This is a genomic window from Pseudomonadaceae bacterium SI-3, from assembly GCA_004010935.1.
GTDB lineage: Bacteria > Pseudomonadota > Gammaproteobacteria > Pseudomonadales > Pseudomonadaceae > Stutzerimonas.
The window spans coordinates 2,356,647-2,471,989 of record CP026511.1 but is presented as its reverse complement, the minus strand read 5'-3'; the positions used below and the strand labels follow the sequence as shown (position 1 = coordinate 2,471,989).

The window sequence follows — 115,343 nt, the reverse complement described above, 5'->3', positions numbered from 1 at the left end:
TTCAACGAAACGCTCGGCTTACACGGGGTGAATCTCTCCGACATCCCGTTCCTCTCGCAGCATGCAATGCAAGATCCTTGCATCCTAACCAATCCCCGTTCGTCGACCCAGCGCGACGTCGAAGTGGTCTATGCCGAAGCACTCTGAACAGGACGATGCTCTTGCCGGGCTGCTCGGGTTAGGCACTCATTCGGCCCGCAAAAGCCACTACCCAGAACTGGTCGCTCGCCTTGAAGAGCTGGAGGCCGAGCGCAACCGATACAAATGGCTGTTCGAACACGCCGTACACGGCATTTTCCAGGCCAGCCTGCAGGAAGGTATTCGCGCAGCCAATCCGGCGCTGGCAAGGATGCTTGGTTACGAAAGCCCAGACGAAACGTTGTGGCGCCTGACCGACCTGTCACATCACCTGTTCATTGGTGGCGAAGACGAGCTTCGGCAGATTCGGCGTACCCTGACTACCCAGCAAGGCTTGTTCGGATATGAGACCCGTCTGCGGCGCAAGGACGGCAGTCCCATCGACGTCATGATGAACCTGCTGCTCAAGCCGGAAGAAGATGGCCTGGTTGAAGGCTTCGTTGCCGACATCACCGAGCGCAAGCTGGCGCAGATGCGCTTGCTACAGCTCAACGAACAGTTGGAACACCGGGTCGCCGAGCGCACCTGCGAGCTGCGCAAGGCCCGAGACGCGGCCGAGCAAGCCAACCACAGCAAGGACAAATACCTAGCCGCTGCCAGCCATGACCTGTTGCAGCCGCTCAATGCGGCGCGCCTTTTGATCTCGACATTGCGTGAGCGCGGCTTACCGGATGCTGAAGCGAACCTGGTGGAGCGAGCACATCAGGCGCTCGAGGGCGCCGAAGACTTGCTGACTGATTTGCTGGACATCTCCAAACTGGATCAGCAGGCGATCAAGCCCGACATCGAGGTTTATCGCCTCGACGAAGTGTTGTTGCCCCTCGTGTCCGAATTCCAGTCAGTAGCCGAAGCCGCAGGCCTCGGTTTCGATCACTACATCCCAGCGTATGCGCTAAGCAGCGATTTCCGGCTGCTGACGCGCATTTTGCGCAACTTTCTCAGCAATGCCTGCCGCTACACCGATCAAGGCCGAGTGCTGCTGGGCGCGCGCAAGCGCGGCGAACACCTGCGTATCGAGGTCTGGGACACGGGGCGAGGCATCGAGTCGGATCAGATGCAGTCGATCTTCCTCGAGTTCAATCAGCTGGGTGTGCAGCGCGCCACCGAACGCGCCGGGGTCGGGCTCGGCCTGGCCATCGTCGATCGTATTGCCTCGATGCTGGCTTATCCGATTCAGGTGCGTTCGCAGTTGGGGCGAGGCTCTGTGTTCAGCATTGATGTACCGCTGGCGGATCTGCCTGAGCAGACGCCTGCCGAAGCGCCAATGCAGATGCCGGTACTTGGCAATCCGTTACCGGGCCGTCGCTTGCTGGTCCTGGATAACGAGCTGAGCATCCTGCACAGCATGGCCGCGTTGCTGGGGCAGTGGGGTTGCGAGGTATTGACAGCCACTGACCTAGAAGCGGCGTTGGCGGTGCTCGGCGGATCACCGCCGGAGGTGATTCTCGCCGACTACCACCTCGATCAGGGTGTAACGGGATGGGACGTGGTCACTGCGCTGAGGCAACACTTTGCGCAGGCGATCCCAGCGGTCATGGTGACGGCCGATCGCAGTGACCAATGTCGCCGGCAGCTGCAAGGGTTTGGTGTCCCGGTGCTGAACAAACCGGTCAAGGCCGGGAAGCTGCGCTCAGTTCTGAGTCACTTGCTCAGCGACGGCCCCGCACGCACCTAAACCAGCTGAAGGAAGCGGAACAGGCTGCACTCAACTGTCTTGCGGGACTGCCTGATGACGACGGGGCAGGCCCATCGATATCAATGCGGCCAGCAGCACGAAGGCGCTCGATACCCATAAGCAGGCCTCAAGCCCATACGCTTGGTAGACCCAACCGGACAGCAGGGTGCCGACCAGCCGGCCCAACGCGTTTGACATGTAATAGAAGCCGACGTCCAACGACACGCCGTCGGCCTTGGCATAGGACACGATGAGATAGCTGTGCAGCGACGAGTTTATGGCGAAGATCGCGCCGAACAGCAGTAAGCCCCCAAGCAGTACCGTCTGGGACGACCACTCCGTACCCAGCCCTAGCGCTATTCCTGCCGGCAGGCCCGCCAACAGCATCGCCCAAACGAACGCCGAGCGGCCGTCCGGCACCTCACCACGGTTCTTGCCCGTGATAGCCGGAGCCAGCGACTGGATGATGCCGTATCCGATCACCCATAGCGCGAGAAAGCCGCCTACCTGCCAGAAATCCCAACCAAATACGGCAGAGAGATAGACCGGCAGCGCCACCACGAACCAGACATCACGCGCGCCGAACAGGAACAGCCTGGCTGCTGACAGAACGTTTATGGCTCGGCTCTTGGAAAGCAATTCGCGAAACTTCGGTTTCGCCTTGGCCTTGCCCAAGTCTTTTTTCAGCAGCACAAGACTGGAAAACCAGATCAGCGACAGCGCAGCGGCCATGATCAGCAAAGCCCCGCGGAAGCCGATAGCCGCAAGCAGGGCGCCGCCGAGGAAAAAGCCAACACCTTTGAGTGCATTCTTTGATCCGGTCAGGACGGCCACCCACCGGTACAGCGTGCCTTGCTGGCCGTCTGGCACCAGGAGTTTGATTGAGCTCTTGGCGCTCATCTTGTTCAGGTCCTTGGCGATGCCTGACAGCGCTTGCGCACCCATCACCCATGGAATAGTCAGCCATGTGGCGGGCACGGTGAGCATCAGCAACGCCACGACTTGCATGGCCAGGCCGATGTTCATGGTGCGATTGAGCCCAAGCCTTGCCCCCAGGTAGCCGCCGACCAGATTGGTAATGACACCGAACACTTCGTAGAAGAGAAACAGGGCCGCGATTTGCAACGGGGTGTAGCCGAGCGCGTGAAAATGCAACACGACCAGCATGCGCAGCGCGCCGTCGGTCAGGGTGAAAGCCCAATAATTTCCGGTCACCAGCAGATACTGGCGAACCTCCGGTGCGAGGCGGGAGAGGGCGTGCATGATGGAGTTCCGTTGCGTTATGGAATGAGCGCAAGGCCGCTGGAACCCCAGCGCCCTGCGTTCGGGTCAATCGGCCAGGCCCATCTTGCGTGCAAGTTCCACGGTGCGGTTGGCGTAACCCCACTCGTTGTCATACCAGGCGTAGAGCTTCACCTGTGTGCCGTTGACGACCATGGTCGACAGGGCATCGATGATCGACGAGCGTGGATCGGTGCGGTAATCGATTGAGACCAGCGGGCGCTCTTCGTAACCGAGAATGCCCTTGAGCGGACCTTCGCTGGCCGCGGCGCTCAGAAGCTGATTGACCTCATCGACAGAGGTGGCTCGCTCGACTTCGAAAACGCAGTCGGTCAGTGAGGCGTTAGCCAGCGGGACCCGCACCGCATGGCCGTTGAGCTTGCCGCGCAGCTCGGGGAATATCTCTGCAATCGCCGTCGCCGAACCGGTAGTAGTCGGGATCAGGCTCATGCCTGAGGCTCGGGCGCGGCGCAGATCCTTGTGTGGCTGATCGAGGATGCTCTGGGTGTTGGTCAGGTCGTGGATGGTTGTGATCGAACCATGGCGGATGCCGAGGTGTTCATGGATGACCTTGACCACCGGTGCAAGGCAATTGGTGGTGCAGGAGGCCGCGGTAACGATCCGGTGCTGTGCCGGATCGTACAGCGCGTCATTAACCCCCATGACGATATTGAGCGCTCCGGCTTCCTTGACCGGCGCGCTGACCACAACACGCTTGACCCCCTGGTCCAGATAGCCCTGAAGCACGGCCACAGTCTTCATCTTGCCACTGGCTTCGATTACCAGATCGCAGCCGGACCAGTCGGTATCTGCAATGGCCTTGTTTGCAGTGACTCGGACGCGCTTGCCATCGACGACAACGCAGTCGCCGTCACTGCTCGCTTCGTGCTGCCAGCGGCCGTGCACCGAGTCGAAGTTCAGCAGGTGGGCGTGGGTGGCTGCGTCGCCGGCGGGATCGTTGATCTGGACGAACTCCAGCTCTGGCCAATCCCAGGCTGCGCGCAGTGCCAGACGTCCAATCCGGCCGAAGCCGTTGATACCAACTTTGATTGTCATGGTTGATTCCCCTAAGTCAGGCGCCGCGAGGCGCGAACATGATGATGGCCATGCCTAGCAGTGCGATGGCCGAACCCAGCAGATCCCAGCCGGTAGGCCTGATGCCGTCGACGATCCACAGCCAGACGATTGCAGCGCCGATGTAAACGCCGCCATAGGCGGCATACACGCGTCCTGCGGCTGTCGGGTGCAGCGATAACAGCCAGGCAAACAGCACCAGTGATGCCGCAGCAGGTACCAGCAGCCAGGCGCTTTTGCCTTGACGAAGCCACAGGTAGGGCAGATAGCAGCCGACGATCTCGGCGAGTGCCGTGATGGCGAACAAGCCAAAGGTCTTCAGCATCAGATCAGTCGCCAAATTGTGCGAGCCAGCCAAACATGGACCTCGTTTTGCCTGGCGCCACGAGCCCTGGGGCATGGTGCAAAATTCAAGCGAGTTGTCTGCTGCTGAATATCGAGAACCTCATTGGGATGCGGCATGGTTGATCTTCCTGGCTTCAAATCGAGCGCTGGTTGACACGCGCTGACAGAGCTTCGGCCGATTCCTTGCGCTCCGAGTAGCGATCGACAAGGTAGCCGCCGCGGCCACGCACCAACAGTGTGAACTTGACCAGTTCCTCCATCACGTCTACGACCCGGTCGTAATAGGCCGACGGTTTCATTCGACCGGCGTCGTCGAACTCCAGAAACGCCTTGGGTACCGATGACTGGTTGGGGATCGTGACCATGCGCATCCAGCGACCTAACACGCGCATCTGATTCACCGCGTTGAAGGATTGCGAGCCACCACAGACCTGCATCAGCGCGAGCGTCTTGCCCTGTGTCGGGCGGACCGCACCCATGCTAAGCGGCACCCAATCTATCTGCGCCTTGAACACCGCGCTCATCGCCCCGTGACGTTCCGGCGAGCACCACACCTGACCTTCGGACCAGATAACCAGATCGCGAAGCTCCTGGACCTTCGGGTGAGACTCCGGGGCGTCGTCAGGCAGTGGCAGGCCGGAGGGGTCGAAGATCCGCGTCTCGCAACCCATTGTCTCCAACAGGCGCGCAGCCTCTTGGCTCATCAAGCGGCTGAACGAGCGTTCACGGTTCGAGCCATACAGCAACAGGATGCGTGGCTTGTGTTCCAGATCGTTCGGCAGGCCGAGCTTTTCCAGGCTGGGCAGGTCGAGGCGCTCGGAATCGATATTGGGCAAATCGTCGTTCATGTGTGTTCTCGCATCAGGGTGCCGATACGCGCCAACTCATCTTTGAGGGCGCTTGCATCAAACCGGTCGAGGGGAGGAGGGCGAGCAACGCCGCGATCCGTGCTTGGATGATCGACAGCGTGTCGTCCAATGCGCGCGCTACCGCTGACTCAGCCACAGGCTGTCGCTCGGCCAGGCCGATCGCGCATGCGCTCAAGGCGCTCCGCGTCGGGGCTCAACCATCGTTTATTGGCATTCAGAATGACTTGCAGCACATCGTGTACCCAATCGGGCAGATGCGGGTGCAAGCGGTAGTACACCCACTGGCCTTGGCGTCGATCCTCAAGAATCGCGCAGCTTCTCAGTTGGGATAGGTGCCTCGAAACCTTCGGCTGGCTTTCCTCGAGCGCAGTAGTCAGCTCACAAACACACAATTCACCCTCGCTTGCGATGAGCAAGGTCATGCGCGCTCGGGTTTCGTCGGAGAGGCATTTGAAAACCGTGTCTGGCGTTAGATGTTCGATCATGAATTTCACGGTTTGAGCAAGGTGATTGACATGGAGCATTCCCCAGCCAGGAAAAGGCGAATATATTGTTCTGCGTATATGCTGTAAAGCGAATATGCTCAGATAAATCTGCAGAGCAGAGCGTCATGCTGGCTGAGCCCCTGCAAAGGAATGCCGTATCCGGGTAGTGAGATATATTGAGGTGAACGTACTGACTGACGACCGCGCTAAACCGGCTGATCCTGACGTAATCCTGGTCGGAGGCGGGCAGTCAGCTTTGGCGACTGCGTACTTCCTGCGCCGCACGAACCGATCATTCTTGATCCTGGACGACCAGGTGCGGGCTGGCGGTGCCTGGCTGCATGGCTGGTCGTCGCTAAGACTGTTCTCGCCTGCGGCCTGGAGCTCGATTGCGGGCTGGCAGATGCCGAGCCCGCAGACGGATACACCGACCCGCGACGACGTGATCGACTATTTGTCGCGCTATGAACAGCGGTACCAATTTCCTATCGTGCGCCCGGCCCATGTCAGATCGGTTACCAGGATCGGTGATCAGCTCGAGGTGCGCGCTGCGGATCGAACGTGGCGTTGCCGAGCGCTGGTCAACGCGACCGGCACCTGGCGCCAGCCTGTTGTGCCGGAATATGCGGGCCGAGAGCTGTATCAGGGGCTGCAGATACACTCTGCCCATTATGTGAATGCAGAGCCGTTTGCGGGCAAGCGGGTAATGGTGGTCGGAGGCGGCAATTCCGGCGCGCAGATTCTCGCCGAACTATCGCTTGTAGCCGAGACGATATGGATTACCCAGCAGGAGCCCGCATTCCTGCCGGATGACGTTGATGGACGCGTTCTGTTCGAGCGCGCCACCGAACGCTGGAGAGCGCAGCAAGAAGGTCGCAGCGTTGAGGATCCAACCGGCGGGTTTGGTGAGATTGTCATGGTCGAACCCGTCAAAGACGCCCGCGCACGGGGCGTGTTAGCGGCGCAGCGACCGTTTGCTCGCTTTACGGCAAGCGGGGTCGAATGGGATGACGGGCATTACGAGCAGATCGATGCGGTAGTTTGGTGCACCGGTTTCAAACCCGCGTTAGCCCACCTCGACCACCTGGGCGTCATCGAACCGGATGGCAGAGTTGAGGTAGACGGAACCCGATCAGTGAAGCAACCCAACCTGTGGCTAATGGGCTACGGCGACTGGACAGGGCCCGCGTCAGCCACCTTGATCGGGGTGACACGCTACGCGCGAGCCACCGTCGAGCAGATTGATCAGATGCTGGCAGAGCCGTTACCTGCTTCCGGCGCCTTAGAACCCTCTCAAATGAGATAAAGAGACGCTTCATGTCTACTCAATGCGAAACCATAGGAAAAAAGGCTGCAGGTGCGCCGATCGGTTTCTTCGAGCGTTACCTAACCCTTTGGGTCTTTCTCTGCATCATCGCTGGGACGCTCATTGGTCTATTTGCCCCGGAGGCTTCACAGACGGTTGGTGCGATGGAGCTGGCCAATGTGAACATCCCGGTTGGGTTGCTGATCTGGGTGATGATCATCCCGATGTTGATGAAGATCGACTTCAGTGCACTCCATGAAGTCTTTGAGCACCGCGCGGGGATGGGTGTGACCTTGCTCGTGAATTGGGCAATCAAGCCGTTCACCATGGCATTTCTTGCCTGGCTGTTTCTGCGGCATGTCTTCGCCGACTGGCTAACGGCGGACCAGATCGATAGCTACGTTGCCGGGCTAATTCTGCTCGGTGCGGCGCCCTGCACGGCCATGGTGTTTGTCTGGAGCAACCTGTGTAACGGCAACGCCAACTTCACGCTTACGCAAGTGGCAGTCAACGACCTGATAATGGTGTTCGCCTTTGCGCCCATCGTGGCGTTGCTGCTGGGCGTCTCCTCGATTCCTGTGCCCTGGGACACGCTGATCCTTTCTGTCGTGATGTACATCGTCATTCCGCTGACGATCGCTCAGCTCATCCGCAGCCGCCTTCGCAGAGGGGGTGAACACAGGTTTCACGAAGCCTTGGCACGCATTCAGCCGTTCTCGATCATGGCCCTGCTGGCGACGCTGGTGCTGCTGTTCTCTTTCCAGGGCGAAGCGATTGTCGAACAACCGCTGGTGATCGCCATGCTGGCGGTGCCGATCCTGCTGCAAACCCTCGTAATCGCGGCATTGGGTTACTGGCTCAACCGACAGCTGAAAGTGCGCCATGACATCGCGGGGCCGTCCGCCATGATCGGCGCGTCGAATTTTTTCGAGCTCGCCGTGGCGGTCGCTATCGTTCTATACGGTTTCAACTCGGGTGCCGCCTTGGCGACGGTCGTCGGTGTGCTCATCGAGGTGCCGGTGATGCTTTGGCTGGTTCGTACCGTCAACAAAAGCCGAAGCTGGTATGAACGGGCGCTGCCGCAGGGCTGATGGGAGAAGCAGGTGGATGCTTTTAAGTGGCTCAATGACCAGCTGTTACGCATGGACTGGCTTTCCTATCTGGTGCGTTTACTGGTTGAGGAAGTGTTCGGACTAGACTTGGCTAGCCGTCTAGGTGGCAGCCTGCACTTCTTCATATACGACGTAATCAAGATTTTCATTCTGCTGTCAGCTTTGATCTTCCTGATTTCGTGGATACAAAGTTACTTTCCACCGGAACGCACCCGGCGGATTCTCGGCGGCATGCATGGTTATAAGGCAAACCTCACAGGGGCATTGCTTGGGACGGTCACGCCTTTTTGCTCCTGCTCTTCGATCCCGTTGTTCATCGGCTTTACCAGCTCCGGGCTGCCGCTGGCCGTGACCTTCTCCTTTCTCATTTCCTCGCCGCTGGTGGATCTGGCCTCGATGATCCTGTTGGCAAGCGTGTTCAATTGGTCCATCGCGCTGGCTTACGTAGTGGTCGGTATCATCCTGGCGGTAGTTGGCGGGACGCTGATTGGTAAGGCGCAGATGGAGCAGTACGTCGAAGCCTTCGTAACCCAGCACAAGGTTCTTGAGCTTCCGGCAGAGCAACTGACATTGCGCTATCGGCTCGCCTATGCACGCGATCAGGTCAGCGAAATCGCCCAAAGAGTCTGGCTCTACGTACTGCTTGGGGTCGGCGTTGGCGCGGCGATACACAACTGGATTCCAGAAGACGTGATCACTGCCGCAATAGGGCAGGACCACTGGTGGTCGGTGCCGCTGGCCGCGCTCGTCGGTGTGCCAATGTACGCCGACATTTTTGGCACCCTGCCTATTGCAGAGGCGCTGGTCGGAAAAGGTGTCGGTATTGGCACTGTGCTCGCGTTCATGATGGCGGTTACTGCGCTCTCCCTGCCGTCTCTCATCATGCTAAAAAAGGTCGTGAAGGCGCCGCTGCTGGCACTTTTTTTTGGCATTGTGATAGTCGGAATCATGCTGATCGGCTATCTCTTCAACAGCTTCAGTTACCTGCTCCTCTGACCCACTCAGGAATCATTCCATGATCATCAAGATCCTTGGTACCGGCTGTAAGAAGTGCGTTGCACTCACCGAAAATACTCAACAAGCCGTCAGCAACCTCGGTCTCGAAGTACAGATCGACAAGGTCACCGATGTCGCGGAGATAGCCGCTCACGGGGTTATGTCGACTCCAGCTCTAGCCGTTGACGATAAAGTGGTGTCGATGGGGAAGGTGCTGACACCAGGGGAAATCGAGCGACTGTTGAAGGCTCGCTGAGCTGAGGAGTTGCTCATGGTTGATTCGCGCGTTCTCCCGGCTTACCTCGCGGGTCGTGCGGGCCGGTCTGAGTCCTGTCGCGCCACAGCTAGCTGCCCTGAACGCTGAGCAGCAGGACCGAATAGCCGACCGAGCCGAGTAGAAAGGCACTGAAGCGGCTGTCGCGCTCTTCGGGTAGTTCCTCTTTCAGAACGTTCAGTATGATCGATCCACCTACGAATGCCGTCAGTGCCGAAACGGCGAGCTCCGAAATCTCGGTAGCAAGACCTAGCGTCCAGCCGGCAAGCGGCATCGCAGCGAGGAGCCAGCGACCGCGACGCCTGAATAAACCCTTGTGATCACTCTGAAGGGCGAAGTCGTTGACTAAGAAATGCAGACTCATCGCGACGCAATAGAGCATCAGTGTCGTCAGGCTACTGTTCTCACCGTGAATCAACAGGTAACCGATCAGCCCGTTGTATACCGCAAACGCGCCAATGTGTAGCCAGAACACACCGGCATGGGGCTCCTGATCCGCTGGGAGACGACGGCGATGCACCTTGATCAGACGCTCGACGCCATAGAAGGTGGCCAACCCAAGCAACGCCAACAGCCAGACATGATGCTCAAGATAACTGAGCAACCACCAGTCGCTTCCGCCCAGCACTTCCTGGCCACGAGCCAGCTCCGGCAGCAGATGAACGAACACGTAAGCTACCGAAACCCCGCCAGCCATGGAGAGCCAGCGGCTGCGAGGAAGACGGTTGAGTTGACGCAGACGTCCAGCAAACACATGAACGGACGCCAAAACGAAGGCTGCGACTAAGCTGCTAATCAAGAGCGATATCGCCTATTGATAGGGTTGCGATCAATAAGACAGACTTCGGCCCACCGGCACACGTTCACCTTAATATCTCGTCGTTAGGTGGGACCGGTGATGGCTCTATGCCACTGTGCGATGTATGGTCTGGGTAAGGCGGCAAATTTTTTGTTAAAGTTCGCCGCTTACGAAGCGAGCAGTCAGCCAGCTTCAGATTTGTACAGAACGAGGTGTCTGCTTGATTAGGGTGCTTGTGGTCGATGACCACGATCTGGTACGCACAGGCATTTCCCGCATGCTTGCCGATATCGACGGCCTGCAAGTGGTAGGTCAGGCGGAATCCGGTGAGGTGGCGATCAAGAAGTCCCGCGACCTCAAGCCGGACGTTGTGTTGATGGACGTCAAGATGCCAGGCATCGGCGGCCTCGAGGCGACGCGTAAGCTGCTGCGTAGCAACCCGGACCTAAAGGTCATTGCGGTCACGATCTGCGAAGAAGATCCTTTTCCTACCCGACTGCTCCAGGCCGGTGCCGCCGGCTACCTGACCAAAGGTGCCGCACTGGATGAAATGATTCAGGCAATCCGGATGGTTTTTGCAGGCCAGCGCTACATCAGTCCCCAGATCGCCCAGCAACTCGCACTGAAGTCCTTTCAGCCCAAGGTTAACGGTTCTCCTTTCGACCTGCTGTCCGAACGGGAGATCCAGATCGCGCTTATGATCGCGAACTGTCAGAAGGTCCAGGCTATTTCCGACAAACTCTGTTTGTCGCCCAAGACCGTCAATACCTATCGCTATCGCATCTACGAAAAGCTTTCGATCACCAGTGATGTCGAGCTGGCGTTGTTGGCTGTCCGGCACGGCATGGTCGACACCATCAATTGATGAGCGGCTTTGATTCCTCAGCGTTCCTTGCTTCTTGCAGTGGGCGTCCCGGTGTCTACCGGATGTTCGACGCCGAAGCCAAGCTGCTCTATGTCGGGAAAGCGAAGAATCTCAAGAAGCGCCTGGCCAGTTATTTCCGTAAGGTCGGGCAAGCGCCGAAAACGGCCGCGCTCGTGGCCAGGATCGCCCAGGTCGAAACAACGATCACGGCCAACGAAACCGAAGCGCTGCTGCTCGAGCAAACGCTCATCAAGCAATGGCGGCCGCCATACAACATCCTGCTACGCGACGATAAGTCGTATCCCTATGTGTTTCTTTCAAGTGGCGATTTTCCTCGGCTCAGCATCCACCGAGGCGCCAAGAAAGAGATCGGCCGTTATTTCGGCCCGTATCCCAGCGCCGGCGCGATTCGTGAAAGCCTGAGCTTGTTGCAGAAAGCTTTTTTTGTACGCCAGTGTGAAGATAGCTATTACCGAAATCGCACCCGTCCATGCCTGCAGTATCAGATCAAGCGATGCAAGGCTCCATGCGTAAACCTCGTTGACGCGGATGAATATGCCGAAGACGTTCGTCATTCGGTCATGTTTCTGGAAGGGCGCAGCAATGCCCTGGCGGAGGAGCTTTCCAAGAACATGGAAAAGGCCGCTATGGAGCTTAATTTCGAGCGTGCCGCGGAGATACGGGACCAGATTGGCATCCTGCGACGCGTCCAGGACCAGCAGAGCATGGAGGGTGGCAGCGGCAACGTTGATATCGTCTCCGCTGTAGTGAGCCCGGGTGGCGCCTGTGTTCATCTAATCAGCGTGCGCGGCGGTCGAGTACTGGGCAGCAAGAATTTCTTTCCTCAGGTTGCCATCGAAGAAAGCGTCAGCGACGTGCTCCAGGCGTTCTTGGAGCAGTATTACCTCAGCTCCATGGAGCGCGATCTGCCCTCCGAGCTGATCGTCAATGCGGTACATGAAGACTTCCAAACCCTGATTAGCGCGGTTTCTGAGCTGCGTGACGTCGAGTTGATCATCACCTATCGAGTTCGCGGTACTCGGGCGCGTTGGCAACAGCTGGCGCTAACCAACGCCGAACAAGCGCTCGGCGCGAGACTGGCGAGCCGTCAGCATCTGGCTGCACGGTTCCAGGCACTCGCTGAGGCGTTGGATATGGATGAGCAGCCGAGCCGGCTGGAATGTTTCGACATCAGCCACTCCAGTGGCGAAGCGACCGTCGCATCCTGTGTGGTTTTCGGCCCGGAAGGGCCACTGAAGTCCGACTACCGGCGCTACAACATCGAAGGCGTCACTGCTGGTGACGATTATGCGGCGATGCACCAGGCGCTCTCGCGCCGCTTTAAGAAAGCCGCCGAGGGGGAGGGCAAGCTGCCCGACATCCTGCTGGTGGACGGCGGTAAGGGCCAGATGAACATGGCTCGCGAAGTGCTACAGGAGCTGGCAGTGCCTGACTTGATTTTGTTGGGCGTGGCGAAGGGCGTTACCCGCAAGCCGGGTCTCGAGACGCTGTACCTGAACGATGCAGCACATGAATTTACATTGCCGGGCGATTCACCTGCGCTCCATCTGATCCAACAGGTGCGCGACGAAGCCCACCGTTTCGCAATCACCGGTCACAGAGCGCGGAGAGGAAAAGCGCGTACAACCTCGACTTTGGAAGGTGTGCCTGGCATCGGACCGAAACGCCGTCGAGAACTGCTCAAGCACTTCGGTGGTCTTCAAGAACTCAGCCGTGCGAGCCTTGACGAAATCGCCAAGGCTCCAAGTATCAGTAAAAAGCTTGCCGAGTCGATTTATGCCGCTCTGCACAGTGAGTAGAATCCCCTCCTAAATCCGCGGACCAGTGGTATCGATGAACATCCCAAACATTCTCACCGTGCTACGCGTACTGCTGATACCGATCATCATCCTGTTGTTCTATTTGCCTTTTAAGTGGAGTTATCTGGCCGCAAGCGCCGTTTTCGCCATCGCCGCCGTCACTGACTGGCTGGACGGATACCTCGCTCGTAAACTTCAACAAAGCACACCCTTCGGCGCTTTTCTTGATCCGGTCGCGGACAAGCTGATGGTTGCCGTGGCCCTGGTTCTGCTGGTCGAGGAACATTCGAACCTTTGGCTGACCCTGCCGGCCGCGATCATCATCGGCCGGGAGATCGTGATTTCAGCGCTGCGCGAATGGATGGCAGAACTGGGCGCTCGAGCGCAGGTGGCGGTGTCCAATCTGGGCAAGTGGAAGACAGCAGCACAAATGGTGGCGCTCATCATCCTGCTCGCCAATCCTCCGCTGACGACCGTCTGGGTTGGATTGGGGTATGCGTTGCTCATAGTCGCCGCAGGACTGACACTGTGGTCGATGGTGAATTACCTGATGGCCGCCTGGCCCCATCTCAGCCCTACGGAAAAGAAATAAAAACTTTTTTAATCAAGGGCTTGACGGGGCGTCCTGAAACTATAAAATGGCGCCCGTCACCAAGACGATGCGGGAATAGCTCAGTTGGTAGAGCACGACCTTGCCAAGGTCGGGGTCGCGAGTTCGAGTCTCGTTTCCCGCTCCAGTTTGTTGACGATGACGCCGCTGCATGCGGCGTTATCGTTTTGAGGCCGGTTGGCAGAGTGGTTATGCAGCGGATTGCAAATCCGTGTACGCCGGTTCGATTCCGACATCGGCCTCCAGTAATAAAGAAACCGCTGGCGAAAGCTTGCGGTTTTTTTATGCGTTCAATATGAGTTCAATTTGTAGCTCGCCAAACTTTCGCGTTATCTGACTAGCGTCATTGGCGAAACGCATCCGCTCTAACTCGGAACTGTAGCGCCTCGGGCGGTGACTGAAACATAGAGAGTCTGTTTAGGGGACGTCTATGTCAGATGTAATGAGCTACCTCGCAATTGCGCTTGCCGGCATCGTTATCGTGCTGGATCTGTTAGCAATCATCAGTGTATTCAAAAGTGATCGAAGCGTAGGGGCGAAAGCACTATGGGCGCTGGGCATCGCTATCTTTCCAATACTCGGACTGGTGTTCTGGCTGATCGTCGGTGTTCGCCGTCGGCATTGAATCGACGACGTTGAGCTATTGGTCCATGCCCGCTAAGCCCTATATAGACGCGCCGTTGTGCCGTTCGGGTTGCGCCTTGACCAGAGCCTCGTTATAGTCCTGCGCCGCGATTGTGATCGCGCATCACCGTCCCGCCCGGATGGCGAAACTGGTAGACGCAAGGGACTTAAAATCCCTCATCCGAAAGGGTATGCGGGTTCGATTCCCGCTCCGGGCACCATCGGGACACACTGATACCTTGGTATCTAAACCGGCCATCGCAGCCGGTTTTTTCGTTTTGAGCCTCAATCCCCGACGCCATTGGCGCATTGCATGTGACCAGTGGCAATGCATCTTCGTGAACGCGAGACCGCCTCACTCCTCTTATCTGTAAGCATTCGCTGCGCGAAGGAGATCAAGAGATGGGCAACAAACCAGATGATCTATCGACCCAGAATAACGATGCATCAAGGTCTGAACGTGTTCCGATAGATGACGTGATCGTCCCTGGCTCGCCACCGCCACTAGGATCCGAGCGGACGGATGTCAGCCCTGGCGGCGAAGCCGGAGTGGACGAGTTACCGCAAAATGACGGCACTACACCACGAAACAATCCCAAGGAAGGGCCGGTGATGGGCGGTGTGCCTGACATCGATCCAGATAGTGCAGAACTGGATGACGCGCCGAACCCACGTTAGTAATCGCGCAATAAAAAGCCCCGCACGAGGCGGGGCTGTAGGCGTCTAGCCAGTCGTTCCGTTGTCCTTTGATTCGCATGCCTGCGAATGGTCCTTTTCGGGCCTCCCTGTCCCGCTGCGCCTCCTGCGCTACTGGTGAACAGAGTAGGGGAGGCACGAGCAAAGCGAAATCATCTAACTTCACCGCTGTGGGTCAGCCAAAGCTTACGCGCAGTAGGCGATCAACGAATCGGTGTAGCAAATCGAGCGAGACATTCAGCCAATGTTCAAAAACACTTATCGCATCAGCCTTACCGTAGGAGCCGTACTGACACTGGTTGGCTGCAGTGGTTTTGAGACCGTATCGCCAGCGCAGCCGTCCGATGAGTACGTTTTCGCCTGCGACAAGGCCGGCCAAGCAGGTTGCAGGACTCGCGCGGATGAAATCTGCCCAGGAGGCTACGACACGCTCAGCAGTGAGGAGGATTTTGAACGAAAGGAAATGCGAGTCAGATGCCTAGGCGGCGCCAACCCGCCTTAGCGAAGACGGCCAGCGCGTGGGCTGGCCATCCATTAGCGACGATTACTGAGCAGAGTCGAGCAACGCCTGTGCTTGTTCAAGAACCTGGAGTGACTGGGTGTGATCTCCCGCTTTATGCAGCTGCTCTCCTTCCGCTCGTAATTCCTTTACCTTCTCCAGCGTTGCCGGATCGCTTGGCGGATTGCTTTCTAATTGCTTGTCGATCTTGGCCATGTCCATTGGGCAGTGCATTGCCCAGACTGGCGCAGAAAGAGCGGCTGCTGCGAGGAATAAGAGTAAGCGGCGCATGATCCTACCTCCGGTTGAGTGGCATTCGTGAGTATAGGAGCGGTGTGGAAACCGTGCGGCTTTTCGATATATGGTTGTGGAGCGCTCAGTTGGTGAGCGTTGCGATAGTTATCGTACAACTGCTGGGCTATGATAGGCCCCAGTCCGCTTCATAGAGATCGATGTGTCCATGGAAAACGAGATCGCTCAGCCACGTGTTCGCCGTAAGCATCGCAGCCTCGCACAGGAACTTGTGACCGAGCTGTCGCAGCAGATCCGCGACGGCGTCATCAAGCGCGGCGACAAGTTGCCGACTGAGTCAGCGATCATGCAGGCCCAGGGCGTGAGCAGGACGGTTGTGCGTGAGGCAATCTCGCGTCTTCAGGCGTCTGGCCTGGTTGAGACTCGCCATGGCATTGGCACTTTCGTGCTCGATACTCCAAGCACCACCGGCCTACGCATCGACCCGGCCACTATCGGGACGCTACGTGACGTATTGTCGATTCTGGAGCTGCGGATCAGCCTTGAAGTCGAGTCCGCCGGCTTGGCAGCGCAGCGACGGACTCCTGAGCAATTGGCGGCAATGCGCGACTTTTTGGATTCACTACAGCGAAGTGCGGCGCTTTCCAGTGAAGCGGCCGTGTCGGACTTCCAGTTCCATTTGCAGATCGCCGAAGCAACCGGCAACCGCTACTTCACGGACATCATGAATCACCTGGGCACGGCGATCATTCCTCGCAGCCGGCTCAACTCGGCACGCCTGGCTCATGATGACCAGCCGCACTATCAGCAGCGCTTGGGTCGCGAACATGAGCAGATCTACGACGCTATCGCCCGTCAGGACGCAGAGTCCGCTCGAGCTGCAATGCGTCTGCATCTGACCAATAGCCGCGAGCGACTGCGTCAGGCTCATGAAGAGGCGGAGACCGACAAGGTCAGCTGACTCCGACTCTCAGAATCGAACCCGCCGCCGATCTCGTGCTTCGCTGTCGGTCTCTGCCGATGGAGCTTTGTGGATTGAATGTCCCCGGTTGGCGCAAGCGCGCCAACTCCCCTCGGGTTGGCTTGCTCAGTTCTTGCGGTACGCCAGCAGGACGATACCCCCGACCACAATCAGGCCACCCAGTATCTGCATGGGGGCCAGCAACTGGCCAAGCACCAACCAGCCAAGCAGCATTCCCGCGACCGGCTCCATGTTCATGACGGGTGCATTGCGAGCGATGTTAAGCCGCGGCATGCAGATGAAGAGCGTGGAAAACGCCGCGCCATAGAGAAGCACCAGGCAACCCAATGCGATCCAACCAGCCGTTGCGCTGGGCAGGCCTAGGCTACCTGGTATAACGCCGCTTGCGCCGAGCAGGGCAGAGGCGCCAAACACCACAACTAGTGTCAGCATGCTTCGCACCGAGCCGGCCATGCCCGATAGCTTATGCTCGGTGACCCACAGCGCCAGCGCGAATACCCCGGCTGCGGTAAGGCTGAACAGGATGCCAGCGGTCCATTGAGCGTCAGGCGCCTCGCTGGTCATCAGACGTGTGGGAACGTCCAGAACCAGTACCAGGCCGACCAGGATCAGTCCCATGATCGCCAGCGCGTGGCGTGTCGGTCTCGGCCCGCCCAGCGCCCATGTGAGCAGTGCAAGCAGGATGGGCGAGAGATTGACGACCAGCAGAGCCAGAGCAACCGGAATGCGCGCGACCGCTGAGTAGATGCAAAAGCTCTGAACCGTAATCAGAAGCCCAAGAAGGATCTGCCAACGCCACGTGGTGCGACTCAAGCGCAGGGATTCGCGCCTCCAGAATACAAGCGCAGTCAAAGCCAGCAGCGTCACGCCGGCGCGGCAGAGCATGGCCAGCAACAGCCCGGTATCGTGATCGAACGCGATGCGTGCAGCGATATGGTTGGCTGCGAACGAGCAAGCCAAGGTGGCCAGAATCTGTACGGCAATATGACGTGGAAACGGTGTAGCAGCTTGCATCGGGTCAATCCTGTGTTAAGCAGCATCACGGTGTTCGGGCGCCGTTTGCAACGGCGGTGGCAGTGTTTCATTGCTGATCGTTCGGGCCTGCAAAGCAAAAACGCCGCCCGGGTGGGCGGCGTCGGAGTTTGCGTTAGTGGACTATCAGAGCACTACGCTGGGCAACCAGAGTGAGATCGCGGGGATATAGGTAACCGCGAGCAGCACCATGAACAGCGCCACATAGAAGGGCAGCAGTGCCTTGACGGTGTTCTCGATAGTGACCTTGCCGATCGCCGCGCCGACGAAGAGTACCGCGCCTACCGGTGGCGTGATCAGTCCGATGCCGAGGTTCACCAGCATGATCATGCCAAAGTGCACTGGATCGACACCAATACCGGTGATGACAGGCATCAGAATCGGCGTGAGGATCAGGATCAGCGGCGCCATGTCCATCAGCGTGCCAAGGACCAGCAGCATCATGTTGATGCACATCAGGATCACATAGCGGTTGTCCGACAGGGTCAGGAACATCGTGGTGATCTTCGACGGGATCTGCATCAACGTCATGATGTAGCCGAAGCTTGCCGCGAACGCGATCAGGATCATCACCACCGAGAGGGTACGAACGGTGCGGTGCAGCAGCTTCGGCAGCTCACGCCATTTGTAGTCACGGTAGATGAACATGGTGACGAAGAAGGCCCATACCACCGCGATGGACGCTGATTCGGTCGCCGTGAATACACCCGAAAGAATGCCGCCCAGGATGATGACCATGGTCATCAGGCCCCACAGCGCTTCGACACAGATCTTCAACGCCTGCTTGAGCGGAACGACCTCGCCCTTAGGGTAGTTGCGGATCCGGGCAAAGATCAGGCACATGGTCATCATCACGGCGCTGAGCAACAAACCAGGCCCGATACCGGCGATGAATAGGGACGAGATCGAAACGGTGCCGCCAGCGGCCAGCGAATACAGCACCGAGTTGTGGCTGGGTGGAGTCAGCAGCGCCTGGACAGAGCCACTGACAGTAACGGCCGTGGAAAACTCGCGAGGGTAGCCCTTTTTCTCCATTTCCGGGATCAACACCGAACCTACCGAAGCAGTGTCCGCCAGTGACGAGCCGGAGATCGCGCCGAAAAAGGTCGACGCCATGATGTTAACCAAGGACAGGCCGCCGCGCACGAAGCCAACCAGTACCGCAGCGAAGGCCACCAGGCGCCGGGACATTCCGCCCTCGGCCATGATCGCACCGGCCAGAACAAAGAACGGAATTGCCAGCAGGGAGAACTTGTTGACGCCGCCGGCGACTTGGATCATCACCGCATCGAACGGAATATCAATCCACCAGGCGCCGATCAGCGCTGACATGCCCAATGCGTATGCCACTGGCATCCGCAGCAGAAAGAGTACGGCAAAGCTGCCGAGTAGAATCAGCGCGTCCATTTACACGGCCTCCTTGCTGTCTTCGACCAGCTCGTAATTGACCGCACGCCGGTGGCTCTGGTCGCCGAAGATAATGCGTTCGATGACAAACAACAGCGTGATAGCGCCACCGATTGGGATGGGTGAGTAGGTAATGCCAACACGAAGGGTCGGCAGCGTGCTCATGAACTGATTCCAGGTCGCGATGCACAGCTTGATGCCCCAGATGGTCATGAACAGGCAGATGATGCCCATCAGGATCTGTACCAGCAGTTCGATATGCCGATGCAGATGCTCAGGCAGGCGGTCGGTGAACATGGTCACCGCCATATGCGCGCCGGCGCGGTAGCTCGCCGCAGCGCCGAGAAAGGTAAAGATCACCATAAGCAGGATGGCCACGGGTTCAGGCCAGCCGCCACCAGAGCCCAGCACGTAGCGCGCGAAGATCCCCCAGGGGATGATCATGGACATGACCACGATGGCCAGCCCCGCGACCCAAACACAGGTCTTGTAGATCGCGTCGTTGACGCGCAGCAGCGTGTTTTTCATCAGACTTCACCACAGGCGCGGCGGCGAGCGAAGCTCGTCGCCGCGAGGTTTTTCAGAGGGAACGGATTACTGAACGGCTTCGATACGCTTGATCAGCTCGGCGTAAGGTGCGCCGTACTTTTCGCGAACCGGGGCGGTCGCATCGTAGAAGGGCTTCTTGTCGACTTCGATGAAGGTGACGCCTTCCTCCTTGAGCTTGGCTTCGCTGCTAGCGGTCTTCTCGTCCCACAGCTTGCGCTCTTCCATCTGCGCTTCCTTGGCGTATTTCATGACGATCTCCTGCTGCTCCGGGGTGAGCTTGTTCCAGGTCGTCTTCGACATCACGATCGGCTCAGGAAGGATCAGGTGACCGGTTAGCGAGTAGTTTTTCGCGGCGCGGAAGTGATTGTGCTCAAGCATGGTCGGCGGGTTGTTCTCAGCACCATCGACCACACCGGTCTGCAGGGCGCTGAAGATTTCGCCGGTGTTCATCGCAACGCCCTGGGCACCCATGGCGTTCAACGTATCGATGAACAATGGATTGCCCATAACGCGGATTTTCATGCCCTTGAGGTCTTCAAGGTTACGCACGGGCTCTTTGGTGTAGAGATTGCGTACGCCACCGTCCATCCATGCCAAGCCGACCATGTTGAAATCGGAGTTGGTGATCTTGTCGAGGATTTCCTGGCCGATCTCACCATCGATAACTTTGCGCATGTGTTCGTGATCGCGGAACACAAACGGCATGTTGAAGGCGTTGACGTCCGGAACGACCGGACCGAGTGTGCCGAGGCTGACACGGGTCATCTGCACCGCGCCGAGTTGAACCTGTTCGACGACTTCTTTCTCCGAACCCAGCACGCCGCCTGAGAACATGCGGAACTTGAGTTCACCGTCGGTGGCTTCTTCGATTTTCTTGCCCATGTTTTCCTGAGCGACCACGGTCGGATAACCGGCAGGGTGGATCTCAGCGATTTTCAGCGTCATCTCCGCGTAGGCGGTGCTCGACAGGCAGAAGGCCAGCGGAAGTGCAGCGATGAGCAACTTGCGTTTGAAGTCCATGTGAATCTCCGTCTTGTTTTTGTTGGTATGCAGCGTTGCGAGCGTCAAGACCGGGACACTGCGTGCCCGTCCTTATGGGTGAAGCGTTAGCGGAAGCGGGGTTCCTCCAGTCCGGCGACGCCGGGTTGCAGGGCGAATACACCACCTGCCAAGGGCTGATCGGAGAGATCACCGCCCGGGCGGATGGATGTGACAAACAGGGTGTCGAGGCCGGAGCCACCGAAGGCGCACATGGCTGGCTTCTTCACTGGCACTTCCAGCGAGCGATCGAGGCGTCCATCCGGGGTGAAACGGTGGATAAGGCCGGCATCGTTACCGCAAATCCAGTAGCAGCCATCAACATCAACCGCCGCGCCGTCGGGTCGGCCGGCATGCTGGTTCATGTCGACGAACAGCCGGCGGTTGCTCGGCGTGCCACTGTCGATGTCGTAATCGAAGGCCCAGATGGCCTGCACGCTGGGGTGCGAGTCGGAAAGGTACATGGTGCGCCCGTCGGGGCTGAATCCCAGCCCGTTGGGTACGATGAAATCCTGCAGCTGAGCCGCGAGCGATTCGCGGCCAGTCGAACCATCGATCTGGTAGAGCGCGCCGGCCCGAGTGCCAGCGGCCATATCCATAACCATGGTGCCAGCCCAGAAGCGGCCCTGACGGTCGCAGCGCCCGTCATTGAATCTCATGTTGCTCGCGCCATGCTGCACGCCAGCAAGGCGGGTGCTGCTGAGTGTGCCGTCGTTCTGCGGGGCGACTTCGAAAATGCCGTCTTCCATACCGGCAACCCAGCGATTCGCATCTCCTTCGTGGCTAGCGATACAGGCGATCATCTGATCACCGGTCCAGCGCGTCACAGAAGCATCTGAGGCCTTCCAGCGAAGCAGCTGCCTGTTGGGTATGTCGACCCAATAGAGCGCCTGCTCGGAGGCCACCCAGACCGGGCTCTCGCCCGTTGCATTCTGTGCGTCGACTATCAGTTCTGCTGAGTTTGCCATGGCGATTCTCTTATTATTTTCGCGGCGTGGCGGGGATCAGTCGTCGAACGGGCCTGCTTCGCAGAAGGCGCCACCCTGGTAAATCAGCGCTGGATCATTGGGCGCATAGGGCGGTTGCTGTTCGATTTTTTCGCGGAAGGCTTCGGAGGTGTCCTGCGGCTCGAAACCCAGGTGCGTGGCCATGTGGTTGTCCCACCACAGGTCACGGTTCGCCGAGGCGCCGTAGACAACGGTGTGCTTTACGTTCGGGGTGAACAGCGAGCGCTCGATCAGGTTGGTCAGATCGCGATAGCTGAGGTAGGTGGCCATCATCCGGCGGTTGAGTGGCTCGGGGAACGAGGAGCCGATGCGGATGCTGACGGTCTCGATGCCGTAGCGATCGAAGTAGAAGCTCGCCATGTCCTCGCCATAGGATTTGGACAACCCGTAATAACTGTCCGGACGACGGGGAGCGTTGGCATCGATGGTTTCAGTCTGCTTGTGAAACCCGATCACATGGTTGGAGCTGGCAAAGATCACACGCTTGATGCCGTGCTTGCGTGCCGCTTCGTAGATATGGAATACGCCCTTGATGTTGGCTTCGAGAATTTCCTCGAAAGGACGTTCTACCGAAACGCCACCGAAGTGGGCGATTGCATCAACGCCTTCGCAGAGGGCGTGCACAGCGGCTTTATCTGCAAGATTGCACTGCACCACTTCTTCGTGATCGCCGGTAGGAGCATCCATGGGGGCGATATCGGAGAGGCGGATGATCTTGGCGTAGGGGCGAAGCGTTTCACGTAATACCTTGCCCAATCCTCCTGCGGCGCCTGTCAGCAGGAGGCGATTCAAGGGTGTGGGAGCGGTCGTCGTGCTTGTCATTGAGGTCTGCCCATCGCTTATTGTTTTTGGTGTCATCGGTTGTCAGATGACTTGATTCGATTATTTCTGCGGTTATGGGCTTTTGTCAACCTGACAAGTCGATTGTTTCAAGCTTGCGCAAGTTGTCTTACTCCGCGGTATCGAGTCTGAAAATAGCCCCCAAAGCCACTGGTTTCGCCGCTTAAAGCACTTATCTTGCGCCATGAAAAGGTCACGCTAGCGAGCCTGCGGGTCTATTCACATACCACTAAAGTCGAGTGCGGCGCCGTTCAGTAATGGGGCCGAGCCCGACAGCCGCGGGGATTGAGGTTGTATGATGACATTGCGACGCTAGCCGGACCGTCCTCTAGAGTGGAACGCAGTGCAAAGGGGCACGTTTGGCAAGCATTCCTAACCTGAACGAGGACAACCGATGGCTATTCAACCGAACACGGTGCTGGCGGATGATGGCATCTGCTGGGTCAAGCTGCGGACAGTAACCTTGCCGCTGCGCAAGGCCGTCAGCGATGCAAAGGTTTTGACCGGGCGGCAGAAGCCCCTTGAGTCAGTCAGCCTGCTGTTTGCGGAAATTGAAACCAGCCAGGGGTATAGCGGGCTCGGCTTTAGTTATAGCCTGCGTACGGGAGGCCCAGCGCAATATGCCCATGCTCGGGAAATCGCGCCGCTTCTGCTCGGGGAAGACCCCAACGACATTTCTCGACTCTGGAGCAAAATGATCTGGGCCAGCGCGTCGGTCGGTCGTGGCGGCGTTGCGGCGCAGGCGATTGCCGCAATCGATACAGCGCTGTGGGATCTGAAGGCACGGCGTGCAGCGCTGCCGCTGTCCAAATTGCTTGGCGCGCACCGCAGCGCCGTGCCTTGCTACAACACCTCGGGTGGCTATCTGCAGGCCTCCATCGATGAAGTGCTCGACAAGGCTACCCAGTCGCGGGAGCGCGGCATTGGCGGCATCAAGATGAAGGTCGGCCAGCCGAACCGGCGTCTGGATCTGCAGCGCGTCGAGGCCTTACGCAAGCATCTAGGCGAAGACGTACCGCTGATGGTTGACGTCAACCAGCAATGGGACCGCATCACTGCACTGCGAATGGGGCGCGAGCTCGAGCAGTACCAGCTCGAATGGATCGAAGAGCCGCTAGACGCACACGACGTCGCCGGTCACGCCGCATTGGCTGCACAGCTGGATACGCCGATCGGTACGGGCGAAATGCTCACCAGCGCTACCGAAGCGCTGGGTTATGTCGATACCGGCGCGGTGGACGTGATCATGCATGACGCCCCACGCCTGGGCGGTATCACGCCGTTTCTCAAGGTGGCGCATGCGGCCGAGCAGCGCGGCATGGTTATGGCCCCACACTTCGTCATGGAAATTCACCTGCATCTGGCGGCTGCCTATGAGCACCAAACCTGGGTGGAGCACTTTGAATGGCTGGAGCCGGCATTTAATGAGCGCCTGGAGATCCGCGACGGGAAGATGATCGTCCCGAACCGACCCGGTTTGGGGTTGAGCCTGAGTGACCAGATAGGGGGATGGACGCTGGCTGAAGTGGAGATCGGTAAGCGCGCCTGAACGAAACACCGCGCCCTCAGGCGCGGTGTCGAAACCGCTTAAGTACCGCTTAGCCCAGCGTCGCTTTCTAAGCTGCGCTGACTCAGGTTTCCTGCAGCCTGGCCGCAGTATTTTTCCGGCTACGCAGCGCGCTGAACAGGTGCCAGGCCACCGACGCCAGCGCCAGGAACAGGAAAGTCGCGGAAATGGGATTGCTGAGAAAGCCCATGAAGTTGCCGTCGGACAACATCAAGCCCCGCCGCAGATTCGTTTCAGCCATTGGCCCCAAGATGAAGCCGATAATGAACGGCGCGGCCGGCATCCCGCCCTTGACGAAGCCGTAACCAATCAGGCCGAACAGCAGAATGGTCCAAACGTCGAACACCCGACTGCTCAGACCGAACGCACCCACAACGCAAAGCACAAGGATGATCGGCAGGAGGATGTGCTTGGGCACCGCCAGCAGCTTGATGAAGATGCGCAGACCGTAGAATTCCAGAACCAGCATCATCACCGAGGCGAGAATCAGCGCGGCGAAGATGGTGTACACCAACGCACCCTGGCTGATGAACAGCAGCGGGCCCGGCTGGATGCCATGGATCATGAAGCCGCCGAGGAGAATCGCGGTCACGGTGTCGCCCGGAATGCCGAGCGTCATCAGCGGAATCATGGCGCTACCGATGCCCGCGTTGTTGGCGGTTTCACTGGCGACGACCCCTTCCACAGCCCCCTTGCCGAACAGCTCGGGATGCTTGGAACGTTTTTTCGCGATGATGTAGGACACGATGTTCGAGGTACCCGCACCGATGCCCGGCAAGATGCCAATCCCGATACCGATCAGTCCAGAGCGAAACGCGTTAGGAATCTGCCCGAAGAATTCCTTCAGGGAGAAACCAAAGCCTTTCACGCCTTTCATGCTCACTGAGGCGATCTTGCTTTTGTGTGCCGCTCTGCCGGTCTCAGCGATCTTGATCACTTCCGCCACGGCAAACATGCCGATCATCACCGTCAGCATGGCGAAACCGCCGTTGAGGTTCGGCGAATCGAATGTGAAGCGGCGGATGGCGTCGACCGGGGCGATGCCCACCGTGGAAAACGCGAAACCAAGCGTGCCAGCGTAGATGCCTTTAAGCAGCGAGCCGGTGGACAGCGTGGCGATCAGCGTCAGTGAAAAGATTGCGATGGAAAAGTATTCATGGGGCCCGAAGCGCAAGGCAATTTTTGCCAGCGAGGGCGCAATGGACATCAGCGCAACGATGCTGAAAATGGTGCCGAGAAAGGAAAACACGACACCGACGCCCAGCGCCTTCAGCCCTTCGCCTTTTTCCATCATCGGGCCGCCGTCGAACGTCGTGGCGATGGAGGCGGGCGTGCCGGGAATCTTCAACAGGATGGCGGAGATCAGGCCGCCGGAGGTCGCGCCGATGAACAGTGCCACCAACAGTGACAGGCCCGCAGCAGGGCCCATGGTGTATGTCAGCGGCAAACACAGCGCGATCGCCATGGTAGCCGAGAGCCCAGGAACCGCACCGAAGACGATGCCCACGGCAACGCCAAGGGTAATCAGGATAAAGATATAGGGCGAGAAAACCGCGCCAAAGCCGGCCTGCAGTAGTTCGAACATGGCCGCCTCCTAGATTTTCAGAAAGCCGGTCGGGAGCATCAGATCGAAGCCCTGCCGGAAGGTGAAGAAGATCAAAGCGGAGGTCACCACCGCGATGACGATGTAGGTGATGTGGTTGACCTTCTGCTCGCGCGGTGTGATGACGATGAACTGCGCGTAGAGATAGAGCACGGTCATGATCGGGAAGCCGACCTTTTGCAGCAGGGCAACATAGACCGCGATCAATCCGAGCGTTTTGAATACCGTTGGATAGTCCGGCGGCGTTGCAGCCGATGAGTCCGCATCCGCATCCGCATCGGGATCAGCGGGAGGCGGGGTTGCCTTGGTCGCGGTCAACAACTGCAGCGCGCCCAACAGGCACAGCCCAACGGATAGGACATAGGGAACGGTGGAGGCGTCGATAAAACCTTTGCGCGGAAGATTGATCGTCAGGAACAGGTAGAACAGGCCGGCACCCAGCATCAGGGCTCCGACCAGTAACTCCTTTCTCTTGTAGGTATCCATGGGACTGCTCTCGATTCAGAGGGAAGGCTGCCGGGCGCAGCGGCTACGCCCGGCATCGTGCCGCGGGCGTTACTTGCTCTGACGCAGTTCGTCCTTGTACTTCATGAAGTCTTCGCGGGTGTTCGTCAGGCGGTCGATCGACTGATTGGTATCGAAATAGCTGACCGGCTGCTTGAAGGTCTTGCGCAGCTCTTCCTCGTACTCAGGCATCTCGGTGATCTGTTTCACGATGCCTGACATCTTCTCGATGATTGCCGGATCAGTACCGTCCGGGAACGCCACGATGTAGGGCTTCTCCATGACGAAGTCGACGCCTTGCTCCTTGAACGTCGGCACGTCACCGAGCAGTGGGTTGCGCTCCGCGTTGGGCTGGCCCAGGGCAACCATCTCGCCACTGGTCACGTAATCCTGCACCGAGCCGTAGCTGATCGCAGCGAGGTCGATACGGTCACCCAGCAGGGCGACGACTTTCTCGGAGACTGTGCCAGCGTCGACCATTTTCAGCTTGGTGTCGGTCAGGCCTTCGAACATCAGACCCTGCAGGTGGGAGTAGCTGCCCATCTCGGTGCCGTAGGTGACGCTGCTCGGCTCGGCTTTGGATTTGGAGATCAGGTCTTCCAGCGTCTTCAGCCCTGAGCTTTTCGAGGCAACGAATACGGTGCCTTTGTCCACACCCGCGATACAGCAGATATCGAAGGCGTCCAGGCTGTCCTCGGTCAGGCCGGCGACCTCATTGACGATCATCTGCCCGGTATGGGTGAAGAGGATGGTGTTGCCATCCGGATCGGCCTGCTTGACCTGTTCGGCTGCGAGCGTTCCGCCACCGCCAGCGACGTTGGTGATGACCATCGCCTTGCCGGTGAGCTTGGTGAAGTACTTGGCCATGGTGCGGGCATTGAAGTCGGTGTCGCCGCCAGCGTTGGCAATGACGACGACCTGTACCGGGCGAGTGGGCCATTCGGTTTCAGCAGCAAAGGCACTGCTGACGGCAGTGGCGAGAAGGGCAGAAACGAGGGAGGCGCTGATAGCTTTTTTCATTGTATGTCTCTCCGGTGGTTGGGGTTGCGGCGCTTCTTTGGTCTTCTTGTTAGCGGCCCAGGCTTGGTTGCTTGGGGTCGTACTTCCAGCCAGGGACCAGGTACTGCATGGCCATGGCATCGTCTCGGGCGCCGGTGGCGACCTTGTTGTACAGCTCATGGGCGGCCATGATCCGGTCCATATCCGGTTCGATGCCAAGGCCCGGCTTGTCTGGCACCTGAACCGCGCCACCCACGATCTGCAGCGGTTCACGGGTCAGACGCTCCTGGCCTTCCTGCCAGATCCAGTGGGTGTCGATGGCCGTGATGTTGCCCGGTGCTGCGGCCGCAGCATGGGTGAACATCGCCAGCGAGACGTCGAAGTGATTGTTCGAATGCGAACCCCAGGTCAGACCGAACTGCTCGCACATTTGCGCCAGTCGTACTGAGCCCTGCATGGTCCAGAAGTGTGGATCGGCCAATGGGATGTCGACCGCTTCGAGGCGCAGCGAGTGGCCCATCTGCCGCCAGTCGGTGGCGACCATGTTGGTGGCGGTGGGAATGCCAGTAGCGCGCTTGAATTCGGCCATGATCTCGCGACCGGAGTAGCCGTTCTCTGGGCCGCACGGGTCTTCTGCGTAGGACAGGATATGGCCTTGGCCTTTGCACAGCTCGATTGCTTCGGCCAGTGACCAGGCCCCATTGGGATCAAGCGTGACGCGGGCGTCAGGGAAGCGCGACTTGATGCCGGCAATCGCCTGCATCTCTTCGCTACCACGCATTACACCGCCCTTGAGCTTGAAGTCTTTGAAACCGTAGCGGGCGGTAGCGGCCTCAGCCAGCCGGACGATGGCGGCCGGAGTCACCGCTTCCTGATGACGAATGTGGTACCAGTCATCCGCCGAACCGGTACCGGCCAGGTAGGGCAGGTCGGTACGTTTGCGATCTCCTATATAGAAGAGGTACGCCAGCATTGGCACGCTGGTCCGCTGCTGGCCGCTGCCGAGCAGCTCGGCAACCGGCACATCGAGATGTTGACCGAGCAGGTCGAGAAGCGCGGCTTCCACTGCTGTGATGACATTGTCCAGGCGCAGATTGATCTCATGCGGCTGCTTCAGGACCGCCGCTTCCGCTTCGGAGGTCACCTCGTGCTGCGTAGCCTGCGGGCCCGTCGCTGACCCGCCAGCTATGCCGCGACGCAATGCGTTGAGTATCCCGTTGTAGCGGCCGATCGGCTGGCCAATAACCAGACCTTTTGTTCGCTCCAAGGCTTGCCTGATGCCTTCGCCACCCGGCACTTCGCCAATACCGCTGCGGCCGGCGCTGTCCTTGAGGATCACCAGGTTGCGAGTGAAGTAGGGCGCGTGGGCACCACACAAGTTCAGCAGCATGCTGTCGTAACCCGCAACCGGGATGACATGCATCTCCTTCACTACTGGCGTCGTCGCCGTTCGAGTGTCTTGCATCTGTCGTCTTGCTCCTGATTGTTTTTATGAGCGAATGTAGGTGGCAGCGCCTATCGGCGGGATGGGTTCTCTAAAGGTCGACGGCCTGCGCAGGCTCGCGGGTCATGATCAACTGACCCGCAACGAAGGGCGGGTTTGACTGCGCGTGCCGCGGCCTGCAGCGGCTGCGGTCGAAGACAATGGCGCGGTGGCGCTGACCGGCCGCCGTGCGGACTACGTTCGATGGATTAACCAGGGTGCGGCAGAGCGGGGAGTTTGCAGGGCGGCATACCGCTGATTGATTCATGGCTTTCAGGCTCTGGTTGTTGTAGATGTCGTACGTTGTCGTATGACTTGCTGAGATTTTTATCAGCGCGATTCATGGTTGTCAAATCGGTGAAACAAACTAATCGGCCCCGTATGACCGGCCGGTCATTTATTTGTTTCAATGGGGTCGACCCAGATTCACATCGGGACATTTCATCGGCTAGCTTTGTCAGTGCAAGAGAGAAGCCTGAGGCGCATGAGGACCGAGACGGCAAGGCAACAATCTTCGATAAAGAGGTAGCGTAGCCATAAGTTGTACGATAACGTATCTCCAAGGCCGAGGCCCTACTTCATCTACTCTTAGTTTCACAGGATGCTCGAACAATGAACCCACAAGAACTGAAGGCCATCCTCTCTTCTGGTTTGCTGTCCTTTCCGGTCACTGACTTTGACCAGCAGGGCGACTTCAGCCGTGCCGGCTACATCAAGCGACTCGAGTGGCTGGCACCTTATGGCGCAACAGCGCTGTTTGCCGCGGGCGGTACGGGCGAGTTCTTCTCGCTGACCCCGCAGGAATACCCGGACATCATCAAGACTGCCGTCGATACCTGTGCCGGTCAGGTGCCCATCCTCGCGGGTGTAGGCGGTCCGACCCGTCAGGCGATCGCCTACGCTCAAGAGGCTGAACGCCTTGGTGCGAAAGGGCTTTTGTTGCTTCCGCATTACCTGACCGAAGCGAGCCAGGAAGGCGTCGCTCGGCATGTAGAGGAGGTGTGCAAGTCGGTCAACATTGGCGTCGTGGTCTATAACCGCAACGTCTGCCGCCTGACCGCGCCGCTGCTCGAGCAGCTGACCGAGCGCTGCCCGAACCTGATCGGCTACAAGGACGGTCTGGGCGACATCGAACTGATGGTCTCCATTCGTCGTCGCCTCGGTGAGCGCCTGACCTACCTCGGCGGCCTGCCGACTGCAGAAGTCTACGCCGCGGCCTACAAAGCGCTGGGCGTACCCGTGTACTCATCGGCCGTCTTCAACTTCGTGCCGAAGTTGGCCATGGACTTCTACGGTGCAATCTCTCGCGACGACCATGAAACCGTCGGCAAGCTGATCGATGATTTCTTCCTGCCTTATCTCGATATCCGCAACCGTCGCAAAGGCTACGCGGTCAGCATCGTCAAGGCTGGCGCGAAAATCGCCGGTTACGACGCCGGCCCAGTTCGTGCACCACTGACGGACCTGCTGCCGGACGAGTACGAAGCGCTTGCCGCGCTGATCGAGAAGCAGGGCGCGCAGTAACGTACGTCAGACCTATCACTCGCCCCAACCGCCGTTAACGATGCCTTCATTCATACCAGGCAGTGCGGCGGACCTCACGAAGGAGAGCGCTACGTGGCAGACGCAAAGCGATATGACAACTACATCGATGGCCAATGGGTAGCTGGCAAGAATTACCAGGCCAACATCAACCCGTCCGATCTGTCGGACGTTATCGGCGAATATGCCCAAGCGGACGCTTCGCAGGTCGAAGCCGCCATCGCTGCAGCACGCAAAGCATTCCCGGCGTGGTCAACGTCCGGCATCCAGGCACGTGCCGATGCACTGGAAAAGGTCGGTTTGGAAATCCTCGCTCGCCGAGAAGAGCTGGGTAACCTGCTGGCGCGTGAAGAAGGCAAGACCCTGCCGGAAGCCATCGGTGAAGTGTCCCGTGCCGGGAACATCTTCAAGTACTTCGCCGGCGAGTGCCTGCGTCAGGCTGGCGAGACCCTGCAGTCGGTCCGTCCGGGTGTCAGCGTTGAAGTCACCCGCGAGCCCCTGGGCGTGATCGGCCTGATCACCCCGTGGAACTTCCCGATTGCCATTCCTGCTTGGAAAATTGCGCCCGCGCTCGCCTATGGCAACTGCGTGGTGATCAAACCAGCCGATCTGGTTCCAGGTTGCGCCTGGGCCGTCGCTGACATCATCTCGCGCGCAGGCTTCCCGGCCGGCGTGTTCAACCTGGTGATGGGCAAGGGCCGCGAAGTCGGCGAAGCCATCGTCAACGACAAGCGCGTCGATGGCGTCAGCTTTACCGGCTCGGTTGGCGTTGGTCGTGGCATCGCGGCGACCTGCGTCGGGCGTCAGGCCAAGGTTCAGCTGGAAATGGGCGGCAAGAATCCGCAGATCATTCTGGACGATGCCGACCTCAACACTGCCGTAGAACTGGCGACGCAAAGCGCGTTTTACTCCACCGGCCAGCGTTGCACCGCATCCAGCCGCATCATCGTTACCGAAGGCATCTACGACCGTTTCGTCGAGGCCATGATCGAGCGCATCAAGAAGATCAAGGTCGGTTCGGCATTGGAGCAGGGCGTGGATGTCGGCCCGGTCGTATCCCAGGCGCAGCTCGATCAGGACCTGAAGTACATCGAGATCGGCAAGCAAGAAGGCGCACGCCTGGCCTGCGGCGGCGAGCGCGTCAGCTGCGACACTGAAGGTTACTACCTGGCGCCGACTTTGTTCGTCGACAGCACCGCCGACATGCGCATCAGCCGTGAAGAGATTTTCGGCCCGGTCGCCAACGTGGTAAAGGTCAAGGACTACGACGAAGCGCTGGCCATGGCCAACGACACCGAGTTCGGTCTTTCGGCGGGCATCTGCACCACCTCGTTGAAGTACGCCAATCACTTCAAGCGTCATTCCCAGGCCGGGATGGTGATGGTCAATCTTCCCACCGCTGGCGTGGATTACCACGTGCCGTTCGGCGGTCGCAAAGGCTCGTCCTACGGTCCGCGTGAGCAAGGCCGTTACGCCCAGGAGTTCTACACCACGGTGAAGACCACGTACATCGGCTGATCAGCCGAGTCGTCCTATGACGCGCAATCCGTCCGAGTCGCTCAGCGGCTCGGCGATTCGCGGGCGGCAAACAGATCGATACACCGCAACGCGGACCATAAGAACAAAAGAGAGACGCATATGAACGATTCTATGAATCAAGGTGCTCCGGTCATCACCGAACTTCGAGTGGTTCCGGTCGCAGGGCAAGACAGCATGCTGCTCAACCTGAGTGGCGCTCATGGTCCGTACTTCACCCGCAACATCCTCATTCTCAAGGACAGCGCCGGCAACACAGGTGTCGGCGAGGTCCCCGGTGGCGAGGCGATCCGCAAGACGCTGGACGACGCTCGCGCCATTCTGATCGGGCAATCGGTTGGCAATTTCAATGGTCTGCTGAACCAGGCGCGCAAGGCATTCGCTGACCGCGATGTCGCGGGCCGCGGCTTGCAGACCTTCGACCTGCGCATCGCTATTCACGCCATCACGGCGATCGAGTCGGCGCTGCTCGATCTGCTCGGCCAGCACCTCAACGTGCCGGTTGCCGCACTGCTCGGTGACGGACAGCAGCGCGAAGAAGTCGAGATGCTCGGTTATCTGTTCTTCATCGCCGATCGCAACAAAACCGACCTCGGCTACCGCGACGAGTCGAATGCCAGCGATAGCTGGTTCCGCGTGCGCAACGAAGAAGCATTGACCCCCGAAACCGTTGTGCGTCAGGCCGAAGCGGCCTACGAGCGCTATGGTTTCAAGGATTTCAAACTCAAGGGCGGCGTATTGCCAGGCAGCGAAGAGGTCAAGGCCATCCGTGCGCTGGCCGAGCGCTTCCCCGATGCCCGCATCACCCTGGACCCCAACGGTGCCTGGTCACTGGCCGAGGCAATCGATCTGTGCAAGGACCTGCACGGCGTGCTGGCCTATGCCGAAGACCCTTGCGGTGCCGAGAACGGCTACTCGGGGCGCGAAGTGATGGCCGAGTTCCGTCGCGCGACCGGCCTGCCGACCGCGACCAACATGATCGCAACCGATTGGCGGCAAATGGGCCACACCATCAGCCTGCAATCGGTGGACATTCCGCTAGCCGACCCACATTTCTGGACCATGAGCGGCTCGGTGCGGGTTGCGCAGATGTGCAACGACTGGGGGTTGACCTGGGGATCGCACTCCAACAACCACTTCGACATTTCGCTGGCCATGTTCACTCACGTGGCCGCGGCCGCGCCGGGCAAGATCACCGCGATCGACACCCATTGGATCTGGCAGGACGGCCAATACCTGACCCGCGATCCGCTGCAGATCGTCGGCGGCAAGGTCGCTGTGCCGGCCAAGTCGGGCCTGGGCGTGGAGCTGGATGAAGATGCGCTGCAGAAGGCTCATGAGCTGTACCTGGCCAAAGGCCTGGGCGCTCGCGACGATGCCATCGCCATGCAGTACCTGATTCCGGATTGGACGTTCAACAACAAGAAGCCGTGCATGGTGCGTTGAGACCAGCGCGAGAAACCGCGTTAGGGCGGAGTGGGCGGCCAAGGGGAAATACCGCGGCCGCGGAGGCGAGTAGGGTGGGCTTCAGCCCATCGCTTGCAGCCCAAACATTCACCTTGGTGAGCGGAAGCCCACCCTACCGCGCTGCGAACGAACCAGACCAGAACAACAACCGGCCTGACCGGAGACCGAGATGAACGACACCGTGGAACTGATTCAGCATCAAGATTCACCGCGTTACATCCGCCTCAACGATGCGGACAACGTGGCTGTGGTGGTTAACGATGGCGGTGTGCCGACCGGTGCCCGGTTCGAGGACGGGCTGGTCACGGTCGAATCAGTGCCGCAAAGCCACAAGGTTGCGCTGGTGGATATTGCGGTCGACCAGCCTGTGCGCCGCTACGGACAGATCATTGGTTATGCGCTAGAGCCCATCGCGCGAGGGTCCTGGGTCAAGGAAACGCAGCTGCGCATGCCCTCAGCTCCACCCCTCGACAGCCTGCCAATGGCCGATGCTGTCCCGGAGCGCCTCGAGCCGCTTGAGGGCTTTACCTTTGAAGGCTACCGCAACGCAGACGGCACGGTTGGTACGCGCAACGTGCTCGGTATCACCACCACCGTTCAATGCGTGACGGGCGTGCTCGATCACGCTGTTGCGCGCATTCGTAAGGAGCTTCTGCCGAAGTTCCCGAACGTCGATGACGTGGTCGCGCTGACCCACAGCTACGGTTGCGGCGTGGCGATCAATGCCAAGGACGCCTACATCCCGATCCGTACCGTCCGCAACCTGGCGCGCAACCCCAACCTCGGCGGCGAAGCGCTGGTCATCAGCCTTGGCTGCGAAAAGCTGCAGGCAGAGCAGGTGATGCACGAGGGCGACGCATCGGTCGATCTCAGCGAACCCTGGCTGTACCGTTTGCAGGACTCCAACACCGGTTTCGGCGAGATGATCGAACAGATCATGGCGCTGGCCGAGTCGCGTCTGCAAAAGCTCAACCGCCGCCAGCGCGAAACCGTTCCGGCCTCAGAGCTTGTGCTGGGCATGCAATGCGGCGGCAGCGATGCCTTCTCGGGAATCACCGCCAATCCAGCCTTGGGCTACGCCTCGGACCTGCTGATCCGCGCAGGCGCGACAGTGATGTTTTCTGAAGTCACCGAAGTGCGCGATGCGATCTATATGCTTACGTCGCGGGCTGAAACGCCGGAGGTTGCCGAAGCCTTGGTCCGCGAGATGGACTGGTACGACCAGTATCTGGAGCGCGGCGCAGCCGATCGCAGCGCCAACACCACGCCTGGTAACAAGAAAGGCGGGTTGTCCAACATTGTCGAGAAGTCTCTTGGCTCTATCGTCAAATCCGGCAGCAGTGCGATCAACGGCGTACTCGGCCCAGGCGAGCGGTTCAGCAGCAAAGGCCTGATCTACTGCGCGACCCCAGCCAGCGACTTTGTCTGCGGCACGTTGCAGTTGGCGGCCGGCATGAACCTGCATGTGTTCACCACCGGGCGGGGCACCCCATATGGTCTGGCCATGGCACCGGTCGTGAAAGTCTCTACCCGCACCGAGCTGGCCGAGCGCTGGCCTGACCTGATTGACGTAGATGCCGGGCGTATTGCCACTGGCCGTTCCAGTATCGAGGAGCTGGGTTGGGAGCTGTTCCACTACTACCTGGACGTCGCCAGTGGGCGCAAGAAGACTTGGGCCGAGCAGCACCAGATCCACAACGACATCACCTTGTTCAACCCGGCACCGATCACCTGAACCCAGCTATGTCAGCGCATCGAAGCGGTGCGCTGTTCCATGATCAGTCGCAGGAGAACGAGATGAGTGCGCTGCCGGATGACTTCATCCGCGAGATCGAAGCGGTCGTCGGTGCCGTCGGCATGGTCTGTGATGCCGAACGCATGCAAAGCTACCTGAGCGATTGGCGGAATGCCTACCGCGGTGAAGCCGCACTGGTGGTGCGTCCGGCCAGCACCGAAGAGGTAGCCGCCGTAGTGCGGCTGTGCAATCAATACGACATTGCACTGGTACCGCAAGGGGGCAATACCGGGCTGTGTGGCGGTTCGATTCCGGACGCCAGTGGCACTCAAGTGGTGCTGTCCCTGACGCGCATGACCAACATCCGCGAAGTCGATAGCGAAAACGAGACCATTACTGTCGAGGCCGGCGCCATCCTGCAAACCGTAAAAGAGGCCGCTGCCGAAGTGGGGCGGCTGTTCCCTTTGTCCCTCGGCGCGGAAGGCAGTTGCACCGTGGGCGGTAATCTCGCCACCAACGCCGGCGGAACCGCCGTGCTGCGTTACGGCAACATGCGCGACCTCACGCTGGGCCTGGAAGTGGTGCTGCCGGACGGGCAGATCTGGAATGGCCTACGCGGGCTGCGCAAGGACAATACAGGGTACGACCTCAAACACCTGTTCATCGGCTCGGAAGGCACACTCGGCATCATCACCGCAGCCGTGCTCAAGCTATATCCTGCGGTGCGCAGCGTGACGACGGCCTGGGTTGCATTACCCGGCGCGCATGCAGCGGTCCAGCTGATCGGCATCATCCGTGGCCTATGTGGCGATCGGCTGACCGGGTTCGAGCTGATGTCGCGGCAAAGCGTTGATTTCGTGCTGCGTCACGTCGGCGGCTGCTCCGATCCCTTCGCCGAGACTCATCCCTGGTATGTGCTGATCGAGCTTAGCGACACCCAACCTGATGCGCCGCTCAACGAGCTGCTTGAACTGGGGATCGGCGAAGCCCTGGAGCGTGGCCTGGTGACCGATGCTGTGCTGGCCAGCAGCGAGGCTCAGGTCGCGGCGTTGTGGGCGATGCGTGAGGGGATTTCCGAGGCGCAGAACCATGAGGGTCCAAGTCTCAAACATGACATCAGCGTGCCGGTGAGCTGCATTCCGGCGTTCATTCAGACGACCGATCAGCGCTTGCTCGACCAGTTTCCGGGCGTGCGCATCGTCGCTTATGGCCATGTCGGTGATGGGAACCTTCACTACAACGTCAGCAAGCCGATCGGATCTGACGATACGGCCTTCAAGGCGCAGCAAGACGCGATCATGCACGTCATCTACGAGGCCACTACTCGGTTTCAGGGCAGTATCAGCGCAGAGCATGGGCTGGGTCAGGCCAAGCGCGCCGCGGCCAAGCACTACAAGGACCCGCTGGAACTGGCGCTGATGCGCGCGATCAAGACAACGCTTGATCCAAAAGGCCTGATGAACCCCGGCAAGGTGCTCTGACATCGGCTCCACGCGTTCCCACTTTTCGAGGTAATCACCATGACCTGCATACTCCAGATCGGCCCCCTGACTGAACGTTTCAACCGTGGCCTTGCTGCGGAGCATGAGGTGCTGCGTTTCTGGGAGGAGGGTGCCGATGAGTTGGTTAACCAGCATGCTCAGCGCATTGATGTCGTGGTGACCTCCGGTCGTTTCGGCTGCACGGCGGAGCTGATCGAGCGCCTGCCCAACCTGCAAGCGATCATCAGTTTCGGCGTCGGCTACGACGCAATCGACGTCGCGGCAGCGCGCGCACGCAACATCCCGCTGAGCAATACGCCGGACGTGCTCAATGATTGCGTGGCGGACTTGGCCTTTGGGCTGATTATCGACAGCGCCAGGCAAATGTCCCGTGCCGACCGTTTCGTACGCGCGGGCGAGTGGCCCTCCGGCGGCCTGCCGCTTGCGAAGCAGGTGAGCGGGAAACGACTGGGCATTGTCGGCATGGGGCGCATTGGTGAAACGGTGGCCAAGCGCTCCAGTGGTTTTGATATGCAGGTGCGCTACCACAACCGTCGACCGGTAGAGGGCAGTGCCTATGGCTATGAATCCAATCTCGTCGAGTTGGCGCAGTGGAGCGACTTTCTCGTTCTGACCTGTCCTGGTGGCGAGAGCACCCGCAACCTCATCAATCGAGACGTCCTCGAGGCGCTTGGGTCGAAAGGCATTTTGATCAACGTTGCCCGCGGCTCGGTGGTGGACGAACCGGCATTGATCGAGGCGTTGACTGAAGGACGGCTGGGCGGGGCGGGTCTCGACGTTTATGCCCAGGAGCCCAACGTACCTCAGGCCCTTGTCGATCTGCCCAATGTCGTGCTGCTGCCGCACATCGGCAGTGCCACCGAGGAAACCCGGCTGGCAATGGAAGAATTGCTGTTGGCCAATCTGCGTGCGTTTCTCGAACGCGGTGAGCTGCTGACGGCTGTCTGAGCGCACACACCCGCGCGATTCAGATGACAGGCGGCCTCGGTCGCCGATGGCCCTGGCCCTGGCCTGGGTCAGATAACTTCAGAGCAACATCATTAGGGCGCCGAACGCCGCGAGCCACAAGCACGCAGCCGCGAGGCGCCATTTCAATTCAAGTCAGCGAGCCATTCGGCTCGCCTAAGAGGCCGTGCGATGCCTGAACTTCAACCGAATCTGACCGAGGTCGAGCTTCTGCGCGGCCCGCTGAGACTGTCGGCGTGCCCCGGGCTGGGCGGTGCAATCACTCAACTGAGCATCGATGGCATCGATCTGCTGCGCCCTTGGGACGGCACGGACAGCGTGCGGCGGACGGGCTGCTTCATTCTTGCGCCTTTCTCCAATCGAGTCGGCGATGGCGCCTTCGAGCATGACGGTCAACGCTACCCGTTGCGCAGTCTATCTGCTGAACATCCTTTACCGATTCACGGCGTCGCCTGGAAGCGTGCGTGGACGATAACGGAACGGAGCCCGACCAGCCTTTGCCTGACGCTCATTCATCGGCCCGAGGGCGAGGGCGTACTTGACTGGCCGTTCGCGTTCGAACTCGAGCACCAGATCAAACTCGACGATGGCGGCGTTGCGCTGCAACTGACGCTGCGCAACATCGACAACCGCTCGATGCCCGCCGGGCTTGGCTGGCATCCGTATTTCCTCCGGCACGACGCTTGTTGGTTGCGGTTCGATACGAGTGCGGTCTGGCGCAACGACACCCGAAACCTGCCATCACAGAAGACGCCCATCCCAACGGAATGGGACTTTTCAACGGAAGCGCCGCTGCAGGAACCCGGCCTGGACAACTGCTTCGTTGGGCGTACCGGGCCCGTTACCATCCACTGGCCGAACGAAGGGGTAGCGCTGACCATGCATCCCAGCGAGGCACTCGATCATCTGGTCGTGTTTACGCCGCCGGCAGAGATGGGCTTCTTTGCGGTCGAGCCGGTTTCGCATGCCAACAATGCGCTTTGCATGGACGATCCGGCCGCGAACGGCATTCGTACGCTCGACCCCGGCGAAACCATGCAGGTCAGTTGCAAACTGCAGATTCAGCGTACGGCTCGTACCGTCCAGTAGCGTCTCACCCAGGTGTCGATAGCTTAGAGTCGAAAGGCGGGCGAGGGGTGGGAGCGCCCATTCAAGAGCGCTCCCGGATGGTCACGCCGGGCTAATGTTTTGGTTGATGCGGAAGAGATTCGTTGGGTCGAACTTCCTTTTCAGATCCACCAGTCGCTGGTAGCTCGTGCCATAAGCGAAGGCGGTGCGCTCAGCTTCATCACTGGTCAGGAAGTTCACGTAAGCGCCACCACTGGCAAACGACTGCGTACGGTCAAAAAACTCCCGCGCCCAGGCAATGCAACGAGCATCCTCATCCACCGTTTCCCAGCGGACATGCACGTTCATCACATAATTGGCGTCACGACTCGAGTAAGCCATGGCGTCAGGCTTGGTTCGTCCTGTTTCGCCACCTATCGTAGCGACGAATATCTCGCATTGCGGTGAAGGCAGTGCATTGGCGTATTCGATGACGGTATCAATCAACCCCTCGTCGATCTCTGAGAAATTGTGAGATTTCCAGTAGTTTCGGGAGCCCGGAGTCAATAGCGGATCGAAGACCTGCTGCCAATCAACATACGGCTGCACGCCGATGTGCTCGCCGTAGGCAGAACCGAACTGCCTCAGTGTCTCCACATGTTCCATGCCCTCATCGGGGTCGCCTGCGTAACAAACGGCCAGCACAACGATTTCTTTGCCGTGGACCTCTTCGGCCAGGAACGGCAACGGCGGCGCCTTGCGGGCAATCATCCAGACGTTGAGCTCGTCCGGCATCGTTTCGGTGAAACAAGCGAACTGGGTGATAACGGATTTCGCCTGTTCAAACGGAAAAACGATGAGGCCGCACAACACGTCCGGCCCCACCGGGTGCAGCCGAAATTCGAAACGGGTGACGATGCCGAAATTCCCGCCGCCGCCGCGAAGCCCCCAGAACAGATCCGGGTTTTCGGATTCACTGGCGTGCAGCTGACGGCCATCGGCGACTATCACATCCGCACCCAGCAGGCTGTCTACGGTCATGCCGTACTTTCGGCTGAGCCAACCAAAGCCGCCGCCAAGGGTCAGTCCGGCCACGCCAGTGGTGGAGTTTATGCCCAGAGGCGTGGCCAAGCCGTGTGCTTGTGCAGCCGCATCGAAGTCAGCCAGTGTGCAGCCCGGCTCGACATAGCCTCGATGTTGTTCCGGATCGATACTGACGTCTTTCATAAGCGAGAGATCGATCATCAGGCCGCCGTCACAAACTGCATTCCCAGCAATATTGTGTCCGCCGCCGCGGATAGAGAAAGGCAGGTCATGTTGGCGAACGAAGTCCAAAGACCGAACCACGTCGTCAGCTGAACCGCAGCGGGCGATCAGCGAAGGACGGCGGTCGATCATGCCGTTCCAGATCTGGCGCACGTCGTTGTATTGGGGATCTTCGGGGAAAACGAGCGTGCCCGCAAAGGCCGCCTGGAATGCGTCCGTCGCGGTGTGGGAAAGCTGATTCATAACGATCACCGTTGGGTATGCCGGTAGGCACGCACAAGGCCTGCCCACGGCTGTGAAGGGGAGACTGCGACCTGTCTGGCGATAGTCGATGCCTCACAGCACCCCACAACTCGGCATTCGTCAGCGGATACGCACAGTATAGGCCTTCAAGTCAATAGCGCCCGACCGTTTGAGAGGTTTCGGTGCACGGGATGGGCTGTCTCGCTCTGCTAAGCACTACAAGCGGCAAAAAAAAGCCCGTCACAAAGACGGGCGAAAGTTTCCGCAACAGGAGCGAGGAGTGTTGCGTCCAGCGTGGTGGTGACGCTTAGAGAATCGAGATCGGGTAGTTAATGATCAGACGATTCTCGTCGAACTCGTTGGAGCTATAGTCACGACGCATGCTGGAGTTGCGCCACTTGATGTTCAGGTTCTTCAGTGCACCGCTCTGTACGGTGTAAGCCAGTTCCGACTCGCGACCCCATTCCTCACCGTCATCGCCGGTAGCGGTCCGGATGTTGTCGCCGCTGATGTAGCGGTTCATCAACACCAGGCCTGGAATACCAACGCCAGCGAAGTTGTAATCATGACGGAGCTGCCACGAACGCTCTTCAGCCGCATCGTAGGCAGAGTTGAAGCTGTCGTTCGCCAGCGACCCGCCGCTGGTTCCGTTGACGCGCATCCACTGATCACCGCTGACTTTCTGCAGACCCACGTAGAAGGTGTTGGCACCGGCTTGCAGACCGAACAGACCGGAGTAGGTCTTGTTGTCCATATCCCCAGCCAGGGCGCTGCCTTCATCCTTACCGGTGAAGTAGCCGAGGTTTGCAGTAAAAGCAAGGTCCTCTCCGAGCGGCTGTACGTGCAGCAACTGGACGTAGCTCTGCTGGTAGATGTCTTCGAGACGGGCGTGCCATAGGCCGACCTTGGTCTTGTCAGTGAACGAGTATTCACCGCCAGCGAAGTTGAAGCGATCCGAGCTGGCACCGCCGAAGAACATGTCCTCCATGCTGGCGTCATCTCGCGTGCTGTTCTGACGCATCTGGCCGCCGTATAGAGCCAGATTCTTGATTTCCTTAGAGGTGACCATCCCGCCCTGGAAGGTTTGCGGCAGCGAGCGGCCATCATCGGCACGCAGCACCGGCACAACGACCTGCCATTCACCGACACGCAGCTCGGTTTCCGACATTTTTGCCTTGGCGGCTACCGCTATCCGGCCGAAGTCATCTGCAGGATGGCGATCAGCACCAGTGCCGTGAGTCGGAAGCAGACCTGTACCGTAGGTGCCGCCACCGCCGTCGAGCTTGACTGCCAGGCCCGCAAGCACATCGACGCCAAACCCGACAGGCCCAGGCGTATAGCCGGACTGAGCATTCAGAATGAAGCTCTGGGTCCATTCTTCAGCCTTGTTCTGGCCGCCGTTATAGGCTGGGTCGACAAAATTACGATTAATGTAGAAGTTACGAGCGTTCAGCGTGACTTTGCTGCCTTCGACAAAGCCATCCGCCGCATGGGCAACGGCAGGAATGCCAAGTGCTAGCGACAGGGTGCCTGCAAAAACGGCGGCAGACAGAGGATTGCGTGGGGTCATTGTTGTTGTGCTCCCTTTTTTAAGTAGTCCACCCCGTGCGGCCAGAGCCCAAGACGAGGGGGGGTGTAGCAGGGCCGCAGATAAAGCGACGCTTGCCGAAACAACAAATATGTTATCAGTTGTCATACGACGTATCGGATTATGGCCGCCGAGCATGGCTTGTCAATCCAATTTGTAAAGAATTGTTAGGGTCTTCGACTTTCGTCTAGTGCCGTTTCAAAGGGGTTGGCTGGTCAATATCCGGCAAAGTCCTGGATCGAACAGCTCAGCCGTTAAAACGCAGAGAGATGTGACGACTTGGAAAATCGATGAGGCTAACTCGGAGATCCCCACCAAGCAGGCAATAGTCGTCTGATCTCTCGTCTGCCGAAGCGGTCATCGATCAGGTGTACGACGCCGACGTCTTCGGTTGTACGAATGACGCGGCCTGCGGCCTGCACCACCTTCTGCAACCCGGGATAGAGGTAGGTGTAGTCGTAGCCCGTGCCGAACAAATGATCCATCCGCGCCTTCATCTGCTCATTGACGGGATTGACCTGCGGCAGTCCCAGCGTGGCAACAAACGCACCAATCAGTCGCTTACCCGGCAGGTCGATGCCCTCGGAAAAAGCACCGCCCAGCACGGCGAAACCAATACCGCAGCTCTCATCCGTGAAACGCGCAAGAAAGGCGTTGCGCGCCCCTTCATCCATGCTGCGCGTCTGCTCCCAGTAGGGCAGCTCAGGGTGTTGGGCACGGAGGAGGCTAGTGACCTGCTGTAAGTAGTCAAAGCTGCTGAAGAACGCCAAGTAGTTGCCAGGGCGCGTCTGATATTGCTGGGCAAGCAGGTCGACGACAGCTTGAAGCGAGGCGCTGCGATGCTGGTAGCGAGTGGAGATGTGCTGTGCAAGGCGTATCTGCAACTGCTCCGCGCGAAACGGAGATTCGACGTCGACCCATACCCGATTGGCCGGCACGCCGAGGGTGTCGGCGTAAAAGCGCTGCGGTGTCAGGGTCGCGGAAAACAGTACGCAGGAGCGGGTCTCACGAATGCGGGGGGCCAGGAAGGGGGCGGGAATCACGTTGCGCAAGCAAAGGACAGATGCTTTGGCATTGCTGCGGCCGTGCGCTGGCAGCAGCGTGCAGTCGATCAGTGAATGGTCGCCGAACAGCTCTGCCAGTTTGCAGAATTGCATAGCGTCGAAGTAGGCCGACTGCAACGCCGAGTCTACCCCCGCAGGGTTCTCGCCGAGGTAGTCGGTGATTGCGCTTACGGCGCGCTGAAGCGCGTTGATGAGCACCTGCGGCAGCCCTGGCAGAACCTGATAGGCGCCTGCCTGCAGGCGGTGCACATCGCCCCAGCAACGAAGCACGCGTTCGATCGGCTTCTTCAACACGATCGGAAGAGTTTTTCGTAAACCTTTGAAAGTAAGCAGATTAAGTTCTGCGCTGTACATCGATCGGCCGCGCTCGAGCAGATTGTGCGCCTCGTCCACCAGCACCCCGATGCGCCACTGGTTGAGCAACGCCAGGCTGTAGAGCAGAGCGCTCAAATCGAAGTAGTAGTTGTAGTCACCCACCACCACATCGGCCCAGCGGGCCATTTCCTGGCTCAGATAGTAGGGACACACCTGGTGCGCCAAGGCCATCTCGCGCAGTGTTGCCTGATCGAGAAACGGGCGAGTAATGGCCTCGTCGCGTGCGGCCGGTAGCCGGTCGTAGAAGCCGCGAGCGAGCGGGCAGGATTCACCGTGACAAGCCTTGTCCGGATGCTCACACGCTTTATCCCGCGCGATAAGTTCCAACACTCGTAGAGGCGTTTGCTGGCCCGCCAAGCTGTCGAGTGCATTCAACGCCAGTTGCCGCCCCGAGGTTTTAGCGGTGAGGAAATACAGCTTGTCGAGCTGCTGGCCGGGCATGGCCTTCAATTGCGGAAATAGGGTAGCCAGGGTCTTGCCAATACCGGTCGGTGCCTGAGCCATCAGGTGGGTGCCGGTGCAAGCGGCCTTGTATACCGCTTCGGCCAGTTGCCGCTGGCCGCTGCGAAATTCACCGTAGGGGAACGCCAGGCTACGCAGCGCCTGGTCACGCTCGGCTCGGTGGGCCAGTTCCTGATCAGCCCAGGCGATGAAGTATTGACATTGGGTTTCGAAAAAAGCCCGAAGGTGTTTGGCGGTACAGGTTTCGACCAGCAGGGTTTCCTTCTGGCTGACCACATCGAAATACACCAGCGCGATCTCCAGCGACTCCAACGTGCGTGCCTCGCAGAGCAGCCAGCCGTAGACCTTGGCTTGCGCCCAGTGTAGGTGACGGTGGTTGGCCGGCTGCCGAGCGAGGTCTCCGCGGTAGGTCTTGATTTCCTCCAGCCGGTTCTTCGTCGGGTCATAACCGTCCGCACGGCCGCGGACTGTAAGGTTGCGATAGTTGGCTTCAAGCGTGACTTCTCGCTCGTATCCATCGCCGCGACGCGACGTGACCGTGGCGTGTCCGGCCATGCCCTCTAGCGCGGTAGGCGAGGGCGTGAAACGAAGATCCAGATCGCCTCGTTTTGCGGTGAATTCGCACAACGCACGGACTGCGACCCGATAACTCAAGGTGCAGCCTCCGACCACTGTACGTAGCAGACCGCGATCGGCACCTGATGACGCAACGCAAAGTCGATCCAGCGCTTCTGATTGTCCTGCAACCGGTCGCCTGGGCCTTTTACTTCGATCAATCGATAACGCTGCTCGCCGGGCCATAGCTGAACGAGGTCTGGCAGACCGCTACGATGGTTGGGTACGTCTTGCAGGATGCGCTGAAAAAAAGCATGCAGATGTTCGGCAGGGATGCACACCAGTGCCAGCTCCAGCAATGCCTCGTCGAACAGGCCCCAGCTGACGAAGTGCGACTGCAGCCCGAACTTGTCCCGAAACGCGCGGCGGATGCAGTCACGGTACTCGCCAGTGCCGAGTCTGCTCAGGCATTCATCAAACAATCCTGCCCGGCGAGCATGGAAGTCAGGTCGCGCGAGATCGGCCGGGCCAGCGTGAAACGGGTGAAAGAACGCACCGGGCAACGGCGCAAAGATGACATCCCAACAGAGCAGGCCAAGCAGCGAATTGATCAGCGCGTTTTCAACGTAATAAACCGGCGCATCGCTTCGGCTGAGGTGTTCACGCACGGCCTGTTCGACGCTCATCCCCTCGGGCCGAGGCAGGGTCAGATCTATGCGCTCTGGTTGTGTGAGGCTCACGCGGCGCGTGATGGGTTCGCCCAGGGTTCGTAGCAGGCGCGGCAGGATGCGTTGCAGTTGCTGGGCTTCGTGCTCGCTTTCAGGCACAGCTTGCGCCGTCAGCGCGAGTCTCATGGCGGCCTCTGGTTGGCCGCAACGCTCCAGCACGCGGATCGCACGTTCGCGAGCGCCCGGATAGCGGTTGGCAGCATGCAGGCGCAGCGCCAAGGGCAAATCACCGTTGCGCTCGCACTGCCTGGCGATGCTCAGCAGCAACTTGCCGCGGCGATTTTCCAGCCATTCGTTGGCGTACGGTGTCGATGGAATGTCCTGCAGGACGGCTTCAGCGGCGTCACCCGCCTCGAAGCGTTCTCGGCAGCGATGCAGATGCAGGTAGGCATCCACATCGGCGCGTTCATGGAAGGCCCGTGAAGCGGGGGAGAAGGCGACTCGCTCGTAACGAAAAATACCCAGGTCGGCGAGAACGAACTCGGACCAGTCTTGATGGATGTTGCCGAAGAACATCAGCCGCAAGCGGTCGCACAGATCGCCAATGGTCAGCGCAAATGCTGCATCGTCAAAACCTTCACACCAGCTGGCGAAAGGCTTTGGCTGAGAGTGCTCGGCCAGCATGGCCTGGAGCAAATCGATCTTGCGCTGGTTATTGGTCGCAGCATTACCGCATACACGAAGCAGTTCGTCTTTTTTCAACAAACCGAATAGCTGAGCCACATCCAGCATTGGATTAGTCTCGACCCAGCCGTGCTCGATGAGTGCGACGGATGCCTGCATCGGGCAGCCAATCTCTGTGTAGCGCAGCTTGCTGGCACGAAACAGTGTGCCTTTGCGCATCACCATGCGCACCAGCAAGGCCTGCGACGCTTGAGGAACCTGGTGGAAACGGTCGAGAAACGCGCGCTCGTGATCGTGCAGCAGATCACCGTGGCGCTCACCAACCCAGGCGAGCACTTGGCGGAAGTTGTCGAGGTAATAGAAGGGGTTTTCCAGCGCCTGGCGCATCGAACGTCCGGTTCGGTCGAGCATGGGCACAGCGGCCCACAAGGCTGTGTATTTATACAGTCGCCACTGATTTTGGCAATGCCTGGACGATCAGCGGTGACGGACTGTAGGCTCGGGAGCACGCATTGGCGTAGCGGCGCTCAACCCAACCGTTGGCTGGCTGGGTTGAGCGCAGTGAGGATCAAACGGTGCGGGAAAAACGGCCGCGCTGTTCACCGCCCAGGTAGGCATCGAAGGCCATGGCAACGTTGCGCAACATCAATTGACCCTGGGGCAGCAACACAAGGGCGTCGTCGTTGATTTCCACCAGCCCGTCGGCGATATGCTCGTCCAGCTTGGCCAGTGAATCGGCGAAATACGCCTTGAAGTCGATGCCGTAGCGCTGTTCGATTTCGGCGTAATCGATGCGTCCATGGCACATCAACGAAACGATCACGTCACGGCGCAAGCGGTCGTCTTCACTGAGCTGGTAGCCACGGTGCACCGGTAACATGCCTTCGTTCAGCCGTGCGTAATACTGCGACAGCTCCTTCACGTTCTGGCTGTAACTGTTGCCGACCTTACCGATAGACGAAATGCCGAGGCCGATCAGGTCGCAATCGGCGTGGGTCGAGTAGCCTTGGAAATTACGTTGCAACGTGCCGTTGGCGCGGGCGAGGGTCAGTTCGTCGTCTGGCAGGGAGAAGTGGTCCATGCCTATATAGACGTAGCCCGCATCGGTCAGTCTTTGAATGGTCAGTTCCAACAGCTCCAGCTTTCGCTCGGGCGGCGGCATATCCTCGGGGCGAATCAGCTTCTGCGCCCGGACGAGATCCGGCAGATGCGCATAGCTATAGGCCGCGATGCGATCCGGGCGGATGTCGATGATCTTGTCCAATGTAACGCCGAAGCTTTCCACGGTCTGCAGAGGCAGACCGTAGATCAAATCAACGCTGACCGACTTGAAATGGGCATCCCGTGCGGCCTGAACCAATTCTCGGGTCTGTTCCTCGGTCTGGATGCGGTTGACTGCGATCTGCACCTGTTCGTCGAAGTCCTGCACGCCAAAGCTCAAGCGGTTGAAGCCCAGCTCGCGCAGTTGATGAATCTGAGCCGGGGTAACGGTCCGCGGGTCGACCTCCAGCGAAAATTCGTGATTGTCGCTGTCGTCCATGTTGAAGGCGTCGTGCAGTGTCGCCATCAGATCAGCCAGCTGTTCGCTGGTGAGGTAGGTCGGTGTACCGCCGCCGAGATGCAGCTGAGTCAGCTTGCGTGAGCGATCGAACAGCGAAGCCTGCATCTTGATCTCGCGCTTGAGGTAGTCGAGGTATTCGACGGCGCGATCCGTTTTGTGGGTAATGATTTTGTTACAGGCGCAGTAGTAGCAAAGGCTTTTGCAAAACGGGATATGGATGTACACCGACAGCGGCTTGGGCTCCGCCGCCACATTGGTCGACTGCGCGGCACTGCGGTAGTCGTCCATGGCAAAGGCCTGATGGAACTGGGGAGCAGTGGGGTAGGACGTGTAGCGAGGACCGGGACGGTCATATTTTTCGACCAGGGCGCGGTTAAAGCTCGGCGTTTGGTCCATGTAGGGTTTCACCTTGATTGCATGATTGGGAGTGGCTGGGTCGGGCAGTGCCGTCCGCAGCCTGCGACATCTTGGCGCGAATTATCGCGTTTCCCCGGCCTGCCTGGGCCTGTCCCAGATCAAGAACCGGCCAGGCTGAAGCGCGGGCGCCAAGCGGTCAATACATGAATATTAGGCCAAGCAGCCGAGCTGCGTGTGCTCGGCTGCCTGTCATCCTTGATTACAACCGGAACTGGCTAACCAGACGATTCAGCTCGGCCGCGAGCTGAACCAGTTCCTCACTGATCTGCGAGGTTTGAGATGCATCAGCCAGGGTAGTGTCAGCAATGGTGCTAATCGTGGTGATGTTGCGGTTGATCTCTTCGGCAACCGCGCTCTGCTCTTCGGCCGCTGTGGCGATTTGGGTGTTCATGCCATTGATGGTGTTCACTTCACCCGCGATCACGGTGAGGCTCTGTGCGGTCTTGGCTACACAGTCCGAACCCGAGTGAGCGCGAACCTGCGCCCCTTCCATGGCGTGTACGGCGTTACGCACACCGTTTTGCAGTTGCTCGATGGTGCGCTGGATTTCTTCGGTGGACTTCTGTGTGCGAGAGGCGAGGGTGCGCACCTCATCAGCGACCACAGCGAAACCACGGCCCTGTTCCCCGGCGCGGGCGGCCTCGATGGCAGCATTCAGTGCGAGGAGATTGGTCTGCTCGGCGATCCCGTTGATGACGTTCAATACCATGCCAATGCTGACACTGTCCGTTTCGACCTGCTTGATCACCTGCGCCGCTTTCTCGATGTCCTGAATCAGCACCTCAATACCATCCAGCGCCTCGGTTGCCAGCGTGACGCCAACTCGCGACTCCTCATCGGCACCGCTCGATGCAGACGCGGTCTCGTTAGCATGCCGCGCCACCTCCTGAACGGTTGCGCTCATTTCATTCATGGCCGAGGCAACCATATCGGTTTCGCTGCGCTGTTCCATGACTGCAGTCTGGGTCTTCTCGGCGACGCTCGAGACTCGATTCGACACCTCTCCCAACTGGTGGGTTACAGCGGCCACCGCCTCCAGGCTGTTACGGAATTTGAAAATCATGCGGTTGAAGGCAGTGCCCATGGCGCCGACTTCATCCTGGGCGTGAACAGCGACAGTACGGCTGAGGTCTTCGTCGGCAGTCATCGCCTCCATGGTGTGCCGCATCTCATTGATACGGCTGATAATCACCCGGCGGATGATGTAGCCCATGACGATCAGACCCGCCAGTAGAAGCAGCGCCTGGATCACGGCTGAAGTCAGAATGTTGCGATGCACCTCGCCGTCCAGTGCGGACAGGTCATAGCTGATGCGGACTGCCCCCATCACTGTGTTTTGCGGGACCTGATGGCAGGTCAGGCAATTGGTGCCGCGGTAATCCTGTTGCGCATGGATCGGATTGATCACTGTCAGCACACGCCCATTCGCACCATCACTCACTTCGACGGTGGCGTCGCCGGCAAGCGCACGTCTGTCCAACTCGTCCTTGGGTGCCTGATGCTCGAACCCAGGTCCGAACAGCTTGGTTACCGGCTCGCCGCGGACGATACGTGCATCGATGACTCCCGGCCGGGCAAGGATCTTGTTACGCAGCACCTCACGCTGGCCCATGGTGCCGGTCAGCATCATGGTGTTGATACTGTCGAAATAGGAGTCGGCCGTATCCTTGGTCTGTTGCTCCACGACATCGAGTATCAGCTGTTTCTCTGAACCTGCCGAATAGAGGAGGGAGGCTGCCAGGACCAGGGCGAACACCACCAACAGGGCCAGGTTGATTTTTGTTTGAACGGACATTTGCCGAGCTGGGGAGGTGCTGTTCATCCTGTTCCTTAGCTACTACTACACGAAAACGAAACCTTCGCCGGGGACGCGACGGACCACTGCGGGCCATCTGGCTCAGGGCTTAGCCGCTTTATCTGCCTTAACTTATCGGCCGGAAACCCCTTCGCTTAACAAGGTTTTTCAACTGCCGGCTGAGTGAAGGCACCGTGCCACTAACGAGGCCGGCGACATCCTAGTCGCTGTTCAACGGCGCAGAGCCATGACCCGCGATGAAAGGAAATCAATTTCCAATTCTGTTGATGTAGATCAATAAAACTCGAAAGGCCATCGCGCGAACTGCGACGGTTATCTCTTCATCTGATCCATTCAGCAACGGAGGGCCATTCACGAGCTATTCCGTTCTTGAGGCGTTTGACGACTGCAGCGGCAATCTTTTTCGTTAAGCCGCTTGGCAATTTCTGCTAGTCAGGCCACGCTATGCCGAAGCTATGTCAACAGCCATCCGTCAGGTTGCTGGCATGGCCGAATTAGCCCAGCAGCAGTCGAACCCCGAACCGTTTCGGCGGTCGTAGCCTCTAGTCAGTCGCCGTTGGCGGGACATGCAGGGTATGGCTGCTGACCGATCCAGGCGCAGTGCATCAATCGGACTCATCTTTTCAAGGACTCACATGATCAAGAAATGCCTTTTTCCTGCGGCCGGATATGGCACGCGCTTCCTTCCTGCAACCAAGGCTATGCCCAAGGAGATGTTGCCGGTAGTGAACAAGCCCCTGATTCAATATGGGGTTGAGGAGGCACTGGCTGCTGGGCTGAGCCAGATTGCGATTGTTACTGGCCGCGGTAAGCGATCCCTGGAAGACCACTTCGACATCAGCTACGAGCTCGAACATCAGATCCGCAACACCGACAAGGAAAAGTACCTGGTCGGTATCCGCAAACTGATCGATGAATGCAGCTTCTCGTATACCCGCCAGGTCGAAATGAAAGGCCTGGGCCATGCGATTCTCAGCGGTCGTCCATTGATTGGTGACGAACCCTTTGCTGTCGTTCTGGCGGACGACCTGTGCATCAACCTAAACGGTGATCCAGTCCTGGCCCAGATGGTCAAGCTGTACAACCAGTTCCGCTGCTCGATCGTCGCAATCCAGGAAGTACCACCGGAAGAAACCAGCAAATATGGCGTGATTGCCGGCGAGATGATCCGTGACGACATTTTCCGTGTCAGCCACATGGTCGAGAAACCCAAGCCCGAAGATGCACCGTCCAATCTCGCCATCATCGGCCGTTACATCCTCACGCCGGATATCTTTGACCTGATCGAGCAGACCGAGCCAGGCAAAGGCGGCGAAATCCAGATCACCGACGCGCTGATGCGCCAGGCCCAGGACGGTTGCGTACTGGCGTACAAGTTCAAGGGCCAGCGTTTCGACTGCGGTAGCGCCGAGGGCTATATCGCAGCGACCAACTTCTGCTACGAGAACTTCTACCTGACCGGTAAAGCTTTCTAAGCACCAGTGCTGTGCATAAAGCCACCTTCGGGTGGCTTTTGCGTTTCAGGGAGCGGGCATTTCTTCCGCGCCTGGACCGAGAGGCTGACCGTAGCTGAACTCGACATAGTGACCGGCCGGATCACGAACGCCACAGTAGTAGCCAACCGGGTAGGGCTCGTCCCTGGGTTCCCAGATCAGGCAGCCAACCTGACGAGCCCTGTCTGCAAGCGCATCGACCTCCGCGCGGCTCGCCAGAGCAAAGCCGAAATGGCTGTAGTCGTTGTCGGCCAGTGCACGGTCCTGCCCTCCCGGCATGATCACGAAAATGAACTCGCGCTCCTTTCCTGGCTCGGCCATCCAGACGATGCGAGATCCTTTTCCAGCGCGCTCGTGAAACACGTGCATCCCGCAGAATTGCTCGTAGAAGGCGATGCAGGCGTCCAGGTCGGGCACGTGCAACGCGAGATGAGTGAGGGTAGGGCGCATGCGATGCTCCTCCAATGAATCCGGCCAACGGCCTGGGTTATGCTGTGCGATCTACAAGGGAGACAACAGTTCATGGCTTACGACTTCGATCTATTCGTCATCGGCGCGGGTTCCGGTGGCGTCCGTGCCGCCCGTTTTGCTGCTGGCTATGGCGCCCGCGTGGCGGTAGCCGAAAGCCGTTACCTGGGCGGCACCTGCGTAAACGTCGGCTGTGTGCCGAAAAAATTGCTGGTCTACGGCGCCCACTATGCCGAAGACATCCACGAAGCCGAAGGCTACGGCTGGACCATCGACGGCGCCAGGTTCGATTGGGCTTCGCTCATAGCCAACAAGGATCGCGAGATCCAGCGCCTCAACGGCATATACAAGAACCTGCTAACCGACAGCGGCGTGACGCTACTACAGGCCCATGCACGCCTGGTCGACGCCCATACCGTAGAGGTCGACGGCAAGCACTACAGCGCCGAGCACATTTTGATTGCCACTGGCGGCTGGCCGTTCGTGCCAGAGATTCCCGGTCGCGAGCATGCCATCACCTCCAACGAGGCCTTCTACCTGGACGCGTTGCCACGTCGCGTTCTGGTGGTCGGCGGCGGCTATATCGCAGTGGAGTTCGCCTCGATCTTCCACGGCTGCGGCGCCGATACCAAGCTGCTGTATCGAGGGGAATTGTTTCTACGCGGTTTCGATGGCGCTTTGCGCGACCACCTCAAGGATGAGCTGATCAAAAAAGGCCTTGATCTCCAGTTCAACGCCGACATCGCCCGCATCGACAAACAGGCAGACGGAACGCTGCTCGCCACGCTTGAAGATGGTCGTACGCTGGAAGCCGATTGCATTTTCTACGCCACAGGTCGCCGACCGATGCTCGACGGCCTGGGATTGGAGAACGTCGATGTGGCGCTGGACAAGCGCGGCTTCATTGCCATCGACGAACAGTTCCGCACATCCACGCCCTCGATTCTGGCAATCGGGGACGTGATCGGCAGGATCCAGCTGACGCCCGTGGCGCTCGCCGAGGGTATGGCCGTGGCCCGACAGCTGTTCAAACCCGAGGAGTATCGGCCGGTCGATTACCATAACATCGCCACGGCTGTGTTCAGCCTTCCAAACATGGCGACGGTCGGTTTGACCGAAGAACAAGCGCGCGAACAAGGCCACAAGGTTGTGCTGTTCGAAAGCCGTTTCCGACCGATGAAGCAGACCATGACCGATAGCCTCGAGCGAAGCCTGATGAAACTGGTGGTCGACGCGGATACGGACAAGGTCCTGGGCTGCCATATGGCCGGCCCGGAGGCGGGGGAAATCATCCAGGGCTTGGCCGTTGCGCTGAAGGCCGGCGCAACCAAACGAATCTTCGATGATACGGTCGGCATTCACCCAACCGCCGCCGAAGAGTTCGTCACCATGCGCACGCCGACAGGGATCTGATCAAACAATCGGAGCTGGCGGCAGCGCGCTTGCCGATCCAGTGGCAGCTAACCCCGAACGCAGCGGAACAAGTTAGGGAGAAGAAGGAGAGGGGGCCGGTAACATCGGCCCCTGTTACGGGCTCGGACTTCGTCTGATCGCCGTTGTGCCAAACGCAGTCCGTAATGGTCGATCAGTGCTGCATGTGCTCGTGACCGCTTGGTTCTGGGGCCTGGTCCTGGATGGACACATCAACGGTCACTTCGCCCGCGTGCTCGAATTCGAGGGTCAGCGGGAAGCGTTCGCCAGCCACGAGTGGGGCGCTCAGTTCGAAGAGCATGACGTGGTTGCTGCCTGGCTTGAACTCGACCTGGCCACCGGCAGGCACCTCGATCGAATCGATCTGCTTCATGCGCATCATCTCGCCTTCGTGCACATGGGTATGCAGTTCGGCCTTCTTCGCGCGCGGCGTGTGCACGCCTAACAGCCGATCCGGTGAATCGCCTGGGTTTTGTAACGTGAAATAGACTGCACCGGTGGGTGCGGTGGGCGGCATGGCACGCGACCACACTTGAGTGGCCTCAAGTGGTGCACCCATCATCTGATGATGAGCATGGTTCTGATCGGATGCGGTTGCAGACAGGCATGCCGTGCCGAGTGCAACGAGGGTTACCAGGCGAAGCAACATGGAGATCTCCGAGCTGTTTTGGAGCGCAGCACATTAGCATGCTGCGTCCTACTGTCGTTGATCTGCGTCCTGACAGCACTGCAGAGTGCTAGATGCCAAGTGCCCGCCACATCAGTTGAACTGCGACGCACATTCAACGGAACCTGCAGCGCGGCATCGTTTCTGTTTGAATGACCTACGTAAATTCCTATGGGAGATGCATCAACACAATGGAACGCAGTCGCTGGAGTCACAGGTTACTGTCTGGCGGAACGGAACCCGATCCGCGCTTTACCCTGGCCAACGAACGGACCTTTCTGGCGTGGATACGAACGTCCCTGGCGGTATTGGCGGGTGGTGTGGCGGTCGAGGCCTTTGCCAGCGAAATTTTCCCGCTGGAGATACGCAAGGTCCTCTCGATTTCGCTGTTGCTACTGGCGATGTTCATCAGCTCGACGGCTTGCTTCCGCTGGCTGACCATCGAGCGTGCGATGCGTCACCAGGGGCCGTTGCCGTTTCCACTGTTGATCCCGATCCTGTCCATCGGCGGCACACTGGTGACGCTGGTACTGATCGCCTTTGTCGCATTACGCAACTGATCGATCACCGATGCATATTTCCTTCCGCCGCCGTCTGGAGCCCAAACCAGCGCCACCACCGCTGCACGAAGACCCCGGTCTGCAACCCGAACGTACATCGCTGGCCTGGGGGCGGACCCTGCTGACGATGATTACAGTAAGCGCACTGTTTCTGCGCTGGATGCCTTACCACGGCACCTTCGTCGCGGTGTTGGTCGCGCTATCCTTAGCCACTGCGCTGGGCATCTGGACGACTCAACAGCGACGCTACACGCGCAGTGCCAGCGGGGTAAAAAGCGGGCGAATCCAAGCTGATGCACTGTCGGTTTTGTGGATTGGCGCATCGGTCTTTGCGCTTGGCGTGCTTGGGCTCTATACCGTAATTTTCCTGCCAATCAGTAGCTAGGCAGTATCCATAGAGAGGCTTTGATGAGCAGCGCCAATCAACAATTCGCCAGTGACAACTATTCCGGCATCTGTCCGGAAGCCTGGGAGGCAATGGCTCGGGCAAACCAGGGGCATGACCGGGCCTACGGGGACGACCAATGGACGTCACGTGCGGCTGACCATTTCCGCCAACTGTTCGAAACCGACTGCGAAGTATTCTTCGCCTTTAACGGCACAGCGGCCAACTCGCTGGCCTTGTCATCGCTGTGCCAGAGCTACCACAGCGTGATCTGCGGCGACATTGCGCACATCGAAACCGATGAATGCGGCGCGCCGGAGTTCTTTTCCAACGGCTCCAAGCTGCTGGTGGCGCGAACCGAACAGGGCAAGCTGACGCCTGCGGCCATCCGCGAGATAGCCTTGAAACGCAAGGACATCCATTACCCCAAACCACGCGTCGTCAGCCTGACCCAGGCCACCGAAATCGGTACCGTCTACCAGCCGGATGAGCTCCGAGCCATCAGTGACACCTGTAAGGAGCTGGGGCTGCACCTGCATATGGATGGTGCACGCTTTGCCAATGCCTGTGCGTTTCTCGGACTGTCACCGGCCGAACTAAGCTGGAAAACCGGTGTTGACGTGCTCTGTTTTGGTGGCACAAAAAATGGCATGGCAGTCGGCGAGGCCATCCTGTTTTTCAACCGCGATCTCGCCGAGGATTTCGAATACCGCTGCAAGCAGGCTGGGCAGCTTGCATCGAAGATGCGTTTTTTGTCCGCACCCTGGGTAGGTTTGTTGGAAGGCGGCGCCTGGATGAAATACGCCAAACACGCGAACAGCTGCGCGCAGTTACTGGCCAGCCTGATCGGCGACGTGCCCGGTGTAGAACTAATGTTTCCGGTGCAGGCCAATGGCGTCTTCGTCAGCATCCCACCGTTGGCACTCGAAGCACTGAGAAGCCGCGGCTGGATGTTCTACACATTCATCGGTGTCGGCGGCGCGCGCTTCATGTGCTCGTGGGACACCAGTGAAGAACGCGTCCGCCAACTGGCAGACGACATACGCAGTGTCGTCATGGAAAACCAGTAGCTCACAAAGGAGAACCGCACATGTCGTCCCAAAAGAGGAGACGTGTGCTGCGAAGGTGAAGCTGGATCGGAAGGCAATGTCATGACTCACATTGCTCAATACACTGTTTAACATAATATACATTATGCGTACCTTGCGATCCGTATACAGCGGACTCTCATCAGCAGCTACGCCCACGCTTTGGCTACTGTGGTCAGTCACCATTGGCGCCAATTTCAGTCAATAAATCGGAGAACGCCGTACCGCAGTGGTTACAAGGCTTTTTTTGCATAGAACCCCAGCCTAAGACGGACTTTGCGTCACGTCGAGATAGCGATTTTTTGCATCTCTGGAACGTTAAGGTGGCTAACAGGGACGTCGATTTGTGCTCTGCATGGCAACGTGCTCATAAAAAGAATCGCATTGAGATCTGAAAAGTCATAGAAAATTACAGCGGCGTCCGTTTCACCTTTGATTTCGTTGAAGTTTTAAAATTAAAGTCACTAAAAAAGAGAGAAAGCACACGTGAGCCGTCAGGCTGACCTTAGCTAGCGTGGCGGTAATCGCTGCTCGGGGGTATGAGCGCGGCAGATGTGGATATCTGATGTTCAGGCCGTCAAGCAGTGCATCCCGAATAGTTGTTTTGTTGGCCCACGGATTTCTTGCGATACACCGATGCCAATTGCCATAGGCTGGATAAGCTCACACCCACCTACCTTGGCAATGCTTCGGTTAGGGCTTTGCCAGTCGTCGCGTTCCGGGGGGTTGTAGCTGCATCTAGACGGACTTAGGGTCGCCCGTTCACAGACCTGTTCAGCCTGAATGCCTTGCCTAGGTCCAAATGCGGGAAACAGCCAAGGAGTTGCTTACCGAATCTTCGCACGGGCCTATGGCATCATCCAGACGCGATATCCGATAATCACCAGACCCGGATATTACTCTATACTGGCGGGGAGTACCTATTTAGGCGCATCTACCCAGGCTGGCCATTTTTATGTCGCAACGTCCCCAACCGTTCTTCGAGACATTTGATCGCTTTCACGAACTCAACTTCCTCCACCTCAATGGCGAGCTTCCGGTGGTTCGGGACTTCCTCCTTGGTTTTGGTGATGGGCTTGAGGCGGCTGAGGGGTATCGCGCCGTCCGGGGTTTTCTGAAGTCCTACGCTGGCAACGAAGCTACTTACAACTCTTACAGAACCCATGTTGAGCGCCTGTTGCTCTGGTCCCTGCTAGTGGCCGGTAAACCCATCGTCGAGTTGCGTCGACGAGACGCCGAAGCTTTCATGGAATTCTGCCTCAATCCACCGTCTGACTGGATTGGTCCTGTGGTGAAATCCCGCTTCTTGCGCTTGGGCAGCCGCAAGAAACTCGACACTGACAGCTACATTATCAATGAGCAATGGCGGCCCTTCAGCCACACCGTGGCGAAGCGCGAGCGCAAGATCGCCAGAGAGGCCGTGGCCACCCTTCCCTCCCGTCCCTATCGCATGTCCCAGGGCTCCGTGGCCCAGGTGTTTGCGGTATGTGGCAGCTTCTTCCAGCACGCCATTGATGAAGGCCTGACCGAGGTCAACCCGTTCCGGGCGGTGAAGCAGAAATCCATCTATAAGCAACGCAACACTCTAGATGTCGCTTCTCGCTCACTGACTCAGTTGCAGTGGAGCTATGTGATCGAAACCGCCGAGCAGATGGCTGTCGCTAATCCGCTGCACGAGCGCACTCTGTTCATCGTTGCCACTCTGTTTTCCATGTATCTACGGGTGTCCGATCTGGTGGGGCGGGATAACTGGAGGCCCACGATGGGTGATATCCGCCGCGATAGCATGGGTAACTGGTGGTTTCATGTGGTGGGTAAGGGAAACAAGGCGGCGAAGATCAGCATCCGCGACGATTACATCCAGAACTACCTAGTGCGTTATCGTCGGCACCTGCAGCTCTCTTCCCTCCCCTCCGCCCACGAAAAAACGTCGTTGATCAGCACGCTTAAGGGTCGAGGCGGCCTTTCCGACCGTCATATCCGGCTTCTTCTGCAAGAAGTGTTCGACAGTACCCTGGTGCGCATGGCCCAGGAAGGTTGGAACAACGATGAGATCGACCAGTTGCGTTCGGCGTCATTGCACTGGCTGCGACACACATCGGCCACCTTCGATGCGCCGCATCGGGACATGAAGGATCTGCAGGCCGATCTTCGCCATAACAGCCTCAGCACCACCCAGAATACCTACTACAACTCACTTGACGAACAGCGAGCTCACTCCGTGAAGGGGCTCAAAATAAAAAACTGAGAGTGCTCTCGCCTCAAACTCGCAGGTGAGCGACAACAAGGATTCAATATCCCCAATTCAATTAAACGTCGAGGCGATATAGCGTGACTCCTCGGCAATCGATCTCTGTCGTTGTTCCGCCTTATCGACGGCGGCGCTTCCGTGCAAATGGAGTGAATCTTTGAGAAAGTTCACGGCGCACTTTTCAGCCAGTTCCCAGTTCCTTAGCAAAAGATAGGGAGCGTCAGGTAGCCACTGCGCATCGTCAACGTTGACAGTGCGCTTATCTGGCTAGCCCCGAAGCTTCATTCGTCAGCGGTGCTGAACTGATGGTCGACGGCGGCTTTACTGCCTAAGGAGCAAGCCTATGAGCATTAGCATTATTGGAGCCGGTGCCATTGGCACCGCACTTGCCCGATTACTTGGTAACCGTCCGCCGAACCCATCTCCCCGCTTCTTCCAGATAGCGGCATGGTGTGCACCTATTTTTGGTGGACACCATTTCAAGCCACTTTCTGGAGGGTTTCGTGTCTCGACAGCGCCGTACATTCCCCAAGGCTTTCAAGGCCCAGGTCATCGAAGAGTGCGCCCAGTCCGGTGCTTCCGTCGCCGGCGTGGCGCTCAGCCACGGGCTCAATGCCAACCTGGTGCATAAATGGATTCGTAAGCAGCGCGAGCCGCTACCGGTCGTATCTGCACGCTTTATCCCGGTGCCGCTCGGCATCCTGCCTTCAGAGCAGGCCAGCTCTGAAGAGCTGACGATACGAATCGAAATCCCCTACCACGCCGGCAGTCTGTCGGTGCACTGGCCGGTGCAGGACGGCGAAGGCTGTACACGCTTGCTGCGCGGGCTGCTCGCATGATTCGCATCGATCGCATCTGGCTGGCCACCGAGCCGATGGACATGCGCGCCGGCACCGAAACCGCATTGGCCCGTGTAGTGGCGGTATTCGGTGCGGCGAAGCCGCACTGTGCTTATCTGTTCGCCAACCGCCGCGCCAACCGCATGAAAGTGTTGGTGCATGACGGTGTAGGGATCTGGCTGGCCGCGCGGCGATTGAACCAAGGCAAGTTTCACTGGCCAGGCATCCACCGCGGCTTGGAAGTTGAACTCGACACCGAGCAGCTTCAGGCTTTGGTGCTCGGTTTACCCTGGCAGCGGGTTGGTGCAGCCGGTGCGATCACAATGCTGTAGCGCCGGCCATTAGCCTATCGCTTTATCTGCGCGGATCGCCTGCTCTGGCACAATCAGCGGCATGACTTCCTTGCCCAATCTCGACCAACTAACACCTGAGCAACTGCGCGCACTGGCCGCCCAGTTGCTCACGCAGGTCGATGCGATGGGCAAAAAGATCCACCGTGATCAAACCATCATCGAGCAGCTCACCCACGAAATCGCCTGGTTCAAGCGCCACAAGTTCGCCAAGCGTAGCGAGCAACTAAGCCCTGAACAGGGCAGCCTGCTGGATGATTTGCTCGACACGGACATCGCCGCCATCGAGGCGGAACTGAAAACCCTCAATCCTCCGGCTGAACCCCGCCAACAGCCCAAGCGCGCGCCGCTGCCAGCCCAGTTTCCGCGTACTGTGATCCGTCACGAGCCGCAGAACACTCAATGCGCCTGCGGCTGCCCGCTGCAACGCATCGGCGAAGACATCAGCGAAAAGCTGGATTACACGCCTGGCGTGTTCACCGTCGAACAGCATGTGCGTGGCAAGTGGGCCTGCCGCCAGTGCGAAACATTGATCCAGGCGCCGGTACCAGCCCAGGTGATCGACAAGGGCATCCCGACTGCCGGCTTGCTGGCTCATGTCATGGTGGCCAAATACGCCGATCATCTGCCGCTGTACCGGCAAGAGAAGATCTTTGGCCGTGCGGGTCTGGCTATCGCGCGTTCGACATTGGCGCAGTGGGTCGGACAAACCGGCGTACAGCTCCAACCATTGGTCGATGCCCTGCGCGAGGCGGTACTGGCGCAGGCGTGATCCATGCCGACGAAACCCCCGTGCAAATGCTGGCCCCTGGCGAGAAGAAAACCCACCGGGCTTACGTCTGGGCATACTGCACCACACCCTTCGCCGACCTGAAGGCCGTGGTCTATGACTTCAGCCCAAGCCGTGCAGGTGAGCATGCGCGCAATTTTATGGGTCAGTGGAATGGCAAACTGGTCTGCGACGACTTCGCCGGCTACAAGGCCAGCTTCGAGCAGGGCATCACCGAAATTGGCTGCATGGCCCACGCCCGCCGCAAATTTTTCGATCTGCACTCAGCGAACAAAAGCCAGTTAGCCGAACAGGCGCTGCACTCCATTGCCGGGCTGTATGAAATCGAGCGGCAAGCACGGCACATGAGCGATGAAGAACGCTGGCGAATACGCCAGGAAAAGTCTTCACCGATCCTCGATGCGCTGCATGACTGGATGCTGGCCCAGCGTGATCGGGTGCCCAATGGATCAGCCACGGCAAAAGCCCTGGATTACAGCCTAAAACGCTGGCTAGCGCTGACGCGCTATCTGGAAGATGGAGCCGTGCCCATCGACAACAATCAGGTCGAGAACCAGATTCGGCCTTGGGCATTGGGGCGCTCGAACTGGCTGTTTGCCGGTTCACTACGCAGCGGCAAACGGGCGGCTGCGATCATGAGCCTGATCCAGTCAGCACGCCTCAACGGTCACGATCCGTACGCCTACCTGAAGGACGTGCTCATGCGGCTACCAACGCAGCGGGCAAGCGAAATCAGTCAACTGCTGCCGCATCAGTGGATACAGCCTGAAGCAGGCATGTAACCACAGCGGTGTATCACCCCAAACAGCCTACCCGTAATAGTCTCGCACTGATTTTTTGGGCGTTCACGGGGTCATGCCGAGATAAAGGAAAAATTCACTCACTTCTCTTCTATCTACATGATTTGTTTGGGTTTTCTAAAATGTGGACATTTTCATTGCCGAATTAAGAAAAGCTGTAGCAATGAAGCGATTCTGACGTTTAGATGGGGCATGCCGAGAAAAAGCAAAAATTAGGATATATGCTCTGTAACTTGCTGTATTTAAACGAGTAGATTGGAAGTCCTGCTCAAGCGAAGGCCGCTTCGCGCCCAATTGCTTCAGCCATCCATGGAGGAAGGTTGGATCTATGCGATTTCAAGATCTGCCAATCGCTACTCGACAGGCACACGCGTAGCTTTGCGACTGTCTCTTGGGCGTGAGGTTTTCCCAGCCAGGCAAGCGCACGTACAGCGTCGCCAGCAATGGTCGCTCCGAGGGCGACTTGCCACTGTGGCGCATGCTCGATTCTCACCTGAGTCTTGCCTAACTGCAGGATTCTCGGCCGTCCGCTGGTGACAAATACCTCCCGAATCGACATCTGTTGCGTCAGCCCTAGCGCGTTCGCCGCACGGGCACCGCCCAACGCGATTACCTGATGGCTTTTCGAAGCCATTGCGCTGATGACCTTCTCCGTCGCCGGCGCACGTTTGCCGAAGCGACCGGTGACCGGAGCCACATAGAGGCCACGAGAAACTCGCATCAACTTCCCGCCTTTGACTAATCGGGAGAATGCTTGGTCCACCGCCGCTCGGCTAGCCAAATAAAGAAACTCTTTTGGCGCAAGAGCCCCTCCTTCAGGGAGAAGTCTGCTGTGCTCGATGATCGTCTCGGGAAGGGATTTCATGATGAAGGCTAGCTTTTGAGATATGTCAGAAACCTAGCAACATTTCTGACATTGATCAAACGAAGAGCGGCCTCGTACAGGTGTAGGAACAGTTCTCCTCATGTGCTACGTGCACCATCGCTGTTCGCAAGCGACGCCCCGAGTAGCTTCAGCTGTGTAGTCGCTTCGACCAAGCGCTCCTGCAGGCCCTGCGCTTGCTGCGCCTGGGTCGCGGAGGCTTCGCCCAGCCGGGACACCTCCTCCTGCAATGTGCTGCAACGCTGTTCCAGGGCTTCATTCGCTCGCTCAGTGCCGGTCAACGCGCTCTGGGCGGCTTCCAAAGCCTGGACCTTCTGCGCCAGTAGCTGTTGCTGCGCATGCTGCTCTTTTTGCAACTGCCGCGCCTCGGCGAGCAGGCGCGCATTGTCGCGGTTCAACTGGGTCAACTCGTCCTGCTTGATTATCAAGGTCTGCTGCAGTTGCCGCAGTTCCAGTTGCAGCTGCTGTACCTGCGACTCGTGTCGACGTTGTTCCTGCTCACGCTGCTCCTTGCTGGCCTGTCGGTAGTGTTCCAAGGCGTCGCGTGCGTGCTGATGTTTTTCCTCCAGCGAACGAATCTGCCCATCGCGGTCCTGCAGGCGCTCCTCCAAATCGCGGTTGGCCTGCAATAGGCGGGCATTCTCAACCTCGGCCTGTTGGCGTTGCTGCTGCTCCTGCTGTAGCGCTTGCTGAACAGCCTGAAGCTGTTCCGTGAGCCCGCCGCATTGACTTTCCAACTGCTGGATGCGGCTTTCGGCTTGCCGAGCCTGGTTCTGGTAGCCGAGCCGCTCACGTGCCAGTTGCTCGCGCTCTTGGGCCACGGCGGCCTGCGCATCCTCCTTTAGCTGATCCGCTAACTGGCCGACCAGGTTGGCCAGCTGTTCGCTGAGCGGGATCGAGGCCGCAACCCGGCCGCGCTCGGCATCTTCGAGTTCTTTTAGATAGCGGTGAATGGTGGTTTTCGAGCCGGTATTGCCTAGTTCGACTCGTACAGCATCGATGCTGGGGTTCTCGCCCCGCGCCAGGATGGCTTGTCGCGCCTTCTGAACCAGTGCCTTGTTGATGCCGCCGCGAGCCATGGTTTGCTCCTACGATTTCGTAGTGGATTACATACCATGTATTTACATTCCAAAACGATCCGATGTAAAGCGATTCTCAAGTGTATAAATCAGATAAAATAATGGAGCGTTATCCAATAAGATCGGCACAAACGGTCGCTTAGCTGCCGTTTTCAAGTACACAAAGGGCATTTCGAGCGATGAAAGACGTCGGGCGCTATCTGCAAGCCGGTACGCGGGAAAACACCCGCCGCAGCTACCAGTCGGCCATCGAGCACTTCGAAGTGACGTGGGGTGGCTTTCTGCCTGCCACCAGCGATAGCATCGTGCGCTACCTGGTGGACTACGCCGACACCCTAAGCAGCAACACGCTCAAACAGCGCTTGGCCGCTCTGGCTCAGTGGCATATCACCCAGGGCTTTCCTGATCCGACCAAGACGCCCACGGTGCGTCAGGTGCTCAAAGGCATCCGCACATTGCATCCGGCGCAAACGAAGCAGGCTGCACCGCTGCAGTTGCAGCACCTGGAGCAAGCAATTCAATGGCTGAATCAGGAAGCCGAACGGGCTCAGCAGTCCGGCAATTTGGCAAGCCTGCTGCGCAGCCGGCGCGATGCGGCGCTGCTGCAAATCGGCTTCTGGCGGGGTTTTCGCAGCGACGAACTCTGTCGACTGCAGGTCGAGCATATCCAAGCCGAAGCCGGTGCGGGCATGAGCCTATTCCTGCCGCAGAGCAAGGGTGACCGGGAAAACCTCGGCACGACTCATTACGTACCAGCCTTGAAATGCCTCTGTCCTGTGCAGGCTTATCTCGACTGGATCAGTGCCGCCGGCATTGCCCGTGGCGCAGTGTTCTGTCGCCTGGATCGCTGGGGGCATCTGGGCAGCGAGGCCCTGCACCCCGGCAGCCTGATCAGCTTGTTGCGTCACATCCTGCAACGCGCCGGTGTCTCGGCCGAGTTGTACACCAGCCATTCGCTACGCCGAGGCTTCGCCACCTGGGCCACGGCAAATGGCTGGGATCTCAAGGCCTTGATGACCTATGTAGGCTGGAAAGACATCAAGTCCGCCATGCGCTACATCGACCCCGCCATATCCTTTGGTGGCCTTGCAGCTAAACCTGCCCTTGAGCTTCATGCTGGACCTCTGGGCCAAATTTCAGCTTCTCATTAACACCGGTACACATCAGGGACAACGGCGCCGTATGAACCGCAATCGGACTCGCTGCTGGCGTTTACAGGCAGCTGAGCCGCTCTAGAATGAACTTTATAGGCCTTTATAGTCGATTATAGAATCCTATTCTGGACGCCCGATTCACGCTGCCCGGCGAGCTGGGGCTGACGATTCGCACCCTGTTCGTCTGCACCTTCGTGCTGATCTTTGCGGTCTGGGCGGTGCCCGTGCAGCAAATTGCCGAGGTCAACCAGCGCAACCTGCTGTGGCTTGGCCTTTCCGGCATCACCACGGCGCTGTCTTGGATCTTCTACTACAAGGCGTTGAAGCTGGGGGACGTAGCCACGGTGGCGCTGATCGACAAGGGCAGCGTCGTGGTAGCGATGCTGATGGCCTGGCTACTGCTGCGCGAAGTGATCACGCTGCGGATGCTGGCCGGTGCCGGGTTGATCGTGGCCGGGCTTTTGGTTATTGCCAAAAAGCCCTGACCTGTGATCCTAGGCCTCGTGCTGTTGAAAGGCTGCCGCCAGCGTGAGCTGTGCACGGGCCTCGATGATCTCGATCAGTTCGAAGTGCTTGGGGAACTCTCGCTGAGGCAGCCGCTGGGCACGAAGTGATGATCCAGGTGAACCGCGGTGCTTTGGCCTTCGACAGTCGCTCCGTGATAGTCAGGATGCCATTCCCAGCTCCGTACAGCGCCATTGTCACGAATGCCGGCCATGCTGCGCGGGCAGCAGCAAAGCAATCCCAGTCGGGCAAAGCAGAATCTCTAAGCGAGTTGCCCTAGTAGGGTGAAGGTTTTGCCCCAAGGTGAATTCTGCAATACACCCAGCGACCTGAGCTGCCTCTATGACCATTCCGATAGCCAGGGCCGTATAGTGCGAATCCAGATGCTGATGCAACTCACTCAGGTCTAGGAACTGATCGATACAGCACAACAGGTGATTGGCTGGAATGTGATCGTCCAGATTGAACGTGTAGAACAGAGGGGCCTGAGCGGCCTGCTGACGTCCCACCATCGTGGAGAACTCCACTGAGCTGATGGAGGTTGAGTGAGCCAGCTTCAGCCAGCTCACTCAACCTAGTTTTTCAATGGAATAGGCCAAAAGCGGACTGCCAGGTAAGCGGGCCTCCTCAGCCCATCTGTTCAGACCGATTAACCGCCAAACGCATGTAAGTGCGCCAACGCGTGCTTGCTTGTCAGATCCCCTTACCTAGCATCTTGCCGTTAACGGTTTCGCCGTAAAGGTTCACGCCGTCATTGGCATGGTATTTATCACGGGTTTTCTCGACTGAGCCATCGACCAGGCGCGGGTCTTGCGGTCGCTCGTGGCTATTCATAAATGCCGCCACGTTCCAAGCGTCTTCGTCTGACAGGGTGCCGCCTTTGCCCAGTGGCATGTTTTCCTTGATAAACGCCGCGGCTGTGTTGATCCGATGCATGCCTGCACCCCAGTTGAACGAGTCCGCCCCCCATAGTGGCGGGAATACATAAAGGTCACCAGACTTCTGTCCTTCCCCGTTCGGCCCATGACAGACGGCGCATTGTGCGTCGTAGACCTGTTCTCCCTTTGCCAGGTCGTATCCGCCTTCGGGTTGTGGCACTTCCGGATAGGCCCGACCTGGTAGCTCTTGCGCCGTGGGTGCTCCGGTTGCAAGCCAGTATGAATAGGCTGAAAGCGCGGCGATAACGGGGCCGTCAGCCTCGGGTGCCTTGCCGTTCATACTGAACTGGAAACAGCCCTGAAGGCGCTCGGCATAACTATTCACCTTGTCGTTCTTCTTTCGGTACGCCGGGTACATGGTGTAGGCGGCCCAGAGCGGTGCAGAGTTGGCTTTCCGGCCCTGTTCGAGGTGGCAGTTCGCACAGGCTAGGCCGTTGCCCACATAGTCGGGCGCATGCGTCTTGGTATCGACGAATATGGCCCGACCTTGCTGTACCAGTTGCCCGTAGGCGTTGTCAGGCAGTTCGCTTTCCTTTGGCGGTTGGAAGTACTTGCTGCTAGCGGGATCACCGGCCCCGGTCAGGATCTGCGACTGATCTTCCATCGCGATGTCGTCCGCGAGCACCGGGAAGGCCAATGACATCAACAGCAGTGCGGTTGTATGGGTCTTCATTTGGCTGCTCCTTTGTCGGTCAGGCCTGCGAAGTACGTCGAGACCGCCGTTACCTCGTCCTCGGTCAAGCTACGTGCGATGTGGCCCATCAAGTCGTTGGGGTCGTTCTTGCGGGTGCCCTGTCGCCAGGCGGTCAGCTGCGACGACAGGTACTGTGCCGACTGCCCGGCCAGCGGTGGGAAGGCGTCGCCGACTCCTGTTCCGCTGGGACCGTGGCAGGCGACACATTCTGGAATATTGCGATCCCACGCACCGCGCAGGGCAAGTGTCTCGCCAGGTCCATCGGCCAAAGCGGTACGGTCGACTCGATCAGGCTGCGGATGCGGCTTGCCGGCCAACATGGTTGTGACCGCATCGGCTTCGTCGGCGCTCAACGCCGCGGCAATGGGTTGCATGATTGGGTTGGCGCGTGCACCGGATGCGAAATCAGCCAGCTGCTTACGCATGTACTCGGCTGACAGGCCCGCAAGGCGGGGGAAGCCCGCAGCGGCCATCCCCCCACCCTCGGCTCCGTGACAGGTAACACACGCCATGGCGGCGGGGTTGGCCCCGCCTTTGCTGTAAACCGCAGTCGCATCCGCAGCTTGCGCGGACACGGAAACCACAAGAAAGAGCCCAGCCAAGGGCAATAGGGGGACGTTCATATAGCCTCCATATCATTATTATTTTATGCAGCATCGGTGCTGGCGGACCTTTGCCGATCTAGCGCTTTGACAACGGCCCCATGATCTCATTCAATGCATCGGGGCGAGGCGCGCCCTGATGTTGCTGCAGCCGTCCGTCATCGTCCAGGTAATAAATCGCTGGCGTAGCCGAGGCGCCCATTTCACCCATCAGGGTGAGGTTCGCCTCTAGCTGCTCATTCACTGTTGGCGAGATGCCCTCGATCGGCTTGAGCGTGCTCGCCTTACCCGCTGCTTCGTGTACATTGAGGGCCGCCTCGGGATCCTTGGCGGCCAGCAACGCGGCGGCTTTACCGGCGCTGTCCGGACGCAGCATGCCAACCATGACGTGACGAAGCTGAACGTCACCCGCTTCGACCCAGGGCCGCGCCTGTTTCCAGAACATGTTGCAGAATGGGCAGTTCGGATCGGAAAACATGTAGATGACCCGTGGCGCTTCGGCCGCGCCGTCAGCTATCCAGGTGCTGCTCTCCAGCCGCTGCCACATCTCGCTGCTCATCGGCTCATACACCAGTTTTTCAAGCGGTGCCTTGGTCAGGTCTTCACCCGCGGCATCCAGCAAACTGCCGATCACGACATGATCGCCGTCCGGTGTCAGGTACAGCGCGATGCCCTCTCCGTTATAACGCGCCGCATAGCCCTTCAATCCGCCCGGTGCGTCGAAGCTGCCGACTACTTTGGCTCCACGCGCTTCAATGGCCTGAACCGCAGGAGGCAGGGCCTCTGCCAGCACCAGGGGTGCCGGTAGCAAGGCCAGCGTAGAAATGAAAAAGGAAAGTGATCGTACGGATTTCATGGCTGGTTTTTTACCTTAAATTGCTCAAGAGCGCGCGCCAGACTGGCATGAGAAAGCTCACCGAGATGACTGCCAACCTGGCGTCCCTCGGCGTCATAGAAAAGCGTGGTGGGCAGTGCTGCAGAACCTACATGCTGGCCGAGGCGACCGCCGGTGTCGAGCAGGACGTTTTCCAGGCTGAGCCCTTCGGCGTCAAGGAAGTCGGCGATCAATCGCTCGCCCTCACCCTGGTTGACGAACAGGAAATTCACCTCGGTGTTGTCTTGCTGCGCCTTCGCAAGGACCGGCATTTCCCGCCTGCAGGGAGGGCACCAGGTGGCCCACAGGTTGACCACAAGCGGCTTGCCGACGTAATCCTGCAAGGCGGCCGGCTTGCCCTGGATGTCTCGCAACCCCATCTCGGGCAGCCGCGTGCCCTGCTCGAAGGCATGCAATGCGAATGTCCCAAATCCCCAACTGAGCATACCTACCATCACCGCAGCGCCAAGTGGTCTACGCAAACCGCTATCGCGCCAGGCAAGCCAAGTACCCAACAGCACCGCCACCAACAAGCCTGGCCAGGCAATAAACCCGCCGTCACGTATGTCGATCACGCGCCAGGGCTCTTCTCGGAAATGCTCGACATACACCAGCACGAAGGCCAGCCGAGCGACCAGTAGCGCCACCAGCAGCAGCCTGAACAGCTGCTGTTCCGGATTCCGCTCGCTGCGCCGCCCGACCCACCAGCCGGTGAGCATCGCCAGAAACAGGCTCACCAACATGAGCGCATGCGGAACGGCGAGTGCCAAGGGCCCCGCATTAATTGTCAGCATCAGCCTCGCTCCATTGTTTCGTTCCATCTGCTTAGAAATTGGATCGCATCGACCTCGCCGGTGATGCGCTGCGTGCGTCGCTCCACTCCGTCCGGGCCGATAAAGAGCAGCGTTGGCGGCCCCATGACCTGATAGCGGTTCAGCAGCTCGCGACTGGCGGGATCGGTTCGCGTCACATCCGGCCGCAGAATCCGCACGCCAGTGAGCGCGGCTTGCACCTGCGCGTCGCCAAACACTTCCTTCTCCATGACCTTGCAGGACACGCACCAGTCCGCGTAGTAGTCCACCAATACCCACTGGCCGGCGGCTTTGGCGGCAACCAGTTCACGATCAAGAACAGCCGGCTCGCTGAAACCGACAAATCCGTGTGCAGACTCTATACCTTGAACGGACGCAACGCCGCCTGTGAACACACCGAGCGGTCGCATGACATCCTGCGCGCCGCCTGCCGCCCCCAGCAGCAGCGCCACGCCCCATACCCCGGCTAGCGCCGCGACTGACCGGCTGAACGCCTGATGCCGCACCAATTGACGCGACAGTTGCAGCAATCCACTGGCGCCCACCACCAGCAGCGCACCCCACAGCCCCACCCACAAGGAGTCAGACAACAGCGGACGGAGCACATAAAGGGCCGCGACCAGAAACAGGAAACCGAAGGAAACTTTGACGCGATCCATCCACGGCCCAGGCTTGGGCAGGAAGCGATTGCCCGCTGTCACCAGCAACACCAGCGGCGTACCGATCCCTAATCCCAGCGCAAACAGCACGAGGCCACCGTTCACGGCGTTACCGCTTTGCGCGATGTAAAGCAGCGCCGCGGCCAGTGGTGCGGTCATGCAAGGTCCTACCAGCAACCCGGACAGCACGCCCAACGCACTGGCCCCCGCGAGGCTTCCCCCCTTACGCTTGCGTCCGGCCTGTTCCAGCCGATCGCGCAGGCCCGTCGGCAGTTGCAGCTCGAAGAATCCGAACATGGGCAAGGACAGCAGCACGAAAAGCCCAGCGAAGCTCGCGATCAGCCAAGGCTGCATCAGCCATCCCTGCAGATTCGCGCCAAGCAGCGCCGCCAACACACCAAGGGCGGCATAGACCAACGCCATGCTGACGACATAGGATCCAGCCAACGCCATGCCGCGGCGAGGCCCGGCCTGGCTGCCCACCACAATGCCCGCCAGAATTGGCAACATCGGCAGCGAACAGGGTGCAAAGGCAAGCAGCAGGCCCAGTCCGAAGAAGATCAGCAGGCTCCAGCCGAGCGACTGCTGCTGCAAACCACTCACCAAAGCTTGATCATCAGCCTGAACAGGCGCGGGCGGAGGAGAGCTGCTGCCCGTCAGTTCTACCGTGCGAGTTTGCGGTGGATAGCACAGCCCGGCATCGGCACAGCCTTGCCAGCCGAGTTCGAGCGTCGAAACATCTCCATCTGGGATCTCAACTTCCAGACTGTCGCGATAGATTCGCGAGTCGCCAAAATACTCGTCATGGTAAGGCTCGCCCGGCGGTAACACGGGCTCGCTCGCCGATGGCAGCCCTACGAATCTGAGCCGCTCCTTGTAAAGGTAGTAGCCGGGAGCAATGTCCCATCGAAGCACGGCGCCGCCAGCGTCGGGCCTTTCGATGTGCAGTGTGAACGCCTGGTCCACTGGCAGGAAGTCCTCCTGCTTTGGACCAAGCGTGAACGGCGAAGCGTTCGCCAGTTGCATGACCCAGAGCCAACAGGCCAAAAAGATAATGATCGCTCGCATGCACCACATCCGGTTACCGATTCGGAGGCGAGCTTGGCGGTTCGGGATTAAGAGGCGATTAACAAGGCGTGTCCGAACACAATCAGTAAGGCGGTGAAGCGTTTAGGCATGATCAGCTCGGCGTACCATCTGCTAACGCGCCGTTAATCCAGGCGGATCATACTGACCGCTGTATATCTAGCGATCCCACCTATGTACGTATTGCTGACAGAAGACAACGCACTCATCGCCAGTGGCATCGTCGCTGGGCTCGAAGCCCAGGGCTTCAGCGTGGCCCATGCTGCTACGGCCGGACAGGCCGAGTCGCTGCTGCGCACCGCCAGGTTTGACCTGATGATTCTCGATCTGGGCTTGCCAGACGAAGACGGCCTGCGCTTTCTCCAGCGCCTGCGCCGTCGGGGCCTCGAGCTGCCAGTACTCATTCTTACCGCTCGGGATGCAGTGGCCGAGCGTGTCTCCGGGCTCCAGGCAGGCGCTGACGATTACCTCGTCAAACCCTTCGACCTGCGTGAACTCGCCGCCCGCCTGCATGCCCTGCTGCGCCGTGCTGCCGGCCGGGCAACGCAAGTTATCGAGCACGGTCCGCTGAGCTACAACCCAGCCGCCTGCACGGCGTTCATGGCCGGCGAACCCGTCGACCTGTCGCGCCGCGAACAGGCACTGCTGCAGGCGCTGCTACAAAACCCCAGCCACGTGCTATCGGCCGAGCAGCTCAAGGACGCGATTTACGGTCTTGCCGATGACGTCGAAAGCAACGCCCTGAATGTCCACATCCACCATCTGAGGCGCAAGCTCGGTAATGGCATCGTCGAAACCGTCAGAGGGCTTGGTTATCGCCTGGGGCCTGCCGGCCATGCGCCAGGCCCCACCGGGGCACCCGACCAATGAGCTTGCGCCTTCGCCTGACCCTAACCCTTGGCTCTGCCTTCGTGCTGCTCTGGGCGCTGGCCGCGACCTGGATGCTCTTTGATGTGCGCAATCAATTGATGCAGTCTCTCGATCAGCGCCTTGCCGCGTCGGCCCGAATGGTGGCGGGTCTGCTCGTGCAATTACCGCCGCCGCAACTGGGCAAAGGCGGTATTACGCGTCTGAGCGCAGAGCAGCTGGGTATCGAGAACGGGCTGGCCTGCCAGGTCAGCTCCTTGCGGGGTGAGATCTTAGCGCGTAGCCATGCCGCGCCCGATAGCGCTCTCGATGCCCAGCGCACCGGCTTTCAAAACCAACTGATTGGCGATACCGCCTGGCGTAGCTTTACTTTCATCCAGAACGGCATGCGCATCACCACCGCCGATCGCCTCGACGAGCGCACCACGTTGCAGCGTTCGGTGCTTCTGGCTGCGGCGCTGCCGGTTTTCGTCGCGTTGCTAGGCAGCCTGATCGTGTTGTGGATCGGAATTGGCAACGGCCTTGCGCCGCTCAGACGAATACGCATGGCCCTGGCGCAACGCAGCGCCGATTCAGTGGAGCCGTTGCACATCGATCGGTTGCCGCGAGAACTGACGCCCCTGGTCGAAACACAGAACCAGTTGTTTGCACGAATCGCGCAAATGCTCGAGCGCGAACGTCGGCTGACCGATGACGCCGCCCATGAACTGCGCAGCCCGCTGACCGCCATCAAGACCCACCTGCAGGTGGCGGCCATGACCGAGGGCGACACCGCGAAACGGGCATTGGCCCAGGCCGAGATCGGCACGGATCGCCTGCAGCGGATCCTGGAGCAGTTGCTCATGCTGGCACGGGTGGAGGGTCGCGTGTCCTTTGATGACGGGCTCCGGTGCACGGCCGTCGAAGTCGCGCAGCTGGCGATCGCTGACGCCAGTCAGCAGCCTGGGCCGCGCATCGAACTGTGCGGGGCGCAAGACGTTTCGCTCTGTCCTCTGACGATACCGTCAACGTTGGCAGTCGCAGCATTGCGCAACCTGCTCGACAACGCCCGCCGCCATACCCGTGATGCCACAGTCGTCCGCTTGGCGCTCACACAGCTGGACGAAAGCAGGGTTCGCTTCAGCGTGCAGGACCACGGACCGGGCGTCGCACCGGAAATGATCGAGCGCCTGACAGAACGCTTCTGGCGGAGTGGCGACGGTGAAGGCAGTGGGCTGGGCCTGTCCATCGTCAAGGCGATCGCTGAGCGCTGTGGCTGCGACCTGCGTTTCGCGGCGCATGCGGATGGCCTCGTCGTCGAGTTGGTTGTCAGCCTGCAACCCACCGATCAATCTGAAGATGAAACGTCGATAGCCTGAACGTCCGGCCATCCACACCGTCCGAATAGTTAACTGAACAATCCTGTTAACCATCATCGGAGGCGGCGATGCTTGTTTTCGAGCCTGTTTATACGGACGGCGTGGCGCAGATTTCCTATCTGGTTGGCGACAGCAAAGCGGCCGTGGCTGCGGTCATCGATCCCCGTCGCGATATCGACGTCTACCTGCGAATGGCGAAAGCGCGGGGTCTGCGAATTGCCTATGCCATCGAAACACATATCCATGCGGACTTCGTTTCAGGTGCCCAAGCGTTAGCGAAGCGCACCGGGGCGCAAATCATCGGTGGCCGCTCGGATAGCTATCAGTTCGACCTTCATCAGGCCAGCGATGGAGAGACGATAGAGCTCGGGCAGGTGAGGCTGCAGGTTATGCATTCGCCGGGACATACGCCTGAGCACATTTCCCTGCAGCTGTTTGACGCCCAGCAGGGAAACCAGCCATTCGCGCTATTTACCGGCGACACCCTATTCAATCTGGACGTAGGGCGGCCCGACCTGCTCGGCGAAGGCAGCGAACGAAAGCTGGCTGGCGAGCTATACCGCACCTTGTTCGATCATTACCTGCCGCTTGGCGACCGGACGGAAATTTACCCCTGCCACGGCGCCGGCTCGGCCTGCGGCAAGTCTATCGGCGACCGACGCCACTCCACGCTCGGCAGCGAGCGTCTCTTCAACCCCGCGTTGCGCGAGCAGCGGAGCGAGGGCGCGTTCATCGATTGGCTACTGGCGGACATGCCGGAACCACCCCGTCACTACGCGCGCCTGAAAAAACTGAACGTGCGTCCCGCCGTACAGATGGAAGGACCTTCGATTCCGCCACCCCTCGCGCCGTCCGACTTCGAGGCACTTGCCGCGCAAGACGTGCAGGTCGTAGACCTCCGCTCGATCCTCGCGTTTGGTGGCGGGCATGTGCCCGGGGCGATCAACATTGCGTTGCGTAACGAATTCGTGAACTGGGCTGGCTGGATGCTCGATGACACTCGCCCGATCCTACTGGTAGGCGAGTCGGCTGACGATGTTCATGAGGCTGTCACCCAGCTCTACCGGATAGGCCTGGACGATATTAAGGGCTATTTGCGTAATGGCATGACGGACTGGCAGAACGCGGCGCTGCCCCTTGAGTCCATTGGTGAATGGTCAGTCCATGAGCTCGATCGCAAACGAAACGATTCGGATGTGATGTTGCTTGATGTGCGCAGTCCTGCTGAATACGAGGCAGGCCATATCCCCAATGCCCATCATGCGTTCGTCGCTCATATAGACACAGCCCTTGGCAACCTGGACCGGGATAAAACTATCGCAACGTATTGCGGTTCTGGATACCGAGCATCGATCGCGGCGAGCATTTTGAAAAAGAACGGTTTTAAAAAAGTAGTCAATGTGCCTGGCTCATGGGCTGCCTGGAGGGCAGCAGACTTGCCTGTGGCATAACAAACCAAGCAACAAGAAAAGAGGATGAAAAACATGCAGCCAGAAACTTTTTCGCTGAAAACAACCTATCAGCGTCCGCCCGCTTGCGGAAAATATTTAGTTCAGCAGAACAGGAAAGTTTTCTGCATCGCAACCATGGCGGTAGTCTCGGGCTGTACCGGTTTCGGCACGGTCAGCTCGTCAACTGAACCGGCTGGAAGAGCAGAATCTACCAAAACCAATGTTTTGGAGGCAGGAGCAGCCATGCTCCAAACGGATTCGCCTCTGGATCCCATGAACGTCTATTTGGTCGGCTTTCATCCCATGAAAGATGATCCATCACATCAAATGGAAGCGCATCATTTTTGCACTCAAGCCAACGAAGATTTTGCGCAATGCGCATTGTTCGATGGAAACACACGAAGCGCGAATTTGAACGGTATCGAATACATAATTTCTGAAAAGATTTTCGAAAGTTTACCGGAATCAGAAAAACAGTATTGGCATCCCCATAATGGAGAGATTCTTTCGGGACAGCTGGTTGCACCTGGCCTGCCGGTTAAAGCAGACCATGAACTTATGAAAAGCAAAATGAACAGCTACGGTAAGACTTGGCATACGTGGGATGCAACCCATGGCAAGCCAGGCGAGTCGTTGCCATTTGGAGAACCGAAGCTCGCATGGTCGTTTAATCGGATTGGTGAGGCCAAAAAGGGATTGGTGGAAAGCCGAGACAAGCGTATGGATATCAATACGGAGGAACGTCGTAACGCCAGACAGGACCTTTTGCCACTGGCCAAGCCCCAGAGCGGCGTGGATGCGCTCAAGGGCCAATTTGAACGCCCCACCCGATCCATTCCCGGTGTTGTTGATAAAAAAACCACAAATCAGTCCGAGGCGCTGTCGGAATCGGATTCTAGATAGAGGTCAGTCGTTTGCCGATATAAAGGCTTTTCTCTCCTGAGGAGACTGATTACGGTATCTGTTCGAAGCCGTGCAGTAATGCGCCTTATTCCTGCGCTATTTCCAGAAGCGCTTGGCCGGCTGATCCTGCCAAACCAAGCGCAGCTCTGCCGTTGCAGCGCTAAAACCAAGCATATGCCCGGATAACCTACGTCAATACCGGATGCTTTCGATCATCAAGGCGACCGCTGCAATAAATGCAATCAACCCAAAGCCTTTCTGAAGCCTCTTGCCGTCCAAGCGCGCAGAAATTGATTGCCCCGTCAGCATTCCTGCAATCGCACCCGCAGAAAATGGAAGAGCAACTGTCCAGTCAAGATTGCCAGCTAACACTGAAGACGATACGCCGCTAACCGACACAAGCCCTATGACTGCCAATGATGTTGCAGTAACAGATCGCATAGACAGATCGCTGTAACGGCCCAGTGCCGGTACCAGGACAAATCCCCCGCCTACGCCGAGAAGCCCGGAGAGGAAACCAGCCAGCGAACCCGACGCTGAGACAATTGCTGCGCAGCGAGACGTCCAACGAAACCGCCCCGTCTGAGGATTGAGCTGACAAGGAATTGCTCGCGCATGAATAGCATGACGGCTTGGCTGCCGGACGGAACGGAACGCTACGTAAAACAAAACAAGAGCGAACAGCATGGCAAGCATGCTGTGCTCTAATCTTCCCGCAGCCCAGACACCCGCAGGAGCAAGCAACATGCCGCAGAAGGCCATCAGTACAGCCGCCTTGTAGCGAACTATTCCTTCCCTAAGACCGATAACCGCCCCCACCCAGGCCGCCAAACCAACAGCAAGCAAGCCAATAGGTGCCGCTTGAGGCAAACCAAGGCCCATCACAAACACCAACAAGGGGACCGTCAGGATGCCTCCCCCCGCCCCTGTAAGCGCTAGGACAATGCCAACGAGCAAGCCGAGTCCAAACTCAATGACCATAAGCCGCCCTGTCCGGGCGCCTCGGCCGAGTCATGCGGATACTAACGCAGCTAATCACTGCGGCTTATCCGCTAAGCGAGTCTGCAGCTCGTACAGCGCCATGTAGTGGTCTACTAAACCCGGACACCTATTTAGGGCGAGAATGCTCGCCATAGAAAGAGGTGTCTAAATGAGCAAACAACGTCGTACGTTCACGCCCGAATTCAAGCGAGAGGCTGCCTGCTTGGTGCTCGACCAGGGCTACAGCCATATCGAAGCGGCTCGCTCGCTTGGGCTCGTTGAGTCGGCTCTGCGCCGATGGGTTAGTCAGCTCCAAGAAGAGCGAAACGGCATTACCCCGACCAGCAAAGCGCTGACGCCCGAGCAGCAAAAGATTCAGGAGCTGGAAGCCCGGATCAATCGCCTGGAACGGGAAAAATCGATCCTAAAAAAGGCCACCGCGCTCTTGATGGCCGAGGAGCACGAGCGTTCGCGTTGATTGATCAGTTCCGGTCTGAAGAGCCGATTGATCTGTTGTGCTCGGTGTTTGAAGTCCCCCGTTCCTGCTATTACGCGCACTGCCGCAAGCGCCGATCTCCTGACGTTGAGCGGCTGCTTTTGCGAAGCCGCGTGAACGAGCTTTTTACCCAAAGCCGCAGTGCGGCGGGAAGCCGAAGCATCATGTTCATGATGCGCGAAGACGGGATCGAGATTGGACGGTTCAAGGTACGTAAACTGATGAGCGATATGAAACTAATCAGCAAGCAGCCCGGTTCGCACGCTTATAAAAAGGCGACGGTCGAGCGGCCGGATATCCCGAACATACTGGATCGGGAGTTCACCGTATCCGCACCGAATGAAGTCTGGTGCGGTGACATCACGTATGTGTGGGCTCAAGGTCGTTGGCACTATGTGGCGGCTGTGCTCGATCTCTTTTCCCGCCGCGTAGTGGGCTGGGCGTTTTCATCGAAGCCCGATGCCGACCTGGTCATCAAGGCCTTGGATGTGGCCTACGAGCAGCGTGGCCGCCCACAGAACGTGCTGTTTCACAGCGATCAGGGCAGCCAATATGGAAGTCGCAGTTTCCGCCAGCGCCTGTGGCGTTACCGGTTCAAACAGAGCATGAGTCGGCGCGGAAACTGCCATGACAATGCGCCAATGGAGCGGTTGTTCCGGAGCTTGAAAACGGAATGGGTGCCGAGCGTGGGCTACATGAGCCCTGCGCTGGCACAGCAAGATATCGGTCGGTATCTGATGCAACGCTACAACTGGCAACGGCCACATCAATTCAATGGCGGGCTACCGCCCGCCGTCGCTGAGGAAAAACTTAACGCAGTGTCCGGGATTAGTTGACCACTACACAACGCACATGCGCTGAGTGTGATGCTCTTGGGGTTTGGGGTGGCTGGTTTTATCGGGAATATGTTTGGGGGTTGGGCTGTCGGTAAAAGTCCTCAATCAGCGCTAGTGCTGGCATCAGCTCTAGTCGGCGTCCCGTTATTGCTGCTAGTGGTCTTGCCGATCAATACGTTGGTGACAATAGGGCTGGTAATGGTTTGGGGGCTGGGTTTTGGCCTGCTTCCAACAGCCATGCAGGGCTGGCTTTTCACCATTGCACCGGACCGCTTAGAGCTGATGGGTGCACTTCTTGTTTCCAGTGTTCAGATGTCGGTTGGATTGGGTGCCCTATTAGGGGGGCTGCTAGTTGACCACTACAGCCTGCAGAGTACATTTGTTCTAGGAGGAATACTGGCTACGATTGCGACAGTGGTAGTGGCTAAAAGCGATACTCAGACCGATAGTAAGCGGCAACCGGCTTTCGCTAGTTTTGAGCGGGGCACACGGAACACCATTCAAAAAGACGTGGCAGTGATGTTGCGAAACTAATCTTTGTGCAACATACGCACGCGACGGGTATCGTCAAAATGCCATATATGCAGGAAATAAGCATGGAGCTGAGGGATATGAATTCCGCCGGCTTGGAAAACGCTTCGCTAGGTTTCAGCTGTAAATGCTGTGTCGCCTGGACCAGCCGAAACTCTATTGAAGGGTTGTAGCACATGCCGGATAACTTAAAAGTCGTTAAATGCTCTAGTGCCTGCAAACGGTCAGACTCCCCCGAAAGCATCCTAATCGCGCCCGATCCTCTGGTGCTGGCTGGTCCGGCACTGTGATCGGGGCTTGTAGCACGGCCAGTCTTACGAAGAGGGGCGAAAGGGAAAGAATAATTACTATTGATCTTGCCGCGCCTAGGATCTCGTCACTTTCTGTATAGTCGACCGCGATGATCGCGGCGCCCAGCATCAGTGGGTGAGGAATGCTAAGTGCGATCATTCAGTGCAGCCATTTCGCAATGGTACCCTGCGGCTCGTGCGTCAATATCACTCTCCTGATCAGATGCCCACAGCAGGAACGCAAGCGCTATACGAATAGCTCTGCAAGTGAAACTGAAAAATCGTTTTTGAGAAGGCAGACCTTCTGCTTAGGCTATTGGACATTCCCCGCAGAAGGCCGCCTTAGGGCAGCTAAAAAGCGATGCTCTTCGCTTGAGCGGAGGCCTTCTACTTAACAGCCCAAACCTCGTCCGCCAGCTGACCCTTCCGATAGGTCATGGTTTGAATAACCTGAAGCTCTTTTTGGCCTTTATACAGGACCCTGGCAGAGACAGTTGTTTCGTCCACAGATGCTTTCTCAACCAGCTCTTCTATGTTTGCGGATAGCGGACCTTGGCCTTCCACGAACTTTTGCCACACTTTTTCGATCGAGTCTGTACCGTCATACGATCCCTGCAATGGCCCACCTTTCCAGGAAAGATGGGCATAGGGTGCATACTGGCCTAGCAACGCTGGCAGGTCATTTTCCGCTATTGCCCGGATGTGTAGCCTGGCGTCATCTTCAGCCGTGCCGGCTTGTGCAAGACCTGCAGAGGCCAGGAGAAAGAGAGTCATGGGGAGTGCTTTGATATTCATAGGGGCGTCCTAAAAGGAAAGAACCAGCGTACTCCGTGTGAGCACACGCTAGTACTACGCCCCGCTAAGGTTTTTATTCCGAATTTTTTCTGGAGACTGGAATAATTTGCTCACCTGATCGTCTAGCGTCTGACAGCTAACCAAGCAGGCCTCTAATCAAATGACGCAAGGGATCACAGACGAACAGTTCCGAGAGCTTCTTCCTCGTCTTCGCCGTTTTGCTCTATGGCTCACGCGAAACAGCGCTACCGCTGACGACCTAGTGCAGTCTTCGGTCGAGAAGGCTTTAACTTGGCGCGGTACGCGTCAGGAAGACGGCGATCTACGCGCTTGGTTGTTCACCATTTTGTATCGGCAGTTCATCGACGGCCAGCGTCGCCAGCGTCGCTATGCTCGAATACTTTCAATTTTCACTTATGTTGACGAAGAGACCAGCGCTACTGAGGATGTAGCCGAAGCGCAATCCACGCTTGAAGCTTTCGGCAAGCTCACAGCTGAGCAACGAGCATTGCTCCTCATCGTAGGAGTTGAAGGGCTAAGTTACCGCGAAGCGGCAGAAAGCCTGGGTATTCCTATCGGGACCGTAATGTCCCGGCTGGCCCGCGCCCGCCAAGCGCTACGCGTTTTAAGCGAAGGGCAGATTAATCTTCCATATATGCGGTTACTGAAATGAAGCCGACCCTACCGACCTCAGATGAATTGAGCGCTTTCATAGATGGCGAACTCCCACCACGTCGAATGGCAGAAATCGAATCGTTAGCGGCCAAGGACTCAGAGCTAGCTCAAAAAGTCGCCTCGCTTGAATACGATGCTCAGCAGCTTCGGGCAGCGTTAGCTGGGCTTCCTACAAGTGCGCCTGCGATTGAGTTAGATCCGGCACGGCTTCGAGTTGAAATAAAGCAACGGCGGCAACGGCTCGTTGCGACTGCGGCTTCGCTAGTCCTAGCGCTAACGCTTGGCATCACTGGGGGGTGGCATGGTCGAGGAGCATTCACTCCATCAACTGGCCTGCCGATGGCTGACGCTGTTGAAGCCTATCGCTTATTTAACAGCGTTAGCTCTCCGGCCGTTGATCTCGCTACCCATGAAACCAGCACACTGCAGCGTTGGCTTGATTCGCACTTTGAGGCCGCAGCACCCATGCCGGACTTCGAACCGTACGGATTTCGGCCGGTCGGCGCGCGCTTGATGGCCACCGACCAAGGAGCCGCCGCCATGGTGCTGTATAGGGATGATCGAGGCGAGACCATACTGTTTTACGTTCGGCCTCCAGGGCACAAAACTATTGGCCGAGGTAGCCGACGAGCTGAGGGCTTAGTCGCCCAATACTGGGCGGACGGGACGTATCACTATGCTGTTGTGAGCCAAGGCACCAGTCCAAGATCCGCAGCCGTACAGCAAGCTATAGCTCCTTTGATATAGCGCGAATCGATAGAGCAGGTCCGGTGTAAGGTTCAGACGTGAGGAATGATAACGGCCTGTAAGCAAATATTAACAACTGGCCTATGAATGCGATATTCCAGGCAAAGGCGCGTGAGAAGCTCTGGGCGATATCTCGAAGACTGGAACCAGCCGGCCGCTTACAGATGACGGAATTAGGGATTCCTCTACCGCCCCTGCAGCGAGTCCATCCGGACGCTTAGAGTGGGTTGAGGCGTTCCGATGTGAGGCCGAACTGCGCTTCGGCAAGCTCCACCATCGTCCGAGTCGAGTTCGCCAGTGCAGTGGGCCGGGGTAGCTTCCGCATCCGTGCTCAGTGTCGATCAGGTATTTTGAAGAGTGGGCAAAGTAGGCCTAGCCGCTTGGCACCCCGAGAGCGCGGCCCTGTCATTGTTCGGCGCCCCCTTACTCTCAGTGATCCGCACTGGCATGTCGCGCTGAGGCGAGCCTGCCAGTTCGCGGCGGGGGTTGTCGGAGCTGCTTTAGACATCCCCTGGCCCGTGGTGTGCGCAACAGCATCAAAGCTGCGCCCAAGCTGAAGTAAAGTGTCCAAAGTGCGATATCCGATCGAACCACCCACAACATGTGCAGCAGCACTAAGCCGAGTATCAGGTAGACCAGCCGGTGCAGTGTTTTCCAGCGAGCACCAAGCATACGCATGCTAAAACGGTTAGATGTCGCCGCGAGCACGAGCAGACTCAGCCACGCCAGTGCTCCAACGATGATGTAGGGACGCTCGGTCAGCTCTGTACTGAGCTGCGACCATTCCTCCCCTAAGATAAACAGCAGATACGACACCAGGTGTAAGCATCCATAGGCGAAAGTCCATAGGCCGAGCTGTCTTCGGACTAGAGACCAGCCGGCCCAGCGCGTCACCCATTGCAAAGGCGACAGCGACAGCGTGAGGAGCAGGAGAATTAGGCCTCCAAGCCCTAGCCGCTCGACCAGTACTTTCCCCGGGTCAGGCCCGAGCGCAGAAGTCCACGCCTGATAGAGCCATAGCAGCGGCCAGACGGCCGCAGCGATGAACACTGCGCTGCGAAAGACCGGATGCTTCATCAGTAGAACTTGCTCAGATCCATCCCCTGATAAAGGCTCGCCACCTCGTCCTCGTATCCATTGAACATTAGCGTGTCGCGTACGTTCGGGCTGAAGAGATTGGTAGGCAGGCGCCGCTCGCGGGATTGCGTCCAGCGCGGGTGATCCACCTTGGGATTAACATTGGCGTAAAAGCCATACTCCTGAGGCGCAAGATTCTGCCAAGTCGTGTACGGTTGCTCTTCAACGAGGCTGATGCGCACTATCGACTTGATGCTTTTGAAGCCGTATTTCCAAGGTACGACCAGCCGCATCGGCGCACCGTTTTGCTCGGCTAGGACGCGACCATACATGCCGACCGCCATAATCGTAAGGGGATGCATGGCTTCATCCATTCGCAGCCCTTCGCGATACGGCCAGTCAATCAGACCAAAGCGTGACTTCACGGCTGGCATCACTTCGGGCAAAACCGCCGTCTGGAAGCTCACATACTTGGCGCCACCCGTGGGTTCGGCACGCTTGATCAGCTCAGCGAGGGGGAAGCCCAGCCAGGGAATAACCATCGACCAGGCTTCCACACAACGCAGCCGATAGATGCGCTCCTCAAGCCGGTGGGGCTGCACGAGGTCTTCAATACTATAGGTGCCAGGCTTGCCTACCGCGCCGTCTATTTCAACCGTCCAAGGCTGCGTATCCATTGCACCGGCACGTTTCGCCGGGTCATCCTTGTTTGCGCCAAATTCATAAAAATTGTTATAGCCAGTTGCGTCGTCGAAGGGCGTAATGGCTTCTCCACTGGCTATCATTGCCTTCCACCGAGCGGCCTGCAGTTTGTTGGAAAACCAAGCCGGTTGCTTGCCTGGCACCTGAACGTCATATGGCCCCGCTCCCTGCTCCGCGCGGCAAAGCCCCGGCAAGGCGATTGCAGCGACGCCAGCAGCACCTGCTATGAACCGCCGCCTAGATAGATATAAAGCTTCCGGAGTGATCTCCGATGGCTGGCAACGGGAATTGCTTGGTATCTCTACTAGCATGAAGGCCTCGCTATGATTCGTTGGCCTTGCAGCGATCCACTGCGGGCCTTGACCCGTCCGATGCCGCTCCGATTGCGCGTTGCAGGCGTACCTGCCCCAGCCGGGATAACTGCAGCATCAAGTCGGCTGGGATTATGAACGCACTCGGTTGCATACCGGCGTACTCGTATTACGAGCGCCACTACGATTTATTCCCAAAAGCGTTAGGCTTCATCGAAATCTCTTTTCATGGGCATCCAGTGCCTGGAACGAGGACTGCTTCGTAGTCCACTGACGTCAAATGCGAGCAAGGACACTCACCGATGCCAGCCCACCACCGGTCAGAAGGACAAACAGGCACAGCGCGAGAGCAAACGGTTTGATCCCCAATGCAGCCAGCTTTTCCAGCCGCGTCTCGTATCCCAGCGCCGCCATGGCCATGGTTAGCGCGACCTGACCGGCCAGCACCAACCCGTCATGTAGTGCTGTCGGCAGATGCACAATGCTGTTAAAGCCAACCATCACCAGGAACCCAAAGGCGAACCAAGGGATCACCAAGGTCCCCCGCCTGGTGCTATCCGCCGCGGTTCGCCGCTTGAGCCACCATTGGCCTACCAGCAACAGGAAGGGGACCAGCAGCATGACGCGTACGAGCTTGACGATCACAGCGTTGGCCAAGGCCGCTGGTCCCACTGCGTCGCCAGCGGCGATAACCTGCGCCACCTCGTGAATCGTTGCTCCGAGGTAAACGCCAAACTGAGCTTCGTCCATTCCGGTGAGCGGGTACAGCAGTGGATACACGAGCATCGCCAGCGAGCCGAACAACACTACGGTTGCCACGGCCATCGAAGTCGCCGCAGGACGTGCGCGAATGGTCGCTTCGGTCGCCAGTACCGCAGCCGCCCCACAAATCGCACTGCCTGCGCAGGTTAGCAGCGTGGTCTCGCAATCAAGCCCGAGCACCCGGGTGCCGAATTGATACCCGACCAACATCACGGTTCCGATGACGAGTACGTCGAGGAGCAGGATAGACGGACCCAGTGCGCCGATCTGCTGCAGCGTCATCGACAGGCCGAACAGCACGATGCCACCCCGCAGCAACCAGCGCGTAGCGAAATGCAGGCCGGGGCGCGCTGCCGACGCCAGCCGTTCGAGACGGGGCAGATTACCCATAATCAGGCCCAGCAAAAGCGCAAACACCAATGGACTGAATCCGCTCTCGCGCAGCCCAGGGATTAGCTTTAAGCCGTAGCCGCCGGCAGTCAGGATTCCACAGAGCATTAGCCCCTGCCACATAGTCGCTCTCCTCTGGCGCTTGTCGTTGCCCAAGGCTAGGTGCAAGGTAACGGCTATGTGAAAGTGGTTATAACGATATAACTAGTCGGAAAAAACACTATGCATTTAGGAGTTAGTTTTCGTCACCTACAGGTTTTCGTCGCCGTAACGCGCGCCGGCACAGTCAGCGCGGCCTCGCAAAACCTGAGTCTGTCGCAGTCGGCCACCAGCCAGTCGCTTGCCGATCTCGAGAAACACCTCGGCGTGCCCCTCTTCGAGCGACTCGGCAAGCGGTTGCAACTTAATGAGCTAGGCCGTCGACTGCTGCCCAAGGCCGAGCAACTGCTATATGACTTGGACACCTTCGTCGAGTCCGCTCGCGAGCCAGATGGTGAACTCCAAGGCATGCTGACCGTTGCGGCCAGTGCAACTATCGGAACCTACTTACTGCCTGGGCTGGCTGGGCGGTTCAGCGAGCGACACCCAGCGGTGGACCTTCAGATACGGCTTCGCAATACCGGCGAAGTGATCGCTGACCTGTTGCGGCTTGAGGCTGACCTGGGCCTGATCGAAGGCCAGTGCAGAGATCCGAAGCTCAAATCTGAAGTCTGGCGGCACGACGAGATGGTGGTAGTTTGCAACCCGGCGCACTCACTTGCCTCGCAAGGGCGTCTAGCCGACTCGGACATTCCGACCGAGCCTTGGATCTTGCGTGAACCCGGCTCGGGTTCGCGTGCGGTATTCGAAGCGGCCGTCCGTCCGCTCGTCGAGCGCATTAGGGTGCGAATGGAGCTGAGCCAGCACGAGGCCATCAAGCAAGCCGTACGTACCGGCTTCGGGTTGGGCTGCCTGCCGCGGCTAAGCGTGGCTGGTGAACTGGGGCGCGGCGAGCTGGTAGCGCTGGAGACAGACTTGCCGCTGACCCGCACCTTCTCGCTCGTATGGCACCCTGAGCGCTATCGCAGCCCGTTGTGGCAAGCCTTTAAGGTGTTTCTGCAGGAAGACGACCAGACGCTCGCAAAGCAAAAAGCCACCCAGTCAACGGCCAACCAGGTCAGGTCACTTTAATCTCGACCATTAGGCCAGCGATGCACAGCGCGGTGGCCATGAAGCCATCATTCAGGCGCCGCAAGGGAGCGGCGCTTTAGTGTGGCAGGTCGCTTTTCAATCCGTCCTCTCGGCCTGCTTCAGCTGGCCAAAGCCTGTTCATGGGATAAATCCGCGCACCGTTCGTACTCCGTCGGCCCTCTGGCACAAGGTGCCCGTCCTCGAAGATTTCTACGAAACCCTCAATCCGGGCGGCGGTTCGACACATGACTTCATAGGCCAGATATTCTTTGCGTGCTTATAACAAGGAAGGTGTACGCGGATGATGTAGGGGTAGCATGGCGGTGATCGTCCAGCATTTGAAACCCGTTTAGATATCCAGTAGTGAGCTTGGTGATAGCTACGCATGCTGCCGAAAAAGAACTCTTGTCCCTACCTCTAGCTTACCCAGCTCTCTGTGCCGGTGGCTTTACGGTGCGAGGAATGAACGGCTCCGCCCAGTAAGCTTGCTGGCTGAGCACATTGCAGGATCACCGCTGACCTAGTTACAGGCGCGCCAACATGGTAAGCAGCTGACGATACGGTATCAGCGGCGTCGATAATCACCATAACTAGACTTTCTTCTGCATCAGCCAGCGAAACATGATGATGAAGGCATTGGGTAACTCCGCCCGCTTCGACAGAGGATCTATGCCATGAATCATTTTGCCGCCATCGCCAGCATCGTCAATGCATCTTCATTCGCCAGTTTGGCAACCGCTGAGCCCTACCAAAAACCCAACAGCAGCACCGCGCGCGCCTACCGTTCTTGACTCGCAATTGGATCGCCGCACGGTCAGTGATAAGAGTCCAACCAAGTGAACGCCAACGCTCATCTAACCGATCTCAAGACCTACGGCATAACTCATGCCCACATAGACGAGCGCGCAATTCATTATGAGTCTTAGCTCGCCGTGCAGATGGCGGATGGCGGATGGCGGATGGCGGATGGATCAATGGCTATTCTTCACATGCCCACCAGCTTAGGGGAGCGCCGAGCAATTAAGCGCGCTTTGTTTTGTATCAATCCATGCATTAACTTCTCGCGCACAGGTAAGGCATCAGCTAGGCCATCACAACTAGATGACCAGCCTGCCAGCATTCGAATCAGATGATAACGAGCTATGCCTCGCTTTTCTATCAACTTGATCGGCGGAACTTACGGGAAAAATTATATGGTACCGCTGGCTTTGGTCACGCTTGTTCGACTCCGGTAGCTGTGCCTCGGTCCGTTGCGATGAGGCAAAAGCACGCACCGAGTATTTTTTTCAGCCCATTACGCTTATATTGATGATGTTCCACGTCTAGCTGTTACCACAATTTATTGATTATGGGTTATGAAATGTCAAAGATCGCGGAGTATCGGGCGCTAGAGGCTCAGATTGGAGAACAACTAAAGCGCCTGGAGGCCCTGAAAGCCGATAGTGCGCTGAAGAAAGAAATAGAGTTCGAGCAGAAGCTCAAAGCCCTTCTCGAAAAATATGACATGAGCCTGAAAGATATTATCGGCATCTTCGAACCAGACGCCGGCGGGAATGCGCGTAAGGGCGCAGCGCCCACGGCTAAAATTTCCCGTCGTGAGCGGATCGTTAAACGTTATAAGAACCCGAGCAACGGTGAGATTGTTGAGACGAAGGGCGGCAACCACAAGGTACTTAAAGCTTGGAAGAAAGAATATGGAAATGACACGGTTGAGAGTTGGCGACAATAATTAGGCCTGTTGGATGAGCCGCGCTTGCCTTAGCTCTTTGAGCGCACCCGTTCAACCTTGAACGGGTGCAGTCCTACACGACCGACCCAAACCAGTGAACTACAAGCGATATTGGATAAACGTTCTTTAGTTCCCTTATCTGCGGCCGACCGCCTGGTCTAGATCCGCGCGTGCTAGGTTACAGGACTTGGCGTTGAATGATATCGCCCAGCTTATCGGCACTGCCGGCGACTATCACTAGGTAACGTTTGAGCCCTTCCTTCGGCTGACTGACGACCTGCCTGATTGGTCCGACAGCGTTTACGATAGCAGCGCCTGCTGGATTGCTGTTAAACGAAGCCAAAGGCTGCAAATGTCCTGTTCCATCCGACCGTTCAGCAAACGCAAGCGTATATGGGTGCTTAGGCTCCAACCCTGTCACCGAAGCCTGTAAGACTTGCGTTAGGCCCTGTTCGAATAGGGTGACTGTAGTCGGGACAGCTTCACTATCTTTTCGTCCAGAAGGAGCAAGCTTTAGCTGAACGGTCTGCGCCGCGAGACCGAGCGGTTGGAGATTTGCCTTTCCATCTCCTTCAGGCACAGCGTTAGGAACGTACACAACCGCCTGAGGTGCTTGGCCTATCGCGATGTTTTTTACGACCTTATTCGTCTTGGTGTCAATTACAGCGAGCGCATCAGCATTTTCTAAACCAACGTACATACGACTGCCGTCACCAGATGGCCAAAGACCATGCGGAAGATGCCCTACGTCGATCGTAGTCAGAAGGTCGAAAGTGTCAGTGTCGAATACTTGAACCTGATTGAGACCACCCACGGTGACATATGCTCGGGTACGCCCATCAACGTGAGCGAGATTAACGTGGTTGGTTATAGGTCCCGTATCAAGTGTCCGCATCAGCTTGAAGGGTGGCCTTGCGTCAAATACCTGGACCTTGCCAACATCTTTGAGAGTAAGCCATAGCTGTTTGCCGTCGGGGGACGCTGCTAGATCGGGGCAGAAAGGGCTTGCCTGTGGGAGCGTTCCGACAACCTTATGGTTAGCTAGATCGATTACGCTAGTTTCAGGGCTGAATGACGAGCAGACATATCCGTACTTACCGTCCGGAGAAAATATCTGCATTCCAGGCCCCGCGGGGACTTTGATCCGTGTCTTCTGCTCAAAGGTCTTCGTATCGATCACAGCGATGTAATCTTCCCCGCGGACTGTCACCCACACTTCCTTCCCGTCAGGGGTAAAAAAAGCTTCGTGAGGTGAACGGCCTAGATAAGTCACGTGCTTGATTGAGTTGGTTGCAGTATCAATAAAGCTGACCGAATTTGAGCCGATTGAAACGACCGCTAGCGTGCGGTGATCCGGTGAGAAGCCCAAACCATGTACTAATACCTGGCCACGATACAAAGGACTGAGATTTCCCGGCTGTGGATCGCCAAGACGTATTACCCCCAACAGTTCATTGCTGGCTGGGTCAGTAACAGAAACCGTATTGGAAAATTGTTCTGCAGCATAAACACGGTCACGATGGCTGATTGGGATGTCGGGCTTGTTGGTTGAGCCGGGAACTTGTCCAGCGAACAATGGCGCCGAGAGCGTTACCAAGGCGGCCGCAATCGCCGCGCGGAGACGTAAGCGATGTGTCATAGATAGCTCCGATTTAGTGGGGGGTATGGTGCGGATTGGTAGGAGATTGCTGAACCGAAGCAGTAGTTTGTGTCGGCAATGGATCGCCGATAGCGAGTCTCATTGCAAAGATTTCTTGCTCCTGAGTGATGATGATTTCTTGAGCTAAGCGCTTCAGGGGTTCGCTAGTCCCGTAGCGGAGCATGGCTTGCGCCATGTCTATCGCACCCTGATGGTGCGGAACCATCATCTCAACGAAATCGCGATCAACGTCGCCTGTTGGAGATACGTGCATGGCTTCCATCATGCGTGCCATGGCAGCATCGTTATCCGCTACAAAACCAGATGGTGCTGAAGAGTGGTCCGTATGACCTTCACAAGCGAAAGCGGTGGTGCTGCAAGCTAAAACACTGAGAAACAGTACTAGCTGGGCAGTTGGGTATGTCGGTAGCGCTTTGGTTGTCATCGCTCGATCCTGAAGTGCGTTGTGTGCAGTCAGGACGAACCGCGTGCGTATATATTCCGCGGGAGCAAACTTATTTTGGCGGCGGCGATTGGTAGCGTCGGTCGCAAGCGAAAGTCTGACGCTACGCAGCCGTTGACCTTTGCGAACGAGCTCTATTGGCCGGTTAGCGACGGCTTGGCCGTGGCCGTCGCTATGCATCGCACGGTCAAACTTCGGTAAGCTCCGCCATCTCCAAGGCGTCGTCTATCTCGGTCCCGAGGTATCGGACAGTGCTTTCCAGCTTCGTATGACCGAGCAGCAGTTGAACCGCTCTCAAGTTTTTCGTCCTGCGATAGATCAGGGAAGCCTTGGTACGTCTCATTGTGTGAATGCCATACATGGCAGGATCAAGACCAATAACCTTCACACAAGCTTTAACGATACGAGCGTATTGCCGAGTGGATAGGTGTTCAGAGGGGCGCAGCCGGCTCGGGAAAAGATAGTCCTCGCTGCGGAGCTGTGCCTGGTGCATCCAAGTTTCGAGAGCCGTCCTTGTTTGCTCTGTGATCAGGAACTGAACTGGTCTCTGGGTTTTCTGTTGCATCACGATGGCTCGCGATGCAACGTGCTTACCATGGGCAACATCACGAACACGGAGCCTGGTTAAGTAAAAGGCTCGCAATTTACTGTCAATGGCTAAGTCGAAGAGCGCCAGATCTCGGGTTTTGTTGGCGATTTGCAGCCGCAACCGAATCGCCCAGATATCTCTAAGGCGGAGCGGCGCTTTCTGCCCGATCAATTTTACTTTGTCCCAGGGCTGATGGCTGTAGGTAGCATTATTATTCATGGGGTTGTCCTCCTCGTACGGGAAGACAAGGATGGTTAGCTAGGGCAAGGGGCGCTAACGGCCAGAGGCTGCCAATACTTCTGACCGGCTCCGGCAGGGTCAATGAACGGCACTTCAATGGTCTGTTGCCGCCCGTTTACCTGCATACGCTTGAGAGATCCACTCAGCGGTTCGCTGGGCGTAATCGATACGGGTTCAATCCTGCTTCAGACTTTGATGTGTTCCACAGGCCCTAGTTGTGAGAGTACGGTCAGGCACTTCTCGATTAAGACACTACTTAGCGGGAGCGCCTCGTCTGGCATTCCCGGTAAGCACTACAGAACAAAGTCTGCACTACTGGCAAGTCGGTTGTCATAAGCAGCGAAAGCCCATTCCCGAAGGCTGACGTCGTGTAGATTGCCGCTACGGTCTCAGCCATCAGGGAACACAGCGTCGTGTTTCGGCTCCTGGCTGATAGCCGTGGGTTACGAATGGCAGGTAAGCCGTTAGTTACTTGACCGCCTGCTCCAGCCGCTGCTGGCTAAGCCAAGCCTTGGGCGAGATGCCGCACTGTGATTTGAATGCGCGCGAAAGGGCAGACTCCCCGCTATAGCCCGCTTCCTCAGCAATCAGTCTGAGTGGCTGACCGTTCTTCAGCCATTTTTGAACGAGCCCGATTCGCCAGCATTGCAGGTAACTAGCAGGCGTCTCACCCAGTGCGTCGCGAAATCGATTGGCGAATACGCTACGGGACATCCCCGCGATACCTGCAAGCGACTCGACCGACCAATTTTTTTCTGGCGCCTCATGAATGGCGACGATTGCGCGCCGTAACTGAACGTGTGCAAGGCCGGCGAGCAAGCCGATGTGGGCGCTGCCGCTTTCCATCAGCTGCCTGAGCAGTTGGATGAGCAACACCTCGAATAATCGGTTGAGCATGGATTGACGCCCGCAGTTGGCCGCTTCTGCTTCTGCAAACAGCAGCGTCAGCACCGGCACACTGTCGGGCATCTGCGACAACGGAAGGCACACGCACGTGGGCAGAGATACTTACCCCGTCAACGCAACTACCTCTTACTGATCGACGTTAGGAACCGACCATGCCTACTTTCAAATCCCTTTTGTCCACCACCCTTGCCTCAGCGGTGGCTGTAATAGCCCTCAGTGGAACTGCCGTTGCACAACCCGATAACGCCCTGAGCGCTGGCCCGATTCCAGCAATAGCCCAGGCCAGTGCAGCAAGCGAAGCCTATTCCTACGGAACACAGCTGGACATCAGTCAGGTGATATCGCTGACCGAAAACAGCAGCAACTGCGGTTTGGTAGATGCCGAGATGACCTACCTGGATTCCGACGGGAAAAAGCGCGTCCTGGTGTACCGCAAGTTGTCCGCGACCTGCAGCGACGGCTGATTGTGACTGCTGCTCATTAACTACCGCTCCGACCCCATCATTTCAGAACAAAGGATACGATCATGACCATCAAAACTCTCTCTGCTGCATGTCTGCTCACCGTTCTCAGCATCGGCGCGATGCCGGCTATGGCACAGGGCAATGCTACAAGCGAAACCTATGCGTACGGCACTCAGTTGGACATCAGCCAGGTGATCTGTAACCGTCCGCCGAACCCATCTCCCCGCTTCTTCCAGATAGCGGCATGGTGTGCACCTATTTTTGGTGGACACCATTTCAAGCCACTTTCTGGAGGGTTTCGTGTCTCGACAGCGCCGTACATTCCCCAAGGCTTTCAAGGCCCAGGTCATCGAAGAGTGCGCCCAGTCCGGTGCTTCCGTCGCCGGCGTGGCGCTCAGCCACGGGCTCAATGCCAACCTGGTGCATAAATGGATTCGTAAGCAGCGCGAGCCGCTACCGGTCGTATCTGCACGCTTTATCCCGGTGCCGCTCGGCATCCTGCCTTCAGAGCAGGCCAGCTCTGAAGAGCTGACGATACGAATCGAAATCCCCTACCACGCCGGCAGTCTGTCGGTGCACTGGCCGGTGCAGGACGGCGAAGGCTGTACACGCTTGCTGCGCGGGCTGCTCGCATGATTCGCATCGATCGCATCTGGCTGGCCACCGAGCCGATGGACATGCGCGCCGGCACCGAAACCGCATTGGCCCGTGTAGTGGCGGTATTCGGTGCGGCGAAGCCGCACTGTGCTTATCTGTTCGCCAACCGCCGCGCCAACCGCATGAAAGTGTTGGTGCATGACGGTGTAGGGATCTGGCTGGCCGCGCGGCGATTGAACCAAGGCAAGTTTCACTGGCCAGGCATCCACCGCGGCTTGGAAGTTGAACTCGACACCGAGCAGCTTCAGGCTTTGGTGCTCGGTTTACCCTGGCAGCGGGTTGGTGCAGCCGGTGCGATCACAATGCTGTAGCGCCGGCCATTAGCCTATCGCTTTATCTGCGCGGATCGCCTGCTCTGGCACAATCAGCGGCATGACTTCCTTGCCCAATCTCGACCAACTAACACCTGAGCAACTGCGCGCACTGGCCGCCCAGTTGCTCACGCAGGTCGATGCGATGGGCAAAAAGATCCACCGTGATCAAACCATCATCGAGCAGCTCACCCACGAAATCGCCTGGTTCAAGCGCCACAAGTTCGCCAAGCGTAGCGAGCAACTAAGCCCTGAACAGGGCAGCCTGCTGGATGATTTGCTCGACACGGACATCGCCGCCATCGAGGCGGAACTGAAAACCCTCAATCCTCCGGCTGAACCCCGCCAACAGCCCAAGCGCGCGCCGCTGCCAGCCCAGTTTCCGCGTACTGTGATCCGTCACGAGCCGCAGAACACTCAATGCGCCTGCGGCTGCCCGCTGCAACGCATCGGCGAAGACATCAGCGAAAAGCTGGATTACACGCCTGGCGTGTTCACCGTCGAACAGCATGTGCGTGGCAAGTGGGCCTGCCGCCAGTGCGAAACATTGATCCAGGCGCCGGTACCAGCCCAGGTGATCGACAAGGGCATCCCGACTGCCGGCTTGCTGGCTCATGTCATGGTGGCCAAATACGCCGATCATCTGCCGCTGTACCGGCAAGAGAAGATCTTTGGCCGTGCGGGTCTGGCTATCGCGCGTTCGACATTGGCGCAGTGGGTCGGACAAACCGGCGTACAGCTCCAACCATTGGTCGATGCCCTGCGCGAGGCGGTACTGGCGCAAGGCGTGATCCATGCCGACGAAACCCCCGTGCAAATGCTGGCCCCTGGCGAGAAGAAAACCCACCGGGCTTACGTCTGGGCATACTGCACCACACCCTTCGCCGACCTGAAGGCCGTGGTCTATGACTTCAGCCCAAGCCGTGCAGGTGAGCATGCGCGCAATTTTATGGGTCAGTGGAATGGCAAACTGGTCTGCGACGACTTCGCCGGCTACAAGGCCAGCTTCGAGCAGGGCATCACCGAAATTGGCTGCATGGCCCACGCCCGCCGCAAATTTTTCGATCTGCACTCAGCGAACAAAAGCCAGTTAGCCGAACAGGCGCTGCACTCCATTGCCGGGCTGTATGAAATCGAGCGGCAAGCACGGCACATGAGCGATGAAGAACGCTGGCGAATACGCCAGGAAAAGTCTTCACCGATCCTCGATGCGCTGCATGACTGGATGCTGGCCCAGCGTGATCGGGTGCCCAATGGATCAGCCACGGCAAAAGCCCTGGATTACAGCCTAAAACGCTGGCTAGCGCTGACGCGCTATCTGGAAGATGGAGCCGTGCCCATCGACAACAATCAGGTCGAGAACCAGATTCGGCCTTGGGCATTGGGGCGCTCGAACTGGCTGTTTGCCGGTTCACTACGCAGCGGCAAACGGGCGGCTGCGATCATGAGCCTGATCCAGTCAGCACGCCTCAACGGTCACGATCCGTACGCCTACCTGAAGGACGTGCTCATGCGGCTACCAACGCAGCGGGCAAGCGAAATCAGTCAACTGCTGCCGCATCAGTGGATACAGCCTGAAGCAGGCATGTAACCACAGCGGTGTATCACCCCAAACAGCCTACCCGTAATAGTCTCGCACTGATTTTTTGGGCGTTCACGATGTGATACACGGTAAGCGTTCAGCGTGTGATACAGCTACCCGTGCAGCCTGTGATACAGATACGCAAGGTGAGTTAGCTAGACGCTTACCCTCCTAAGGCGCAATAGCCAGGCCATGAGAGCGTCCGCTTCTGGCCCGAAAGTGGCCTAACGATTAGTCACACGCGATCGCGGGCTGCTATACACGAACGAGGCACCACCACCATAGCTGCGCGAGCAGGATCACTTCACTAAAGGCTCATCCATGACTATGCGAGCAGTATCGGGAGCGACGAAGAATCGGTACGCGGTACCGAAAAAAGAAGACGGAAAGGTTCTTGTGTAATTGATGTGACCAGGAGAGGCGCTCGGCGTGAGTGTCGAAATAGTCGCCCCGGGGTGCGGTTGCGGTCGTAGCCCTGAAACTGGTCGAAACGATAGCGGTCGCCCGATTGCACCATACCGCACTGGACCACTGCGTTCGATCGATAGGATTGTTTGCAGCCTACGGGAGGATGACAAATGACCGGATTGGCGCTATGCCGGCCGATAAAGCCACTAAGTTCTGTCATGACGTCTAAGATCTTTTCTAGCGACTGCACAGATCACCTTCGCGTGGCGCTCAGGTTGGTAGATTACTCAGCCATGAACCCATTCGATCTCCCGCTTCAAGGACGATGACCACAACTGAATAGGTCAACGGCGCTCAAAACTGGCTTACGCCGTTTAGCGTGATTGCTCATTACGATACAGCAGGTAGCTTAGGATCGACCGCAGCTTTCCAGCTTTGACCGGTTTGTTCAGCACCGGGACTCCGACGCCTTGCAGTTGACGGCGGCACTGGTCGCTGCGGTCAGCGGTAATCATCACCACCGGGATCGGGACGCCGAAATGTACCCGCAAGGCCTGCGCCACGTTCCAGCCGGTCGCACCCTGATCCAAATGGTAGTCGGCAAGAATCAACTCGGGCGGCAGCTCATTCAGAGCCGCCAGAGCAGCCGCCTCGTCGGAGGCGACTAGCACCTCGCAACCCCATTGCCCGAGTAGCGCGGCCATGCTGTGCAAAATGCTCAGATCGTTATCCAGTACCAACAATCGGCGCCCTGGCAGCGGATCGCCCATCATTGGCATCATCAAAGGCGCTTCGCTGACTGATTCCCACGGCACCGCGACCAGGGGCACGTCAATGCTGAATACCGAGCCGCGACCCGGCTGCGAGCGAACATGTATGTGGTAGTCGAGCATGGTGGCGATCCGGTCGACGATGGCTAGTCCCAGGCCGACCCCCGCGCGTTCAGCGGCGCGCTGAACGCCCAGTTGGTTGAATTCCAGAAAGATTGACTGCATCTGATCCGCCTCGATGCCGCAGCCGGTGCGCAGCGCATACGCCGGGATGTAATGGTCGAAGCCAAGACCTTCCGATTCCGCCACCGATTGGAATTCGGAAACCAGCGGCAGCAGCACTTCATCCAGACGGTACACCTCGATGTCCGGCTTGATCGCTCGTTGATCGAGCTTGGAAATGTCCAGCAAGTCGGTGAGTAAATCTTCCGCACCTTCCAGCGCCTGATGCGCTCGCTCGACGAGATTCCGTTCCGCGCCGGGCAAACTCCGCTCGCGCAAGGTCGATATCAACAGGCGCGCCGCGTTGAGCGGCTGCAACAGATCGTGGCTGGCCGCCGCTAGATACTTGTCCTTGCTTTGGTTGGCCGCCTCGGCTGCATCACGGGCCTTGCGCAGTTCGACAGTTCGTTCGGCGACGCGCTGTTCCAACTGCTCGTTGAGCTGCAGCAACCGCAGCTGAGCCAATTTGCGCTCGGTGATATCGGCAACGAAACCCTCGACCAAACCATCTTCATCCGGTTTGAGCAGCAAGTTCATTATTACGTCGATCGCGCTACCGTCCTTGCGACGCAAGCGGGTCTCATAGCCAAACAGGCCCCGTTGATCACTAAGAATGCGGCGGATGCGGTTCAGCTCTTCCTCACCGCCGACGAATAGATGATGCGATAGATCGGTTAGCCCCCAGAGCGCGTCCGAGGGGCTGTCGTAGCCGAGCATACCTGCCAATGCGGGATTGGCCGCGCGGATGCCTTCCTGCAGGCTGGCTTGAAAGATGCCATGCACTGCATGTTCGAACAGCCATTTGTAGCGATTGCGCTCGGCTTCCAGCTCTTCGAGGCGCGCAACCAGTTCTGGATAGTGACTTTTACGAGCCGAATGCGTGCCAAGCCCAAGCAGGCCAGCGAGAGCGTCGTCCTGCTCAGAGTGCTTCGGCATATACCACTTCGACGTCGCGCTGGGTCGACGAGCGAGGATTGGTCAGGATGCAGGGGTCCTGCATAGCGTGCCGCGACAGGAAAGGGATGTCCGAAAGATTCACGCCATGCAACCCCAGCGTTTCGTTGAAACCAATGGCTTGCTTGAGCTGAACCAGATGAGCGACCAGACCATCGCGAATCTGCGCATGGGTCATGCCGCGCGTATCGATGCCGAATGTTTGCGCCACAATTTTGAAACGCTCGGGCGCAGCGCTGTAATTGAACGCCACTACATGCTCGACCAACACTGCGTTGCACAAGCCATGCGGGAGGTCGAGATAGCCGCCAAGGCTATGGGACATCGCATGCACTGCACCGAGAATCGCATTGGAAAACGCCAGCCCGGCCTGCATGCTGCCGAGCATGATTTTCTCGCGCAGCTCGATATCTGCCGGATTGGCGATCATCTGCACTAGATGACCATTGATGAGGCGCATCGCTTCCAATGCGTGCGGGTCGGTCAGCGGCCCGTTGCCGGTCGAGACGAAGGCTTCGATGGCATGCACCAGCGCATCAATGCCGGTACAGGCCGAGAGGAACGGATCCATGCTGAGGGTCGTTTCCGGATCGATCAGCGACACATCGGGTACGGCGCCCTTGCTGACGATGGAAAACTTCATCCGCTCGGTCTGGTTGGAGATGATCACGAACTGCGAAACATCTGCGGAGGTGCCGGCCGTGGTTGGGATCAGAATCAGCGGCGGGCTCGGCACGCGCAGCGTGTCGACGCCTTCGAATTCAATGATGTTGCGACCATGTGCGACCGCAATACCGATGCCCTTGGCGCAGTCCATCGGGCTGCCACCGCCTACCGCGACGATGACGTTGCAGCCTTCGTTGCGATAGACCTCAGCGCCCAGCATCACTTCCTCGGAACGAGGATTGGCCGAGACCTGGGTAAACAGATGGTAGTCAATGTCCTGGCGGGTCAGGCTTGCCTGGACGTCGCCGATCCACCCTGCGGCAACCACACCTGGGTCGGAAACCAGCAGCACCTTGCGTGCGCCAAAGTTCTTCGCGTAGTTGCCAGCACTGTGCCGACAACCCGCACCAAACACGATCTCGGGGGAAACGAATTTGCGCTGCAGACTAAGATTGGGGCTCATACAACGGCCTATAGTTATTATTTTGTTACGTTCGCCAAGCCTACTGTTTTCTACGATCAAAGCAATCCACAACGGTGCATACGGCCATGAATGCCAGCCGGCTCAGCGAAGAAGCTCCGGATAGAAGCGACATTCCCGCTCCAGCGCATCGGCCAGGTTGGTCGCCTGCCGGAAGCCGTGGCGCTCTTCTGGATAAAAACAATATTCGACTGTCACGCCTCGTTCGCGCAGAGCGGCAACCATGGACTCGGTCTGCTCGGGTAGCACCACCGCGTCTTGCCCGCCTTGAAAGAAGACCACCGGCACCCGAATCAGCCCCGCATTGAGTAACGGCGTCCGCTGCCGGTAGCGCTCGGCGTAGAGCTCTGGATCGCCTATCAGCCAATCCAGATAATCGGCTTCAAACTTGTGCGTAACCCGGCGCAACGCCAACGGATCACTGACGCCGTAGAGGCTGGCACCGCCGCTAAAATCAGCATTAGCAGCCAGTGCGCAGAGCGCGCTGTAACCGCCCGCGCTCGAACCCCGGATGAACGTTCGCGTCGGATCGATCTGGCCGTTCGTGGCGAGCGCCTGTACCGCGGCGCAGGCGTCTTCCACTTCGATCACACCCCATTCGCCTCGCAACTGCTGACGATAAGCACGCCCGAAACCGCTGCTGCCGCGGTAGTTGATATCAGCCACGGCGAAACCGCGCTGAGTCCAATATTGGATGCGCGGATCGAAGACCGGGTAGCTGGCGGACGTAGGCCCGCCATGCATGAACACCACGAGCGATGGCTGTTCTTGTGAAGGACCTTGGCACTGTGCATTGCTCGGCGGGTAGAAAAATGCGTGCGCCACCTCGCCTTGCCCGGTAGCGAAACTGAACGCCTGGGGGCACGACAACTGATCGGCCGCCAAAGGCTGTTCGCCTCCGGCGAGCATTTCGATGCAGCTGGTAACCCTGTCGATTGCTAACACGGCAGGCGTCAGGCCCGACGAGCCTGCTATGCAGTAAAAGTGTCGCTCGCCGGCAGCAAGTTGGCGGCAACGGCTGAATTCCATCGCCAGCTGGCGTTCATTACCTTGGCTGTCTTGTTCGAACAACAGTCCGTAGCCATCCATTATGCGTGTCAACAGCAAAGCGCCGTCCGCCGAGGGTAGATAGCTCACCGTTCCCAGCTGCCAGGGCGCCGGGGCATGATCACACCCAGCCGCAGCCGCGCCGGTTACCGGAACAAGGCTGTCGTCCTGCATTCTCCAAGGCTGCCACCAGCCTTCGCGGTCAGTCAGGCAATACAAGGCGCCATCCGGAGCGAAGCGCGGCTGTTGCAGCGACTCATTTCCCGCTGCGCCGGCCAGGCACCGCGGCGCTCCCCAGCGATCATTTTCGGTACGTTCGGCAATCCAGAGGCTGGTGGACGTCCAAGGTTGTTCGGGGCGTTGCCACTCGATCCAGGCAAGACGTTGGCCTGTCGCATCCAAGGTCGGTGACGAGTAAAAGTCGCTCCCCTCGATAAGTACGCTTCGGCTGCCATCAACCAGCGAAACGCTGACCAGACGATGCTCTGAGCGAGCTTCTTCGGCGGTTTCTTCCACGGCGAGAATGGCCCGCTGGCGCGTGTCGAACTGCAGATCACCGTACCGGCAAGCGTCGTCATCGGTCAGCGCGATGGGCGGCGTCGCTGCGTCCGTAGATAGGCCCTGCAGGTAGATTTGCTGATCCTGCTCGTTGACGAACGCAACCCCGGCGTCGGTCAGGCAGAAGGCACCGCCGCCGTATTCGTATACACGGCTGCGAAGCGAGAACCCGGGCGGCGTGAGGCTACGCAAGCCGCGAGCGTGCCAATACCACAACGTGGAACGCACATCGGCCGGATCGTACTGAACCCAGAACACGCCCCCATGGCCAGCGCGAAGCTCGGCAAAGTCACAACTTGCAGAGGCGGCATCTTCGGCAGTCCAGTCGCTGGGCCAGAAGCCATAGGGGATTGCGGTCTTGGTCATCCAAACGGTTCCAGTCGGTTAGGCGTCGATCGATGACCTTATACCCTGAGGATCAGCTTCGATGCCTTCTCGTTACGAAAGGTCAGCTCATCAAGCCCGCGTGGCGCTTCTTCGGCCTCGGTGCGGGCGGCAAGAATCTTGTCGTGGTGCGCAGACTTGCTGCACACCGGATCGGCATTGGCCGCATCGCCAGTGAGCATGAAAGCCTGGCAGCGGCAGCCGCCGAAGTCCTTTTCCTTCTCGCCGCAGGATTGGCAAGGCTCGGGCATCCAATCGAAACCGCGAAACTTGTTGAAGCCAAAAGAATGCTTCCAGATCTGCTCGATGCTCTGCTCGCGAACGTTAGGGAAGCTGATCGGCAGTTGACGCGCGCTGTGACAAGGTAGCGCTGTGCCGTCCGGTGTGATGTCGAGAAACAGGTTGCCCCAGCCGTTCATGCAGCCCTTGGGACGCTCTTCGTAATAATCGGGCGTGACGAAGATCAGCTTGCAGGGATGGTTTTCGGCGGCGAGTTTGCCGCGCCACTGGTTGGTGATGCGCTCGGCACGCACCAACTGATCCTTGCTTGGTAGCAGCCCGGCGCGATTGAGTTCGGCCCAGCCATAGAACTGACAGATGGCGAGCTCCACGAAGTCGGCTTCCAATTCCAGACACAGCTGGATGATGCGCTCGATGTTGTCGATGTTGTGCCGGTGGGTAACGAAGTTCAGCACCATCGGATAGCCATGCGCTTTTACCGCTCGTGCCATGGCGAGCTTCTGCGCGAAAGCCTTCTTCGAGCCGGCGAGCAGGTTGTTCACCTCCTCATCGGCGGCCTGAAAGCTGATCTGGATGTGGTCGAGCCCGGCGTCGGCGAACGAAGCGATCTTCTCTTCGGTCAGGCCGATGCCCGAGGTGATCAGATTGGTGTAATAGCCGAGGTCTCGCGCCGCTTTGATCAGCTCGGCCAGATCTTGCCGGACCAGCGGCTCACCGCCGGAAAAGCCCAGTTGCGCCGCGCCCATCTCGCGGGCCTGTCGGAACACCTCGATCCACTCGGCAGTGCTCAGCTCGTCCTTGCTGCGGGCGAAATCCAGCGGGTTCGAGCAGTACGGGCATTGCAGCGGGCAACGATAAGTCAGCTCCGCCAGCAGCCACAGCGGCGGACCGGGCTCAAAGCCGGGCTTAGCGAAGCTCGATCCAGAACCGTTCAACGGCCACCTCCAGAAACGCGACGATATCTTCCTCAATCCCTTCTGCATCCGGGAAGCGCGCCTGCAGATCGGCGACGATGGCGCCGACGGTGCGAGCCCCATCAACTTCAGCCAGTACCGCCGCGGCACTTTCGTTGAGCTTGATCATGCCTTCGGGATAAAGCAGAACGCCCTTGCTGCGACGTGGTCAACCGCGGCGCTGCTATCTACGGCGACAAGATTTACTTCGGCACCCTCGACGCTCAGGTGGTGGCGCTGAACAAGGACACCGGCAAGGTCGTCTGGAAGAAGAAATTCGGCGAGCACGGCGCGGGTTACACGATGACCGGCGCGCCCACCCTGATCAAGGATCAGAAGAGCGGGAAGGTTTTGCTAATCCACGGCAGCTCCGGCGATGAATTCGGCGTTGTCGGCAAGTTGTTCGCACGCGATCCGGACACGGGTGAAGAAGTCTGGATGCGGCCCTTCGTCGAAGGTCACGTTGGCCGACTGAACGGCAAGGAGAGCACGCCGACCGGCGACATCAAGGCGCCCTCCTGGCCGGATGACCCGAACTCACCCACCGGCAAGAAGGAAGCCTGGAGCCAGGGCGGCGGCGCTCCGTGGCAGAGCGCGAGCTTCGACGCCGAAACCAATACCATCATCGTCGGCGCGGGCAATCCGGCGCCCTGGAACGGCTGGGCACGCACCGCCGATGGCGGAGATCCGAAGGATTACGACAGCCTCTATACCTCTGGGCAGGTTGGCGTCGACGCCACCACTGGCGAAGTGAAGTGGTTCTACCAGCACACACCGAACGATGCCTGGGACTTCTCCGGCAACAATGAGCTGGTCCTGTTCGATTACAAGAACAAAGATGGCAAGACCGTCAAAGCCACGGCCCACGCCGACCGCAACGGCTTTTTCTATGTGGTCAACCGCGAGGACGGCAAACTGCAGAACGCCTTCCCCTTCGTCGACAACATCACCTGGGCCAGCCACATCGACCTGAAGACCGGGCGGCCGGTGGAGAACGAGGGCCAGCGCCCGCCGAAGCCTGAGCCCGGCGAGGCGCACGGCAAATCAGTGGAAGTCTCACCGCCCTTCCTCGGCGGCAAGAACTGGAACCCCATGGCTTACAGCCAGGATACTGGCCTGTTCTACGTTCCCGCCAACCATTGGAAAGAGGACTACTGGACCGAGGAGGTCAGCTACAAGAAAGGCAACGCTTACCTCGGCCAAGGCTTCCGCATCAAGCGCATGTATGACGATCACGTCGGGATTCTGCGTGCCATGGACCCCACCACCGGCAAGGTCGCCTGGGAGCACAAGGAACCGCTGCCGCTCTGGGCCGGCGTCCTCGCCACCAAGGGCAACCTAGTGTTCACCGGTACAGGTGATGGCTACCTGAAGGCCTTCAACGCGAAAACCGGCGAGGAGCTCTGGAAATTCCAGACCGGTAGCGGAATCATCGCGCCGCCGATCACCTGGGAACAGGACGGCGAGCAGTTCATTGGCGTGACCGTTGGCTACGGCGGCGCTGTGCCGCTGTGGGGCGGCGACATGGCTGTGCTGACCAAGCCGGTTGCTCAAGGCGGCTCGTTCTGGGCGTTTCGAATCCCTAGTTGGGAAAACCAGACCGCCAAACGATAAGACGCCGGCTGTGCTCGATGAGCGAGCACAGCCGCACACGGAACAGCTGGCGGGACATGAACTGGATTGGCCTACAGAGTTGGCGCTCTCCTGGCCTGACGGTCCTCGCCTGAGCCGGCTGCTCTTTCTTCACCTATCGAACATGGGAACCGCCATGAACATATCCCGCTATCTGCTGCCCATCGCAGTGATCCTCAGCGCGCCGCTGCACGCTGACGACCAGCCGCCCACCATCAATGGCTGTGTCATCCAGCCAGAAAGCAAATGTGCCAACGCCGATCTTCGCGGCGCCGACCTGAGCAACCAGGACATGCGCAAGATGGATCTGACCGGCGCCGATCTCACCGGGGCCAACCTGAGGCATGCCAATCTCGACCTGGCCAATCTGGAGAAGGCCAACTTGACCGGCGCCACCCTCACCCGCGCCAGTCTTCAACAAGCCAACCTGCGTCTGGCGAACTTCACCGATGCGCAATTGGTGGCCATTCAGGGTTGGGGACTGTTCGCGCAGGCCGCGCGATTCAATGGGGCCAACCTGACTGCGGCCAATCTCGAATTCGCTCGTTTGAGCGGTGCGAAGTTGCATGGTGCCAACCTCACCGCCGCCAACCTGGAAATGACCTGGCTAAGCAAGGCCGACCTCGACCATGCGAATCTGACCGACGCTAATTTGCAGGAAGGCAAGCTCAACGATGCCAATCTCGGCAACGCGACCCTGACTGGCGCACGCCGACACTATGCAACCTTTCAAGGCAGCAATATGGACGGTTGCTTCGATTGCCCAGTGGACTGGGAGAAGTAATACGACGGGTGCATCGAACCAGCGCGCCATGCGCTTTAATGGCAGGTGCGCGCCCGTTCCCAGGGGCGACGATTCAGCGGCTTGAAGTGGAGGCCCTATCGATATCCGCATTCCCCAGTTGACCGACCTCGAGCGCCTGCCCCGCTTCGACGGTCTCGCCCTCGACCGTATCGTCACGCCGTCGACGCCCGAGGAATTCGCCCAGGCCGTCGACGACATCCTGACCTTTGCACAGATCGGGTTCGATACCGAATCCAAACCCACCTTCACAGTAGGCGAGCTGTCCAGCGGGCCTCACCTCATTCAGTTCGCAACGCCAACAAAAGCCTATCTTTTTCAGATCGGAATACCCGGTTGCGTCGAGGCCGCTAAGCGGGTGCTGGAGACGGACCAAGTATTGAAAGTCGGATTCGGTCTGGCGTCCGATCGCAGCCGTCTACGCACCCGGTTGGGGATCGAATTGCGGCACAGCGTCGATCTTGGTTCGGCGCTGAGATATCACGGCAAGAAGGGTCAGGTCGGGCTTCGCGGTGCGGTGGCGGCGGTACTGGGTGCCGGTATAAGCAAGTCACGCAGCGTGTCGACTTCCAACTGGGCTAACAAAAATCTGGCCGAAGCGCAGCAGCGTTATGCCGCCAACGATGCCTATGCCGCGCTGATGGTATTTCTTGCATTGGATGCGCAGTCGCGAGCGTTGCTACTGGATCGAGTGATATGAGGCTCGGCCTGGACGACGGACCGTCCGGCCTGAAATGCATACTCAACGAAGGATTGCCGGGTTCCTTTCGCCATCCCTGCCCCAACGTCTATCCGGCGCTGGATGTCCTTTCGCACGTTGTGTTGCAGCTTGAACCGAGATCTGGCTGACCTCTCCGCGACTGCTGAGAGGTCCGGCCAATGATTTTATCGTCGACACGCACCTCCCTGTGCCGTCGTTTTTTACGCTTACAACGCATCCCAAACGTAACGTACGCCCAACCAGCCAGCACGCGGCGCACCGGGCGCGATGAACTGCTCGTGGCGCCACTCCTCCGGGTCGGTTTCGAAGGCATTGCCAGCGCCTACGAAAGGGTTTTCGGCCAAGGCGCCGCTCGTGGCATAGCGCTTGTCGAACAGGTTGTCGACCCGACCGAACAGAGTCCAGTCACGAGCGAAGCGGTAATCGGCACTCAGATTGACCACCGCATAACCCGGCAGTGTGCCGCTGCCCTCGACCTCGTCGTTGGACTGATGACGATTGTTCTCATTGCCCCGCACATACTGCTCGGAATACGCCAGCACAGTTGTACCGATACGAAGCCGATCGTTCAGATTCCAGTCCAAGCCGAGCTTGAGGTTGTGTTTCGGCAACCCTGGCAGGTAGTCGCCACGGGAGATGTGAATCTCGTCATCCGGGCAGCCGCCCTCGCCCTCGGTGCTGTTGTTCTCGGCCAGGATGCATGCAGAGGACTGTAACGTGGCGTGCAAGTAGGTGTAATCCACCCGCCAATCGACCGGCCCTTGCTCGCCGGCCAGGCCCAGCTCGATACCTTGGCGCCTTGTGCGGCCGAAGTTGGTGAAGTAACCCTTGCTACCACCGGTTCCGACGAACAGCAGATCATCGTGGTTAAGGCTGCGGAAGGCCGTGACGTTCCATTCGGTGCCGCTGGCCAGCTGGCCGCGCACGCCAAATTCCAGGGTGCGAGTGACGACCTGTTCCAGGAATGGATCGGCGGCCATGGCGTTGGGCAGGCTGCAGGGATTTTCCGGATCGGCACAACCCAGTTCGATCGGCGTCGGCGCCCGATTGCCTTGGGAGTAACCTCCGTAGAGGGTCACCGCGGGCTGTAACTGCCAGGCGAACCCCAGCGCCGGGTTCAGCTTGCGATAGGTGAAATCGCCATTGAGGTCATCTCCCATGCGATCGGTGTTGACTACCCGGGTGCGGTTGTAGCGTAGCGAGCCGGTCAGCTGCAGCGCGTCGGTTAGCGACCATGTGTCGGTGGCGTAGAGACTGGAAGTGCGGGTGCGACCCAACAGGCTATTGGCTGGGTCTTCGGCCTCGGTGGCAAGAATGCCGCGCTTATCGGTCAGCTCACCGCCTTGCTCGCTCTGGTGAAAGCTGGCGCGGGTGTTGTCGTGGGACAGGCCAAAGGCGAACTGGTGGGCCCCGGCATGACGGGACCACTGCAGGGCCAGGCCGTAGGCGCGCTGGCTAGTACGGGTGCGGTTCAGCACGCCGGTTTCCGGACCCTCGCCGGCCAGGAAGCCGTCGTCTTCCCACTCTTCATATTCGTCTTCGTACTCATCGTTTCCGTCACCGTTAAGGGTCGCTGTGCGGGTGCGCCGCAAATAGACGGTGCCGGACAGCCGGTCGCTATCGCTCAGCCAGTGACTGCCGGAAAACGCCATTAGGTGGCTACGGTTCTCAGTCTGGTCGGGATAGGTAAAAATCGCGTCGCGGTCCTGCTCATGCATGCTTTCGGGGATCAGTCCGTTACCAATCAGATCGTTGTCAGCATGAGCCAGCGTCAGGGCCAGGTCCGTGCTGTCTGTGGTCCAGGCGAATTTGCCGAACAGCTGGCCTACCTCAGACGGCGAATGGTCGCGCCAGCCGTCTTCATCCATCCCTTCGGCCGCCAAGTACCAGGAAAACTCCTCATGTTGGCCGCCATGCTCCACTGAGCCACCGTAGCGGCCAAAGGAGCCGCCGTAGAGTTGCGCCGCGCCGCCAGGATGAGTGTCGCCCCGCTTGGTTTCCAGCGCCAGGGCGCCGCCGAGTGTGTTGAGGCCGTACAGTGGGTTGGAGCCAGGCACCAGAGCCGCCCCAGCGATGGCGGTCTGGGGAATAAGGTCCCAGTGCACCACGTCGCCGAACGCTTCATTGATGCGCACGCCGTCGAGAAACACCGATAGGCCTTGGGCCGTGCCCAGTAGCGGCGAAGCGGTGAAGCCCCGGTAATTCAGGTCTGCCTGATAGGGGTTGCCCTGGGTCTCGTTGAGGTTGACGCTCGGCAGACCGCGCTGCAGTTTTTCTGCCAGAGACTGCCCTCCCAGCTTGCGCAGGCGCTCGTCGTCCAGGGTTTGAATGTTGGCCGGAACCCGATCCTTCGGCAGATCGATGCCGGGCAGCGGAGTCGTGGCGACAACCTCATCACTCTTGAGCTCGAGTGGCTCCTCAGCCTGGGCGAAACCAGGCAACAAGCCGGCAACGGCGAGCGAAAGCAGCGTGCGACGGGGCGTCCAGCTGCGGCAGATCTGATATTGCATGGGCATTCCTTGTTCTTGTTTGGCGGATCGTGCCGGGGCGGGTTTGCGGGCGACTCTCCATGCTGGCCGATGTCGGCTGGCAAACTGCCAGAACTGATTATCGAGAGCTTCCGCGCACCGCCGATAGGGAAAAATTCCCGGTGCTGCCGGGAATTTTTCCCGACCCCGTGGCGATTGGTCTTACTACCGCCGGAGTAATCCGGAACGAAGGCCTTCGAACCAGATGCTCGATGCAATGCCGGCTCTGGCCTGCTGATCGCCGACCGTCCATACGATTTTTTGGAATACCGGGGCCCTGGTGAGGCTGGCCTTTCTATTGGCTTCAGCTAGTCGACCTGAGGCAGTGCGGATTTTCGAAAAAGGGCGCGTGCGCCTGACGTCGAGCGCTAGAAAAAATTATCAGGAATCGCTACGGACGGGAGCGTGCAGCGCTGACCTGCGTAGCCTCGACCTACCATTTTGCGGGCGCTATCAGAGATATCGGCAAGGCGATTGGCCTTCCGCCTGACCAGGTGGATGCGTTAGCAAAATGCTGCGGTGCCTGGAGCGATCAGATGCCGCCACCGGAAAGGCTTCGAGAAGCGGGCTTTGACCCAGACAATCAGACCATCCGGATGGTGCTCATCCTAACTGACCTCCTTGTTGGGTTTCCTCGTCATCTGTCTCAGCACCCTGGGGGGTTCGTTATTTCGGAGCATCCGTTGTCCACACTGGTACCGGTAGAAAATGCTGCCATGGCGGATCGCACAGTAATCCAGCGCCATCGTTCAGCGCCTGCGAGAAAGCCGGCATGAGCACGTTGGGGATGCCTTCTTCCAGACCTATTCCAGCCATCACGATATGGATGAACGTGTCGGGGGTGGCCGCGGTGAGCGCACTGTTGAGGGCAAGCTCCGGTCGCACGCTGAGAGGCGTCGTTGCGCTTTTGTAGTGGCATGACCCGCAGGCTGCCCAGTACAGGACGGCTCCGGCGTCGGGTTCCAGGCGGCTGCCGAGAGCGGAGGTCGCCAGCGCTTTGGCCAGCGCTTCATCGCTGCCTGTCTTCAGTGCGGAGGAGCCGTTGAGGTCGGCAAAATAGACGGCTATTGCCTGGATATCGGCGTCGGGAAGCCTGCCCAGGTCGTGCACGACGTCCGACATCTTGCCCGCGGCAACGCCGTGCAGGGCAGTCGCTCCGCTGCGCAGGTAGGTGAACAGCTCGTCTTGGGTCCAGGGTAGCGGTGTGGTATTGGCAGCCGTCAGTGCCGGCGCGAACCAGCCTTCGATCATCGCGCCCGCGTAGCTGTCGTCAGCGGCTTTCTCGGCGCCCAGCACGTTGCGTGGCGTGTGGCAGGCGGCGCAATGGCTCAAGCCCTCGGCGAGATAGGCGCCGCGGTTCCATGCTTTGCTCTTGCCGGCGACCGGCCGATAGCGGCCCTGGTCCATAAACAGCAGCTTCCAGCCGGCTTGCAGGACGCGGATGTTGAAGGGGAACGGCAGGGTATTGCGCTGCGCCGGCGCGCTCACCGGCTCACGCGTCATGAGGAAGGCATAGAGTGCCCTCACATCCTCGTCGGCGACCTTGGTGAAGTGGGGGTCGTCTCAGAAAACGGAAAATAAAGCACGCTAAGCCGGTTGCAGAGGCCGTAGCGGCCTGAACTTCCCCGCGCCGATCTTGGCGCTGCTGCGCCATAGGTAATCACCGGTCAGGTTGATGTGCTCCCAGCCGAGTGGCGACAGGTACTGCAATAGCGAGTCATCGACGGCATGACCATTGCCGCGCAACGCATGCGCCGCACGCTCCAGGTAGACCGTGTTCCACAGCACGATGGCCGCCGTCACCAGGTTGAGGCCGCTGGCCCGGTAGCGCTGCTGCTCGAAACTGCGGTCACGGATTTCACCAAGGCGGTTGAAGAACACGGCACGGGCCAGCGCATTGCGCGCCTCGCCCTTGTTCAGCCCGGCATGCACGCGGCGGCGTAGCTCGACGCTTTGCAGCCAGTCGAGGATGAACAGCGTGCGCTCGATGCGGCCCAACTCGCGCAGCGCGACGGCCAAGCCGTTCTGGCGCGGGTAGCTGCCGAGTTTCCTGAGCATCAGCGAGGCCGTCACCGTGCCCTGCTTGATCGAGGTGGCCAGCCGCAGGATTTCGTCCCAATGGGCGCGGACGTGCTTGATGTTGAGCGTGCCGCCGATCATCGGCTTGAGCGCGTCATAGGCGGCATCGCCCTTCGGGATGTAGAGCTTGGTGTCGCCCAGGTCGCGGATGCGCGGCGCGAAGCGGAAGCCCAAGAGGTGCATCAGGGCGAAGACGTGATCGGTGAAGCCCGCCGTGTCGGTGTAGTGCTCCTCGATCCGCAGGTCGGATTCGTGGTACAGCAGGCCGTCGAGCACGTAGGTTGAGTCGCGCAGGCCGACATTGACCACCTTGGTGTGGAATGGCGCGTATTGGTCGGAGATGTGGGTGTAGAAAGTCCGTCCTGGGCTGCTGCCATATTTTGGGTTGATGTGCCCCGTGCTCTTTGCCTTGCTAGCGGTTCGGAAATTCTGTCCGTCCGATGATGATGTGGTGCCATCGCCCCAGTGCCCGGCAAAGGGATGCCGAAACTGAGCGTTGACCAGTTCAGCCAACGCTGTCGAGTACGTTTCGTCGCGGGTATGCCAGGCTTGCAGCCAAGCGAGCTTCGCGTAGGTCGTGCCGGGGCAGGACTCGGCCATCTTGGTCAGGCCCAGGTTGATCGCGTCGGCCAGGATCGTGGTCAACAACAGGTTCTTGTCCTTGGCCAGATCGCCCGATTTCAAGTGCGTGAAGTGCCGGGTGAAGCCCGTCCACTCATCGACTTCGAGCAGCAGTTCGGTGATCTTGACGTGCGGCAGGACCATGGCTGTCTGGGGCTGTCTGGTCTATCAGCGCCTGCGCGGTGTCGGGCACCGCCGCATCCAGCGGCGTGATCTTCAAGCCCGACTCGGTGATGATGGCATCCGGCAGGTCGTTGGCTGCCGCCATGCGGTTGACGGTGGCAAGTTGTGCTTCCAGCAGCGTCAGCCGCTCATGCAGATATTGTTCGCAGTCGGTGGCCACGGCCAGCGGCAATTCGCTGGACTGCTTGAGGCTGGTGAACTTCTCGGGCGGTACCAGGTAGTCCTCGAAGTCCTTGAACTGGCGTGAACCCTGCACCCAGATGTCGCCCGAGCGCAGGGAGTTCTTCAACTCGGACAGCGCGCACAGTTCGTAGTAGCGCCGGTCGATGCCGGCGTCGGTCATCACCAGTTTCTGCCAGCGCGGCTTGATGAAGCCGGTCGGTGCATCGGCTGGCAGCTTGCGGGCGTTGTCGGTGTTCATGCCGCGCAGCACCTCAATGGCATCAAGCACGTTTTTGGCGGCGGGCGCGGCCCGCAGCTTGAGCACGGCAAGGAATTCCGGTGCATAGCGGCGCAGGGTGGCGTAGCTCTCGCCGATGCGATGCAGGAAATCGAAGTCATCGGGTTGCGCGAGCTTCTGCGCCTCGGTGACGCTCTCGGCAAAGGAATCCCAGGACATGACGGCCTCGATGGCGGCAAACGCATCGCGGCCTGATTGCTTGGCGTCGATCAGCGCCTGACCGATGCGCCCGTACAGACGTACCTTGGCGTTGATGGCCTTGCCTGACGCCTGGAACTGCTGCTGATGCTTATTCTTGGCAGCGTTAAACAGCTTACCCAGGATGCGGTCGTGCAGGTCGATGATTTCGTCGGTGACGGTGGCCATGCCCTCGGTGGCCAGCGCCACGAGAGTGGCGTAGCGCCGTTGCGGCTCGAATTTGGCCAGGTCGGCGGGTGTCATCTGGCCGCCCTCGCGGGCAATCTTGAGCAGGCGGTTCTGGTGAACCAGCCGCTCGATGCCGGTAGGCAGATCGAGTGCCTGCCATGCCTTGAGGCGTTCGATGTGTTCCAGCATATGCCGCGAATTTGGCTTGGCCGGAGACTGGCGCAACCAAGCCAACCAGGTCGTCTTGCCGTTGTCCCGGCGCTTGAGCAGATCGTCGAGGCGGCGGCGATGCGCGTCCGCCAGTGGTTCGGCCAAGGCGTCGTAGATGCGCCGGTTAGCACGGGTGATCGCCTCGGCACTCGCCCGCTCGACGGCGTTGAGGGCGGGCAGAATGACCGACTGCCGCCGCAGGTGCCCGATCAAGGCGCTGGCCAGCACGATGCCTTTGTCGGTTTGCATCGCCAGCTCGGTCAGCATCTGGACGGCCTGCCGGTAATGGCTCATGGTGAAGGGCCGGAAACCGAACACGGTTTGCAGCTCGCTCAGGTGCTCGCGCCGGGTCTGCTCCCGCTGGCCGTACTCGTTCCAGCTTTCGACGCCGACCTTGAGCTGGTCGGCGACCAGCTTCAACAAGGGCGGGAACGGTAGTTCATCGACGCCCAGGATGACGCCGGGAAAGCGCAGGTAACAGAGCTGCACCGCGAAGCCCAGCCGATTGGCTGGCCCGCGCCGCTGTCGGATGATCGAGAGGTCGGTATCGTTGAATGTGTAATGTCGGATCAGGTCGTCCTTGGAGTCCGGCAACGCCAGCAGGCTTTCCCGCTCGGCGGCGGACAGGATGGAACGACGTGGCATATTTACTGATCCGTTCTCAAGTATTGATACAGGGTTTCGCGACTGATTCCGAATTCACGAGCAAGCTTGGTCTTTTGCTCGCCAGCCTCGACACGTTGGCGCAGTTCGGCAATACGCTCAGACGACAGGGATTTCTTCCTGCCACGGTAAGCCCCGCGTTGCTTGGCGAGCGCAATACCCTCGCGCTGACGCTCGCGGATCAGGGCGCGCTCGAACTCGGCGAACGCGCCCATCACCGAGAGCATCAGGTTCGCCATCGGAGAGTCTTCGCCAGTAAAACTGAGGTGTTCCTTGACGAATTCGATATGCACGCCGCGTTGTGTCAGCGTTTGCACGATCCGGCGCAAATCATCGAGATTGCGCGCCAGGCGATCCATGCTATGCACCACCACGGTGTCGCCGGTGCGGGCGAAGCTTATCAGCGCTTCCAGTTGCGGACGCTTGACATCCTTGCCGGATGCCTTGTCGCTAAAAGCGCGATCAACCTTGACGCCTTCCAGTTGCCGTTCCGGGTTCTGGTCGAAGGTGCTGACCCTGATATACCCAATGCGCTGTCCAGTCATGGAATTCCCTGCAAAATGTCAGGGAAGACTCTATGACCTTCAACGAGATATGTCAATAAATTCAAAATTCAATCCTATCCTGACGCAATTTACACATGGCATCTGACATCAGGTTAGGGTATGCCTCAACCTGACGGCGGCGAATCACAAGCGTCCGGTTTGACGCTGGTTTCGGTCGCAGTGCTGGCCCGCGCCTGGAAGCGCTGATAGCACTCCAGCCCGCAGAAATGCTCCACGTACTCGGCCCCTTCCGGCGTGAAGGCGGCATCGAGCGGGATTTCCTTGCAGCACACGCAGCAACTGGTGCTCGGTTCATTGGCGTTCATGGTGGTGTTCCTCCATTGGTTGACGAAGCCGACGAAGGCCGCCGCCGGCATCGGCCTGGCGAACAGGAAACCCTGCACCGTGTCGCAACCCGCCTGCCGCAACCACGCAAGGCAGTCGGGTGTTTCCACACCCTCGGCTACCACCTCCATGCCCAGCCCGTGCGCGAGCTGGATCACCGCCCGCACGATAGTTTGGTCACGGGCATCATCCGGGAGCCTGGCGACAAAGGATTGGTCGATTTTCAATGTGGTGATGGGGCAGCATTTCAGATGTTGCAGGCAGGAATAGCCGGTGCCGAAGTCGTCGGCGGCGAAGCGCACGCCGATGGCGCGCAAGGCGTCGAAACTGGCGAACAGGGCTGGATTGCCGAATGCGACCGATTCGGTCAGTTCGATCTCCAGAAGCTCGGCGGGCAGGGCCATATCGGCCAGCACCCGCTTTACCTCGTCGTCGAACGTTGGCCCAACCTGGCTGGCGGACACATTGACGGCAAGACGGAACGGTTGCCATGCCGGTCCTTGCCACTTGTGCATCTGGCGACAGGCCTCGCCCAGCACCCACGCGCCTATTTCCGGCATCAGGCCGAACGACTCGGCCAGCGGCAGGAACTGGCCGGGCGGCAACAGGCCAAGCCTCGGATGCCGCCAGCGCATCAACGCTTCCGCGCCAGCGATCCGGTGATCGCGCAGATCGACCAGCGGCTGGTAATGCAGGTCAAGCTGTCCGCGCGCCGCCGCCTGCGCCAACTCGGCCGCCGTCCATCCGGCGGGCTGCGAACTCGTCATGATCCGCCCCGGAAGGCGCGCAGCAGCCGCGTTACGGCCAGAACGAACAAGCCGGTCAGCGCGAGCGCGGCAACACCCCAATGCTCGCCAAGGAAGGCACCGGCGGTCGTCCCGGCCAGCACGGCGGCGAGAATCGGCAGATGGCAGGGGCAGGTCAACACGGCCAGCGCACCCCACAGGTAGCCGGAAACGGGTTGGCGCGTCTCGGGCGGCAGTTTGTCAGGGGCGTTCACGGCAATGCCTCCTCGTGCGCCCGCTCGGCTGGCATGGAGGCCAGTTGCGCGTCCAGATGGGCCAACGCCGCGCGCCGCCGCTCGACCAACTGGCGCAGCACGGCAAGCTGCGCTGCGGCTTGTGCGCCGTCCGCTGCGTCGAGCGCACGGCACAGCCGCGCCAGGGCATCCAGGCCGATACCCGCCTCGAAGGCCGCGCGCACGAAGCACAGCCGTTGCAAGGCCGCATCGTCGAACACGCCGTAGCCGCCCGTGGTGCAGGCCACCGGCCGTAACAAGCCGCGCACCAGGTAGTCGCGCACGATATGTACGCTCACCCCAGCGTTATGGGCCAGTTGCGATACCGTGTAGGCGCTCATCGCACACCTCCTTGTCCTCACCCGGCGCAGCAGGAAAGCTGCTTCACATCCTTGTTGAAGGTCTGCGCCGCGAGCTTCAACCCTTCGACCATCGTCAGGTAGGGGAACAACTGGTCGGCCAGTTCCTGCACCGTCATCCGGTTGCGAATCGCCAGTGCGGCCGTCTGGATCAGTTCGCCCGCTTCCGGGGCCACTGCCTGCACGCCGATCAGTCGTCCGCTGCCTTCTTCAACCACCAGTTTGATGAAGCCGCGCGTGTCGAAGTTGGCGAGCGCGCGCGGCACGTTGTCCAGCGTTAGCGTGCGACTATCAGTTTTGATGCCGTCATGGTGCGCTTCCGCCTCGCTGTAGCCTACGGTCGCCACTTGCGGGTCGGTGAACACCACGGCCGGCATCGCGGTCAGGTTCAGGGCCGCGTCACCGCCGGTCATGTTGATCGCGGCGCGAGTGCCGGCCGCTGCCGCCACATAGACGAACTGCGGCTGGTCGGTGCAGTCGCCTGCGGCGTAGATGTGTTCCACGCTTGTACGCATGCCGGGGTCGATGACGATAGCGCCTTGCGGGGTGAGCGTGACGCCCGTCGCATCCAGTGCCAGCTTGCGTGTGTTGGGCGCGCGGCCGGTGGCGACCAGCAGCTTGTCGGCGCGCAGTTCGCCGTGCGCCGTGGTGAGCACGAATTCGCCGTCCCCTTCACCATTGATATACGCGACCTGGCTGGCCTGGGTGTGTTCCCTCACCTCGATGCCCTCCATGCGGAATGCGGCCGTGACGGCTTCGCCTATAGCTGGGTCTTCGCGGAAGAACAGCGTGCTGCGAGCCAGGATCGTCACCTTCGCTCCGAGTCGGGCGAACGCCTGCGCCAGCTCCAGCGCCACCACTGATGAGCCAATCACGGCCAGGCGCTTAGGAATCGTCTCGCTGACCAGCGCTTCAGTGGAAGTCCAGTACGGAGTGTCTTTCAGGCCGGGAATCGGCGGCACGGCCGGGCTCGCGCCGGTGGCGATCAGGCAGCGGTCGAATGCCACCACGCGCTCGCCGCCGTCGTTGAGTTGCACGATCAGGTTGCGATTGTCCTTAAAGCGGGCGGAGCCGTGCAGCACAGTGATCGCCGGATTGCCCTCCAAGATGCCTTCGTACTTGGCGTGGCGCAGTTCATCGACGCGGGCCTGCTGCTGGGCCAGCAGCGCCGTGCGCTGGATGGTCGGCGTGGTAGCGGCGATGCCGCCATCGAACGGGCTTTCCCGGCGCAGATGGGCGATATGGGCGGCGCGGATCATGATCTTGGACGGCACACAACCGACATTGACGCAGGTGCCGCCGATGGTGCCGCGCTCGATCAGCGTGACACGTGCGCCTTGCTCGACGGCCTTCAGCGCCGCTGCCATCGCGGCCCCGCCGCTGCCGATGACGGCGATATGCAATGCGCCGCTGCTACCCGTCTTGTCGTTTCTGCCCAGCAGATCGCGCATCTTGTCGAGCAATCCGCCCGGCGTCGAAACTGAGGGGGCATCGGCCAGCGTGGCCCGATAACCGAGTCCAGCTACAGCGGCCGTCAGCGCGTCGGGTGACGTGCCGACCTCAATGGCGAGCTTGGCGCTGCCCTTGGCGTAGGAGACATCCGCTGATTGCACGCCGGGCACTTTCTCCAGGGCGTCCTTGACATGCACTGCGCACGAGTCGCAAGTCATGCCGGTGATTTTGAGAGTGCTCATACCATCGTTCCTTATTCGTGTGGGCCGCCGTGTCGCACGGTCAGCCGTCTTTCACAAGCGCTTGGCGGGGAGTTCGCAGCCGTCCGGTCCGCAACGGCGATGCGCCGGCGACACGAAGTCCCAGATCGACACCCCAATCATCAAGGCCAGGCCGACGTACATCAGGTTCGCCGTCCACCAGTTGCCGAGCAGCCAGACCGTGGCCGCAAACACGATGGCCGGGCCGATCATGCCGAGCAGACTGCGCAGCCATTGCCGATGACTGAACCAACCCAGCGCGTTCGCCAGGAAGGCCAGCGCGGCAAACAGCGGCAGCAGGCGGCTGATGAACAGTCCCTCGTACTGGCTCAAGAAGCCCAGCCCGATGGCCGCGCCGAAGCTGGCGAGGGCTGGAAAGCAGGCGGCGCAGCCCATCGCGGAAACGACGCTGCCGAGCGCGCCGGTTTTATCGGCAATGCGTGTCATCAGTCCCATGAAGCGGCTCTCGCTGTTGTCGTTGGCTTGCTGGCTCACTGCTTGACGCTGGACGGATAGCCGGCGTCTGCGGTGGCCTTGGTCAGCTTCTGTACGCTGGCCTTGGTGTCGTCAAAAGTGACGACGGCCTCGCGCTTCTCGAAGCCCACATCGACCTTGCTCACGCCTTCGACCTTGGAGAGCGCTTTCTTGACTGTGATCGGGCAGGCGGCGCAAGTCATGCCGGGAACCGCTAGCGTGACGGTCTGGGTAGCGGCCCACACCGGGGCAACAGCGGCGGCGAGGGCAAGGGAGGCAAACAGTTTCTTCATGATGAACTCCTGGTTAATAGAAAAATGGAACGACATAGGGAAATCCAAGCGCGACCAGGACCAGCACGGCCACGATCCAGAAAATCAGCTTGTAGGTGGCGCGCACCTGCGGAATCGCGCAGACCTCACCTGGCTTGCATGCCTGCACGGGCCGGTAAATCCGCTTCCAGGCGAAGAACAGCGCCACTAGCGCCGCGCCGATGAACAACGGTCGATAGGGTTCCAGCACCGTCAGGTTGCCGATCCAAGCACCGGAGAAGCCCAGGGCGACCAGTACTAGCGGCCCCAGGCAGCAGGTCGATGCAAGAATGGCGGCCAGCCCGCCGGCGAAGAGCGCACCGCGCCCGTTTTGTGGTTCAGACATACGTTGGCCCTTTTGAATTTGGATTGGATAGCGTAACCTTACTTCCGTACTCATGTACGGAGTCAAGCGATATGGAAAATAATTTGGAAAACCTGACCATTGGCGTTTTTGCCAAGGCGGCCGGGGTCAACGTGGAGACAATCCGCTTCTATCAGCGCAAGGGCCTGTTGCCGGAACCGGACAAGCCTTACGGCAGCATCCGCCGCTATGGGGAGGCGGACGTGGTTCGGGTGAAATTCGTGAAATCGGCACAGCGGCTGGGGTTCAGTCTGGACGAGATTGCCGAGCTGTTGCGGCTCGACGATGGCACCCACTGCGAGGAGGCCAGCAGCCTGGCCGAACACAAGCTCAAGGACGTGCGCGAGAAGATGGCCGACTTGGCGCGCATGGAAACCGTGCTGTCTGAACTCGTGTGCGCCTGCCATGCACGAAAGGGGAATGTTTCCTGCCCGTTGATCGCGTCACTACAGGGCGAAGCAGGCCTGGCAAGGTCAGCTATGCCTTAGCGTGCTTTATTTTCCGTTTTCTGAGGTGCCCCCTAACCGCAATGAATCCTCAACGTTCAGGCATGACCTGGAACCTGCTGCTGCTAACCTGGCTGGTCGCACTGGTATCGACCCTATCCGCGCTGTTCATTGGCGAGGTGATGGGCCAGGCACCCTGTGTTTTGTGCTGGTTCCAGCGCGCCTTTATGTTTCCGCTGGCGGTGATCCTGGCCATCGCCTGCTACC

At 59.0% G+C, this 115,343-nt stretch carries 105 protein-coding genes, 3 tRNA genes and 6 pseudogenes (2 of these 114 cut by a window edge); 56 read left to right on the top strand and 58 right to left on the bottom strand.

What is annotated here, in order from left to right; translation table 11 throughout:
- Both C1896_11680 and C1896_11675 read left to right on the top strand, forming a co-directional pair.
- Positions 1-147, top strand: partial view of an alcohol dehydrogenase gene (locus C1896_11680; protein ID AZZ45493.1) — the end only. The gene continues 1,017 nt to the left of window position 1, outside the view; the window shows 147 of its 1,164 coding nt (coding positions 1,018-1,164); its start codon lies beyond the left edge, outside the window; the stop codon is at positions 145-147.
- Positions 131-1,813 carry a hybrid sensor histidine kinase/response regulator gene (locus tag C1896_11675; protein AZZ45492.1) on the top strand — a complete coding sequence of 561 codons (1,683 nt, stop codon included), beginning with the start codon at positions 131-133 and terminating at the stop codon, positions 1,811-1,813. Before C1896_11680 ends, C1896_11675 begins: the two co-directional genes overlap by 17 nt.
- A gap of 30 nt (positions 1,814-1,843) precedes the next feature.
- Here C1896_11675 and C1896_11670 read toward each other — a convergent pair whose 3' ends face one another.
- The 5 genes from C1896_11670 to C1896_11650 all read right to left on the bottom strand — a co-directional run bounded on the left by C1896_11670 (position 1,844) and on the right by C1896_11650 (position 5,867).
- On the bottom strand, positions 1,844-3,076 hold the full coding sequence (locus C1896_11670; protein AZZ45491.1) for an MFS transporter: 1,233 nt from the start codon (positions 3,074-3,076) through the stop codon (positions 1,844-1,846).
- A gap of 66 nt (positions 3,077-3,142) precedes the next feature.
- Positions 3,143-4,150 (bottom strand): type I glyceraldehyde-3-phosphate dehydrogenase, encoded by a 1,008-nt coding sequence (gap, locus tag C1896_11665; protein ID AZZ45490.1) that lies wholly within the window; start codon positions 4,148-4,150, stop codon positions 3,143-3,145.
- A 16-nt stretch (positions 4,151-4,166) separates the two neighbouring features.
- The gene (locus tag C1896_11660) at positions 4,167-4,493 is read right to left on the bottom strand and encodes a YnfA family protein (GenBank protein AZZ47641.1); all 327 of its coding nucleotides are present in this window, start codon (positions 4,491-4,493) and stop codon (positions 4,167-4,169) included.
- A 154-nt stretch (positions 4,494-4,647) separates the two neighbouring features.
- Positions 4,648-5,361 carry an arsenical resistance protein ArsH gene (gene arsH / locus C1896_11655; protein AZZ45489.1) on the bottom strand — a complete coding sequence of 238 codons (714 nt, stop codon included), beginning with the start codon at positions 5,359-5,361 and terminating at the stop codon, positions 4,648-4,650.
- A 149-nt stretch (positions 5,362-5,510) separates the two neighbouring features.
- Positions 5,511-5,867, bottom strand: coding sequence for a transcriptional regulator (locus C1896_11650; protein ID AZZ47640.1), 357 nt, complete (start codon positions 5,865-5,867; stop codon positions 5,511-5,513).
- Between the two features lie 190 nt (positions 5,868-6,057).
- Here C1896_11650 and C1896_11645 point away from each other — a divergent pair, with 190 nt between their 5' ends.
- Genes C1896_11645 through C1896_11630 form a run of 4 tightly spaced genes read left to right on the top strand, consistent with a single transcriptional unit; the run spans position 6,058 to position 9,537 of the window.
- A complete protein-coding gene (locus tag C1896_11645) occupies positions 6,058-7,173 on the top strand; it encodes a pyridine nucleotide-disulfide oxidoreductase (GenBank protein AZZ47639.1) in 1,116 nt (371 codons plus the stop codon).
- Between the two features lie 11 nt (positions 7,174-7,184).
- Entirely contained in the window at positions 7,185-8,264 is a 1,080-nt protein-coding gene (arsB, locus tag C1896_11640) for an arsenical-resistance protein (GenBank protein ID AZZ45488.1), read from the top strand.
- A gap of 12 nt (positions 8,265-8,276) precedes the next feature.
- Positions 8,277-9,281, top strand: coding sequence for a hypothetical protein (locus C1896_11635; GenBank protein AZZ45487.1), 1,005 nt, complete (start codon positions 8,277-8,279; stop codon positions 9,279-9,281).
- A 19-nt stretch (positions 9,282-9,300) separates the two neighbouring features.
- Entirely contained in the window at positions 9,301-9,537 is a 237-nt protein-coding gene (locus C1896_11630) for a thioredoxin family protein (GenBank protein ID AZZ45486.1), read from the top strand.
- An 88-nt stretch (positions 9,538-9,625) separates the two neighbouring features.
- Here the strand turns inward: C1896_11630 and C1896_11625 are convergent, their stop codons facing one another.
- Complete coding sequence (locus C1896_11625) at positions 9,626-10,351, bottom strand: hypothetical protein (GenBank protein ID AZZ47638.1); 726 nt, start codon at positions 10,349-10,351, stop codon at positions 9,626-9,628.
- A gap of 199 nt (positions 10,352-10,550) precedes the next feature.
- Here C1896_11625 and C1896_11620 point away from each other — a divergent pair, with 199 nt between their 5' ends.
- From C1896_11620 to C1896_11580, 9 genes are all read left to right on the top strand, one after another.
- A complete protein-coding gene (locus tag C1896_11620) occupies positions 10,551-11,219 on the top strand; it encodes a two-component system response regulator UvrY (GenBank protein AZZ45485.1) in 669 nt (222 codons plus the stop codon).
- Positions 11,216-13,039 (top strand): excinuclease ABC subunit C, encoded by a 1,824-nt coding sequence (gene uvrC / locus C1896_11615; protein AZZ45484.1) that lies wholly within the window; start codon positions 11,216-11,218, stop codon positions 13,037-13,039. The genes C1896_11620 and uvrC overlap by 4 nt, the downstream gene beginning before the upstream one ends.
- A gap of 34 nt (positions 13,040-13,073) precedes the next feature.
- Complete coding sequence (pgsA, locus tag C1896_11610; protein ID AZZ45483.1) at positions 13,074-13,631, top strand: CDP-diacylglycerol--glycerol-3-phosphate 3-phosphatidyltransferase; 558 nt, start codon at positions 13,074-13,076, stop codon at positions 13,629-13,631.
- 69 nt (positions 13,632-13,700) lie between these two features.
- A tRNA-Gly gene (locus C1896_11605) sits at positions 13,701-13,776 on the top strand.
- A gap of 44 nt (positions 13,777-13,820) precedes the next feature.
- Positions 13,821-13,894 (top strand) — tRNA-Cys (locus C1896_11600).
- A gap of 185 nt (positions 13,895-14,079) precedes the next feature.
- Entirely contained in the window at positions 14,080-14,274 is a 195-nt protein-coding gene (locus C1896_11595; protein AZZ45482.1) for a hypothetical protein, read from the top strand.
- 133 nt (positions 14,275-14,407) lie between these two features.
- Positions 14,408-14,494, top strand: a tRNA-Leu gene (locus C1896_11590).
- A 247-nt stretch (positions 14,495-14,741) separates the two neighbouring features.
- Entirely contained in the window at positions 14,742-14,951 is a 210-nt protein-coding gene (locus tag C1896_11585; protein ID AZZ47637.1) for a hypothetical protein, read from the top strand.
- A 262-nt stretch (positions 14,952-15,213) separates the two neighbouring features.
- Positions 15,214-15,471, top strand: coding sequence for a hypothetical protein (locus C1896_11580; protein ID AZZ45481.1), 258 nt, complete (start codon positions 15,214-15,216; stop codon positions 15,469-15,471).
- Between the two features lie 42 nt (positions 15,472-15,513).
- Here the strand turns inward: C1896_11580 and C1896_11575 are convergent, their stop codons facing one another.
- Positions 15,514-15,759 carry a hypothetical protein gene (locus C1896_11575; protein AZZ45480.1) on the bottom strand — a complete coding sequence of 82 codons (246 nt, stop codon included), beginning with the start codon at positions 15,757-15,759 and terminating at the stop codon, positions 15,514-15,516.
- Between the two features lie 169 nt (positions 15,760-15,928).
- Between C1896_11575 and C1896_11570 the strand changes: the two genes are divergently transcribed.
- On the top strand, positions 15,929-16,681 hold the full coding sequence (locus tag C1896_11570; protein AZZ45479.1) for a FadR family transcriptional regulator: 753 nt from the start codon (positions 15,929-15,931) through the stop codon (positions 16,679-16,681).
- Positions 16,682-16,807: 126 nt separating this feature from the next.
- Here the strand turns inward: C1896_11570 and C1896_11565 are convergent, their stop codons facing one another.
- From C1896_11565 to C1896_11540, 6 genes are all read right to left on the bottom strand, one after another.
- Positions 16,808-17,716 (bottom strand): EamA family transporter, encoded by a 909-nt coding sequence (locus C1896_11565; protein AZZ45478.1) that lies wholly within the window; start codon positions 17,714-17,716, stop codon positions 16,808-16,810.
- Positions 17,717-17,860: 144 nt separating this feature from the next.
- Entirely contained in the window at positions 17,861-19,141 is a 1,281-nt protein-coding gene (locus tag C1896_11560; protein AZZ45477.1) for a TRAP transporter large permease, read from the bottom strand.
- Positions 19,142-19,669 (bottom strand): TRAP transporter small permease, encoded by a 528-nt coding sequence (locus tag C1896_11555; GenBank protein AZZ45476.1) that lies wholly within the window; start codon positions 19,667-19,669, stop codon positions 19,142-19,144.
- Between the two features lie 66 nt (positions 19,670-19,735).
- On the bottom strand, positions 19,736-20,710 hold the full coding sequence (locus C1896_11550) for a C4-dicarboxylate ABC transporter (GenBank protein ID AZZ45475.1): 975 nt from the start codon (positions 20,708-20,710) through the stop codon (positions 19,736-19,738).
- Positions 20,711-20,796: 86 nt separating this feature from the next.
- On the bottom strand, positions 20,797-21,696 hold the full coding sequence (locus tag C1896_11545) for a gluconolactonase (GenBank protein AZZ45474.1): 900 nt from the start codon (positions 21,694-21,696) through the stop codon (positions 20,797-20,799).
- A gap of 36 nt (positions 21,697-21,732) precedes the next feature.
- Positions 21,733-22,557, bottom strand: a complete 825-nt coding sequence (locus C1896_11540) for an NAD-dependent dehydratase (protein ID AZZ45473.1) — start codon at positions 22,555-22,557, stop codon at positions 21,733-21,735.
- Between the two features lie 412 nt (positions 22,558-22,969).
- Here C1896_11540 and C1896_11535 point away from each other — a divergent pair, with 412 nt between their 5' ends.
- Positions 22,970-24,124, top strand: coding sequence for a mandelate racemase/muconate lactonizing enzyme family protein (locus tag C1896_11535; protein ID AZZ45472.1), 1,155 nt, complete (start codon positions 22,970-22,972; stop codon positions 24,122-24,124).
- Positions 24,125-24,206: 82 nt separating this feature from the next.
- Here the strand turns inward: C1896_11535 and C1896_11530 are convergent, their stop codons facing one another.
- The 4 genes from C1896_11530 to C1896_11515 form a co-directional block, all read right to left on the bottom strand.
- Positions 24,207-25,727, bottom strand: a complete 1,521-nt coding sequence (locus C1896_11530; protein ID AZZ45471.1) for a Tat pathway signal protein — start codon at positions 25,725-25,727, stop codon at positions 24,207-24,209.
- A gap of 9 nt (positions 25,728-25,736) precedes the next feature.
- On the bottom strand, positions 25,737-26,231 hold the full coding sequence (locus C1896_11525) for a tripartite tricarboxylate transporter TctB family protein (protein AZZ45470.1): 495 nt from the start codon (positions 26,229-26,231) through the stop codon (positions 25,737-25,739).
- Positions 26,232-26,300: 69 nt separating this feature from the next.
- Entirely contained in the window at positions 26,301-27,269 is a 969-nt protein-coding gene (locus C1896_11520; GenBank protein AZZ45469.1) for a tripartite tricarboxylate transporter substrate binding protein, read from the bottom strand.
- A gap of 49 nt (positions 27,270-27,318) precedes the next feature.
- A complete protein-coding gene (locus C1896_11515; GenBank protein ID AZZ45468.1) occupies positions 27,319-28,713 on the bottom strand; it encodes a glucarate dehydratase in 1,395 nt (464 codons plus the stop codon).
- Between the two features lie 630 nt (positions 28,714-29,343).
- On the opposite strand from C1896_11515, the gene kdgD reads away from it, so the two are divergent.
- From kdgD to C1896_11480, 7 genes are all read left to right on the top strand, one after another.
- Entirely contained in the window at positions 29,344-30,255 is a 912-nt protein-coding gene (gene kdgD, locus C1896_11510) for a 5-dehydro-4-deoxyglucarate dehydratase (protein ID AZZ45467.1), read from the top strand.
- Positions 30,256-30,348: 93 nt separating this feature from the next.
- Positions 30,349-31,791 carry an aldehyde dehydrogenase family protein gene (locus tag C1896_11505; protein AZZ45466.1) on the top strand — a complete coding sequence of 481 codons (1,443 nt, stop codon included), beginning with the start codon at positions 30,349-30,351 and terminating at the stop codon, positions 31,789-31,791.
- Between the two features lie 120 nt (positions 31,792-31,911).
- Positions 31,912-33,255 carry a glucarate dehydratase gene (gudD, locus tag C1896_11500; GenBank protein AZZ45465.1) on the top strand — a complete coding sequence of 448 codons (1,344 nt, stop codon included), beginning with the start codon at positions 31,912-31,914 and terminating at the stop codon, positions 33,253-33,255.
- A gap of 202 nt (positions 33,256-33,457) precedes the next feature.
- Positions 33,458-35,011, top strand: a complete 1,554-nt coding sequence (garD, locus tag C1896_11495) for a galactarate dehydratase (protein ID AZZ47636.1) — start codon at positions 33,458-33,460, stop codon at positions 35,009-35,011.
- 62 nt (positions 35,012-35,073) lie between these two features.
- Positions 35,074-36,492, top strand: coding sequence for a hydroxyacid dehydrogenase (locus C1896_11490; GenBank protein ID AZZ47635.1), 1,419 nt, complete (start codon positions 35,074-35,076; stop codon positions 36,490-36,492).
- Between the two features lie 39 nt (positions 36,493-36,531).
- Positions 36,532-37,461: a hydroxyacid dehydrogenase gene (locus C1896_11485; protein AZZ45464.1), complete on the top strand. Its 930-nt coding sequence runs from the start codon at positions 36,532-36,534 to the stop codon at positions 37,459-37,461.
- Positions 37,462-37,650: 189 nt separating this feature from the next.
- Positions 37,651-38,568, top strand: a complete 918-nt coding sequence (locus C1896_11480) for an aldose 1-epimerase (protein ID AZZ45463.1) — start codon at positions 37,651-37,653, stop codon at positions 38,566-38,568.
- Between the two features lie 81 nt (positions 38,569-38,649).
- Here the strand turns inward: C1896_11480 and C1896_11475 are convergent, their stop codons facing one another.
- From C1896_11475 to C1896_11450, 6 genes are all read right to left on the bottom strand, one after another.
- Positions 38,650-40,035 (bottom strand): FAD-linked oxidase, encoded by a 1,386-nt coding sequence (locus C1896_11475; GenBank protein AZZ45462.1) that lies wholly within the window; start codon positions 40,033-40,035, stop codon positions 38,650-38,652.
- A gap of 307 nt (positions 40,036-40,342) precedes the next feature.
- The gene (locus tag C1896_11470; GenBank protein AZZ45461.1) at positions 40,343-41,605 is read right to left on the bottom strand and encodes an outer membrane porin, OprD family; all 1,263 of its coding nucleotides are present in this window, start codon (positions 41,603-41,605) and stop codon (positions 40,343-40,345) included.
- A gap of 314 nt (positions 41,606-41,919) precedes the next feature.
- Complete coding sequence (locus C1896_11465; protein ID AZZ45460.1) at positions 41,920-44,178, bottom strand: ATP-dependent DNA helicase; 2,259 nt, start codon at positions 44,176-44,178, stop codon at positions 41,920-41,922.
- The gene (locus C1896_11460) at positions 44,175-45,818 is read right to left on the bottom strand and encodes a nuclease (protein AZZ45459.1); all 1,644 of its coding nucleotides are present in this window, start codon (positions 45,816-45,818) and stop codon (positions 44,175-44,177) included. The genes C1896_11465 and C1896_11460 overlap by 4 nt, the downstream gene beginning before the upstream one ends.
- A gap of 181 nt (positions 45,819-45,999) precedes the next feature.
- Positions 46,000-47,388: an oxygen-independent coproporphyrinogen III oxidase gene (gene hemN, locus C1896_11455; protein ID AZZ45458.1), complete on the bottom strand. Its 1,389-nt coding sequence runs from the start codon at positions 47,386-47,388 to the stop codon at positions 46,000-46,002.
- 220 nt (positions 47,389-47,608) lie between these two features.
- On the bottom strand, positions 47,609-49,231 hold the full coding sequence (locus C1896_11450; protein AZZ45457.1) for a methyl-accepting chemotaxis protein: 1,623 nt from the start codon (positions 49,229-49,231) through the stop codon (positions 47,609-47,611).
- Between the two features lie 629 nt (positions 49,232-49,860).
- Here C1896_11450 and galU point away from each other — a divergent pair.
- Positions 49,861-50,700: a UTP--glucose-1-phosphate uridylyltransferase gene (gene galU / locus C1896_11445; protein AZZ45456.1), complete on the top strand. Its 840-nt coding sequence runs from the start codon at positions 49,861-49,863 to the stop codon at positions 50,698-50,700.
- Positions 50,701-50,745: 45 nt separating this feature from the next.
- On the opposite strand, the gene C1896_11440 is transcribed toward galU, so the two are convergent.
- Positions 50,746-51,168: a VOC family protein gene (locus tag C1896_11440; protein ID AZZ45455.1), complete on the bottom strand. Its 423-nt coding sequence runs from the start codon at positions 51,166-51,168 to the stop codon at positions 50,746-50,748.
- A gap of 72 nt (positions 51,169-51,240) precedes the next feature.
- Between C1896_11440 and C1896_11435 the strand changes: the two genes are divergently transcribed.
- Positions 51,241-52,599: a glutathione-disulfide reductase gene (locus C1896_11435; protein AZZ45454.1), complete on the top strand. Its 1,359-nt coding sequence runs from the start codon at positions 51,241-51,243 to the stop codon at positions 52,597-52,599.
- A 172-nt stretch (positions 52,600-52,771) separates the two neighbouring features.
- On the opposite strand, the gene C1896_11430 is transcribed toward C1896_11435, so the two are convergent.
- Entirely contained in the window at positions 52,772-53,266 is a 495-nt protein-coding gene (locus C1896_11430; GenBank protein ID AZZ45453.1) for a hypothetical protein, read from the bottom strand.
- A gap of 209 nt (positions 53,267-53,475) precedes the next feature.
- Here C1896_11430 and C1896_11425 point away from each other — a divergent pair, with 209 nt between their 5' ends.
- The 8 genes and pseudogenes from C1896_11425 (at position 53,476) to C1896_11390 (ending at position 60,329) form a co-directional block, all read left to right on the top strand.
- Positions 53,476-53,844: a DUF202 domain-containing protein gene (locus C1896_11425; GenBank protein AZZ45452.1), complete on the top strand. Its 369-nt coding sequence runs from the start codon at positions 53,476-53,478 to the stop codon at positions 53,842-53,844.
- Positions 53,845-53,854: 10 nt separating this feature from the next.
- Positions 53,855-54,229, top strand: a complete 375-nt coding sequence (locus tag C1896_11420) for a hypothetical protein (protein AZZ45451.1) — start codon at positions 53,855-53,857, stop codon at positions 54,227-54,229.
- 23 nt (positions 54,230-54,252) lie between these two features.
- The gene (locus tag C1896_11415; GenBank protein AZZ45450.1) at positions 54,253-55,299 is read left to right on the top strand and encodes a low specificity L-threonine aldolase; all 1,047 of its coding nucleotides are present in this window, start codon (positions 54,253-54,255) and stop codon (positions 55,297-55,299) included.
- 1,057 nt (positions 55,300-56,356) lie between these two features.
- Entirely contained in the window at positions 56,357-57,565 is a 1,209-nt protein-coding gene (locus C1896_11410) for an integrase (protein ID AZZ47634.1), read from the top strand.
- 260 nt (positions 57,566-57,825) lie between these two features.
- Positions 57,826-57,900 (top strand): annotated as a pseudogene (locus tag C1896_11405) (short-chain dehydrogenase).
- 135 nt (positions 57,901-58,035) lie between these two features.
- Positions 58,036-58,407 (top strand): IS66 family insertion sequence hypothetical protein, encoded by a 372-nt coding sequence (locus C1896_11400; GenBank protein AZZ47633.1) that lies wholly within the window; start codon positions 58,036-58,038, stop codon positions 58,405-58,407.
- On the top strand, positions 58,404-58,739 hold the full coding sequence (locus tag C1896_11395) for an IS66 family insertion sequence hypothetical protein (protein ID AZZ45449.1): 336 nt from the start codon (positions 58,404-58,406) through the stop codon (positions 58,737-58,739). The genes C1896_11400 and C1896_11395 overlap by 4 nt, the downstream gene beginning before the upstream one ends.
- A 61-nt stretch (positions 58,740-58,800) precedes the next feature.
- Positions 58,801-60,329 (top strand): annotated as a pseudogene (locus C1896_11390) (IS66-like element ISSal1 family transposase).
- 286 nt (positions 60,330-60,615) lie between these two features.
- Here C1896_11390 and C1896_11385 read toward each other — a convergent pair.
- Together C1896_11385 and C1896_11380 are read right to left on the bottom strand one after the other, a co-directional pair.
- Entirely contained in the window at positions 60,616-61,212 is a 597-nt protein-coding gene (locus tag C1896_11385) for a hypothetical protein (protein ID AZZ45448.1), read from the bottom strand.
- Positions 61,213-61,310: 98 nt separating this feature from the next.
- Positions 61,311-62,309, bottom strand: coding sequence for a cointegrate resolution protein T (locus C1896_11380; protein AZZ45447.1), 999 nt, complete (start codon positions 62,307-62,309; stop codon positions 61,311-61,313).
- A 179-nt stretch (positions 62,310-62,488) separates the two neighbouring features.
- Between C1896_11380 and C1896_11375 the strand changes: the two genes are divergently transcribed.
- Both C1896_11375 and C1896_11370 read left to right on the top strand, forming a co-directional pair.
- The gene (locus tag C1896_11375) at positions 62,489-63,460 is read left to right on the top strand and encodes a hypothetical protein (protein AZZ45446.1); all 972 of its coding nucleotides are present in this window, start codon (positions 62,489-62,491) and stop codon (positions 63,458-63,460) included.
- Between the two features lie 125 nt (positions 63,461-63,585).
- On the top strand, positions 63,586-63,948 hold the full coding sequence (locus C1896_11370) for a hypothetical protein (GenBank protein AZZ45445.1): 363 nt from the start codon (positions 63,586-63,588) through the stop codon (positions 63,946-63,948).
- Between the two features lie 172 nt (positions 63,949-64,120).
- On the opposite strand, the pseudogene C1896_11365 reads toward C1896_11370, so the two are convergent.
- The 6 genes and pseudogenes from C1896_11365 to C1896_11340 form a co-directional block, all read right to left on the bottom strand.
- Positions 64,121-64,335: pseudogene (locus C1896_11365) on the bottom strand (MFS transporter).
- A gap of 325 nt (positions 64,336-64,660) precedes the next feature.
- A complete protein-coding gene (locus C1896_11360; protein ID AZZ45444.1) occupies positions 64,661-65,578 on the bottom strand; it encodes a cytochrome C in 918 nt (305 codons plus the stop codon).
- Positions 65,575-66,222, bottom strand: coding sequence for a cytochrome c4 (locus tag C1896_11355; protein ID AZZ45443.1), 648 nt, complete (start codon positions 66,220-66,222; stop codon positions 65,575-65,577). Before C1896_11355 ends, C1896_11360 begins: the two co-directional genes overlap by 4 nt.
- Positions 66,223-66,280: 58 nt before the next feature.
- Positions 66,281-67,057, bottom strand: coding sequence for a thiol:disulfide interchange protein DsbG (locus C1896_11350; GenBank protein ID AZZ45442.1), 777 nt, complete (start codon positions 67,055-67,057; stop codon positions 66,281-66,283).
- Complete coding sequence (locus C1896_11345) at positions 67,054-67,869, bottom strand: TlpA family protein disulfide reductase (protein ID AZZ45441.1); 816 nt, start codon at positions 67,867-67,869, stop codon at positions 67,054-67,056. Before C1896_11345 ends, C1896_11350 begins: the two co-directional genes overlap by 4 nt.
- The gene (locus tag C1896_11340) at positions 67,869-69,614 is read right to left on the bottom strand and encodes a thiol:disulfide interchange protein (GenBank protein AZZ45440.1); all 1,746 of its coding nucleotides are present in this window, start codon (positions 69,612-69,614) and stop codon (positions 67,869-67,871) included. The genes C1896_11345 and C1896_11340 overlap by 1 nt, the downstream gene beginning before the upstream one ends.
- Positions 69,615-69,806: 192 nt before the next feature.
- Between C1896_11340 and C1896_11335 the strand changes: the two genes are divergently transcribed.
- From C1896_11335 to C1896_11320, 4 genes are all read left to right on the top strand, one after another.
- Complete coding sequence (locus C1896_11335; GenBank protein ID AZZ45439.1) at positions 69,807-70,502, top strand: DNA-binding response regulator; 696 nt, start codon at positions 69,807-69,809, stop codon at positions 70,500-70,502.
- On the top strand, positions 70,499-71,857 hold the full coding sequence (locus C1896_11330; protein AZZ45438.1) for a two-component sensor histidine kinase: 1,359 nt from the start codon (positions 70,499-70,501) through the stop codon (positions 71,855-71,857). The genes C1896_11335 and C1896_11330 overlap by 4 nt, the downstream gene beginning before the upstream one ends.
- Before the next feature lie 68 nt (positions 71,858-71,925).
- Positions 71,926-73,308: an MBL fold metallo-hydrolase gene (locus tag C1896_11325; protein AZZ45437.1), complete on the top strand. Its 1,383-nt coding sequence runs from the start codon at positions 71,926-71,928 to the stop codon at positions 73,306-73,308.
- Between the two features lie 135 nt (positions 73,309-73,443).
- Positions 73,444-74,211: a DUF1264 domain-containing protein gene (locus tag C1896_11320; GenBank protein ID AZZ47632.1), complete on the top strand. Its 768-nt coding sequence runs from the start codon at positions 73,444-73,446 to the stop codon at positions 74,209-74,211.
- Positions 74,212-74,403: 192 nt separating this feature from the next.
- On the opposite strand, the gene C1896_11315 is transcribed toward C1896_11320, so the two are convergent.
- Positions 74,404-75,192 (bottom strand): sulfite exporter TauE/SafE family protein, encoded by a 789-nt coding sequence (locus tag C1896_11315; GenBank protein AZZ45436.1) that lies wholly within the window; start codon positions 75,190-75,192, stop codon positions 74,404-74,406.
- A gap of 169 nt (positions 75,193-75,361) precedes the next feature.
- Between C1896_11315 and C1896_11310 the strand changes: the two genes are divergently transcribed.
- Positions 75,362-76,524 (top strand): IS3 family transposase gene (locus C1896_11310; protein ID AZZ45435.1). Its coding sequence is split into 2 segments (ribosomal slippage): positions 75,362-75,617 and positions 75,617-76,524, totalling 1,164 coding nucleotides; the frame shifts between segments, so codons are not numbered across the junction.
- A 30-nt stretch (positions 76,525-76,554) separates the two neighbouring features.
- Complete coding sequence (locus tag C1896_11305) at positions 76,555-77,058, top strand: hypothetical protein (protein ID AZZ45434.1); 504 nt, start codon at positions 76,555-76,557, stop codon at positions 77,056-77,058.
- A 674-nt stretch (positions 77,059-77,732) separates the two neighbouring features.
- Here the strand turns inward: C1896_11305 and C1896_11300 are convergent.
- Complete coding sequence (locus tag C1896_11300; GenBank protein AZZ45433.1) at positions 77,733-78,140, bottom strand: hypothetical protein; 408 nt, start codon at positions 78,138-78,140, stop codon at positions 77,733-77,735.
- A gap of 160 nt (positions 78,141-78,300) precedes the next feature.
- Between C1896_11300 and C1896_11295 the strand changes: the two genes are divergently transcribed.
- A complete protein-coding gene (locus tag C1896_11295; GenBank protein ID AZZ45432.1) occupies positions 78,301-78,813 on the top strand; it encodes an RNA polymerase subunit sigma-24 in 513 nt (170 codons plus the stop codon).
- Between the two features lie 65 nt (positions 78,814-78,878).
- Positions 78,879-79,562: a transmembrane activator of PrtI gene (locus tag C1896_11290; protein AZZ45431.1), complete on the top strand. Its 684-nt coding sequence runs from the start codon at positions 78,879-78,881 to the stop codon at positions 79,560-79,562.
- A 429-nt stretch (positions 79,563-79,991) separates the two neighbouring features.
- Here the strand turns inward: C1896_11290 and C1896_11285 are convergent, their stop codons facing one another.
- From C1896_11285 to C1896_11275, 3 genes are all read right to left on the bottom strand, one after another.
- Positions 79,992-80,639, bottom strand: a complete 648-nt coding sequence (locus tag C1896_11285) for a protein-methionine-sulfoxide reductase heme-binding subunit MsrQ (GenBank protein ID AZZ45430.1) — start codon at positions 80,637-80,639, stop codon at positions 79,992-79,994.
- Positions 80,639-81,652: a protein-methionine-sulfoxide reductase catalytic subunit MsrP gene (locus C1896_11280; GenBank protein ID AZZ45429.1), complete on the bottom strand. Its 1,014-nt coding sequence runs from the start codon at positions 81,650-81,652 to the stop codon at positions 80,639-80,641. Before C1896_11280 ends, C1896_11285 begins: the two co-directional genes overlap by 1 nt.
- Positions 81,653-81,928: 276 nt before the next feature.
- Positions 81,929-82,927 carry a YeiH family putative sulfate export transporter gene (locus tag C1896_11275; GenBank protein AZZ45428.1) on the bottom strand — a complete coding sequence of 333 codons (999 nt, stop codon included), beginning with the start codon at positions 82,925-82,927 and terminating at the stop codon, positions 81,929-81,931.
- Between the two features lie 99 nt (positions 82,928-83,026).
- On the opposite strand from C1896_11275, the gene C1896_11270 reads away from it, so the two are divergent.
- Both C1896_11270 and C1896_11265 read left to right on the top strand, forming a co-directional pair.
- Positions 83,027-83,974 carry a LysR family transcriptional regulator gene (locus C1896_11270; GenBank protein ID AZZ45427.1) on the top strand — a complete coding sequence of 316 codons (948 nt, stop codon included), beginning with the start codon at positions 83,027-83,029 and terminating at the stop codon, positions 83,972-83,974.
- Between the two features lie 1,360 nt (positions 83,975-85,334).
- Positions 85,335-85,703 (top strand): transcriptional regulator, encoded by a 369-nt coding sequence (locus C1896_11265; GenBank protein AZZ47631.1) that lies wholly within the window; start codon positions 85,335-85,337, stop codon positions 85,701-85,703.
- A 178-nt stretch (positions 85,704-85,881) separates the two neighbouring features.
- Here the strand turns inward: C1896_11265 and C1896_11260 are convergent, their stop codons facing one another.
- The 4 genes from C1896_11260 to C1896_11245 form a co-directional block, all read right to left on the bottom strand.
- Positions 85,882-87,342 carry a YncE family protein gene (locus tag C1896_11260; protein AZZ45426.1) on the bottom strand — a complete coding sequence of 487 codons (1,461 nt, stop codon included), beginning with the start codon at positions 87,340-87,342 and terminating at the stop codon, positions 85,882-85,884.
- 13 nt (positions 87,343-87,355) lie between these two features.
- Positions 87,356-87,787 (bottom strand): DUF305 domain-containing protein, encoded by a 432-nt coding sequence (locus tag C1896_11255; protein AZZ47630.1) that lies wholly within the window; start codon positions 87,785-87,787, stop codon positions 87,356-87,358.
- 205 nt (positions 87,788-87,992) lie between these two features.
- A complete protein-coding gene (locus C1896_11250; GenBank protein ID AZZ45425.1) occupies positions 87,993-88,613 on the bottom strand; it encodes an integrase in 621 nt (206 codons plus the stop codon).
- A gap of 489 nt (positions 88,614-89,102) precedes the next feature.
- Complete coding sequence (locus C1896_11245; GenBank protein AZZ45424.1) at positions 89,103-89,603, bottom strand: hypothetical protein; 501 nt, start codon at positions 89,601-89,603, stop codon at positions 89,103-89,105.
- Positions 89,604-89,692: 89 nt separating this feature from the next.
- On the opposite strand from C1896_11245, the gene C1896_11240 reads away from it, so the two are divergent.
- From C1896_11240 to C1896_11225, 4 genes are all read left to right on the top strand, one after another.
- Positions 89,693-90,004, top strand: a complete 312-nt coding sequence (locus C1896_11240) for a hypothetical protein (GenBank protein ID AZZ45423.1) — start codon at positions 89,693-89,695, stop codon at positions 90,002-90,004.
- A gap of 264 nt (positions 90,005-90,268) precedes the next feature.
- Positions 90,269-90,640 (top strand): IS66 family insertion sequence hypothetical protein, encoded by a 372-nt coding sequence (locus C1896_11235; GenBank protein ID AZZ47629.1) that lies wholly within the window; start codon positions 90,269-90,271, stop codon positions 90,638-90,640.
- Positions 90,637-90,972 (top strand): IS66 family insertion sequence hypothetical protein, encoded by a 336-nt coding sequence (locus tag C1896_11230; GenBank protein ID AZZ45422.1) that lies wholly within the window; start codon positions 90,637-90,639, stop codon positions 90,970-90,972. The genes C1896_11235 and C1896_11230 overlap by 4 nt, the downstream gene beginning before the upstream one ends.
- Before the next feature lie 61 nt (positions 90,973-91,033).
- Positions 91,034-92,563 (top strand): IS66-like element ISSal1 family transposase, encoded by a 1,530-nt coding sequence (locus tag C1896_11225; protein AZZ45421.1) that lies wholly within the window; start codon positions 91,034-91,036, stop codon positions 92,561-92,563.
- Between the two features lie 773 nt (positions 92,564-93,336).
- Here C1896_11225 and C1896_11220 read toward each other — a convergent pair.
- From C1896_11220 to pqqD, 5 genes and pseudogenes are all read right to left on the bottom strand, one after another.
- Positions 93,337-94,890 (bottom strand): hybrid sensor histidine kinase/response regulator, encoded by a 1,554-nt coding sequence (locus tag C1896_11220; protein AZZ45420.1) that lies wholly within the window; start codon positions 94,888-94,890, stop codon positions 93,337-93,339.
- The gene (locus tag C1896_11215; protein ID AZZ45419.1) at positions 94,874-96,037 is read right to left on the bottom strand and encodes an alcohol dehydrogenase; all 1,164 of its coding nucleotides are present in this window, start codon (positions 96,035-96,037) and stop codon (positions 94,874-94,876) included. Before C1896_11215 ends, C1896_11220 begins: the two co-directional genes overlap by 17 nt.
- Positions 96,038-96,139: 102 nt before the next feature.
- A complete protein-coding gene (locus C1896_11210; GenBank protein AZZ45418.1) occupies positions 96,140-98,026 on the bottom strand; it encodes a S9 family peptidase in 1,887 nt (628 codons plus the stop codon).
- A gap of 38 nt (positions 98,027-98,064) precedes the next feature.
- The gene (gene pqqE / locus C1896_11205) at positions 98,065-99,219 is read right to left on the bottom strand and encodes a pyrroloquinoline quinone biosynthesis protein PqqE (GenBank protein AZZ45417.1); all 1,155 of its coding nucleotides are present in this window, start codon (positions 99,217-99,219) and stop codon (positions 98,065-98,067) included.
- Positions 99,191-99,388: pseudogene (pqqD, locus tag C1896_11200) on the bottom strand (pyrroloquinoline quinone biosynthesis peptide chaperone PqqD). The gene pqqE and the pseudogene pqqD overlap by 29 nt, the downstream one beginning before the upstream one ends.
- Here pqqD and C1896_11195 point away from each other — a divergent pair.
- From C1896_11195 to C1896_11185, 3 genes and pseudogenes are all read left to right on the top strand, one after another.
- Positions 99,388-100,851 (top strand): annotated as a pseudogene (locus C1896_11195) (PQQ-dependent dehydrogenase, methanol/ethanol family). The pseudogenes pqqD and C1896_11195 sit on opposite strands and share 1 nt — an antisense overlap.
- A 154-nt stretch (positions 100,852-101,005) precedes the next feature.
- Positions 101,006-101,653: a hypothetical protein gene (locus C1896_11190; GenBank protein ID AZZ47628.1), complete on the top strand. Its 648-nt coding sequence runs from the start codon at positions 101,006-101,008 to the stop codon at positions 101,651-101,653.
- A 97-nt stretch (positions 101,654-101,750) separates the two neighbouring features.
- A complete protein-coding gene (locus C1896_11185; GenBank protein ID AZZ45416.1) occupies positions 101,751-102,371 on the top strand; it encodes a 3'-5' exonuclease in 621 nt (206 codons plus the stop codon).
- Positions 102,372-102,598: 227 nt separating this feature from the next.
- Here the strand turns inward: C1896_11185 and C1896_11180 are convergent, their stop codons facing one another.
- Complete coding sequence (locus C1896_11180) at positions 102,599-104,902, bottom strand: TonB-dependent receptor (GenBank protein ID AZZ45415.1); 2,304 nt, start codon at positions 104,900-104,902, stop codon at positions 102,599-102,601.
- A gap of 395 nt (positions 104,903-105,297) precedes the next feature.
- On the opposite strand from C1896_11180, the gene C1896_11175 reads away from it, so the two are divergent.
- Positions 105,298-105,696: a hypothetical protein gene (locus tag C1896_11175; protein AZZ45414.1), complete on the top strand. Its 399-nt coding sequence runs from the start codon at positions 105,298-105,300 to the stop codon at positions 105,694-105,696.
- Here the strand turns inward: C1896_11175 and C1896_11170 are convergent.
- The 10 genes and pseudogenes from C1896_11170 to C1896_11125 all read right to left on the bottom strand — a co-directional run bounded on the left by C1896_11170 (position 105,587) and on the right by C1896_11125 (position 114,612).
- Positions 105,587-106,423, bottom strand: a complete 837-nt coding sequence (locus tag C1896_11170) for a hypothetical protein (GenBank protein ID AZZ45413.1) — start codon at positions 106,421-106,423, stop codon at positions 105,587-105,589. The two genes, C1896_11175 and C1896_11170, sit on opposite strands and share 110 nt — an antisense overlap.
- 84 nt (positions 106,424-106,507) lie before the next feature.
- Positions 106,508-109,484: pseudogene (locus C1896_11165) on the bottom strand (Tn3-like element TnAs3 family transposase).
- A 2-nt stretch (positions 109,485-109,486) separates the two neighbouring features.
- Positions 109,487-110,047, bottom strand: coding sequence for a DNA resolvase (locus tag C1896_11160; protein ID AZZ45412.1), 561 nt, complete (start codon positions 110,045-110,047; stop codon positions 109,487-109,489).
- 125 nt (positions 110,048-110,172) lie between these two features.
- Positions 110,173-111,159 (bottom strand): DUF3330 domain-containing protein, encoded by a 987-nt coding sequence (locus tag C1896_11155; protein ID AZZ45411.1) that lies wholly within the window; start codon positions 111,157-111,159, stop codon positions 110,173-110,175.
- On the bottom strand, positions 111,156-111,392 hold the full coding sequence (locus tag C1896_11150; protein ID AZZ45410.1) for a mercury resistance protein: 237 nt from the start codon (positions 111,390-111,392) through the stop codon (positions 111,156-111,158). Before C1896_11150 ends, C1896_11155 begins: the two co-directional genes overlap by 4 nt.
- Positions 111,389-111,751 (bottom strand): transcriptional regulator, encoded by a 363-nt coding sequence (merD, locus tag C1896_11145; GenBank protein AZZ45409.1) that lies wholly within the window; start codon positions 111,749-111,751, stop codon positions 111,389-111,391. Before merD ends, C1896_11150 begins: the two co-directional genes overlap by 4 nt.
- A 17-nt stretch (positions 111,752-111,768) precedes the next feature.
- On the bottom strand, positions 111,769-113,463 hold the full coding sequence (locus C1896_11140) for a mercury(II) reductase (GenBank protein ID AZZ45408.1): 1,695 nt from the start codon (positions 113,461-113,463) through the stop codon (positions 111,769-111,771).
- A gap of 51 nt (positions 113,464-113,514) precedes the next feature.
- Entirely contained in the window at positions 113,515-113,937 is a 423-nt protein-coding gene (locus C1896_11135) for a mercury transport protein MerC (protein ID AZZ47627.1), read from the bottom strand.
- 35 nt (positions 113,938-113,972) lie between these two features.
- Entirely contained in the window at positions 113,973-114,248 is a 276-nt protein-coding gene (merP, locus tag C1896_11130; GenBank protein AZZ45407.1) for a mercuric transporter periplasmic component, read from the bottom strand.
- A gap of 13 nt (positions 114,249-114,261) precedes the next feature.
- Positions 114,262-114,612, bottom strand: a complete 351-nt coding sequence (locus C1896_11125; GenBank protein ID AZZ45406.1) for a mercuric transporter — start codon at positions 114,610-114,612, stop codon at positions 114,262-114,264.
- A 71-nt stretch (positions 114,613-114,683) separates the two neighbouring features.
- On the opposite strand from C1896_11125, the gene merR reads away from it, so the two are divergent.
- The gene (gene merR, locus C1896_11120; GenBank protein ID AZZ45405.1) at positions 114,684-115,118 is read left to right on the top strand and encodes an Hg(II)-responsive transcriptional regulator; all 435 of its coding nucleotides are present in this window, start codon (positions 114,684-114,686) and stop codon (positions 115,116-115,118) included.
- 62 nt (positions 115,119-115,180) lie between these two features.
- On the top strand, positions 115,181-115,343 hold the start of the coding sequence (locus C1896_11115) for a disulfide bond formation protein B (GenBank protein AZZ45404.1). It continues 251 nt past the right edge of the window; only the first 163 of its 414 coding nucleotides appear in the window; the start codon lies at positions 115,181-115,183; its stop codon lies off the right edge, out of view.

Bases quoted from the DNA above. Each gene is read 5' to 3' on its own strand.
- C1896_11170 (AZZ45413.1), bottom strand. From the start codon at position 106,423: ATGACGCGTGAGCCGGTGAGCGCGCCGGCGCAGCGCAATACCCTGCCG.
- C1896_11475 (AZZ45462.1), bottom strand. From the start codon at position 40,035: ATGAATCAGCTTTCCCACACCGCGACGGACGCATTCCAGGCGGCCTTT.
- arsB (AZZ45488.1), top strand. From the start codon at position 7,185: ATGTCTACTCAATGCGAAACCATAGGAAAAAAGGCTGCAGGTGCGCCG.
- C1896_11215 (AZZ45419.1), bottom strand. From the start codon at position 96,037: ATGAGCCCCAATCTTAGTCTGCAGCGCAAATTCGTTTCCCCCGAGATC.
- C1896_11155 (AZZ45411.1), bottom strand. From the start codon at position 111,159: ATGACGAGTTCGCAGCCCGCCGGATGGACGGCGGCCGAGTTGGCGCAG.
- C1896_11300 (AZZ45433.1), bottom strand. From the start codon at position 78,140: ATGAATATCAAAGCACTCCCCATGACTCTCTTTCTCCTGGCCTCTGCA.
- C1896_11305 (AZZ45434.1), top strand. From the start codon at position 76,555: ATGCTCTTGGGGTTTGGGGTGGCTGGTTTTATCGGGAATATGTTTGGG.
- C1896_11660 (AZZ47641.1), bottom strand. From the start codon at position 4,493: ATGCTGAAGACCTTTGGCTTGTTCGCCATCACGGCACTCGCCGAGATC.
- C1896_11580 (AZZ45481.1), top strand. From the start codon at position 15,214: ATGTTCAAAAACACTTATCGCATCAGCCTTACCGTAGGAGCCGTACTG.
- C1896_11530 (AZZ45471.1), bottom strand. From the start codon at position 25,727: ATGTTCGAACTACTGCAGGCCGGCTTTGGCGCGGTTTTCTCGCCCTAT.
- C1896_11320 (AZZ47632.1), top strand. From the start codon at position 73,444: ATGGCGGTAGTCTCGGGCTGTACCGGTTTCGGCACGGTCAGCTCGTCA.
- C1896_11555 (AZZ45476.1), bottom strand. From the start codon at position 19,669: ATGAAAAACACGCTGCTGCGCGTCAACGACGCGATCTACAAGACCTGT.
- merD (AZZ45409.1), bottom strand. From the start codon at position 111,751: ATGAGCGCCTACACGGTATCGCAACTGGCCCATAACGCTGGGGTGAGC.
- C1896_11280 (AZZ45429.1), bottom strand. From the start codon at position 81,652: ATGCTAGTAGAGATACCAAGCAATTCCCGTTGCCAGCCATCGGAGATC.
- C1896_11575 (AZZ45480.1), bottom strand. From the start codon at position 15,759: ATGCGCCGCTTACTCTTATTCCTCGCAGCAGCCGCTCTTTCTGCGCCA.
- C1896_11270 (AZZ45427.1), top strand. From the start codon at position 83,027: ATGCATTTAGGAGTTAGTTTTCGTCACCTACAGGTTTTCGTCGCCGTA.
- C1896_11420 (AZZ45451.1), top strand. From the start codon at position 53,855: ATGCATATTTCCTTCCGCCGCCGTCTGGAGCCCAAACCAGCGCCACCA.
- C1896_11670 (AZZ45491.1), bottom strand. From the start codon at position 3,076: ATGCACGCCCTCTCCCGCCTCGCACCGGAGGTTCGCCAGTATCTGCTG.
- C1896_11675 (AZZ45492.1), top strand. From the start codon at position 131: ATGCCGAAGCACTCTGAACAGGACGATGCTCTTGCCGGGCTGCTCGGG.
- C1896_11360 (AZZ45444.1), bottom strand. From the start codon at position 65,578: ATGAAGACCCATACAACCGCACTGCTGTTGATGTCATTGGCCTTCCCG.
- C1896_11140 (AZZ45408.1), bottom strand. From the start codon at position 113,463: ATGAGCACTCTCAAAATCACCGGCATGACTTGCGACTCGTGCGCAGTG.
- C1896_11385 (AZZ45448.1), bottom strand. From the start codon at position 61,212: ATGAAATCCCTTCCCGAGACGATCATCGAGCACAGCAGACTTCTCCCT.
- C1896_11460 (AZZ45459.1), bottom strand. From the start codon at position 45,818: ATGCGCCAGGCGCTGGAAAACCCCTTCTATTACCTCGACAACTTCCGC.
- C1896_11440 (AZZ45455.1), bottom strand. From the start codon at position 51,168: ATGCGCCCTACCCTCACTCATCTCGCGTTGCACGTGCCCGACCTGGAC.
- C1896_11285 (AZZ45430.1), bottom strand. From the start codon at position 80,639: ATGAAGCATCCGGTCTTTCGCAGCGCAGTGTTCATCGCTGCGGCCGTC.
- C1896_11540 (AZZ45473.1), bottom strand. From the start codon at position 22,557: ATGACAAGCACGACGACCGCTCCCACACCCTTGAATCGCCTCCTGCTG.
- C1896_11265 (AZZ47631.1), top strand. From the start codon at position 85,335: ATGTCAAAGATCGCGGAGTATCGGGCGCTAGAGGCTCAGATTGGAGAA.
- C1896_11340 (AZZ45440.1), bottom strand. From the start codon at position 69,614: ATGCGAGCGATCATTATCTTTTTGGCCTGTTGGCTCTGGGTCATGCAA.
- C1896_11345 (AZZ45441.1), bottom strand. From the start codon at position 67,869: ATGCTGACAATTAATGCGGGGCCCTTGGCACTCGCCGTTCCGCATGCG.
- C1896_11210 (AZZ45418.1), bottom strand. From the start codon at position 98,026: ATGACCAAGACCGCAATCCCCTATGGCTTCTGGCCCAGCGACTGGACT.
- C1896_11220 (AZZ45420.1), bottom strand. From the start codon at position 94,890: ATGCCGAAGCACTCTGAGCAGGACGACGCTCTCGCTGGCCTGCTTGGG.
- C1896_11135 (AZZ47627.1), bottom strand. From the start codon at position 113,937: ATGGGACTGATGACACGCATTGCCGATAAAACCGGCGCGCTCGGCAGC.
- C1896_11450 (AZZ45457.1), bottom strand. From the start codon at position 49,231: ATGAACAGCACCTCCCCAGCTCGGCAAATGTCCGTTCAAACAAAAATC.
- C1896_11295 (AZZ45432.1), top strand. From the start codon at position 78,301: ATGACGCAAGGGATCACAGACGAACAGTTCCGAGAGCTTCTTCCTCGT.
- C1896_11650 (AZZ47640.1), bottom strand. From the start codon at position 5,867: ATGATCGAACATCTAACGCCAGACACGGTTTTCAAATGCCTCTCCGAC.
- galU (AZZ45456.1), top strand. From the start codon at position 49,861: ATGATCAAGAAATGCCTTTTTCCTGCGGCCGGATATGGCACGCGCTTC.
- C1896_11595 (AZZ45482.1), top strand. From the start codon at position 14,080: ATGTCAGATGTAATGAGCTACCTCGCAATTGCGCTTGCCGGCATCGTT.
- C1896_11125 (AZZ45406.1), bottom strand. From the start codon at position 114,612: ATGTCTGAACCACAAAACGGGCGCGGTGCGCTCTTCGCCGGCGGGCTG.
- C1896_11250 (AZZ45425.1), bottom strand. From the start codon at position 88,613: ATGAATAATAATGCTACCTACAGCCATCAGCCCTGGGACAAAGTAAAA.
- C1896_11480 (AZZ45463.1), top strand. From the start codon at position 37,651: ATGCCTGAACTTCAACCGAATCTGACCGAGGTCGAGCTTCTGCGCGGC.
- C1896_11545 (AZZ45474.1), bottom strand. From the start codon at position 21,696: ATGGCAAACTCAGCAGAACTGATAGTCGACGCACAGAATGCAACGGGC.
- C1896_11260 (AZZ45426.1), bottom strand. From the start codon at position 87,342: ATGACACATCGCTTACGTCTCCGCGCGGCGATTGCGGCCGCCTTGGTA.
- C1896_11435 (AZZ45454.1), top strand. From the start codon at position 51,241: ATGGCTTACGACTTCGATCTATTCGTCATCGGCGCGGGTTCCGGTGGC.
- C1896_11325 (AZZ45437.1), top strand. From the start codon at position 71,926: ATGCTTGTTTTCGAGCCTGTTTATACGGACGGCGTGGCGCAGATTTCC.
- C1896_11550 (AZZ45475.1), bottom strand. From the start codon at position 20,710: ATGGACTTCAAACGCAAGTTGCTCATCGCTGCACTTCCGCTGGCCTTC.
- C1896_11630 (AZZ45486.1), top strand. From the start codon at position 9,301: ATGATCATCAAGATCCTTGGTACCGGCTGTAAGAAGTGCGTTGCACTC.
- C1896_11375 (AZZ45446.1), top strand. From the start codon at position 62,489: ATGAAAGACGTCGGGCGCTATCTGCAAGCCGGTACGCGGGAAAACACC.
- C1896_11330 (AZZ45438.1), top strand. From the start codon at position 70,499: ATGAGCTTGCGCCTTCGCCTGACCCTAACCCTTGGCTCTGCCTTCGTG.
- C1896_11290 (AZZ45431.1), top strand. From the start codon at position 78,879: ATGGCAGAAATCGAATCGTTAGCGGCCAAGGACTCAGAGCTAGCTCAA.
- C1896_11490 (AZZ47635.1), top strand. From the start codon at position 35,074: ATGAGTGCGCTGCCGGATGACTTCATCCGCGAGATCGAAGCGGTCGTC.
- C1896_11520 (AZZ45469.1), bottom strand. From the start codon at position 27,269: ATGAAAAAAGCTATCAGCGCCTCCCTCGTTTCTGCCCTTCTCGCCACT.
- C1896_11315 (AZZ45436.1), bottom strand. From the start codon at position 75,192: ATGGTCATTGAGTTTGGACTCGGCTTGCTCGTTGGCATTGTCCTAGCG.
- C1896_11255 (AZZ47630.1), bottom strand. From the start codon at position 87,787: ATGACAACCAAAGCGCTACCGACATACCCAACTGCCCAGCTAGTACTG.
- C1896_11180 (AZZ45415.1), bottom strand. From the start codon at position 104,902: ATGCAATATCAGATCTGCCGCAGCTGGACGCCCCGTCGCACGCTGCTT.
- C1896_11535 (AZZ45472.1), top strand. From the start codon at position 22,970: ATGGCTATTCAACCGAACACGGTGCTGGCGGATGATGGCATCTGCTGG.
- C1896_11350 (AZZ45442.1), bottom strand. From the start codon at position 67,057: ATGAAATCCGTACGATCACTTTCCTTTTTCATTTCTACGCTGGCCTTG.
- C1896_11240 (AZZ45423.1), top strand. From the start codon at position 89,693: ATGCCTACTTTCAAATCCCTTTTGTCCACCACCCTTGCCTCAGCGGTG.
- hemN (AZZ45458.1), bottom strand. From the start codon at position 47,388: ATGGACCAAACGCCGAGCTTTAACCGCGCCCTGGTCGAAAAATATGAC.
- C1896_11395 (AZZ45449.1), top strand. From the start codon at position 58,404: ATGATTCGCATCGATCGCATCTGGCTGGCCACCGAGCCGATGGACATG.
- kdgD (AZZ45467.1), top strand. From the start codon at position 29,344: ATGAACCCACAAGAACTGAAGGCCATCCTCTCTTCTGGTTTGCTGTCC.
- C1896_11515 (AZZ45468.1), bottom strand. From the start codon at position 28,713: ATGCAAGACACTCGAACGGCGACGACGCCAGTAGTGAAGGAGATGCAT.
- C1896_11245 (AZZ45424.1), bottom strand. From the start codon at position 89,603: ATGCCCGACAGTGTGCCGGTGCTGACGCTGCTGTTTGCAGAAGCAGAA.
- C1896_11355 (AZZ45443.1), bottom strand. From the start codon at position 66,222: ATGAACGTCCCCCTATTGCCCTTGGCTGGGCTCTTTCTTGTGGTTTCC.
- C1896_11430 (AZZ45453.1), bottom strand. From the start codon at position 53,266: ATGTTGCTTCGCCTGGTAACCCTCGTTGCACTCGGCACGGCATGCCTG.
- C1896_11485 (AZZ45464.1), top strand. From the start codon at position 36,532: ATGACCTGCATACTCCAGATCGGCCCCCTGACTGAACGTTTCAACCGT.
- C1896_11565 (AZZ45478.1), bottom strand. From the start codon at position 17,716: ATGCAAGCTGCTACACCGTTTCCACGTCATATTGCCGTACAGATTCTG.
- C1896_11570 (AZZ45479.1), top strand. From the start codon at position 15,929: ATGGAAAACGAGATCGCTCAGCCACGTGTTCGCCGTAAGCATCGCAGC.
- gudD (AZZ45465.1), top strand. From the start codon at position 31,912: ATGAACGATTCTATGAATCAAGGTGCTCCGGTCATCACCGAACTTCGA.
- C1896_11230 (AZZ45422.1), top strand. From the start codon at position 90,637: ATGATTCGCATCGATCGCATCTGGCTGGCCACCGAGCCGATGGACATG.
- C1896_11525 (AZZ45470.1), bottom strand. From the start codon at position 26,231: ATGGATACCTACAAGAGAAAGGAGTTACTGGTCGGAGCCCTGATGCTG.
- C1896_11380 (AZZ45447.1), bottom strand. From the start codon at position 62,309: ATGGCTCGCGGCGGCATCAACAAGGCACTGGTTCAGAAGGCGCGACAA.
- C1896_11560 (AZZ45477.1), bottom strand. From the start codon at position 19,141: ATGGACGCGCTGATTCTACTCGGCAGCTTTGCCGTACTCTTTCTGCTG.
- pgsA (AZZ45483.1), top strand. From the start codon at position 13,074: ATGAACATCCCAAACATTCTCACCGTGCTACGCGTACTGCTGATACCG.
- C1896_11335 (AZZ45439.1), top strand. From the start codon at position 69,807: ATGTACGTATTGCTGACAGAAGACAACGCACTCATCGCCAGTGGCATC.
- C1896_11425 (AZZ45452.1), top strand. From the start codon at position 53,476: ATGGAACGCAGTCGCTGGAGTCACAGGTTACTGTCTGGCGGAACGGAA.
- C1896_11190 (AZZ47628.1), top strand. From the start codon at position 101,006: ATGAACATATCCCGCTATCTGCTGCCCATCGCAGTGATCCTCAGCGCG.
- gap (AZZ45490.1), bottom strand. From the start codon at position 4,150: ATGACAATCAAAGTTGGTATCAACGGCTTCGGCCGGATTGGACGTCTG.
- C1896_11415 (AZZ45450.1), top strand. From the start codon at position 54,253: ATGAGCAGCGCCAATCAACAATTCGCCAGTGACAACTATTCCGGCATC.
- C1896_11275 (AZZ45428.1), bottom strand. From the start codon at position 82,927: ATGTGGCAGGGGCTAATGCTCTGTGGAATCCTGACTGCCGGCGGCTAC.
- C1896_11470 (AZZ45461.1), bottom strand. From the start codon at position 41,605: ATGACCCCACGCAATCCTCTGTCTGCCGCCGTTTTTGCAGGCACCCTG.
- merP (AZZ45407.1), bottom strand. From the start codon at position 114,248: ATGAAGAAACTGTTTGCCTCCCTTGCCCTCGCCGCCGCTGTTGCCCCG.
- arsH (AZZ45489.1), bottom strand. From the start codon at position 5,361: ATGAACGACGATTTGCCCAATATCGATTCCGAGCGCCTCGACCTGCCC.
- merR (AZZ45405.1), top strand. From the start codon at position 114,684: ATGGAAAATAATTTGGAAAACCTGACCATTGGCGTTTTTGCCAAGGCG.
- C1896_11160 (AZZ45412.1), bottom strand. From the start codon at position 110,047: ATGACTGGACAGCGCATTGGGTATATCAGGGTCAGCACCTTCGACCAG.
- C1896_11225 (AZZ45421.1), top strand. From the start codon at position 91,034: ATGACTTCCTTGCCCAATCTCGACCAACTAACACCTGAGCAACTGCGC.